The organism is Vibrio sp. QJM3NY_26, assembly GCF_057786005.1.
This window is the reverse complement of record NZ_CM173515.1, coordinates 3285442-3400784: the sequence shown is the minus strand read 5'-3', so window position 1 is coordinate 3400784 and position 115343 is coordinate 3285442. Positions and strand designations below refer to the sequence as shown.

Below are 115343 nucleotides of genomic sequence, written 5' to 3'. Positions count from 1 at the left end.
GGTTGAAGCGGCTGAGAAGAGTGGTTCTTTGATTACAGCTCGCTATGCTATGGAGCAAGGCCGAGAGGTGTTTGCGCTTCCTGGCTCTATTCATAACCCAACCAGCCGTGGCGGTAATAGCTTAATCAAAGCTGGAGCATGCTTGGTACAGAGTGCACAAGATGTTCTGATTGAAATAAAGAGTCTGTTAGACTGGTCTATCGATCAGCAACCCAGCTTGTTCGAACCTACGCCCAGTATGGGGGAAAATGAACAATTGCCATTTCCACAGCTGTTAGCTAACGTAGGGTTAGAGGCGACACCCGTTGATATTTTGGCACAGAGAACCCATATACCTGTGCATGAGGTCATGATGCAGCTTTTAGAGCTTGAGCTCTCAGGGCATGTTGTTGCAGTTTCCGGTGGCTATATTCGAAAGGGGAGAGGCTAAGCTATGATGATGGACATACTGATGTACTTGTTTGAAACCTACATCCATAGCGATTCTGAATTGCAGGTGGATCAAGATGAGCTGGAAGATGAGCTTCTTCGAGCAGGGTTTCACCAAGATGATATTTATAAGGCCCTCCATTGGTTAGAAGATCTTGCGGCATTGCAAGATACTGAGAATCAAGCGGCGATTACTATGTGTTCCAATACCTCGATGCGTATTTATACCAGTCGAGAGATTTCACGTATTAATATGGAGTGCCGAGGTTTCTTATTGTTCCTTGAACAGATCAACGTACTCACGACAGAGATTCGTGAAATGGTGATTGATCGTGTGATGGGGCTTGAGACGAGCGAATTTGAATTGGATGATCTGAAATGGATTATCTTAATGGTGCTATTTAATGTGCCGGGTAATGAAAGTGCTTACACGCAAATGGAAGAGCTGTTGTACACCAAAGAGCAAGGTATCTTGCATTAATACAGGCTTGTCATGAGTAGTAAGATTGATAATCAGCTTTTTTCGGCACATGAACATGCATTAGAGCATGAACCATGTCCACAGTGTGGTGGAGAGCTTCAGCTTCGTCATGGTAAGCATGGCCCATTTTTAGGCTGTAAGCAGTATCCTAGCTGTGATTACATCAAACCTCTGCATCAGAACGATGGCCACGTAGTGAAAGAGCTGGGTGTGCCGTGTCCTAAATGCCAAAACGAATTGGTATTAAGGCAAGGTCGCTTTGGTATGTTCATTGGTTGTAGTAGCTACCCAACGTGTAATCACATCGAATCTTTGGACCAACCAAAAGAACAACCTGAAGAGCAGCCACTTGTTGCTTGTCCTGAGTGTGGCAGAGGCCATTTGGTTGAGCGTAAATCTCGCTATGGCAAAACCTTCTATGCGTGCGATAACTACCCTAAGTGTAAGTTCGCCGTTAATCAGCCACCTGTTATAGGTCGTTGTGAACAGTGTCAGTTCCCGCTGTTGCTGGAGAAGAAAACGGCCAGTGGCACTAAGAAGCAATGTGCTGATCGCAAGTGTCATCACATTCAATCTCAATAACTTGATGTTATAGACAAAAAAACGGCGCTCAATGAGCGCCGTTTCTATATCCAATAAACGCTCTATATCCATCAAGCAATGTAGATTTACTTCATCTGCTCAGCAAATTCATGCACAGCAGGGTAGGCTTGCTTATCGAGAATGTCTGCCAGTGAGCATAGCGCTCTTTGCAGCTCTGCGTTGTAGTCAGCGCTCACGTTAATGTGGCCCATCTTACGACCTTCACGCTTCTCTTTACCATACCAATGAACATGACAACCACCTTGAGCAAGAATTGCTTCAGGTAGGGTATCTTCACCAAGGATGTTGATCATTGCGGTTGGACGAATCAGCTTAGTGCTGCCTAATGGCATCCCACATACGGCACGTAGATGGTTCTCAAACTGACAAGTTTCAGCGCCTTGTTGTGTCCAGTGGCCAGAGTTATGAACACGTGGTGCAATCTCATTCACCAGCAGTGAACCTTGAACATCAAAGAACTCTAGCGCGAGTACACCAACGTAATCCAAACGTTCTGCAACAGCTTTGAACATGGTTTTTGCTTGCTCTTGCAGTTCAATGTCATCAATCGCTGTCGATAAGCTCAACACGCCATCGGTGTGAACATTTTCAGCCAGTGGGTACACTTGAATCTCGCCATTAGCGCCACGAGCACCAACCAGTGATACTTCGCGATCAAACGGAACGAACTCTTCAGCAACAATCGCTTGGTTGTCTGTTGCAGCGATGCACTCAGCCATTTCTGCCCAAGTCGCGTCAACATTATCTAATGTCTTTAAGCGCCATTGACCTTTGCCATCGTAGCCACCAAGTGTGCTCTTCAATACCATTGGTAAGCCAACGTGAGCGATCGCAGCGTCAAAGTCTTCGCGAGAGTTAATCTCGTAGTACTTAGCATTTTTCACGTTTGCTTCGTCTAACAGGGCTTTTTCAAGGCGACGATCGCCGCCAGCTTTGATTGCTTCTGTTGTCGGTAAGAACTTACCGCTGCGCTCACACACCTCAAGTACATCATGAGGGATATGCTCGAATTCAGCAGTAATGACGTCCGCACGCTCAATCGCATTGTCTAAGCCGCTGCCTAGAATCGCTTGCGTTAATGGGTGAACAATATTTTTGCTGCCAACATCAAAAGCAGAAATTTCAATATTCAGCGGCGCCCCAGCTAGGGACATCATGCGAGCAAGTTGGCCCGCGCCTAACACAAGAACATGCATGGGAATTAGTCCTCTGCAGGGTTTGGATTAGCCAGAACCGTTTCTGTTTGCTCAGAGCGGAACGCTTCTACTTTTGCCATCACTTCTTCATTGTGAGTACCAATGATTTGGGCTGCTAGGATACCAGCATTGGCAGCGCCAGCTTCACCGATAGCCAAAGTACCTACCGCAATGCCTTTTGGCATCTGTACGATAGAAAGCAGAGAATCCATGCCCTTGAGTGCTTTCGACTGAACAGGAACACCTAAAACAGGTACGCTTGTGAAAGCTGCAGCCATGCCCGGAAGATGCGCTGCACCGCCAGCACCAGCAATAATCACTTTAATACCGCGCTCTTTCGCACTGGTTGCGTAATCTGCAAGCAACTGAGGTGTGCGGTGAGCAGAAACCACTTTTGTTTCGTACGCCACGCCAAACTGATCCAACATTTCTGCAGCTAGCTTCATTGTTGGCCAATCAGATTTAGAACCCATGATAATACCGACAGTCATCTCAAACTCCTTCAGGTACGATTTAATTAGTGATTAGATATTTTGCGCGCATTATACGGGTAAAATTGCTTAAGGAAAACGTTTGCGTCAGTCTAAGTTGTTAATTGATACATTTTATAAACAAATAGCTTTAGTCACAGTGAATGATAATTTGTACACTTAGCGAGTTCGATAACAGAATTAATGAGGCAACCCTTGGATAACTTTCAACATACTTTGCAGGCATTACAACAAGGTGAAGTCATTGCTTACCCGACTGAAGGCGTTTTTGGGGTCGGTTGTGATCCCGATAATCCACAAGCCATTAAGAAATTGCTCGATTTAAAACAGCGGCCGATGGAGAAAGGGTTGATCCTAATTGCAGCGAGTTACGAGCAGTTGCTGCCCTATATTGATGAAAGCCAGTTGACGGAAGCGCAGTTAGCGACCGTAAAAGCAACATGGCCGGGACCAGTGACTTGGATAATGCCAACCAGCAGTAAAGTAACTGACTGGGTCAGTGGCCAATTTGAATCCATCGCGGTGCGAGTGACGGATCACCCTTTAGTTCAAAGAATGTGTAATGAATTCGGTAAGCCGTTAACCTCGACCAGTGCTAACCTGACAGGTGAACCGCCTTGTATGACGACTGAAGAAGTTCAACAGCAACTGGGTCAACACTTAGTCGCGATTCTAGAAGGTCAAACGGGTGGTCGTGAGAAGCCAAGCGAAATTAGAGATGCAAAAACGTCGAAAATATTAAGACAGGGTTAAACCCTGCAAAGGAAGAAAGATGTCAGCAATTGATAAAGAAGCAGTAAAACAGTTTTTACTGAGCCTACAAGATTCGATTTGCCAGCAGCTTGAGCAAGCTGATGGCACTGCACTGTTTGAAGAGGATGCATGGGAGCGTGAACCTGGAGATCGTTTAGGCGGCGGTGGTCGAACTCGCGTGATGACCAATGGTGCGGTATTTGAGCAAGGTGGGGTTAACTTTTCTCATGTCGCTGGTAAGGCTATGCCTGCCTCTGCAACCGCTCACCGTCCTGAATTAGCCGGACGTAAGTTTGAAGCGATGGGGGTTTCATTAGTTATCCACCCTAAAAACCCATACATCCCAACCTCACACGCGAACGTACGATTCTTTATTGCCGAAAAGGAAGGGGAAGATCCTATCTGGTGGTTCGGTGGTGGTTTTGATTTAACGCCATTCTATCCTGTCGATGAAGATTGCCAATCTTGGCATCAAACTGCTAAAGACCTGTGTGCACCATTTGGTGATGACGTTTACCAAGAACATAAAGAGTGGTGTGATAAGTACTTTTATCTACCTCACCGTGATGAAACACGTGGTGTTGGCGGTCTGTTCTTTGATGACTTAAACGATTGGGGCTTTGAAAAGAGCTTCGCTTATATGCAGGCGGTCGGTGAAGGTTTTGCAGCCGCATACTTACCAATTGTAGAGCGACGCAAACAGACGCCTTATGGTGAGCGCGAGCGTGATTTCCAACTTTATCGTCGTGGTCGCTATGTTGAATTTAACTTAGTGTATGACCGTGGCACCTTATTTGGCCTGCAAAGCGGTGGTCGCACAGAGTCTATATTGATGTCGATGCCGCCGTTGGCTCGTTGGGAATATCGTTACGAACCACAAGCAGGGTCACCAGAAGCTCTGCTTTATAGTGATTACCTAAAACCTCGAGTTTGGTAGTTCTTCCTTCCTTATAGGGATAGTGATAGGGTCATCTAATATAGATGACCCTTTTTATTATTTCTGTTAGGTAAGGATATGACACAGCAAGTAGATCGTTATGCCGTTTTCGGTAATCCTATTGGGCAAAGCAAATCGCCATTCATTCACACATTATTTGCTCGCCAAACCAGCCAACAACTTACCTATACAGCATTACAGCCAGATAATGGTGAATTTATCACTGCTGCTAAAGCCTTTTTCAGCGAAGGTGGTCGAGGGTGTAACGTCACAGCACCTTTTAAAGAAGATGCGTATCAGTTCGCTAATCGCCTGACTGAAAGAGCTGAACTAGCAGGTGCCGTAAACACACTTAAGAAGCTAGATGATGGAGAGATCATTGGTGATAACACCGATGGTGAAGGCTTAGTTCAAGACCTTCTTCAACATCAAGTTGCGTTAAAAGGAGCTCGCGTTCTTCTTCTTGGCGCTGGTGGTGCTGCGAGAGGAGTGATTCAACCTCTTCTCGACCAAAAGCCACAACAGCTGGTGGTCGCTAATCGAACCAGCTCCAAGGCTGAACTTCTGGCTGAGATGTTTTCTTCGCATGGCAACATCAAGGGGATGGGGCTAAGTGATGTTAATGAAGGCTTTGATGTCATTATTAACTCGACCTCGTCTGGTCTAAGCGGGCAGCTTCCTGAAGTATCTGATGCTATTTTCAATTCTAATAGCGCCGTTTATGACATGGTTTACGGATCTGGAACCACAGTATTTAATCAATGGGCATTAGATAACGGTGTTCATGCTGCTTATGATGGCTTGGGTATGCTAGTGGGGCAGGCAGCAGAGAGCTTTATGCTTTGGCGTGGCCTTCGTCCGGGAACAAAACAGATTTTAAGAGAATTACGTAAAAACCTAGAGATGTAACAAGGTATAAATAATGAATCAATCAATTCTATTTCCTGATATCCAAGATTGGGATGAAGAGAATCAATCTATCACCTTCCCAGCACAACAGTCGGGTGCATTGATCGAATGTGTCTTATCTATTGAAGAATTATCACGATTGGCAGGTAAAGAGATAGAAGAGGGCGATCAAGCTTTAGTTATCTTTTCAGAGTTACGTTTCGATATTGAAGAGCTAGCGGAAGAGTTAATAGAAGAAGAGGAGTATGACTCCTCTAATCGGATTCAGATCAAAGCGCTTTAGACTGGAAGCACAGAGTCTAGATAGTCGTTTTTATTCTGAACATAGTTGTCAGCTGACTTCTGTAAAAAGGCACGCTCTTTATCATTTAATGGGCGTGCTTGTTTTACTGGGCTTCCTACATATAGATAACCGCTTTCAAGTACCTTATTAGGTGGAACCAAGCTACCAGCACCAATCATCACTTCTTCTTTAACAATAACGCCATCAAGCACGATAGCTCCCATGCCAACAAGTACGCGATCTTCAATAGTACAGCCATGCAGCATTACTTTATGTCCGATAGTGACATCATTACCTATTAATAGAGGATAACCGTCAGGGTTTTCTGCATTCTTATGGGTGACATGCAAGACGCTGCCGTCTTGGATATTCGTTCTTTCCCCAATATGAATGTGGTTCACATCTCCTCGAGCTGCAACCAAAGGCCACACGCTAGAGTCGTCACCGATTTTGATATCACCAACCAGTACCGAACTTGTATCTATATAGACACCTTGTCCAATCTGAGGGGATATTCCTTTATAACTGCGTATTGAACTCATAAGTCCTCCTTTATATAGGTACCTTAAGCCCTTAATTAAGGGGAATACTAGTGATAATGAGGTGTTTTGAACAAAAAACGCTCGAACAATCAAAAAAGTAAGAAAAACTTCAAAAAGGGCTTGCCAGTGTGATCGAAATCTCTATAATGCGACCTCGTTGAAACGGGAAGGCTTCTTAGGAAACCAAAACGAATCAACAAGCCAAATTAGCCAAGCTAAGCGCTTGAAAAAAGTTTTGAAAATAGTGGTTGACACTAAAACTTAAATCGCTAAAATGGCCGTCCGATTTGAGCGAAGCTCAAAAAGGAAAAGCTCTTTAACAATTTAAACCTATCAATCTGTGTGGGCACTCGTTGATGAATATCAAAACGTTTTATCCTTTGGATAAAACAGTTACTTCGGTAACAAACTTGATTTCAATGAACTGAGTGACCAATACAAAATTAAGTTTACTTAATTTTGGCACAGTCAATTCATTACCATTCTGTTGGAATGGTAATAGCTTTAGAATTACATGTTCATGTTTACATGAATATTAGTTTTGAAGTCAGTATTCGTTGAGTCACAAAATCTTAAATTGAAGAGTTTGATCATGGCTCAGATTGAACGCTGGCGGCAGGCCTAACACATGCAAGTCGAGCGGAAACGACACTAACAATCCTTCGGGTGCGTTAATGGGCGTCGAGCGGCGGACGGGTGAGTAATGCCTAGGAAATTGCCTTGATGTGGGGGATAACCATTGGAAACGATGGCTAATACCGCATAATGCCTACGGGCCAAAGAGGGGGACCTTCGGGCCTCTCGCGTCAAGATATGCCTAGGTGGGATTAGCTAGTTGGTGAGGTAATGGCTCACCAAGGCGACGATCCCTAGCTGGTCTGAGAGGATGATCAGCCACACTGGAACTGAGACACGGTCCAGACTCCTACGGGAGGCAGCAGTGGGGAATATTGCACAATGGGCGAAAGCCTGATGCAGCCATGCCGCGTGTATGAAGAAGGCCTTCGGGTTGTAAAGTACTTTCAGTTGTGAGGAAGGGTGTGTAGTTAATAGCTGCGCATCTTGACGTTAGCAACAGAAGAAGCACCGGCTAACTCCGTGCCAGCAGCCGCGGTAATACGGAGGGTGCGAGCGTTAATCGGAATTACTGGGCGTAAAGCGCATGCAGGTGGTTCATTAAGTCAGATGTGAAAGCCCGGGGCTCAACCTCGGAACTGCATTTGAAACTGGTGAACTAGAGTGCTGTAGAGGGGGGTAGAATTTCAGGTGTAGCGGTGAAATGCGTAGAGATCTGAAGGAATACCAGTGGCGAAGGCGGCCCCCTGGACAGACACTGACACTCAGATGCGAAAGCGTGGGGAGCAAACAGGATTAGATACCCTGGTAGTCCACGCCGTAAACGATGTCTACTTGGAGGTTGTGGCCTTGAGCCGTGGCTTTCGGAGCTAACGCGTTAAGTAGACCGCCTGGGGAGTACGGTCGCAAGATTAAAACTCAAATGAATTGACGGGGGCCCGCACAAGCGGTGGAGCATGTGGTTTAATTCGATGCAACGCGAAGAACCTTACCTACTCTTGACATCCAGAGAAGCCAGCGGAGACGCAGGTGTGCCTTCGGGAACTCTGAGACAGGTGCTGCATGGCTGTCGTCAGCTCGTGTTGTGAAATGTTGGGTTAAGTCCCGCAACGAGCGCAACCCTTATCCTTGTTTGCCAGCGAGTAATGTCGGGAACTCCAGGGAGACTGCCGGTGATAAACCGGAGGAAGGTGGGGACGACGTCAAGTCATCATGGCCCTTACGAGTAGGGCTACACACGTGCTACAATGGCGCATACAGAGGGCAGCAAGCTAGCGATAGTGAGCGAATCCCAAAAAGTGCGTCGTAGTCCGGATTGGAGTCTGCAACTCGACTCCATGAAGTCGGAATCGCTAGTAATCGTGAATCAGAATGTCACGGTGAATACGTTCCCGGGCCTTGTACACACCGCCCGTCACACCATGGGAGTGGGCTGCAAAAGAAGTGGGTAGTTTAACCTTTCGGGGAGGACGCTCACCACTTTGTGGTTCATGACTGGGGTGAAGTCGTAACAAGGTAGCCCTAGGGGAACCTGGGGCTGGATCACCTCCTTATACGAAGATACCACGATGAGTGTCCACACAGATTGATTAGGTTTAGAAAAGTAAAGAGACGAAGAACTCCCAAGTTCTTCAATATCCAGTGTCCCGTTCGTCTAGAGGCCTAGGACACCGCCCTTTCACGGCGGTAACAGGGGTTCGACTCCCCTACGGGATACCATTGGGTCGTTAGCTCAGTTGGTAGAGCAGTTGACTTTTAATCAATTGGTCGCAGGTTCGAATCCTGCACGACCCACCATTCTTTCTCCGCGAAGGAATTAAAACTATCGTGGGCGATTAGCTCAGTTGGGAGAGCACCTGCCTTACAAGCAGGGGGTCACTGGTTCGAGCCCGGTATCGCCCACCATTCTCTAAAAATTCTTGGTTATATTCATATCCAAACCACTTCTTTTGTCGTTGGTTGGTATGTTTGACCCTGAGAGTCTTTAGAAAATGTGAATTTTAGAACACTGGTTCTTAAAGTCTCATGCTCTTTAACAATTTGGAAAGCTGACTGATTAACTGACTTACGAGTCATGTTAATCAAATTTAAAAGTTCTCAATGTTTATCTTTCATTAGATAAACACAACAAACACATTCAAGTGTCTTGTATTCGAATCAAATTTATTTGATTCACAATTGAGTCCGGCAAACAGTCATTGAGAATTAACCCTTCTTGATGACAACCAAAAACCTTGGTTAGTTGCCATACGCTAAGACCCTTTCGGGTTGTATGGTTAAGTGACTAAGCGTACACGGTGGATGCCTTGGCAGTCAGAGGCGATGAAAGGCGTAATAACTTGCGATAAGCCCAGATTAGGTAGTAATAACCTTTTGAGTCTGGGATTCCTGAATGGGGAAACCCACTTGCATAAGCAAGTATCCTGTTGTGAATACATAGCAACAGGAGGCAAACCGGGGGAACTGAAACATCTAAGTACCCCGAGGAAGAGAAATCAACCGAGATTCCGAAAGTAGCGGCGAGCGAAATTGGATTAGCCCTTAAGCTTTTAATGATGCAGGTGAAGAGTCTGGAAAGTCTCGCAATAAAGGGTGATAGCCCCGTAACCGACACATCATAATCAGTGAAAACGAGTAGGGCGGGACACGTGATATCCTGTCTGAATATGGGGGGACCATCCTCCAAGGCTAAATACTACTGACTGACCGATAGTGAACCAGTACCGTGAGGGAAAGGCGAAAAGAACCCCTGTGAGGGGAGTGAAATAGAACCTGAAACCGTGTACGTACAAGCAGTAGGAGCACCTTCGTGGTGTGACTGCGTACCTTTTGTATAATGGGTCAGCGACTTAATTTTAGTAGCAAGGTTAACCGTTTAGGGGAGCCGTAGGGAAACCGAGTCTTAACTGGGCGTACAGTTGCTAGGATTAGACCCGAAACCAGGTGATCTAGCCATGGGCAGGTTGAAGGTTGAGTAACATCAACTGGAGGACCGAACCGACTAATGTTGAAAAATTAGCGGATGACTTGTGGCTAGGGGTGAAAGGCCAATCAAACCTGGAGATAGCTGGTTCTCCCCGAAAGCTATTTAGGTAGCGCCTCGGACGAATACTACTGGGGGTAGAGCACTGTTAAGGCTAGGGGGTCATCCCGACTTACCAACCCTTTGCAAACTCCGAATACCAGTAAGTACTATCCGGGAGACACACGGCGGGTGCTAACGTCCGTCGTGGAGAGGGAAACAACCCAGACCGCCAGCTAAGGTCCCAAAGTATAGCTAAGTGGGAAACGATGTGGGAAGGCTCAGACAGCCAGGATGTTGGCTTAGAAGCAGCCATCATTTAAAGAAAGCGTAATAGCTCACTGGTCGAGTCGGCCTGCGCGGAAGATGTAACGGGGCTAAGCTATACACCGAAGCTGCGGCTACGTATCTTAGGATATGTGGGGTAGGGGAGCGTTCTGTAAGCCGTTGAAGGTGGTCTGTAAGGGCTGCTGGAGGTATCAGAAGTGCGAATGCTGACATGAGTAACGATAAAGGGAGTGAAAAACTCCCTCGCCGGAAGACCAAGGGTTCCTGTCCAACGTTAATCGGGGCAGGGTAAGTCGACTCCTAAGGCGAGGCCGAAAGGCGTAGTCGATGGGAAACGGGTTAATATTCCCGTACTTCTTACAATTGCGATGGGGGGACGGAGAAGGCTAGGTGGGCCTGGCGACGGTTGTCCAGGTTCAAGTACGTAGGCGGAAAGTTTAGGTAAATCCGGACTTTCTTAACGCTGAGATACGATGTCGAGCTACTACGGTAGTGAAGTCATTGATGCCATGCTTCCAGGAAAAGCCTCTAAGCTTCAGATTGTAAGGAATCGTACCCCAAACCGACACAGGTGGTCGGGTAGAGAATACCAAGGCGCTTGAGAGAACTCGGGTGAAGGAACTAGGCAAAATGGTACCGTAACTTCGGGAGAAGGTACGCTCTTATCAGTGAAGTCCCTTGCGGATGGAGCAGACGAGAGTCGCAGATACCAGGTGGCTGCAACTGTTTATTAAAAACACAGCACTGTGCAAAATCGTAAGATGACGTATACGGTGTGACGCCTGCCCGGTGCCGGAAGGTTAATTGATGGGGTTAGACTTCGGTCGAAGCTCTTGATCGAAGCCCCGGTAAACGGCGGCCGTAACTATAACGGTCCTAAGGTAGCGAAATTCCTTGTCGGGTAAGTTCCGACCTGCACGAATGGCGTAATGATGGCCACGCTGTCTCCACCCGAGACTCAGTGAAATTGAAATCGCTGTGAAGATGCAGTGTACCCGCGGCTAGACGGAAAGACCCCGTGAACCTTTACTACAGCTTGGCACTGAACATTGAACCTACATGTGTAGGATAGGTGGGAGACTATGAAATTGCGTCGCTAGATGTGATGGAGTCGTCCTTGAAATACCACCCTTGTAGTTTTGATGTTCTAACGTTGGTCCCTGAATCGGGATTACGGACAGTGCCTGGTGGGTAGTTTGACTGGGGCGGTCTCCTCCCAAAGAGTAACGGAGGAGCACGAAGGTGGGCTAAACACGGTTGGACATCGTGTGGTTAGTGCAATGGCATAAGCCCGCTTGACTGCGAGAATGACAATTCGAGCAGGTGCGAAAGCAGGTCATAGTGATCCGGTGGTTCTGAATGGAAGGGCCATCGCTCAACGGATAAAAGGTACTCCGGGGATAACAGGCTGATACCGCCCAAGAGTTCATATCGACGGCGGTGTTTGGCACCTCGATGTCGGCTCATCACATCCTGGGGCTGAAGTCGGTCCCAAGGGTATGGCTGTTCGCCATTTAAAGTGGTACGCGAGCTGGGTTTAGAACGTCGTGAGACAGTTCGGTCCCTATCTGCCGTGGGCGTTGGAAAATTGAAAGGGGCTGCTCCTAGTACGAGAGGACCGGAGTGGACGAACCTCTGGTGTTCGGGTTGTCATGCCAATGGCATTGCCCGGTAGCTAAGTTCGGAATCGATAACCGCTGAAAGCATCTAAGCGGGAAGCGAGCCTTGAGATGAGTTTTCCCTGGCACTATAAGTGTCCTAAAGGGTTGTCGTAGACTACGACGTTGATAGGCAGGGTGTGTAAGTGCTGCGAGGCATTGAGCTAACCTGTACTAATTGCCCGTGAGGCTTAACCATACAACACCCAAGGGGTTTTGTGGACTCAGATGTACCAGACCTTGAATGCGTTTGAAGAGAAATACTTTTAGATAAGCTTTCCGAATTTTAAAATTTGCTTGGCGACCATAGCATTGTGGACCCACCTGATTCCATGCCGAACTCAGAAGTGAAACACAATAGCGCCGATGGTAGTGTGGGGCTTCCCCATGTGAGAGTAGGACATCGCCAGGCTTTAAATTAAATCTTTAGGTTGACCGACCTGGAGATATGGACGCTCACTTAGTGAGTTGACCACTGCGGAGTGGTAGTTCAGTTGGTTAGAATACCGGCCTGTCACGCCGGGGGTCGCGGGTTCGAGTCCCGTCCACTCCGCCACTTATTCGATAACCTCGCCTAGTGCGAGGTTTTTTCGAATCTGACGTAGTAAAAAGTTTTAGGGGTGTAGCTCCAATTGGCAGAGCAGCGGATTCCAAATCCGCGTGTTGGGAGTTCGAATCTCTCCACCCCTGCCATATTTAAGGCTCTAGCAGAAATGCTAGAGCCTTTTTGCTTTCTTAATCTAATATATACGCCATTAGCAAAGCAGCGGATTCTCCGACTTACCAAAATAGCGCGTGTTGGGAGTCGAAACCTCCACCCTGCCATATCAATGCCTCAGCAGAAGTTCTATTTTTTCACTTTATATTTGTTCGATTTTTAGTCGATAATTCCTGCTTTTAATAAAACCTAGCCTTAAAAGTGTAAGTGCTTACTTATCCCAGCCTCTTTTATAAACAATCAACAGCACAATCCCCACTTCTTTATGAGAATTATTCTCAATATTTTGTTACATTTTGGTCGTTATTACTAAAAGGCAACAAATATGGATATCTCCCGTCGTAAGTTTATTCAATCATCTCTCGCTATATCAGCACTCACTGTACTGCCCGCTTGTTCAATGAAGCGGTCGGTTGATGAACAAGGAAAGTATGTTTACGACCTAACGGCAGAGCCTTCAATCGCTGAACTAGTGACGGGATTTGAGACTAATATTCTAGGCTTTAATGGCCAGATTCCAGCGCCAACGATTCGATGTCGACAGGGTGAAAAGGTCACAATTCGTTTTACCAATAAGCTATCAGAGCCGACGACTATCCATTGGCATGGCTTAAGAATTCCCATCGAAATGGACGGTGTTCCCTTCTTAAGTCAGCCACCTATCATGCCAGGTGAAACATTCATTTATGAGTTTACGCCGCCAGATGCTGGCACATTTTGGTATCACCCACACATGAATAGCGTGAAGCAGCTTGGTATGGGCTTAGTTGGCCTTATTATCGTAGAAGAGAGTAATCCAATACGGTTCGATGAAGAACACGCATTGATGCTTAAGCATTGGCACATCGACAAACAGGGTCAATGGAAAGATCTAATGATCCCACGACTCAGCGCTCGCATGGGCACACCAGGAGAATGGAGTAGCGTTAATGGAACACATGAGCCTACTTATCAGTTAAAGCAACACGCAACGACCAGGCTGCGTATCGCTAATGTCGACAATACGATCACTTACCCTATTGCTGTCGAAGGGGCTGAAGCATGGGTGATTGCCATCGATGGTAACCCTGTGAAAACGCCTTACAAACTGACTCAACATAAAATCGGTCCAGGGATGCGTGTTGATATCGGACTGATCGCTCCTAAAGCTGGTGAGCGAGTTAACGTTCTCCATATGAAGGGGCGTTTCCCATTTTCTTTGTGTGAATTTGAAGTCGTAGATTCAGCATTTGCTCAAGGACGTTCGTTGCCATTACTACCATTGAATCCAGTGCCCAACCTAGATCTTGCTAATGCTGAAGAGATCGACTTTTTATTTGAATGGGAAGGGGCTGTTTCTCCAGTATCCAAAGATGGAAAATCGATGCCTAAGTTTTGGCTAACAAATAAAAGAGCATGGGAAGGAATGAGCAAAGACAATATTCCTGAACCGTTGGCGACTTTAGAGTTGGGTAAGACTTACATATTCGATCTTAAGAACGTCACTCAATATCATCACCCGATTCATATTCATGGTCATACATTTACTGTATTGGAACTTGATGGTAAAAAAATTGAAGAGCCTTTCCATACCGATACAGTGTTACTTGGAAAAAATGGCCGAGCTAAAGCTGCATTTGTTGCAGACAACCCAGGACGCTGGATGTATCACTGTCATGTAATTGAGCACATGAAAACAGGATTGATGGGATATATTGAAGTTAAGTGACACCTGTAACGTTTAATATTTGCGCATGCATTCTTAGTTTCTACCCTCGCTTTTATCGACGGTAAAGCTAGAATATAGGGACTATTGTTTGGGAGGATTCATGGGTCAGTTATCTATTTTAGGTTTTATTGCCATTGGTGGCGCATTTGGTGCTTGTTCGCGTTATTTGATTTCAGAGTTATGTGTGGTGATGCTAGGACGTGGTTTCCCTTACGGTACACTGACAGTTAACGTAATTGGCTCTTTAATTATGGGTTTGCTCATCGCAGCGTTTGAGAATGAGATGGTTGCGACAGAACCATGGAGGCAGATCATCGGTCTTGGTTTCCTTGGAGCATTGACTACATTTTCTACATTTTCGATGGATAACGTGCTTCTTATGCAGCAGGGTGCTTTCTTTAAGATGGGACTCAATGTGCTACTCAACGTGGTTCTCAGCATCTCAGCAGCATGGATCGGCTTCCAACTTTTGATAAAGTCTTAAAACTTTCTTACGATTTGTTAACAACTCGGCTTGGTTTATCCAAGCCGTTTTTATATACTCGATCGAACTTGTCGGAGTGCCATATGGCTGAGACCGTTAACTCGGGATCCGTTGAACCTGATCAGGCTAATACCTGCGAAGGGAACAAGAGTAGATATCTAACTAGAATCCCTCTAGAGATCTATCTCCAGATCACAACTGTATTTCTTACCGTGATCCCTCTTGTAGCATCTAATCCGTCAAGCATTTTTATCCCTATAAATAATGGCTAAAAGCCAAGGAAAAATGCTATGTCGAGTCGTAAACAAGCAAGACTGGAAGCGAAGAATTTCATCGATTCTTTATCCGTACAACCTTATCCAAATTCAAAAAAAGCTTACATCCAAGGATCTCGAGAAGATATTCAAGTCCCTGTACGAGAAATATCACTCGCTGATAGCCTTGTCGGTGGTACTAAAAAAGAGCCTGTATTCGAACCTAATGTACCCATTCAAGTTTACGATACCTCAGGTGTTTACACTGACCCCACACATCAAATAGACCTGTATAGCGGCCTTCCAAAGTTGCGTGAGCAATGGATTGATGAGCGTGGTGATACGGAACTGTTAGACGATGTAAGCTCTGTTTACACTAAAGAACGTTTAGAAGATGAAACTCTAGACGACCTTCGTTACGGCAACCTACCTAGAATTCGTCGTGCGACTGGCGATCAATGTGTTACTCAGCTGCACTATGCTCGTCAGGGGATTATCACTCCTGAGATGGAGTACATAGCTATACGTGAGAACATGGGACGTCAGAAGTTTGCTGATGAGCAGCTTAACCACCAACATCCTGGCCATAACTTTGGCGCAAACCTGCCGAAAGAAATTACCCCTGAATTCGTGCGCAAGGAGGTTGCTGAAGGTCGAGCTATTATCCCTTCAAACATCAACCATCCAGAATCAGAACCGATGATTATTGGTCGTAACTTCTTAGTGAAGGTGAACGCTAATATCGGTAACTCTTCAGTAAGCTCTTCGATTGAAGAAGAAGTAGAGAAGTTAGTATGGTCAACTCGCTGGGGGGGCGATACCGTAATGGACCTTTCTACCGGCCGTAATATTCACGAAACTCGCGAATGGATCTTACGTAACAGCCCTGTACCAATCGGTACGGTTCCTATGTATCAAGCCCTTGAAAAAGTGAATGGTGTTGCGGAAGACCTTAACTGGGAAGTGATGCGCGATACTTTGATTGAACAAGCAGAGCAGGGTGTTGATTACTTCACTATCCACGCAGGTTTGTTGCTTCGCTACGTTCCGATGACGGCTAAACGTGTCACCGGCATTGTTTCTCGTGGTGGTTCTATTATCGCGAAATGGTGTCTTGCTCATCACCAAGAGAGCTTCCTTTATACTCACTTCCGCGAGATCTGCGAGATCTGTGCGAAGTATGATGTGGCTCTGTCGTTAGGTGATGGCTTGCGTCCAGGCTCTATTGCAGATGCCAATGATGAGGCTCAATTCTCCGAGTTGCGTACTCTAGGTGAGCTGACTAAAGTGGCTTGGGAATACGACGTTCAGGTGATCATTGAAGGCCCTGGACATGTGCCAATGCACCTAATTAAAGAGAACATGGACGAGCAGTTAGAGCACTGCCATGAAGCGCCTTTCTATACTTTAGGCCCATTGACGACAGATATTGCCCCTGGTTACGACCATATTACCTCTGGTATTGGCGCGGCTATGATTGGTTGGTACGGTTGCGCGATGCTCTGTTATGTAACCCCTAAAGAACATTTAGGTTTGCCAAACAAAGAAGATGTAAAGACCGGCCTGATTACTTACAAGCTGGCTGCACACGCTGCAGACTTGGCTAAAGGACACCCGGGCGCACAAATCCGAGATAATGCATTATCTAAAGCACGTTTTGAATTCCGTTGGGAAGACCAATTTAATCTAGCTTTAGACCCTGAAACAGCACGTTCTTTCCATGATGAAACTCTGCCACAAGAATCCGGTAAGGTTGCTCACTTCTGCTCAATGTGTGGACCTAAATTCTGCTCGATGAAGATCTCTCAGGAAGTCCGAGAGTATGCGAAAGATACCGAACAAGTAGCCGCGGATCAGGCTATCGAGATTAAGATGCTAGATAACCCGTTGGAAGGGATGCGTCAGAAATCACAAGAGTTCCGTGATACTGGGTCTGAACTTTACCACCCTGCAGTAGGTGCAAAAGAAGCTCAATTAGAGGAATAATGACAGTGAAGATACTCATCCCATCTCAAAATATTGAGTTAACGGGAGAGGTGCAGAACTGTCTATTGGTTGCTAAGCGACAAGGCTTGGCAACCGATGCAGTTGAGTTGGGTGTAAGCCCAACTCAATACTTCTCTATCGTTGACACTCAGCATGCGTTATCGATTGGCTTTGCTCATGATGTTGATTCATTGGCGAAGTGTCAGTTGGCGGAACTGAACCATGTTGTTGATTGCAGTAATTCAGTCGCGCTAACTGACGTTTGTGATGCCTTTACACAAACTCCGAATACCATCTATATCGGTGTCTCAGATGATTCAGCTGTGTTAGATATCTGGTCACACTTATATGCTAATCGTGCTATCAAGAGTGACACTACAGCCCATCAGGAGTTAGATAATCACGGCCACTTTGCCTGGTTACTTACTTTGTTGGCGTTAGAGTTCCCATTAGAAGACGCATTGGTTTTAGCTCGCGCAGCGTCCAATGTTTCACGTGGAACATGGCCAGCACATTACCAAAACTTTCCAATTCCAGTTTTGGAAGATGAGCGACTGGATATTAGTGTTGGTTGGGCGCACCAAGGAACATCACTTTCGTTCCCTGAATTGAGCAAGAGTAGCCTAGGGCTATATCCTGTGGTTGATGATGTTGAGTGGATCGAAAGGTTGCTCAAGCTCGGAATTAACACTGTTCAACTACGTATTAAAAACCCTCAGCAAGTGGACTTAGAACAACAAGTTGCGCGATCAATCGAGCTTGGTCGAGAGCATAACGCTCAGGTTTTTATCAATGATTATTGGCAGCTTGCACTCAAGCATGACGCGTTTGGTGTTCATTTGGGGCAAGAGGATATTGAAGAATCAAACCTCTCACAGTTGAGCCAAGCAGGTATTAAGATAGGTCTCTCGACTCATGGCTATTACGAGTTGCTACGCATTGTTCAAATCAACCCAAGCTATATTGCGCTGGGACACATCTTCCCAACAACAACTAAACAGATGCCATCGAAACCTCAGGGTTTAGTTCGTTTATCTCTGTATCAACAGCTGATTGATACTATCCCATACACAGAACAACTCATCGGTTATCCGACGGTTGCTATTGGCGGTATTGACCAATCGACAGCTGAGCAGGTGTGGGAGTGTGGGGTATCGAGTTTGGCGGTGGTACGTGCGATTACATTGGCGGAAGACCCACAGAAAGTGATCGAATTTTTCGAAAAACTGATGGCATCTAAATCTCCAACTCTTAAGGAAGAGGTTATACAGGAGCCTAGCTATGCTGAGTGACTTTGAATTCATTCGTTATCAACGACAAATTGCGTTACCTGAAGTCGGTGAACAAGGGCAACGAAACCTATTAAATGGCCATGTGTTAGTGATTGGTTGTGGTGGCTTAGGTAATGCTGCGGCTCTTTACCTTGCAGCTTCTGGTGTTGGAAAGATCGTGTTGGTTGATGATGACTGTGTGGATTCATCTAACCTGCAACGACAGGTAGCGTTCAAGGAAAGCCAATTAGGTTCACCTAAGGTCGAAGCACTTAAACAACAACTGAATGAGCTCAATGACCGCAGCCAAGTAAGAACCATCAATCAACGAATGAGTGAAAGCCAACTTGAATTAGAAGTCATGTTGGCTGATCTCGTGTTGGATTGTACTGACAACTTCGCGTCACGCCAGCAGGTTAACCGAGCTTGTTTTAAAGCTAATACACCTTTGATATCGGGTTCTGCAATTGGCTGGAAAGGTCAATTTATTGTCTTTGATTATCAGAACCAGCAAGGGTGTTATTACTGCCTTTTCCCGTTTGAGCATCATCCACAAACAACGCGTTGTAGTGATAGCGGCATTATTGGTCCAGTTGTCGGCACCATAGGTAACCTTCAAGCTTTAGCTGCTATTCAACGTTTAACTTGTGGTGAGTTTCAGGTAACAACACATCAGCTCAAGCTGTTTGATGGCCAAACGATGAATTGGCAAAACTTAATGGTTACTAAAGATAGTGAATGTCTCGTGTGCAGTGCACCTGTAGTTAAGCATTTAGAAGAAGAAATCCAATGAGTCATATAACGATCTCTATAAACGAACAACCAGAACAGGTAGCGTACTCTTCGTCTCTAGCGGACATTATCCAAGCTCTATCATTACCTGATCTAGGTTGTGTATTTGCAATCAATAATGCGGTTGTCCCGCGTAGCCAGTGGCAACAAACTGTCGTCAATGAAGGCGATGCTATTTCTCTTTTCCAAGCCATTGCAGGAGGCTAACCATGTTAACTATCGCTGATAAAACGTTTCAATCACGACTCTTTACTGGAACCGGCAAGTTCGCAAACAAGCATTTGATGGCGAGTGCTATTGAAGCTTCAGGTTCGCAACTGGCAACCATGGCGTTGAAGAGAGTCGATATTCGCTCTGAGCAAGACGACATTTTACAGCCCATCATTGATGCTGGCGTGAACTTGCTACCGAATACCTCTGGGGCGAAGAGTGCAAAAGATGCCGTCTTTGCTGCGCATTTGGCTCGTGAAGCGCTAGGTACAAACTGGCTTAAACTGGAAATTCATCCAGATCCAAAGTACTTGATGCCAGACCCAATAGAGACGCTTAAAGCTGCTGAGCAACTGGTTAAAGATGGCTTTATTGTGTTGCCTTACTGTCATGCCGATCCAGTATTGTGTAAACGCTTGGAAGAGGTGGGTTGTACTGCGGTTATGCCGCTAGGTGCCCCAATTGGTTCAAACAAAGGTATCGCTTCGGCAGACTTCTTAGAGATCATTATCGACCAAGCGAATGTCCCTGTGATTGTGGATGCAGGCATAGGTGCACCATCTCATGCTGCTCGTGCAATGGAAATGGGCGCAGATGCAGTGTTAGTGAATACGGCGATTGCGGCTTCCCAACAACCTGTTGATATGGCGATTGCTTTTAAGTTGGCAGTTGAAGCAGGTCGTATGGCTTACCTTGCTGGTCTCGCTGGTCAGGTATCTCACGCGGTTGCTTCCAGTCCGTTAACTTCATTTCTAGACGAGTAATATTGCCATGACGTTTGTTGATCGATTTAAACAGCTCAACTGGGATGACATTGGTATGTCTATCTTCAGTAAAACGGCAGCGGATGTTGAACGTGCTCTGAGTAAACCCAAACGCGACCTAGAAGACTTTAAGGCTCTGATCTCTCCGGCGGCAGAACCTTACTTAGAGCAGATGGCACAACAATCGTTGGCGCTAACTCGTAAGCGATTTGGTAATACAATGTCGCTTTATATTCCTTTGTATCTCTCGAATCTATGCGCGAATGCATGCACGTATTGTGGTTTCTCAATGGAGAATCGTATCAAGCGCCGCACGCTTACTTTGGATGAAATTGATGCCGAAAGTGCGGCTATCAAAAAGATGAAGTTTGATAGCGTTTTGTTGGTCACCGGTGAACATGAAACTAAGGTCGGGATGAATTACTTTCGACAGGTGTTGCCGACTATCAAAAAGCAATTTAACTACCTTGCGATGGAAGTGCAGCCGCTTGATCAACATGATTACGCAGAGCTTAAAACTCTCGGTTTAGATGCGGTGATGGTTTATCAAGAGACCTATCAACCAAGGACCTACGCTGAGCATCATCTACGTGGCAATAAAATGGATTTTGAATATCGTCTTGAAACTCCCGATCGCTTGGCAAAAGCGGGTATTGATAAGATAGGGATTGGTGCTTTGATTGGTTTGGAAGATTGGCGAACCGACTGCTTCTTTGTTGCTGCTCATTTAGATTACCTGGAGCGTACTTATTGGCAGACACGTTACTCGATTTCATTCCCACGTCTTCGCCCGTGTGAAGGTGGGGAGTCTAGTGGAGGCTTACAGCCTAAATCAGTCATGAACGATAAACAGTTGGTTCAGCTTATCTGCGCATATCGACTCTTAAATCCTGAGGTCGAGTTATCCCTTTCGACCCGTGAGTCGGCAACTTTTCGCAATAACGTGTTGCCTTTGGGTATCACCAGTATGTCGGCAGCTTCGAAAACCCAACCCGGTGGTTATGCTTCCGGTGAGGAAGAACTCGAGCAGTTTGAGATCAGTGATGAGAGAAGTGCTGCTGATGTTGAGTCGATGATTCGTCAGCGTGGTTTCGACCCAGTGTGGCGAGACTGGCACAGTGCCTATTCTGGTTAATCAACATATTGGTTGATGTTCCACGTGAAACATCGATGTAATGATACAGGCAAATAAAAACGGCTACCTTTGGGTAGCCGTTTTTCTATTTAACTTAGCAAGTTTGTTTTGGTTCAGTTAACAGCTTAGTTAAGCATTAAGCGTGAGCCAATGGAGTGGTTGATTGGCGTAACCATTCCAATGTATCACCTTCAACTAATGGGCTAACGTCGTTCCAAACTTTCTGATGGTAGTCGTTCAGCCATGCCAGTTCAGGTCGTGTTAGCAAGTCAACATTGATGTTGCGCTTATCGATAGGGCAACGTGTTAGCGACTCAAACGTTAGTACTGAGAAATCACCTTGAGTTGGAAGTTCAACCACGAGCTCTAGGTTTTCGATGCGGATACCAAATTCATCAGCACGGTAGTAACCCGGCTCGTTCGATAACACCATGCCTTCAACTAGAGGTACGTCGATCAGCTTCTTAGAGATGCTTTGCGGTCCTTCATGAACACTTAGGAAATGACCAACACCGTGACCAGTACCGTGGTCGTAGTCGAAGCCTTCTGCCCATAAGTGCTGACGCGCTAGGATATCCAGTTGGAAACCACGAGTACCTTGAGGGAAACGTGCACGTGCAATGCCGATATGACCTTTAAGTGCGAGAGTGAACTGTTGAATCATTTCGTCGCTTGGTTGGCCAATCGCGATAGTACGAGTGATGTCCGTTGTACCATCTAAGTACTGACCGCCTGAATCGACTAGGTACAGAGTATTCAGTTCTAACTGACCTGGTTCAGGTTGGTTCTCATGGTTGTAGTGACACATAGCTGCGTTTCCGCCTGCAGCTGAAATCGTGTCAAAACTTAGGTCCATCAGCGTAGGGTCTTGCTCACGGAACGATTGTACTTTGTCAGCCAACACTGCTTCGTTGTGTAGGTTACCTTGCGCGACTTCGGCATCAATCCAAGACAAGAACTTAGCCATCGCCACGCCATCACGAATGTGACACGCTTTCATGCCTGCAATTTCAGTTTCGTTTTTAGCGGCTTTTGGCATGAGACATGGGTCTGCTGCTTCAATGAGATGAGCGCCAGCGTTTTGAAGAACAAGCGTATACCAAGCATTGCTTGTGCCTGAATCGACAGATACATTTTTGCTTTCTAAAGATTGAAGGCGCGCTTCAAGCTCTGATGGGTGAGAAACTCGAATACCATTACCAACGTGTGCTTCAAAGCCTGCTGGGATACGTGCTGGGTCTAGGAAGAAATCGACGCTTTCATCAGCGTGAATGATTGCATTAGACAACACAACAGGTAGGCGAGATACGTCTAAACCACGAATGTTAAGCAACCAGCATATTGAGTCAAGCTCGGTCAGGATAGCGGCGTCCGCACCTTTTGCTTTTAGTAAGCCAGCAATCTCGGCGCGCTTACTCTCGCTTGATTGACCAACGGCGTCTGTTGCCATTAGGCGCACATCAGATACGACAGGCTCAGGGCGATCAGACCAAAGCGCATCAATCGGGTTTGCTGAGAGCGTTGTTAGCTCAACTTTCTCTGCTAGTTTTGCTTGTGCGCCTTTCAACCAAGCAGCAGTGTGCATGCGTGGGTCGAAGGCAACCTTACTGCCTTGTGGTAATGAATTGACGATCCAATCTAAAGCCGGTTCTTCAATAAGGTGGCGATACTCAAATAACTCTGCTGGCACCTGCTTACGAACCTGAACGGTATAGCGACCATCAACAAAAATAGCAGCAGTTTCACGAGTAATAACAGCGGCACCTGCAGAGCCTGTGAAACCTGTTAACCAGTGAAGTCGCTCGTTATGAGCTGGAACGTATTCACCTAGATATTCGTCTTCGTGTGGAATGATAACGGCATCTAGGTTGTTTGTTTCAAGCCAAGCTCGAACCGCATCAACGCGTTCAGCAGTGATATTGTGCATCTGTGTTTATCCTTATTGTTAGGGTCCTTGTTAACACTCACAGTCGATATATATGCGAGGGGACTTATTAGGTCAATAAGCTAGCGCTTTTGTTCGTTTGCTGCAAACGCTGTACGCCATTTTTATCTAAGGTGCAGAGTTTTTTCTTTGATGATATCTCGCAGCCAAGTTAACGCTGGGTCATTTTCTCTGTCACGGTGCCAAAACAGAGTGTATGCCATCGGTGGGAATTCCATAGGTAAAGGAACAACCACTAAGTCGAGTTGCTTGGCGACGAGGTAAGTAAAATGGCTTGGTGCGGTAAACACAAAGTCGGTGTAGGTACATAGGCTTGCGGCGCTATTGAAGTCTGGAACAGAAATAGCGATATCTCGCTGATGACCAAGATCAGCCAGTTTGTAGTCGAGCAGCCAGCGGTCGTTACCATCACATCTTACTTGTACATGACGTTGCGCAAGGTAGGTTTCCAGATCCCATTTACCGCTCAGAGCAGGGTGGTTGCGTCTTAGTACACACATCTGTGCATCGCGGTAGATCTCTTGTTCGCAGATGTCGTCTGGCGGCAGCATGGTTAAACGCGCATCGTTGATGTCGATGTCTTTGCCAGTGAGTCCGATATCTAGTTCACCAAGCTGCAGCTTCTTAAAGGTTTGTTCTGTCCACGCGTGGGTGTTGATATTGACCTTAGGTGCTTGTCGAAATATAGCTGGTAAGAAGTGGGGAAGAATCAGCGGGTAAACACTCTCAACAGCCGCAATGTGAAAACTGTGGTCACTGTTGTTGGGAATGAACGTCTCTGGCTGGGTAAGTACATCTAGTTGATTGATCAGCGTTTCTAATCGAGGCTTGAGAAATAAAGCCTTAGGTGTTGGTCGTAGGCCATGAGCACTTCGCGTAAAAAGGGGGTCATTAAATTGTTCACGAAGCTTGGCTAGCGACTTACTCACCGCTGACTGGCTCAAGCATAATCGATGTGCGGTGCGAGTGACACTCAGCTCTTCCATCAGCACCTGTAAGCAAACCAATAGATTGAGGTCGAGGCGTGATAGTTTCTCGATATTCATGTGAGTTTCCTATTTGGAATAATGCTAATGAGTATATGCCATTTTTGTTCATATCTTTAGTTGGTTATTATGCACCTAAATTAACTCATTCGGAGAATCTTGTGCCTTCTAACGCGCTTCCAACCCCTAGTAAACTGCAGGTTGCTTTATTGGCAATGCTGGTTCTATTTAGCCCTTTGGCTATAGATATTTATCTTCCAGCTCTGCCACAAATTTCAACAGCGTTTCACGTGGAACACGCATTAGCACAAGATACGATTACTTGGTTTTTATTCGCCATGGGTGTCGGGCAATTATTTGCAGGCCCTTTGGCTGATAAGTTAGGACGTCGAACCGTTGCATTGGGAGGTGTTAGTATCTATGCATTGAGTGCTTGCTTGGCGTGGGCAGCTCAATCGATTGATATGATGCTAATAGCTCGGCTGCTACAAGGCTTAGGAGCTTGTGCGACTTCTGTAGCAGCCTTTGCGACGGTTCGCGATCTATTTGGCCCTGAGAAGAGTGGCCGCATGATCAGTTACCTCAATGGTGCCATTTGCTTTATTCCTGCACTGGCACCGATTCTTGGTGCTTGGTTGACTCAACAGTTTGGCTGGCGCTCGAACTTTAGCTTTATGGCTGTGTTCGCTGTTGTGGTTGGCACCATTCTGTTTTTCCAAATGAAAGAGTCTAATCCAGCGACAGAAAAGGTCGCGGTGTTCAAACTTGAGCGTTACTGGTCGGTACTGAAAACACCATCATTCATCTTCCATGCGACATTGTGTTTGATGGCGATGGCAGTAATCCTTGCTTACGTTACCTCTGCACCAGTTGTGTTGATGGAAAACTTAGGTTTGACGATGAACGAGTTTACCTTCTGGTTTGGTATTAACGCGGTTATCAACATCACGGCTGCATTCACTGCACCGAAGTTCATGGACCGTTTTGGTACTTACAAAGCATTGGTTGTCGGTATTTCAACGCTTGGCTTAGCGGGTGTGGTTATGTTGGTGCTTGCTGAGCATGCTAGCGCGATCGCATTCATGCTGCCGATTTTCTTATCTTCAGTTGGTTTCGCATGGATTCTTGGTGCCGCAGCTGGTAAGGCACTTGAACCTTTTGGTGACCGTGCGGGTACCGCAGCTGCGTTGCTTGGCTTGTTCCAAATGAGCGGTTCTGGACTGCTTGTTGGTACGATGCAACGTCTTGATTTAACGTCTCAAGTGATGATTGCGCTGCAAATGTTCCTTATTGTTCCTGCATTGTTAGTGCTTGCGAGCAAAGCGGGTAAGTCATGGCACATGACGTTTGCTAAGGCATAAGTCTCAAGGGTGACAAAATATACAAATGGCGGTTTGCGAAACGTTAAAACATGGTATATTTGTCACTCATTGAAACGTTAGTCCCCAACGGAAAATACTGTAATGTCATTAACAACCTACGAAATGGCGCGCATCTTAGAACAAATGGAAGATGCACCTGAAAAGGTCATGTTTGGTAAATTGCTTAAAGAGCTAGGAAACCAAAGTGAAGAGCGTATTCGCAGTGCGGCAAAACAAGTTCCAATTGATACTTTGCGAGATATCATTTACCAATTTCAACGCGTGGTTGAATCTCGTAAAGGTGAACAAGTTCAGCTACTAGCAAAAGAGCTAGCCGAGCAAGGTATCTCTGCTGAAGAGCTACAAGCTTTTCTAAACAAGTAGTTTATTCCAGATAAAAAGAAACCACTCAATTGAGTGGTTTTTTGCGTTTTGGGCTAGGTCAATTTAAGAGCGATGCAAAATAGATCTAGCTTGCGAATTGTTTTCTTAATATTCGATCAAGCGACATAGGTCCGGCTCCCCATACGACGACGACCAGTATCATTAATCCCCACAACTGATGATCATAGAAACCTTGTGCCCACAATACAGGGTATGACACGACGGCCATTATATTGAAAACGAACAGCACTGCAGCCATTGGTCGGGTTAACAAGCCAAGCGCTAAGAATACCGGCAGAATCAATTCAGCTGCGGTACCCATGTAAGCGGCCAATTCCCAAGGCAAAAGAGGCACTTGGTATTCCAATTCAAACAAGTAAAGGGTGCTATCCCAAGTGGCTATTTTGGTGAGTCCTGAATTAAAGAAGACCCACGCCACCCATAGGCGACAAAACAGAAGTAGTACGGGAACAAAAAGTGCCTGTGATTTCTCAATCAAACTGTCGTATTGAGCCATCATGTTCGTGACTGTGTTGTTATCCATATTATGTCTCCAATTCGGCATTGATTGAAAAGCCTGAGATGACGTTCAGTGCCATGACAGTATTCAGATGTTGTAGTAGTAAAGGATCTATCGCTGAGAGCGTTTGACCCGATTGCAATTCAGTTAATAGTTGGTGGCATTCTTCTGTCACACAATGGCTCTCAACCTGTGAATTCTCGGCGCGGATTAACACCCCAAATTCAGGTTGGTTGATGTCTAACCCATCGAGTTGTTGCTGGTAGATAGCTTGCTCAAGCACTATGATCGTATAGCTAGAATTAATGAGCGTTATTGAATCTTTGAGGTGAAAGACTAAAGCGCCTTGTTGTTCTTGCGGTACATCAGCTAAACGAGAAAGAGGATATTGGTCGACATGTGATTCTGAAACGCATCTCACCAAGCTATCTTTTTGCCATTCATACAAAGCCACCTCAGCGAGATAAGGTGCAGCCTCGATAACAGCAGGAAAGGCTTGGATAGTCTGTTCAAAATGTTCTCCGTAACCACTGACATCACCAGAGGTTGATGGATAACTTAAGACATGTCGACGAGCCATCTGTTGGAAGCATTCTTCACCAACCAGCATTTCAGTGAGTGGATACGTAGCAGCCAGTACTTCGCTCAAGCTAATCACAAAGTTATTACGGTAAATCTGAATGCGTTGCTCATCAGTAAAATGGTCGCTCACTATGTCGCAGTGCTCACCATTGTTTTGATAGCGTAGGGCGTTAGCAAACTCCGATTGCACATTAGCTAAAGAGTGGCTCATGATGCGCGACTCCTTTGGTTGAACTTGTCGTTTTGATACAAAATATCACTGGCTTTGGCCGCTTCAGCCAATAAAATTTGTGGCTCTGGGATATCTAAATCCCACTCTATCAAGGTATGGCGCGAACCATGTTGTGCTATCCATTGCGTGTAGAGTTGCCACACTTCGTCACAGACAGGCTTGCTGTGGGTGTCTATCCAGATCTCACCTTGTTCGAGTTTCTTTTTGGTAAAGCCTGCCAAGTGAATCTCTTCTACTTTGTCTGCAGGAATTCCGTTTAAGTACTCTTCACAGCTGAAACCGTGATTAAAAGATGAGACAAAAATATTATTGAAATCGAGCAGTAGGCGACACTCGGTACGCTTCTGTACTTCAGCCAAAAACTCCCATTCTGGGATCGTTGAATGCTTGAAGGCAAGGTAACTCGATGGGTTCTCAATCAGCATAGGACGTTGCAGGCTGTCTTGAACCTCGATGACATTGCGACAGAAGACTTCTAACGCCTCTACGGTATAAGGCAGCGGTAATAAGTCATTGAAGTAGTGACCGCCGGTCTGACTCCAGCTGAGATGATCAGAAACCAAGAAGGGGTCGATATCATCAATGAGTTCTTTTAACTGCATCAGATGATGTTGATTGATGCGATCAACAGAACCTAGTGACAACCCAACGCCGTGGCAACTTACGTTGTGTGCGTGACGAATCTCTCTCAGTTGTTGACGTTGCGGTGATTGAGCTGAAAAGTAGTTCTCGCTGTGCACCTCTAACCAACTCACTAAGGCTGGGTTTTGGCTAAAGAAGTCCAAGTGCGGTGTTCTAAGGCCAACCCCTGTGTTGGGGTGAAGAGTTTGAGTCACAACGATTCTCCTAATAAGAAGTGGAGGTGAGCTGAATGTCAGCTCACCATGCTAAGCAGCTCAATTATGATGATTGAGTGTTACCACCTGATAATTTGCCACACAGCCCTTTAGGTACGACTACGAATGCATCGGATTGGTTGTCTTCTTTTGCTGTACCTGCACATGAACTTGTTTTGGTTGCACAATCATTTTGGCCAGCTTTTGCAACACCGTAGCATTTCTCTTTTGCCGCTGCTTCTGCAGGTGCTGATGTAAGAACTGCACCGCCGAACGCTAGTACACTTGTGATTGCAGCTGTAACAGCAAGATTAGAATTTTTCATAGTCATTCCCTCTAGGACTTAATAGTATTTTTATATCGCAGGTTAATAAGTTGTTAACTTGCTTACTAAAAAGGATAGGAAGAACTCGGAAATAATTTCACTGCATTATAAAAAATATCAATATTAATGATGTGTTAGTTATTAAGTTACTGATTATATGATGTTATTTTTTGATTGTTTTTTCTTCTTATTATCCTAAACGCAGCCTAGTGTTTAGGTTATAATCAGCTTTTATGTATAAATACCCAGTAGTGAGCATATCCAATGATAGATCCTTCGCTTTTACTCGATGGCCTAAACGATAAACAACGTGAGGCGGTCGCAGCACCTTTAGAAAACCTACTTATTCTGGCAGGTGCTGGCAGTGGTAAAACGCGAGTGTTGGTGCATCGCATCGCTTGGCTGCAAAGCGTAGAGCAAGCATCGCCGTTCTCTATCATGTCGGTTACCTTCACCAACAAAGCGGCAGCAGAGATGCGTGGTCGTATTGAAGAGTTGATGATGGGTAGCTCGTCAGGCATGTGGAACGGTACCTTCCACGGTATTTGTCACCGCATCCTTCGTGCTCACTACCTAGATGCAAAACTGCCAGAAGATTTCCAGATCATAGATTCAGATGATCAGATTCGTTTGCTACGCCGCTTAATCAAGGCGCAAAACCTTGATGAAAAGCAGTGGCCTGCTAAGCAAGCTTCTTGGTGGATCAATGGCAAGAAAGACGAGGGATTACGCCCAAACCACATCGATGCCTACCATGATCCAATAACTCAAACGTGGTTAAAGATCTACTCTGCTTACCAAGAAGCATGTGATCGTGCTGGCTTGGTCGACTTTGCGGAAATCTTGTTGAGATCGCATGAACTATTGCGCGATAAGAAACACATCCGAGAGCACTACCAAGCTCGCTTCAAGCATATCCTTGTCGACGAATTTCAAGATACCAACAACATCCAATACGCTTGGTTACGTATGATGGCGGGCCCGGATTGTCGCGTGATGATCGTGGGTGATGATGACCAATCTATTTATGGCTGGCGTGGTGCCAAAATTGAAAATATTCAGAAGTTCTTGGATGAGTTCCCAGGAGCTTCAACGGTTCGACTCGAACAGAACTACCGTTCAACCAAAACCATTCTGCAGGCGTCGAACGAGCTTATCTCGAACAACACTGAGCGTATGGGTAAAGAGCTGTGGACCGATGGCAACGATGGCGAGCCAATCTCAGTTTACTCGGCTTATAACGAGTTAGATGAAGCGCGTTTCACAGTCAGCAAAATCAAAGAGTGGCAAGAGAAAGGCGGTGCGCTAGAAGATACCGCGATGCTGTATCGTAATAACGCCCAATCGCGTGTTCTTGAAGAAGCTTTGATTCAAGGTGGTCTACCTTACCGAATCTATGGCGGTATGCGATTCTTCGAGCGTCAAGAAATCAGAGATGCCTTGAGCTACCTGCGCTTAATGAGTAACCGCAGCAATGATGCGGCATTCGAACGTGTCGTCAATACGCCTACTCGTGGCTTGGGCGATAAAACGTTAGAAACGATTCGCCTTGCGGCGCGTGACCGTGGTGCAACGATGTGGCAAGCCAGTATTGCTCTGATAGAAGAGCAAGTGCTTCCAGGCCGTGCTGCGGGTGCATTGAGCCGCTTTATCGAGCTTATCAATGCGCTTGAAGATGACACGATAGAACTGAGGCTTCATGAGCAAACCGACCACGTGATCAAATCGTCGGGCTTGTTTGCGATGTACGAGCAAGAGAAGGGCGAGAAGTCGAAGGCTCGTATTGAGAACTTGGAAGAATTGGTAACGGCAACACGTCAGTTTGAAAAACCAGAAGAAGCGGATGAAATGAGCATGCTAACGGCATTCTTAACTCATGCGGCTTTGGAAGCAGGCGAAGGCCAAGCTGATGAGTTTGATGATGCGGTTCAGTTAATGACTCTGCACAGCGCTAAAGGCCTAGAGTTCCCGATGGTATTTATGGTTGGCGTTGAAGAGGGTATGTTCCCAAGCCAGATGTCTGCAGAAGAAGCAGGGCGCTTAGAAGAAGAGCGTCGTCTTTGTTACGTAGGCATGACGCGTGCGATGGAGAAGCTTTACATCACTTACGCTGAGATGCGTCGTTTGTACGGTCAGGACAAGTACCACAAACCGTCACGCTTTATTCGTGAACTACCAGAGACATGTCTGGATGAGGTTCGTATGAAAGCGCAAGTGAGCCGCCCTGCAAGCAGTGGCCGCTTTAGCCAAACCGCCGTGAAAGAGAACTTTAACGAAACAGGTTTTAGTTTGGGTTCTCGCGTTAAGCACCCTAAGTTTGGTGAAGGCACTATCATCAACTTCGAGGGAAGTGGCCCGCAGAGCCGAGTTCAAGTCGCGTTTAACGGTGAAGGCATTAAGTGGTTAGTAACGGCTTATGCTCGTTTAGAACAGTTGTAATCTGCTACTTCAGCATGTAGAAAACAGTTCGATATCTGAAACTATTCAGCATTGAAAAGTAATCCGTATAAAAAACAGAAAGAGCAGCCAATGGCTGCTCTTTTTTTATTGCTCGATACCGACCTAAATTAGGTTAATACGAGCTGAAGACATTGTTGCCTCAAAGTGAGACTTACAGTGCTGCAAGTGCCGCTTCGTAGTTTGGTTCTTCAGTGATCTCTGCAACCAACTCGCTGTGTGTCACCACACCTTTTTCATCAACAACGACAACTGCACGTGTTGTTAGGCCTGATAGTGGGCCTTCAGCAATCGCTACGCCGTAATCTGATGCAAACGCAGGAGAACGGAAAGTTGAAGCGTGTTGAACGCCTTCAATGCCTTCTAGTTCACAGAAACGGCCAGCGGCAAACGGTAGGTCAGCAGAAATACAAACAACAACCGTGTTCTCAAGTTCTGCTGCTTTTGCGTTGAACGTACGTACGCTCGTTGCACAAGTTGCTGTGTCGATGCTTGGGAAGATGTTTAGAACCACTTTCTTGCCTTCAAGAGAAGCAAGAGTCAGTTCAGAAAGGTCGCCTGCAGTCAGTGCAAAGCTTGGTGACTTTTCACCTGTTTGTGGGAATGTGCCTGTTAGTGGTACAGCAGCGCCTTTGAAGGTAACGTGTGACATGAATTTGTCCTTAGTTTAATTATGGTTATGAAACTAGTTGAGCCTAGTAAGACTTACGTTACTCGGAAGTGGTTAAGAAGTGAATGCTTTAAATGTCAGAATTGTAATTAAAGGTCTTTGATTTATTTGTTTGAGAGAGGAATAAGTGAAACGACAGATAAAGAAAAACCCCGAGAGCTTGCGCTCATCGGGGTCTATAGTCTTACTCGCAGCAATCCGGCTACTAAGTGTGCTCCATGCATCAAATCCATGATAGTGTGCTGTTATCCTTCAGCGTATTCCTTTCGTCGCCTTCCTAGCGGTGTCCTTGATCTTATCCTGATCTGCCAACAATCCTCGTTAGCGCGCGTCACTTGTTCCTTGAGCGGTGTCCTTTACATCATCCTGATGTTCAGTCCTTTCCTCGTCCAGAGGTGTCCATTGTCTTTCCTTAGTAGCAACCATCCTAGTTACTATTGCGTCCATTCAATGTCCATTTCGCTATCCATGCCGATTATTCATCCTGAGTAATCGAATCTTCATCCTGAAGATAACCAAATCCTTGGCGTTTCCTGTTCCGTGTCAGCATCCTTCCGACACCATTCATATTACCGATTCCTTATTTATCAGCAATGGTGCATAAGCGAATTTCTATATAATTATTTGAATGATAAACGTACGTATCGTTTTATTTCAATTGGTTACGATGTGTGGGTGACTAATTTCGTCATCAAATATCGATATTTACTCACTGCCTTGTGAGAGATCTCGCACAAGGCAGCGAGTAAAAAGGGAGGATTATTCCCTACTGACCAATGGCTGCACCTTCACGACGAGGGTCTGCAGCGCCTTCTAAACCATCTTTTGTGATGCGAATCGCGTGTAAACCAGAGTTAAGATCGCGAACGTTGACCTCAAATCCCATCTTTTCTAGCTCAGATTTGAAGTTTTCCGCTGATGTTCCTTTTTCCAAATCTAAGGTACCGAAGCGGTTTAGGAAGTGTGGTTGATTGATGGCTTGCTGAATATCCATGTCCCATTGGGTATGAGCAATGATAGCTTGTGCCACATAACCGATGATACGGCTGCCGCCCGGAGAGCCAATCGCCATGTAAGGTTTATCGTCTTGCATGATGATGGTCGGTGCCATTGAAGAGCGCGGACGCTTACCCGGTTCAAGTCGGTTGGCGATGGGGTTGCCATCGTTGTGTGTCTTGAATGAGAAGTCTGTTAGTTCGTTATTGAGTAGGAAGCCTCTTACCATCAAGCGTGAACCAAAGGCATTCTCAATAGTGGTGGTCATCGACACGACATTGCCATCGCTATCAACAATATTGAAGTGGCTGGTGGACGGCAATTCAATCGAAACGTCTTGGCTTCGCAGCATTGCGTGATCCCATGGTGGGGTGCCTGATGGCGCACTGTCTAATGCCTTACCTGCGGTAATTAGCTGAGCACGTTCCTGCAAATAGTCAGTATTCACTAACCCTTGGGTTGGCATCGGTACGTAATCTTGATCTGCCATGTACATACCACGGTCTGCAAAGGCTAGGCGAGAAGCGTCTGCTAACACTTGCCAAGACTTTGCGTCGTTTGGTCCCCATGATTTAAGATCAAACTGCTCGGTCATTGCTAAGATCTGCCCAACGGTTAATGCGCCTGAACTCGGTGGTCCCATTCCACATATTTGATAGCTCTCGTAAGCAGAACAAACTGGCTCACGTTGCTTAATTGAATACGCGTCGAAATCTTTCTGTGCCAATACGCCCGGGTTACCTTTGGCAGTTTGCACAGTATTAATGATGTCGGCAGAGATCTCACCCTGATAGAAGGCCTTAGCGCCGTTCTTCGAGATAGCGTTTAACGTGGCCGCGTATTCTGGGTTCTTAAGTTGAGTACCTGCGGTTTTCGGGCTGCCATCGGCATTGAAGAAGTAGGCTTTGGTGGTGGCAAAGCGGCTTAGACGTTCTTGGTCATTCTCAATCAAGGTGGCTAAACGTGGACTAATAGTAAAACCTTCTTCAGCCAGCTGAGCAATAGGCTTAATCAGTGACGCCCATTCGAGCTTGCCGTACTTCTGGTGAGTGTCCCACAGTAATTGCACCGTGCCTGGCGTGCCAACAGAACGACCGCCAACCACGGCATCATAGAATTTAAGCGGTTGGCCGTTTTCGTCTTGGAATAGACGTGGTGTGGCATCAAGCGGCGCGGTTTCACGGCCATCGTAGGTTTTGAGTTGCTTGTCCTTGCCATCAAAATAAACAAGGAACGCGCCGCCACCAATACCTGATGACTGAGGTTCCACTAAGCCAAGCATAAGCTGCACAGCAACCATGGCGTCTATCGCGTTACCACCACGAGCAAGTACATCAGCACCGGCTTGTGTGGCAAGAGGGTTGGCCGCGGTGACCATCCAATCGTTGGCTTTAACGAGCTGTTTGGTTTCTAAACCACTACTTTGTTCGGGTGCGACGGAATCGGCAGCTTGATTTGCCCAACTGACGTGAGAGGCAAAAAGTAGGGTAGAAGTGGCGAGGGTTGTTAGTTTTGTTTTCCACTGCATGATCTTCTCCTTTTAATATGCAGAGCTAGATTGGCAGTGGAAAGATGAGATAGCCAGAGTGTTGTTAACGAATTGTAATCTTGATTCGAATTTAAGCGATTAAACCGGACAGCGACTGCCAAAGAATACTTAAGCCGATAATGGTGAATACCGCGCCACACAAAGCATCGATGTACACGGTCGCTTCATGCAGTTTTTTCTGCAGTGCTTTGGTCGAAAGCATCCACGCCAACAGTGAGAACCAAAAGAGTGATAGGCTAAATAGGATGATCAGCGCAAAGCCTTTGCCTGACAACGACATGTCAGCAGGGACTAAGCTCGACATTAAACTAACAAAGAACACTAAAGCCTTAGGGTTGAGAATATTGGTCATAAACCCTTTAGAAAATGCCTGACGCTTATTGGTCAGAATCAAATCGTTGGCATTGACGGTATCGGCATCATCATCGTGGTTCTGAATGATTTGCCAGGTTGCTTTAAGTGCTCCGTAACCTAAGTACAGCAAGTAGCTACCGCCGGCTAGTTGGATAATGGCAAATAATGTCGGTTGTTGGTGGACTAGGTAACTGATTCCCGTCAGGCTCAGCAATGAGTGCAGCAAGATCCCGCAAGATAAACCAAGCGCAATGTACAAGCCGGTCTGGCGTCCGTGACGTGTTGCATTTTGTACGACGAGCGCAAAGTCAGGGCCTGGACTCATCAAGGCGATAAAGTGGATAGAGGCAAGGGTGACTAAGATGGTGACTTCATTCATATCTGTTCCAGTAACTCGGTTGTTCTGTTTGATTGTGTTGTTGAGCGCAGCTTACCGCGATTTCAAACCAGCCAATTGTAAATTATCAACATCTAGTTAATTTTCGAGGGAGAAACGCCAAATGCGGTCTTAAATGCCTTCGAGAAATGGGCTTGATCGTAAAACCCAACTTGATGAGCCACCTCTGTCCCGCCAACGCCTGACTTAATCAGTCGCATTCCTTGCTCCATTCGTAAACGACTCAACCAAGCATAAGGCGTAATGCCCATCTTGTTCTTAAAGTGGCGTTGAAACTGAGTGGTGGTGAGATCGCACAGTTCAGAGAGCTGTTCGAGTCGTACGGGTTGGTCGAGGTTTGCCATCAAATAGTCTTTGAGCGTGTACATCGATTGGGTACCAAGCTGCACCTCTGTTTTCGATCCAAATTGTGCGTAACGATCAACAATCGTCGAAAAACCTTCGAATGGCAGGCAATCTTGAGCGAGTTGACTGATGTTTGGGTTGATAAGCAGTCCGTGTAGGTTACGCAATTGTAAAAAAGTCGCCGGATCGGAGAGGATCAACTCGGAGAAGCTTAAGGAGTGACCATTTTTACCGTGATCGGCAAGATCGCCCAGCCATTGTGGGGAGACAGCAAAGACACTGACTTGGTAGCCAGATTCTAGCTTTGAGTGACCATCATGCAATTCATCAGGTGGCATCATCACCACTTGTCCTGCGCCAGCGTGGTAGCTCGTCCCTTTATAGACAAACTTTTGCTGACCTTGAGTGATTAGGCCGATGTGGAAGTCCAAATGATAGTGGCGCTGAAAGGCAAACTCTTGGTATTGAGCTTGGATCAGGCTGATATCTTGGCTAGGTGTCGAGTAGTAGTGGACTTTATCCATGGCATAAAAAAGCTTGGTCAAATTATCATCAATTCAACCAAGCTTATATTCGTATCTAGAAATTGTCTTGTAAAAAACGATCAGTGTTACTGTTTCGCTCGTTTGTTCTTTTTGTTGTTACGAAGGCCGTCAAAGCTAAATACCACCAAGGCACCCCAGATAAAGGCGAAGTTAATCGCTTTGTCGCTGGTAAACGCTTCGCCGTAAATAAGAACCGCGAGCAAGAACATCAAGCTTGGACCGATGTACTGGAAGAAGCCGAGTGTAGATAGCTTCAAGCGAGTTGCTGCGCCAGTAAAACAAAGCAATGGAACAGTGGTGATCACACCTGCTGCAACCAGTAATAGATTGAGCTGCATCGGGTTCATCGAGAAATCTGAGGTTGCGCTGTCTGCGATAAACAACAAGTACGTTGCAGCGATGGGCAGCATCACCAGCGTCTCAATGAATAAGCCAGTTTGAGCTTCCAAGCTAACCTTTTTACGTAACAAGCCATAGAAACCAAAGCTGAAGGCTAGGGCAATGGCAACGATCGGCACAGAGCCAAACGCGATCAATTGAATTATCACGCCAATCGCAGCAAGACTAACGGCAAACCATTGAAGCTTGCGTAAGCGTTCACCAAGGAAGAACATCCCGAGCAAGACGTTAATCAGCGGGTTGATGTAATAGCCTAAGCTGGCATCGAGCATGTGGTTGGAGTTCACCGCCCAAATGAAAATAAGCCAGTTGGCGCCCACTAAAATCGAAGTGGCGACTAAATAAAGCATTTTGGGCTTGGAGGTGAGGGTGTCTCGAACCTTACGCCAGCCACGACTCATGTGCAGTAAGAAAGCGAGTAGGAAAAAGGACCATACTACACGGTGGCTAAGGATCTCTAACGGGGAAACGTCACTTAAAGATTTGAAATATATAGGGGCGATTCCCCACATGGTGTAGGCGCCGACGGCAAGCAAAACTCCCTGGCGCGTACGTTGTTGTTCTTCCTGTGTCATGCATCTTTCTCTAGCACTGAGTGCTTATTAATAAGATTTATAAGAGAGTTGGTCAGTATAGGAGCGATAACCCTTTTCACCTAACAATTTGCGGTTTAATTCGCCAGCGTTCCCCTCTACAATGTGCGACTTGCTTGCCGAAGATGCTTGCTGATTTCATACCTCGATTAGGAACCATAATGACCGCCACTCTGATTGCTGAGCAAATACCAACTCCCGCGAATGATGCGCAAACCATCTTGCAAGATGTGTTCGGCTATCAAAGCTTTCGCGATGGTCAGCAAGAGGTCATTGATTTGGCCGTTGAGGGCAAAGACAGCTTGGTGATTATGCCAACCGGTGGCGGTAAATCTCTGTGTTACCAAATCCCGGCTTTGGTTCGTGAAGGGCTGACTCTGGTTATCTCACCGCTGATTTCGTTGATGAAAGACCAGGTTGATCAGCTGAAAGCTAACGGTGTCGCGGCAGAGTGCATTAACTCGTCAATGCCGCGTGAGAATCTGATCTCGGTCTTTAATCGTATGAACTCAGGTCAGCTGAAAATGGTGTATGTCTCGCCAGAGCGCGTGTTGATGCGTGACTTTATCGAGCGTCTACAAGGCTTACCGCTTTCGATGATTGCGGTCGATGAAGCGCACTGTATCTCTCAGTGGGGACACGATTTCCGCCCTGAATATGCATCATTAGGTCAGCTTAAACAGTATTTCCCACATGTACCTTACATGGCGCTAACGGCAACTGCCGATGATGCGACGCGTAAAGATATTATCTCGCGTTTGCAGTTGGTGGATCCGCATACGCATTTAGGCAGCTTCGATCGCCCTAATATTCGCTATAACTTGGTTGAGAAGCACAAGCCCGTGTCTCAGGTGGTTCGCTACCTAGAAACACAGAAAGGCAATTGCGGCATCATCTATTGTGGTAGCCGTAAGAAAGTGGAAATGGTGACCGAGAAGCTGTGCAATAACGGTATTCGCGCCGCGGGTTACCATGCTGGCATGGACACCGACGAACGTGCTTACGTTCAAGAAGCTTTCCAACGTGATGATATTCAGATCGTTGTGGCGACCGTGGCATTTGGTATGGGTATCAATAAACCCAACGTTCGCTTTGTAGTGCACTTTGATATTCCACGCAACATTGAGTCTTACTATCAAGAGACTGGCCGTGCGGGTCGTGATGGCTTGCCTGCTGAAGCCATGATGCTGTTTGACCCTGCTGATATGGGTTGGCTGCGTCGTATGTTGGATGAGAAAGAAGAAGGCCCGCAAAAACAAGTTGAGATGCACAAGCTGAACGCGATGAGTGCCTTTGCTGAAGCACAAACCTGTCGCCGTCAGGTTCTGCTTAACTACTTTGGTGAATATCGTGAGAAGCAATGTGGCAACTGCGATATCTGTCTCGACCCACCTAAGCATTTTGATGCGACCCAAGAAGCGCAGAAGGCGTTGTCTTGTGTGTACCGTGTGAATCAGTCGTTTGGTATGGGCTATGTGGTTGAAGTGATGCGTGGCATGCAGAATATCCGTGTGCGCGATAATGGCCACGATAAGCTGTCTACCTACGGTATTGGCCGTGACCACAGTCATGATTACTGGATCAGTATCTTCCGTCAGTTAATTCACAAAGGCTTGTTGTTCCAGAACATCACTCGTAACTCAACATTACAGTTAACAGAAGAAGCGCGTCCGTTATTGCGTGGTGAGATGTCTTTGGAGTTGGCTGTACCTCGTTTAGATACCGCAGTGCGTAATGCTAAGTCCGATAAGTTAAGCAGCAAGAATTACGATAAGAAGTTGTTTGCCAAACTGCGTAAGCTTCGTAAGTCGATTGCTGATGAAGATGGCTTGCCACCATACGTGGTATTCAGTGATGCGACGCTGATTGATATGGCTGAAATCCTACCCACATCTTATGGCGAAATGCTGGCTGTGAATGGTGTCGGTCAACGCAAACTCGATAAGTACGCTGATCCATTCTTAGATTTGATTCAAGAACACATCACCACACACGGCTAATTGGCTGATTGCTAGTTTTCAGAAGCGTTAGCTTATAAGAACGGTTAGTTCATAGAAAAAGAATAAGGTTGATAGGGACATGACAACACCAACAGAATTTGGCTTAAGAGAATATTTGGCTGAGGAAGGACGTTTATTGATTACGTCTCCAAGTTTTGATTTTGATTCTTACGAAGTGTTAGGTGAAAAGCTGGTGGCATTGCTGTCCGCTTCTGTTGTTGAAAAACAATGGGACGCTGACATGCACTCTTGGTTGATTGATTTTGAAGACTGTCGAATGTTTTTAAAGTCTGAGCATTACAGCGAATCAATTTGGTTTGAGTCGTTAAACGCTGAAGAAAGCCGAGAAGAGTTCGATTATCTCGCGACGCTTTTCAAGCGTGGTTTCTAACTTCAAGCATGGTTTCTAACGTTTAGCATAGCTTCTAAAAATATCGCTTTAAAAAACAGATCTTCTAGTGTCATTCACTAATTAAAGTGAGGATAAACGATTGCGTTTGTTCTCACCATTGCAGCCAATATTGATTAATGTATAATCGCCCGCCGCTCAATAGAGCAAATTATAGAAACATTTTTAATTCACATTATTGGTAAGAGCTTTCTTAGTTTATTTGAAGAAATGACTCGATTTGGGTTCCCTCACCCCCAAACCAAACTAAAAAGGTACAGCATGAGTAACTTTACCCCTGCGCAACAGCGCAAAGCCCTAGCACTATTAGTTTTGTTCCATTTGGTGATTATTGCGTCAAGCAACTATCTGGTTCAGCTACCTTTTACCGTCTTCGGTATGCACACCACTTGGGGTGCTTTCACTTTCCCGTTTATCTTCCTAGCGACCGATCTCACAGTACGCATTTTTGGCGCGCAGCTTGCTCGTAAAATTATTTTCTTAGTGATGTTGCCTGCACTGGCCGTTTCTTATTTATTGTCTGTTGTGTTCTTTGAAGGTTCATTCCAAGGCTTTAGCCAACTAGGCGAGTTCAACTTGTTTGTTGCACGCATCGCAGCGGCAAGCTTCATGGCTTATTTGCTCGGTCAGATCTTGGATGTGCATGTGTTCAACCGCTTACGCCAAATGAAGCAATGGTGGGTTGCGCCAACGTGTTCGACACTTTTTGGTAATGCCATTGATACCATCGCGTTCTTTGCGATTGCTTTCTACCAAAGCCCAGATCCATTCATGGCTGAGCACTGGACTGAGATTGCCTTGGTTGATTACGGATTCAAACTCATCATTAGCTTAGGTTTGTTCGTGCCTATGTACGGTGTGCTTCTTAATTACGTGGTTAAGAAGTTAACCGCAGTGAACCCTGATTTTAAAGCGACAGGTGTTAACGCTTAAGTTTGAGATTTGTAACGCAAAGCATTAATGCAGCGATAAGAAAAAGCCCAAGTTAGTCTACTAACTTGGGCTTTTTTAATTTCTAGCGTCAGATACTAATATCAGAGGCATTCAATATTCAATGGCCAGCCAATATCGGTTTGGCGGTTCGATTCGATCTCTAGCTCAGCAGCTGTCAGCGGATTGTCTGCTAGCCATTGTTTAGAAAGCGTCAAGGTCAGGTTGTTACCATCAGTTGCAAGCTTAAAATCAGGCTCTAGCGCTGGATTGCGACGGTGGGTCAGCAAAATAGCTAAACGCAGAATTCGTAAAATACGCTTGCTGCTGGTGCCTGAGATTGCATGTTGCTCTGGCAATGAGGTTAACTGTTCACGGTAGCGACGAGTTAACTCACCCAAGTAGTGCTTTTGCGCTCGAGTAAAGCCAGGCAGGTCTAAGTTCTGCAGTAGGTAAGCGCTGTGCTCGCCGCCTTTTTTGAAATCGATGGTTAAACCAATCTCATGAAGTTTAGCTGCGGTTTGCAATAGCACGCCAGCTTGAGGCTCTGAAACCCACTCTTCGGCGCCCGCTTGCTCTAATAGAGTTTGTGCGACTACAGCAACTTGTTCACCGTAGCTTACGTCCATTTGATAGCGTGATTGCACGCTCTTGACGGTACGCGCTCGAATATCTTCTTGGCGAAGTTCATCCACCATCTCGTAGGCTAGGCCTTCACGGAGTGCACCGCCTGCGAGTGTCATTGAATCAATTTCAAGTAGCTCAAAAATAGCGATAAGAATAGAAAGGCCACTTGGGAACACTAATGCACGCTCTAGGGTCAATCCTTCTATTTCTAGCTCTTCCAAGCGCTCGGTAATCATAGCTTGTTTCTGTAGACGCTTAAGTTTGGCATAAGTAATAACTTCATCCATGCCTTGCGCCAACATGATTTCTTGCAGTGCTTGAACGGTACCACTGGCACCAACACACACATCCCATCCGATATCAGTGTAGCTATCTAGGATAGGAGCCAACGTAGACTTAGCCGCTTCAATGGCATTGTTAAAGTTGGTTGCGGTTAATTGGCGATCTTTAAAGTGGCGCTCAAGCCAGGTAACACAGCCCATCTTCAGGCTAGTTAGTGCTTTCGCTGAGAAGCCTTCACCTATGATCATTTCGGTGCTTGCGCCACCAATATCAACCACTAGTCGGCGGCCGCTGCCACCAGAAGTGTGTGCTACGCCTTTATAGATAGTCGCAGCTTCTTCTTCACCAGAGATAACATTGATGTCGTAACCAAGGATCTGGTTCGCTTTCTCTAGAAATATATCCACATTGATAGCGGTACGTAGGGTCGCTGTACCCACAATGCGGATATTTTCTTTCGGAATATCTTGCAGTCGCTCTGCAAAGAGACTCAAACAGTCCCAGCCGCGCTGCATAGCTTCTGTACTAAGCGCATTATTTTCATTTAAGCCTGCTGCTAAACGCACTTTACGCTTAATCTTAGCCATGGTTTGTACGCTGCCATCGATGTGACGCACAACGAGCATATGAAAACTGTTCGACCCGAGGTCGATTGCAGCATAAAGCGGGGGTGACACTGTTTGACTCATAAGCGACTAAGCTTCCTTGTTATGACGCGGTTGGCGTGGGCGACGGTTCTGGTTTGGTTTACGGTTACCGTTGCGTGGGCCATTGTTGTTCGAGCGGCGTTGTTGCGGGTTACGTGTACGTAAGCGCATCGGTGCTGGCAGATCTTCTAGTAGTGCAGAAGCATCGTAGTCAGACATTGGGATAGCATGCTCAATGTATTCTTCGATTGGTGGCAAGTTGATTGCGTAATCTTCACAAGCAAAGCTGATCGAGTGACCGCTTTCACCAGCACGACCTGTACGACCGATACGGTGAACGTAATCTTCGCAATCATCAGGTAGGTCGAAGTTGAATACGTGTGTTACTTGAGGAATGTGTAGGCCACGAGCTGCAACATCAGTTGCGACAAGAAGGTCAACATCACCTTTGGTGAACTGCTCAAGAATCTTTTCACGTTTCTTCTGAGGAACATCACCCGTTAGCAGGCCTACACGGTGACCATCGGCAGCCAAGTGGCCCCAAACTGATTCACATTTGTGCTTCGTGTTAGCGAAGATGATTGCGCGATCTGGCCATTCTTCTTCGATTAACGTTTGTAGAAGAGCCATCTTATGTTCGTTAGAAGGGTAGAACAGCTCTTCTTGAATGCGGTGACCTGTTTTACGCTCAGGCTCAACAACCACGTGCTCTGGGTTGTGCATGTGCTCGAACGCTAGCTCTTGTACGCGGTAAGACAGCGTCGCAGAGAACAGCATGTTCAGGCGATCTTTTGGCTCAGGCATACGGCGGAACAAGAAGCGAATGTCTTTAATAAAGCCCAGATCAAACATACGATCGGCTTCATCAAGCACAACAGCTTGAATGTGGTTAAGGTTAAATACCTTTTGCTTGTAGAAATCGATGATACGGCCAGTCGTACCAATTAAGATATCTGCGCCTTCTTCGATCTTACCTAGCTGCTTGTCGTAGCTTTCGCCACCGTAAGCGAGTGCTGCTTTGATACCCGTGCTTTCAACCAGAGAGTCAGCATCGTTGTAGATCTGAATCGCGAGTTCACGCGTTGGTGCCATAATAATTGCACGTGGCTGGTTAGGCTTACGCCCTTCATGCTCAGGTGTTTTTAGCAGGTGGTTAAAAGTAGCAGTTAGAAACGCAAGCGTTTTACCAGTACCCGTTTGGGCCTGGCCTGCAATGTCTTGGCCGGTGAGCAGTACCGGGAGCGCCAAGGCTTGGATAGGGGTACAATAATCGAACCCTTTTTTCTCCAATCCTTCAATGACTTGAGGAAGTAAATCCAAGTCGGCGAACTTTTGCTCTGTGATATGCGTCTTTTTCATTGCTATAGAATATCAGCTTAAGCTTGCAATACGAAAGTAAATACATTCCAATAGGGCATCTATTTACTGGTTATCATCCAACCAGTTCTAAAAAATACATTGGAGTGGAAGATGAGTGATAAGATTTTGCAGCTAACTGATGACGGTTTTGATAACGATGTAATCAATGCTGCAGGCCCTGTTCTTGTTGATTTTTGGGCAGAATGGTGTGGTCCATGTAAAATGATTGCGCCGATTCTTGATGAAATCGCAAACGAGTACGAAGGCAAGCTCACAATCGGTAAATTAAATATCGACCAAAATGCTGGAACTCCACCAAAATTTGGTATTCGTGGCATTCCAACGCTGCTTCTTTTCAAAGATGGCGGCGTAGCAGCAACTAAAGTTGGTGCATTGTCTAAAACTCAACTTAAAGAGTTCCTAGACGCTAACCTTTAATTAGGTGAGCCTTTGAAAAGAAACCGCGCAGTTAACAAATGCGCGGTTTTGTTTTTTCTAAGCTATGGACTACTCTTAGTTTTAGTGCTAATTTATCGCACGTTAATTGAACGAATTTCTCTTCTTGGTCGATCCTGTGACCAACTCCTTCTTAACTTAAGAAAACAGATCCTATTTTGACTAAACAAACTTCCACCACTATGAATCTTACTGAACTGAAGAACAGACCTGTGTCTGAACTTGTTAAACTTAGCGAAAGCCTAGGTCTTGAAAATCAAGCTCGCCTAAGAAAACAAGACATTATCTTCTCCATCCTTAAAGCGCATGCAAAAAGTGGTGAAGACATCTTTGGTGATGGTGTTCTAGAAATTCTTCAAGACGGTTTTGGTTTCCTGCGTAGCGGCGACAGTTCGTACCTTGCTGGGCCAGATGATATTTACGTATCACCAAGCCAGATTCGTCGTTTTAACCTTCGCACCGGTGACTCGATTGGCGGTAAAATCCGTCCACCTAAAGATGGCGAACGTTACTTTGCACTGCTTAAAGTAAACACGGTTAACTACGACAAGCCAGACAACGCTCGTAACAAAATCCTTTTTGAAAACCTGACTCCTCTTCACGCCAACGAACGTATGGTGATGGAAGCGGGTAATGGTGCGACTGAAGATATCACAGCTCGAATTCTTGACCTTGCTTCACCTATAGGTAAAGGTCAGCGTGGTCTGATTGTTGCTCCGCCTAAAGCAGGTAAAACAATGCTTCTGCAAAATATTGCACAAAGCATTGCACGCAACCATCCTGAGTGTGAACTAATGGTTCTACTTATCGATGAGCGTCCAGAAGAAGTAACAGAAATGCAGCGCCTAGTTAAAGGCGAAGTAATCGCATCGACTTTCGATGAGCCAGCATCTCGCCACGTACAAGTAGCAGAAATGGTAATCGAAAAGGCGAAGCGTCTTGTTGAACACAAGAAAGATGTGGTTATCCTACTGGACTCAATCACTCGTCTAGCTCGTGCTTACAACACTGTTATTCCTTCGTCAGGTAAAGTTCTTACTGGTGGTGTTGATGCGAATGCTCTACATCGTCCAAAGCGTTTCTTCGGTGCGGCACGTAACGTAGAAGAAGGCGGTAGCTTAACTATCATCGCAACAGCACTGGTTGATACTGGTTCTAAGATGGATGAAGTAATCTACGAAGAATTCAAAGGTACAGGTAACATGGAACTGCACCTTAACCGTAAGATTGCTGAAAAGCGCGTATTCCCAGCGATTGATTTCAACCGCTCTGGTACTCGTCGTGAAGAGCTTCTTACTAAGAGCGATGAATTACAGAAGATGTGGATCCTGCGTAAGATTGTTCACCCTATGGGCGAAACTGATGCAATGGAATTCCTTATCGACAAGTTAGCAATGACTAAAACGAACGATGAGTTCTTTGACGCAATGCGTCGTCAGTAATTTTGATTAGCTGATAGTTATTAATAAGCGCTGCCTTCGGGTGGCGCTTTTTATTTGCATTTTATAGCGACAGCTTGCAGAATGAGCAAAAGTGTTAAAAGGAAGTTAAAATGCAACATGGACTGTTGTCATCATTACTCCTGTCTACTTCACTGTTACTTTCCCCGGTTGGCATGAGCTATGCCACCGAGATGTCTCCACTTACAGTAGAGTCTTGGCTTGAGAATGATCAAGTAAAACTGAAAACTGCTGAATTACTCGAGCTTGTCGTGCGTGACGAAGTCAATTCGCTACGTTTTGCGCTTGAGCGTCTGACATTTCCCCAACAAGAAGTGGCTCGTTACCAACTCTTGAAGAAGCTCGAACAGCAAAAAATTGTACTCACCCCCAAGATGTCTATCTTCATTGAGCAGCAACTCGCTATCACGCCAACTTACCAAGTTTTAGAGCGTGGCGATGGTTATGAGTTTACGGTACCTGCCTTTAATTACCCTTCGATTGCCAACCGGCTCATCAAACAGTGGCGCCAAGACCAGAAGACGCTGGTGTTTGTGTTAGATGCAGAGAAACAAGAACTCGACCTAAAAGAGTGGTTATCTGGATCTGAGCATCAAGTTCAAACACGAGAAGCATTGTTAATCAGAGAGTTAGACAGTTTGTCTCCTGAAGCGGTTGATTATCTGACTAAGCAACTCACGGCCTCCTCGATTGTTAGCTGGCTACCTTCTACTGAGGTGGTGGTTCGATTAGCGCAAGTGAGCGAAGACCCAGAGGTCTACAAGATTCTATGGCGAATGAAGGCCGATTATCATAGCCAAGCTGAGCTAGTCCGCCTTGCTGAAACCAAACAAGCGTTCGCACTTGAACAAGTAATGGCTGCGACTAAGAATCCTCGTTTGAAAGATGAAGCGATTACTTTGCTTACCAAGGTTAACCCGCTATCAGAAGAGGTGAAGGAGTTTCTTGTCTCTAGGATGGCGATTGCCGATGAAGCGCCATTAGTCGCCCGTGAATTAGCCAAACAGGGTCATACGCGATGGTTGCAAGATCTTGTGAATGATAACCCTCAGGTGAAGAGCTCTTTGATCGAGCAAGCATTACCGTAAAGTGGATTTTGCCTCTCAATAACCACACTAAAAAGGGGGATCTCAGCTTCACCCTTTTTGATATACTGAGCGCAGAATAATCAGCATGTAGAAGTCCTATGAGTTTTAAAGATTTACGTGATTTTATCGACCATCTTGAAAGTATTGGTCAGTTGAAACGCATTTCTCACCCAGTCGATCCAGACTATGAAATGACCGAGATTAGCGACCGTACTCTACGTGCTGGTGGCCCGGCTCTTTTGTTTGAAAACCCAATAGGCTATGACATGCCTGTTTTAACCAATCTATTTGGTACACCTAATCGTGTGGCTATTGGTATGGGTCGTCAGGAAGTGAAAGAACTGCGTGAAGTGGGTAAGTTGTTAGCTTACCTAAAGGAACCTGAGCCACCAAAAGGCTTTAAAGATGCTCTTGATAAACTGCCGGTGTTTAAGCAAGTCTTAAATATGCCAGCTAAACGTCTTCGTAAAGCGGCATGCCAACAAGTGATATGGCAGGGTGATGACGTCGACCTTGATAAAATTCCCGTGATGAGCTGTTGGGCCGACGATGTCGCGCCGTTGCTAACATGGGGATTAACGGTTACTCGCGGCCCTAATAAGAAACGCCAAAACTTAGGCATCTATCGCCAGCAAAAAATCGGCAAGAATAAGGTCATTATGCGTTGGTTAGCCCACCGTGGTGGAGCGCTTGATCTGCGTGATTGGATGGAAACTAACCCAGGTAAACCATTCCCAGTTTCTGTAGCGTTTGGAGCAGATCCTGCCACCATTCTTGGTGCGGTTACGCCAGTGCCGGATACTTTATCGGAATACGCGTTTGCAGGCTTACTACGCGGTAGTAAAACTGAGGTTGTTAAATCAATCAGCAATGATTTAGACGTTCCTGCAAGTGCGGAAATCGTGATGGAAGGTTACATCGACCCGAATGAGTTCGCGGACGAAGGGCCTTACGGAGATCATACTGGTTACTACAACGAGAAAGAAAAGCACCATGTGTTCACTATTACTCATGTAACCATGCGCGAAAACCCTATCTACCACAGCACCTATACTGGCCGTCCACCTGATGAGCCTGCGGTATTGGGTGTTGCGCTCAATGAAGTGTTTGTTCCTATTCTTCAAAAGCAGTTTCCAGAGATTGAAGACTTCTATCTACCGCCTGAAGGTTGTTCATACCGAATGGCTGTAGTGACCATGAAGAAGCAATACCCAGGTCACGCTAAGCGAGTGATGATGGGTGTATGGTCTTTCTTACGCCAATTCATGTACACCAAGTTTGTATTGGTGTGCGATGAAGATGTGAATGCACGAGACTGGTCTCAAGTGACCGCTGCTATGTGTGAACATATGGATCCGTCACGCGATAGCCTGATGATAGAGAACACGCCGATCGATTCATTGGATTTTGCATCACCTGTGGTTGGGTTAGGTTCTAAGATGGGCCTAGACATCACTAAGAAGTGGGATGCAGAGTTAGCACTATCGCCAGATGTCGAATCAGCACCTGTAAATAGTGAACATATAGAGGGCAGCTTAGCTGAGTTAACCAAGACTCAACCTGAAATTATTGATATTCACCTGCAAAACGATAATGCCAACATGGTTGTGGTGTCTATTGATAAGCAAGCTGCAGGTAATGGTAAGAAAATCATGGAAGCGGTTTGGTCTCAATTTGATGAGAACAAGTTTGTTATCGTGTGTGACGGCGATGTCAACGTGAGTGATTGGAATGACATTATTTGGGCGGTGACCACAAGAATGGATCCGGCCAGAGATACGTTGTTCCTACAGAATGAAACAGGACACTCAAAAATGGGTCTAGATGCGACCAATAAGTGGGAAGGCGAATGCCTGCGTGAGTGGGGTGTTCCAATCACAAAAGATCCTGATGTCGTTAAAAAGATTGATAGCATCTGGGAACAGCTAGGAATTTCATGAGCTACCAAGTAGTCTTATACCCAGAAAACATCAGTTTTACCGTAGAAAAAGGGCAAACGGTCTTGGATGCTGCGCTCAACAGCGATATCTATTTCCCAAACCGTTGCCAAGTCGGCGCATGCGCGATGTGTATGTGCAGAAAATTAGAAGGGCAAGTGAGTTACCATCTTGAACCCATGCTTACAGAGAAAGAGCAGCAACAAGGTTGGATTTTTGCTTGCCAAGCATTTGCAGAAAGTAATTTAGTTCTAACCTTTGCCGATTAAGGGTTAGTAAGAGGAAGAACATGACTATTAAATGTAAAGTGAAGTCTATCGAGCCTTTGGCTTGTAATACTTACCAAATCCTACTTCACCCAGAAACACCGGTCGCTTTTAAAGCGGGCCAATATCTGATGGTTGAAATGGGCGAGAAAGATAAGCGTCCATTTTCGATTGCAAGCAGCCCTTGTCGCCATGAAGGCGAGCTTGAGTTACACATTGGTGCAGCTGAGCACAATGCTTACGCTTCAGAAGTCGTTGAGGCAATGAAGAAAGCGCAAGCTGAAGGTGGCGATATAGCTATTGATGCTCCGCACGGTGATGCGTGGGTTAAAGAAGAAAGCGATCGTCCTCTGTTACTCATTGCTGGTGGTACTGGCTTTAGCTACGTGCGCTCTATTCTCGATCACTGCATCGCGCAGAACAGTAAAAAAGAGATTCATCTATACTGGGGTGCAAAAGATGAGTGTCAGCTGTATGCGAAAGAAGAGCTTGTCGACATTGCAGCAAAACACAGCAATGTGCATTTTGTACCAGTAGTAGAAGAAGCACCTGAAGTTTGGCACGGTCAAACGGGTAATGTATTAGAAGCAATCACGCAAAGTTTCGAATCATTAGCTGATTTCGATATCTACATTGCGGGTCGTTTCGAAATGGCAGGTGCTGCAAGAGACTTGTTTACTCAGAATAAAGAAGCAAAGCGTGACCATATGTACGCAGATGCTTACGCGTTTATCTAAGAATACTTTTAGATTTAGAGCAAAAAGAGAGCAGAAATGCTCTCTTTTTTCCGTTTAGGTGAACTATTAGGCACTTAAGCTCTATTTATTCATTTTTCATGAAAAAGTAGTTGCTAAGCTGAGTGGGTTCCCTATAATGCGACACCACTGAGACGGCAGACGCCACAAGGCTTCAGCAAGAATCAGTCAGACGGAAAGCGACAAAAATTAATTTTCAAAAAGTGTTTGACACTGAATGTTAATTCGCTAGAATGGCCGTCCACTTCGAGAGGCTCCTTACTTAAAAGGAACGCTCAACAAGTGAAGCTCTTTAACAATTTAAACCTATCAATCTGTGTGGGCACTCGTTGATGAATATCAAAACGTTATTACTTAGGTAGTAACAGTTACTTCGGTAACAAACTTGATTTCAATGAACTGAGTGACCAATACGAATAATTACTTTCTTTATAGAGAGGGGTTATTTGGCACAGTCAATTCATTACCATTCTGTTGGAATGGTAATAGCTTTAGAATTACATGTTCATGTTTACATGAATATTAGTTTTGAAGTCAGTATTCGTTGAGTCACAAAATCTTAAATTGAAGAGTTTGATCATGGCTCAGATTGAACGCTGGCGGCAGGCCTAACACATGCAAGTCGAGCGGAAACGACACTAACAATCCTTCGGGTGCGTTAATGGGCGTCGAGCGGCGGACGGGTGAGTAATGCCTAGGAAATTGCCTTGATGTGGGGGATAACCATTGGAAACGATGGCTAATACCGCATAATGCCTACGGGCCAAAGAGGGGGACCTTCGGGCCTCTCGCGTCAAGATATGCCTAGGTGGGATTAGCTAGTTGGTGAGGTAATGGCTCACCAAGGCGACGATCCCTAGCTGGTCTGAGAGGATGATCAGCCACACTGGAACTGAGACACGGTCCAGACTCCTACGGGAGGCAGCAGTGGGGAATATTGCACAATGGGCGAAAGCCTGATGCAGCCATGCCGCGTGTATGAAGAAGGCCTTCGGGTTGTAAAGTACTTTCAGTTGTGAGGAAGGGTGTGTAGTTAATAGCTGCGCATCTTGACGTTAGCAACAGAAGAAGCACCGGCTAACTCCGTGCCAGCAGCCGCGGTAATACGGAGGGTGCGAGCGTTAATCGGAATTACTGGGCGTAAAGCGCATGCAGGTGGTTCATTAAGTCAGATGTGAAAGCCCGGGGCTCAACCTCGGAACTGCATTTGAAACTGGTGAACTAGAGTGCTGTAGAGGGGGGTAGAATTTCAGGTGTAGCGGTGAAATGCGTAGAGATCTGAAGGAATACCAGTGGCGAAGGCGGCCCCCTGGACAGACACTGACACTCAGATGCGAAAGCGTGGGGAGCAAACAGGATTAGATACCCTGGTAGTCCACGCCGTAAACGATGTCTACTTGGAGGTTGTGGCCTTGAGCCGTGGCTTTCGGAGCTAACGCGTTAAGTAGACCGCCTGGGGAGTACGGTCGCAAGATTAAAACTCAAATGAATTGACGGGGGCCCGCACAAGCGGTGGAGCATGTGGTTTAATTCGATGCAACGCGAAGAACCTTACCTACTCTTGACATCCAGAGAAGCCAGCGGAGACGCAGGTGTGCCTTCGGGAACTCTGAGACAGGTGCTGCATGGCTGTCGTCAGCTCGTGTTGTGAAATGTTGGGTTAAGTCCCGCAACGAGCGCAACCCTTATCCTTGTTTGCCAGCGAGTAATGTCGGGAACTCCAGGGAGACTGCCGGTGATAAACCGGAGGAAGGTGGGGACGACGTCAAGTCATCATGGCCCTTACGAGTAGGGCTACACACGTGCTACAATGGCGCATACAGAGGGCAGCAAGCTAGCGATAGTGAGCGAATCCCAAAAAGTGCGTCGTAGTCCGGATTGGAGTCTGCAACTCGACTCCATGAAGTCGGAATCGCTAGTAATCGTGAATCAGAATGTCACGGTGAATACGTTCCCGGGCCTTGTACACACCGCCCGTCACACCATGGGAGTGGGCTGCAAAAGAAGTGGGTAGTTTAACCTTTCGAGGAGGACGCTCACCACTTTGTGGTTCATGACTGGGGTGAAGTCGTAACAAGGTAGCCCTAGGGGAACCTGGGGCTGGATCACCTCCTTATACGAAGATACTTACGATGAGTGTCCACACAGATTGATGGTTTAGATTTAGTTAAAGCCAGAGCTTTAATTAATAACGTAAGTTATTGATTAAAGCTTTTTGCTTTATGCTCTTTAACAATTTGGAAAGCTGACTGATTTGATTACTTACGAGTAATTCAAATCAAATTTAAAAGTTCTCAATGTTTACCTTTATTGGTAAACACAACAAACACATTCAAGTGTCTTGTATTCGAATCAATGTTTACATTGATTCACAATTGAGTCCGGCAAACAGTTATCAAGAATTAACCCTTCTTGATGACAACCAAAAACCTTGGTTAGTTGCCATACACTAAGACCCTTTCGGGTTGTATGGTTAAGTGACTAAGCGTACACGGTGGATGCCTTGGCAGTCAGAGGCGATGAAAGGCGTAATAACTTGCGATAAGCCCAGATTAGGTAGTAATAACCTTTTGAGTCTGGGATTCCTGAATGGGGAAACCCACTTGCATAAGCAAGTATCCTGTTGTGAATACATAGCAACAGGAGGCAAACCGGGGGAACTGAAACATCTAAGTACCCCGAGGAAGAGAAATCAACCGAGATTCCGAAAGTAGCGGCGAGCGAAATTGGATTAGCCCTTAAGCTTTTAATGAGACAGACGAAGGCTCTGGAAAGTGCCGCAGTAAAGGGTGATAGCCCCGTAGTCGACATCTCATAATCAGTGAAAACGAGTAGGGCGGGACACGTGATATCCTGTCTGAATATGGGGGGACCATCCTCCAAGGCTAAATACTACTGACTGACCGATAGTGAACCAGTACCGTGAGGGAAAGGCGAAAAGAACCCCTGTGAGGGGAGTGAAATAGAACCTGAAACCGTGTACGTACAAGCAGTAGGAGCACCTTCGTGGTGTGACTGCGTACCTTTTGTATAATGGGTCAGCGACTTAATTTTAGTAGCAAGGTTAACCGTTTAGGGGAGCCGTAGGGAAACCGAGTCTTAACTGGGCGTACAGTTGCTAGGATTAGACCCGAAACCAGGTGATCTAGCCATGGGCAGGTTGAAGGTTGAGTAACATCAACTGGAGGACCGAACCGACTAATGTTGAAAAATTAGCGGATGACTTGTGGCTAGGGGTGAAAGGCCAATCAAACCTGGAGATAGCTGGTTCTCCCCGAAAGCTATTTAGGTAGCGCCTCGGACGAATACTACTGGGGGTAGAGCACTGTTAAGGCTAGGGGGTCATCCCGACTTACCAACCCTTTGCAAACTCCGAATACCAGTAAGTACTATCCGGGAGACACACGGCGGGTGCTAACGTCCGTCGTGGAGAGGGAAACAACCCAGACCGCCAGCTAAGGTCCCAAAGTATAGCTAAGTGGGAAACGATGTGGGAAGGCTCAGACAGCCAGGATGTTGGCTTAGAAGCAGCCATCATTTAAAGAAAGCGTAATAGCTCACTGGTCGAGTCGGCCTGCGCGGAAGATGTAACGGGGCTAAGCTATACACCGAAGCTGCGGCTACGTACCTTAGGGTATGTGGGGTAGGGGAGCGTTCTGTAAGCCGTTGAAGGTGGTCTGTAAGGGCTGCTGGAGGTATCAGAAGTGCGAATGCTGACATGAGTAACGATAAAGGGAGTGAAAAACTCCCTCGCCGGAAGACCAAGGGTTCCTGTCCAACGTTAATCGGGGCAGGGTAAGTCGACTCCTAAGGCGAGGCCGAAAGGCGTAGTCGATGGGAAACGGGTTAATATTCCCGTACTTCTTACAATTGCGATGGGGGGACGGAGAAGGCTAGGTGGGCCTGGCGACGGTTGTCCAGGTTCAAGTATGTAGGCGGGTGGTTTAGGTAAATCCGGACCACTACTAACGCTGAGATACGATGTCGAGCTACTACGGTAGTGAAGTCATTGATGCCATGCTTCCAGGAAAAGCCTCTAAGCTTCAGATTGTAAGGAATCGTACCCCAAACCGACACAGGTGGTCGGGTAGAGAATACCAAGGCGCTTGAGAGAACTCGGGTGAAGGAACTAGGCAAAATGGTACCGTAACTTCGGGAGAAGGTACGCTCTTATCAGTGAAGTCCCTTGCGGATGGAGCAGACGAGAGTCGCAGATACCAGGTGGCTGCAACTGTTTATTAAAAACACAGCACTGTGCAAAATCGTAAGATGACGTATACGGTGTGACGCCTGCCCGGTGCCGGAAGGTTAATTGATGGGGTTAGACTTCGGTCGAAGCTCTTGATCGAAGCCCCGGTAAACGGCGGCCGTAACTATAACGGTCCTAAGGTAGCGAAATTCCTTGTCGGGTAAGTTCCGACCTGCACGAATGGCGTAATGATGGCCACGCTGTCTCCACCCGAGACTCAGTGAAATTGAAATCGCTGTGAAGATGCAGTGTACCCGCGGCTAGACGGAAAGACCCCGTGAACCTTTACTACAGCTTGGCACTGAACATTGAACCTACATGTGTAGGATAGGTGGGAGACTATGAAATTGCGTCGCTAGATGTGATGGAGTCGTCCTTGAAATACCACCCTTGTAGTTTTGATGTTCTAACGTTGGCCCCTGAATCGGGGTTACGGACAGTGCCTGGTGGGTAGTTTGACTGGGGCGGTCTCCTCCCAAAGAGTAACGGAGGAGCACGAAGGTGGGCTAAACACGGTTGGACATCGTGTGGTTAGTGCAATGGCATAAGCCCGCTTGACTGCGAGAATGACAATTCGAGCAGGTGCGAAAGCAGGTCATAGTGATCCGGTGGTTCTGAATGGAAGGGCCATCGCTCAACGGATAAAAGGTACTCCGGGGATAACAGGCTGATACCGCCCAAGAGTTCATATCGACGGCGGTGTTTGGCACCTCGATGTCGGCTCATCACATCCTGGGGCTGAAGTCGGTCCCAAGGGTATGGCTGTTCGCCATTTAAAGTGGTACGCGAGCTGGGTTTAGAACGTCGTGAGACAGTTCGGTCCCTATCTGCCGTGGGCGTTGGAAAATTGAAAGGGGCTGCTCCTAGTACGAGAGGACCGGAGTGGACGAACCTCTGGTGTTCGGGTTGTCATGCCAATGGCATTGCCCGGTAGCTAAGTTCGGAATCGATAACCGCTGAAAGCATCTAAGCGGGAAGCGAGCCTTGAGATGAGTTTTCCCTGGCACTATAAGTGTCCTAAAGGGTTGTCGTAGACTACGACGTTGATAGGCAGGGTGTGTAAGTGCTGCGAGGCATTGAGCTAACCTGTACTAATTGCCCGTGAGGCTTAACCATACAACACCCAAGGGGTTTTGTGGACTCAGATATACCAGACCTTGAATGCGTTTGAAGAGAAATAACTTTTAGATAAGCTTTCCGAATTTTAAAATTTGCTTGGCGACCATAGCATTGTGGACCCACCTGATTCCATGCCGAACTCAGAAGTGAAACACAATAGCGCCGATGGTAGTGTGGGGTTTCCCCATGTGAGAGTAGGACATCGCCAGGCTTTAATTTCGAATTTGTCTATTTAATAGACAAGTCACCATAGAGTTCTAAGTTTTCTTAGTATTTTATGTTGACTTTCAAAGTGGAAAGCGTATTATACGCGTCCTGCTTACGTGCTAAGACACTGAAAGCGTTCTCTTTTTAGAGAACACGCTCTTTAACAATTTAAACCTATCAATCTGTGTGGGCACTCGTTGATGAATATCAAAACGTTTTATCCTTTGGGTAAAACAGTTACTTCGGTAACAAACTTGATTTCAATGAACTGAGTGACCAATACGAATAACTTCGGTTATTTGGCACAGTCAATTCATTACCATTCTGTTGGAATGGTAATAGCTTTAGAATTACATGTTCATGTTTACATGAATATTAGTTTTGAAGTCAGTATTCGTTGAGTCACAAAATCTTAAATTGAAGAGTTTGATCATGGCTCAGATTGAACGCTGGCGGCAGGCCTAACACATGCAAGTCGAGCGGAAACGACACTAACAATCCTTCGGGTGCGTTAATGGGCGTCGAGCGGCGGACGGGTGAGTAATGCCTAGGAAATTGCCTTGATGTGGGGGATAACCATTGGAAACGATGGCTAATACCGCATAATGCCTACGGGCCAAAGAGGGGGACCTTCGGGCCTCTCGCGTCAAGATATGCCTAGGTGGGATTAGCTAGTTGGTGAGGTAATGGCTCACCAAGGCGACGATCCCTAGCTGGTCTGAGAGGATGATCAGCCACACTGGAACTGAGACACGGTCCAGACTCCTACGGGAGGCAGCAGTGGGGAATATTGCACAATGGGCGAAAGCCTGATGCAGCCATGCCGCGTGTATGAAGAAGGCCTTCGGGTTGTAAAGTACTTTCAGTTGTGAGGAAGGGTGTGTAGTTAATAGCTGCGCATCTTGACGTTAGCAACAGAAGAAGCACCGGCTAACTCCGTGCCAGCAGCCGCGGTAATACGGAGGGTGCGAGCGTTAATCGGAATTACTGGGCGTAAAGCGCATGCAGGTGGTTCATTAAGTCAGATGTGAAAGCCCGGGGCTCAACCTCGGAACTGCATTTGAAACTGGTGAACTAGAGTGCTGTAGAGGGGGGTAGAATTTCAGGTGTAGCGGTGAAATGCGTAGAGATCTGAAGGAATACCAGTGGCGAAGGCGGCCCCCTGGACAGACACTGACACTCAGATGCGAAAGCGTGGGGAGCAAACAGGATTAGATACCCTGGTAGTCCACGCCGTAAACGATGTCTACTTGGAGGTTGTGGCCTTGAGCCGTGGCTTTCGGAGCTAACGCGTTAAGTAGACCGCCTGGGGAGTACGGTCGCAAGATTAAAACTCAAATGAATTGACGGGGGCCCGCACAAGCGGTGGAGCATGTGGTTTAATTCGATGCAACGCGAAGAACCTTACCTACTCTTGACATCCAGAGAAGCCAGCGGAGACGCAGGTGTGCCTTCGGGAACTCTGAGACAGGTGCTGCATGGCTGTCGTCAGCTCGTGTTGTGAAATGTTGGGTTAAGTCCCGCAACGAGCGCAACCCTTATCCTTGTTTGCCAGCGAGTAATGTCGGGAACTCCAGGGAGACTGCCGGTGATAAACCGGAGGAAGGTGGGGACGACGTCAAGTCATCATGGCCCTTACGAGTAGGGCTACACACGTGCTACAATGGCGCATACAGAGGGCAGCAAGCTAGCGATAGTGAGCGAATCCCAAAAAGTGCGTCGTAGTCCGGATTGGAGTCTGCAACTCGACTCCATGAAGTCGGAATCGCTAGTAATCGTGAATCAGAATGTCACGGTGAATACGTTCCCGGGCCTTGTACACACCGCCCGTCACACCATGGGAGTGGGCTGCAAAAGAAGTGGGTAGTTTAACCTTTCGAGGAGGACGCTCACCACTTTGTGGTTCATGACTGGGGTGAAGTCGTAACAAGGTAGCCCTAGGGGAACCTGGGGCTGGATCACCTCCTTATACGAAGATACCACGATGAGTGTCCACACAGATTGATTAGGTTTAGAAAGTAAAAGAGACGATATTGGGTCTGTAGCTCAGCTGGTTAGAGCGCTCGCCTGATAAGCGGGAGGTCGGTGGTTCGAGTCCACTCAGACCCACCAATATCGACTAGATACAAAGATGGGGCTATAGCTCAGCTGGGAGAGCGCCTGCCTTGCACGCAGGAGGTCTGCGGTTCGATCCCGCATAGCTCCACCATCTTTAAGTGTTTTTATTTGAAAATATTTAAAAATGGTTCATTAGTTTGAATCTAGCTCTTTAACAATTTGGAAAGCTGACTGATTTGATTACTTACGAGTAATTCAAATCAAATTTAAAAGTTCTCAATGTTTACCTTTATTGGTAAACACAACAAACACATTCAAGTGTCTTGTATTCGAATCAATGTTTACATTGATTCACAATTGAGTCCGGCAAACAGTTATCAAGAATTAACCCTTCTTGATGACAACCAAAAACCTTGGTTAGTTGCCATACACTAAGACCCTTTCGGGTTGTATGGTTAAGTGACTAAGCGTACACGGTGGATGCCTTGGCAGTCAGAGGCGATGAAAGGCGTAATAACTTGCGATAAGCCCAGATTAGGTAGTAATAACCTTTTGAGTCTGGGATTCCTGAATGGGGAAACCCACTTGCATAAGCAAGTATCCTGTTGTGAATACATAGCAACAGGAGGCAAACCGGGGGAACTGAAACATCTAAGTACCCCGAGGAAGAGAAATCAACCGAGATTCCGAAAGTAGCGGCGAGCGAAATTGGATTAGCCCTTAAGCTTTTAATGAGACAGACGAAGGCTCTGGAAAGTGCCGCAGTAAAGGGTGATAGCCCCGTAGTCGACATCTCATAATCAGTGAAAACGAGTAGGGCGGGACACGTGATATCCTGTCTGAATATGGGGGGACCATCCTCCAAGGCTAAATACTACTGACTGACCGATAGTGAACCAGTACCGTGAGGGAAAGGCGAAAAGAACCCCTGTGAGGGGAGTGAAATAGAACCTGAAACCGTGTACGTACAAGCAGTAGGAGCACCTTCGTGGTGTGACTGCGTACCTTTTGTATAATGGGTCAGCGACTTAATTTTAGTAGCAAGGTTAACCGTTTAGGGGAGCCGTAGGGAAACCGAGTCTTAACTGGGCGTACAGTTGCTAGGATTAGACCCGAAACCAGGTGATCTAGCCATGGGCAGGTTGAAGGTTGAGTAACATCAACTGGAGGACCGAACCGACTAATGTTGAAAAATTAGCGGATGACTTGTGGCTAGGGGTGAAAGGCCAATCAAACCTGGAGATAGCTGGTTCTCCCCGAAAGCTATTTAGGTAGCGCCTCGGACGAATACTACTGGGGGTAGAGCACTGTTAAGGCTAGGGGGTCATCCCGACTTACCAACCCTTTGCAAACTCCGAATACCAGTAAGTACTATCCGGGAGACACACGGCGGGTGCTAACGTCCGTCGTGGAGAGGGAAACAACCCAGACCGCCAGCTAAGGTCCCAAAGTATAGCTAAGTGGGAAACGATGTGGGAAGGCTCAGACAGCCAGGATGTTGGCTTAGAAGCAGCCATCATTTAAAGAAAGCGTAATAGCTCACTGGTCGAGTCGGCCTGCGCGGAAGATGTAACGGGGCTAAGCTATACACCGAAGCTGCGGCTACGTACCTTAGGGTATGTGGGGTAGGGGAGCGTTCTGTAAGCCGTTGAAGGTGGTCTGTAAGGGCTGCTGGAGGTATCAGAAGTGCGAATGCTGACATGAGTAACGATAAAGGGAGTGAAAAACTCCCTCGCCGGAAGACCAAGGGTTCCTGTCCAACGTTAATCGGGGCAGGGTAAGTCGACTCCTAAGGCGAGGCCGAAAGGCGTAGTCGATGGGAAACGGGTTAATATTCCCGTACTTCTTACAATTGCGATGGGGGGACGGAGAAGGCTAGGTGGGCCTGGCGACGGTTGTCCAGGTTCAAGTATGTAGGCGGGTGGTTTAGGTAAATCCGGACCACTACTAACGCTGAGATACGATGTCGAGCTACTACGGTAGTGAAGTCATTGATGCCATGCTTCCAGGAAAAGCCTCTAAGCTTCAGATTGTAAGGAATCGTACCCCAAACCGACACAGGTGGTCGGGTAGAGAATACCAAGGCGCTTGAGAGAACTCGGGTGAAGGAACTAGGCAAAATGGTACCGTAACTTCGGGAGAAGGTACGCTCTTATCAGTGAAGTCCCTTGCGGATGGAGCAGACGAGAGTCGCAGATACCAGGTGGCTGCAACTGTTTATTAAAAACACAGCACTGTGCAAAATCGTAAGATGACGTATACGGTGTGACGCCTGCCCGGTGCCGGAAGGTTAATTGATGGGGTTAGACTTCGGTCGAAGCTCTTGATCGAAGCCCCGGTAAACGGCGGCCGTAACTATAACGGTCCTAAGGTAGCGAAATTCCTTGTCGGGTAAGTTCCGACCTGCACGAATGGCGTAATGATGGCCACGCTGTCTCCACCCGAGACTCAGTGAAATTGAAATCGCTGTGAAGATGCAGTGTACCCGCGGCTAGACGGAAAGACCCCGTGAACCTTTACTACAGCTTGGCACTGAACATTGAACCTACATGTGTAGGATAGGTGGGAGACTATGAAATTGCGTCGCTAGATGTGATGGAGTCGTCCTTGAAATACCACCCTTGTAGTTTTGATGTTCTAACGTTGGCCCCTGAATCGGGGTTACGGACAGTGCCTGGTGGGTAGTTTGACTGGGGCGGTCTCCTCCCAAAGAGTAACGGAGGAGCACGAAGGTGGGCTAAACACGGTTGGACATCGTGTGGTTAGTGCAATGGCATAAGCCCGCTTGACTGCGAGAATGACAATTCGAGCAGGTGCGAAAGCAGGTCATAGTGATCCGGTGGTTCTGAATGGAAGGGCCATCGCTCAACGGATAAAAGGTACTCCGGGGATAACAGGCTGATACCGCCCAAGAGTTCATATCGACGGCGGTGTTTGGCACCTCGATGTCGGCTCATCACATCCTGGGGCTGAAGTCGGTCCCAAGGGTATGGCTGTTCGCCATTTAAAGTGGTACGCGAGCTGGGTTTAGAACGTCGTGAGACAGTTCGGTCCCTATCTGCCGTGGGCGTTGGAAAATTGAAAGGGGCTGCTCCTAGTACGAGAGGACCGGAGTGGACGAACCTCTGGTGTTCGGGTTGTCATGCCAATGGCATTGCCCGGTAGCTAAGTTCGGAATCGATAACCGCTGAAAGCATCTAAGCGGGAAGCGAGCCTTGAGATGAGTTTTCCCTGGCACTATAAGTGTCCTAAAGGGTTGTCGTAGACTACGACGTTGATAGGCAGGGTGTGTAAGTGCTGCGAGGCATTGAGCTAACCTGTACTAATTGCCCGTGAGGCTTAACCATACAACACCCAAGGGGTTTTGTGGACTCAGATATACCAGACCTTGAATGCGTTTGAAGAGAAATAACTTTTAGATAAGCTTTCCGAATTTTAAAATTTGCTTGGCGACCATAGCATTGTGGACCCACCTGATTCCATGCCGAACTCAGAAGTGAAACACAATAGCGCCGATGGTAGTGTGGGGTTTCCCCATGTGAGAGTAGGACATCGCCAGGCTTTAAATTAAATCTTTAGGTTGACCGACCTGGAGATATGGACGCTCACTTAGTGAGTTGACCACTGCGGAGTGGTAGTTCAGTTGGTTAGAATACCGGCCTGTCACGCCGGGGGTCGCGGGTTCGAGTCCCGTCCACTCCGCCACTTATTAGAAAAGCCCTGCTAGAAATAGCAGGGCTTTTTTACATCTCAATAAAAGTGTTTTGCCCTTCGGCCGAATAAGTCCCACAAAGGGGTTGCCTGAAGTCCGCAACCCGGCCATTCCGCTACTTATTAGAAAGCTTAGTCTGACGACTAGGCTTTCGTCGTTTCTGGGGTATGAGTTTTAACTCTTGGTTTTGACTTCCGTAAAAGGTTGTTTTGGCTAGTAATCGTTGAATCGACGATTGATTAGAAAGCTGTCTTAGCAATAGCAGGGCTTTGCGATTATGGGCTCTAACATGACAAATTGATCTTAATAAATAAGTTAGCAGGAGTTTTCTAAGTAGCTGTCGCTTCTTAATTACTTCTGTTGAGTGATGATTAAGCCGCGCTTTAAACTTCGGAGTTTTGCTGTGTCCCAGAATTGATTTCGTCTAGAGTCTGAAACTCGGCTGCTATACATTCACTTCTTCAATCTTAAACCAAGCTATCTGATCGTTATTCCTTCAAAAATCTATATAAAGGTTGTCAGTCAGCTCAAATGGATTCTAAACAGCTTGTTTTATAATTTGCTAAAAACCACATACGGATAGATCTAAAGTATCCCTTAGGGTTTTTTAGGAAACCTTAAGGGTGATTTCATTAAGATTTAACCTCATGACTTAAAATCAGTACTTATAAAGCATTAATAGTATTTGAAAACCAATGATCAAGATGTGTGACTTATGGATTGTTCCGAGCTAGGTGGGCCATATACAAATGGACGGTGCTTCGGTCTGCAATAAGCTGGGTGTGGAGAAGGGATTTGGATGGAAGACTTTTACTACCATCTCTAGTGTTCGCTTATTAGTACTTAGCAAGTTATCTAAGGTAAACACTAGATACAAAAAAGCCGATGCTTGGCATCGGCTTCATGTTAGTTATATCAGTTTAAGCTGGCTGAACTAAAGCAAGTGCCTTACGAGAAACTTCGTGGGCTGCTTTGGTTAAGTTCTGCTTCTCTAGTGCATCAGATAGGTATCCGTAATCTGAAACATTAGAGCGAAGTGCCAATGCTTTTTCAAAGTGACTTTGTGCTTCTGCCCACTTATGTTCTCTTAAGTAGAACTGAGCCAATGCGCTGTGTGCTTCGGCATTGCCACCATCTTTACTGATGGCGCGCTCTAGCATCACAACGACTGGGTGGTGATCGGCAAGGTTAAGCTCTGGAAGCAACATGTAGAGCTCATTTGAACCACTTTTCGCAATGTTCTCTTTGATCACAGTGAAGGCTTCTGAGTCAGCTTTACGAGCGATCAGTTGCTTCACAAAGCAGGAAACAAGGTGAGAGCTTTGTTTCTGCTTTCTTGAAAGCTTGTTCCAATGGCTGATTAAACCTTCGCTACCTTGCTGCTGTGCCACATCGTGAAGCAAGCCGCATTGTGCTTTTTGTTCTAACTCAACTTGCTCATCAGCCGTAAGAAGCTTGTTTTTAGCCAGCTTAGGCGTTAACTCTAGTAATGGCTGCCAGAGTTTAAGCTGCATGTAAGTGGCTTTTAGTAGGCCAAGTACAGCGGTGTTATTCGGGTACGAACCTTTCAATGTTGAAAGTGTATCGAAAGCCGCTTCGTAGTTCGACTCACTGATCTGTTGTTTTGCTTTAGTTAGCTCAACGGCCAGTAGAGAGTTCTCTTGTTGGCTAGCGAGCTCGATGTACTTATCACGCTCACTCGTATTACCTTGTTCATGAGCAGCTTGAGAAGCGACTAAATAACAAAGCAGAGGCATGTCGTGATGATTAGCCCAACGAGTTACTTTCCTCTCTGCGCCTTTCCAATCACCTTCAAGAAGCTTGATGATGCCTTCATTGGTATAACGACGAGAGCGTTTTAGTTTACGAACACTGAACCAGTTCCAAGTCGTTGAGCTTGCGTACATAAGCTTTTTGAATAGGTACTCCAAGCCGAATAGAGCAGCTAGAAGAGCAATGACAAATATAACCAGTGTTGTCACACTCATCTCAATGGTCTTATTTGCTATCGAGATCAGGACATAACCTTGTTGACCTGAGAACTGGGTACCTACAACTAATCCGGCACCTAGAACGAGAAAAAGAAAAATCCAGCGAATCATTATTTCTCCTCCGTGGTCATAACGGTCACTTCACGACGTAGGCGCTCACGTATAACATCTGACAACTCATTTTGAGACTCAAGTTTTACAGGGTATTTCACAGAGATATTCTGATGACTTAACTGTTTAATCGCCTTCTCAAATTCAATCACTGAGTTGTTATCTTGGTTTAGGTACGCTTTCGACCACTCGCTAGCGGTATTAAGTGCTGCACTGTAGACATCACCTTGCTCTTTGTAGACAGCGCGAATTGCGGTCTCTAATTTTCCCTTGATATTCTCACGTAGGTAGAAGTGTTGCTCAGGAGAGAGTAGAGGGATGACTTCACCATCACGACTACGGAAGGTGATGAAGTTTTCTGAGAAGTCTTTCATCGACGTCATCAGGTTGTTCTGCCAATCATTAATATCTTTCGATACCGCTTTTTTCTCAACAACAGCAGCTTCTGGAAGAATTGCATTGGCAAGCGGTAGCGTATCGACTTGCTGTTGTAGACTTGTGATGCGTAGAACTAAGCCATCGCGGTCGATAAGAGGGATAGTGCGAAGCTTAGTAATGTCATTGGTCATTGATTGGCGCAGTGATACTAAGCTTGGGTCATTTAGTGCGGCGATACGTTGATCGGCGCTTTCCATTAGTTTGGTTGCGCTAACGGCATCATGCTCAAGGAACAACTTACGACCTGCTAGTTTTACTAGGTAATCGGCTTCAGCAAGCAACCAGTCATTCGGTCGACGGCCTTTAACGTCAGCTACTGCTAACTGCAGACTTTGAATACTCTTTTGTTGCTGGGATTGTACGACCTGAGTTTTCTCCACTGCGTGAGAAGCTTCTTGGATAGTCTCTTGCTTGATGGTTTGCAGGTCTTTATTTACTGCAGATTGGGTATTTTGCAGTTGTGTTTGAAGAGCCGAGATTTGAGCCGAGTACTCAGCGCTCTTTTGCTGCATTTGAAATGCGATACCGCCACTGAAAATAATAGAAATAGCGATCGCAATAGCGCCTAGTTTGACACCGCGCTTACCTTGCTTTTCTGCTTTCTCGATTTGCTCTTTATGCTCAACTTGAGGCTGTTCACTTTGAACCGTATTTGACGCAGAGGCATCAAGTTTTTTTTCAGGCTGTTTTGTCTCTGTAGATTCAGCTTTTTCGTTTTCAACAACTACTGGCTGAGTGTCTTGTTTCTTTTCAGGTTCAATATGCTCATTATTTTTTTTGCTTGTCATGCTTATTTCCTGTTTCTAGCTAGGGCCGGAGAGCAGCCAGTAATATTTGGTTCGTAGCACTTTGAGTATTGGTCACGTTCGAGAAACCGAGTTGTTGTGCTCGTTCTACTATGCGCTGGCTTGGGACAAATAGTTGTCTCGTTGAAAGCCAAGCCAAATACTCATCAGGGGTAATTGAGCAGAGATACTCCAATTGTTCCTGACTAGTGATGACAACTTTGGACGTTTTTTTGTTTATCCATGTTTGATAGATATTGTGATCGTTAATGGGAATATATTCTCTACGGTAGGTCTCACAATAAGAGACTTGTGCACCTCGATTGAGTAAAGAATCTCGAATGAGCTCACGCCCACCATTTCCACGCAGTATCAAAATGGATTTATTATCTACGCCATTAAGTTCAGTAAGTTTGAGAAGATGTTCACTATCACTCACTTGGGGATAGTTTACTTTTTGTTTACTAACTTTGCTTAAAACGTGCGCAGTTTTTTGACCAACGCCAAGATAAAGCGGCGAAGTTGGCCAAATAGATGAAGTTTTCGAAAGGATGCTTTGGGCAGCGGTCACAGCGTGGTGACTGACTGCAATAATGATATCGCTGTTATTAAGCTGGGTGCTTAAATCCGATGAGTGTGGATTATCAACGATACGAATAAGCGGATGATGGATTGCTTGAATCCCTTCATCCGCTAGTTGTTGGCAAAGCGATTGTCCCTCTGAGCCGGGACGTGTCACCAACACTGTCATGATTATTCTTGGTCAGCGTAGAGCTTGGTTAAGATTTCTCTCGCGCCATCATCCAGCAACTGATTTGCCAGAGTAACGCCAAGCGCTTCTGCATCTTTGCGAAGGCCAGAGATCTCACCACGAACCATTTTAGAACCATCTGGTTCGCCTACTAATGCACGTAGCCAGATATTATCGCCATCTAATAATGAGTAGCTGCCGATAGGCACCTGACAACCACCTTCTAGGGTAAGGTTCATTGCACGTTCGCACAGTACACGATCAGCCGTGTCTTTATGATTCAGTGGTTCAAGGAGTTTAATCAGACGCTCGTCATCAAGGCGACACTCAATACCAACAGCGCCTTGGCCAACAGCAGGGAGAGACTGCTCTGGTTCGATGAAGCTACGAATACGCTCTTCTAGCTCTAGACGTTTAAGACCTGCAGCAGCGAGTACGATCGCATCGTATTGACCATCATCGAGTTTACCTAGACGAGTACCAACATTGCCGCGCAGTTCTTTGATGATCAGATCTGGGCGGTATTCTAGCAACTGACATTGACGACGCAGGCTACACGTACCCACGACAGCACCTTGTGGTAGCTCGTCGATGTTGTTGCAAGTGTTTGAAACGAAAGCATCACGAGGGTCTTCGCGTTCACAGATAGTTACTAGACCTAGACCTTCAGGGAAGTCGACCGGTACATCTTTCATTGAGTGAACGGCTAGGTCAGCACGGCCTTCTAGCATGGCTACTTCGAGTTCTTTAACGAACAGCCCTTTACCACCCACTTTAGCCAGCGGGGTATCTAGGATGATGTCACCTTTGGTCACCATAGTTACCAACTCAACCTCTAAACCAGGGTGAGCAGCTTGCAGTGCATCCCTTACAAAGTATGCCTGCCAAAGGGCAAGAGGGCTTTTTCTGGTCGCGATACGGATTGGTGCTGAATTTGTCATGGTGTTTCCGATATAGGTTCTGTAATAGGCTAATCCTACCATTGTGAGGCGAAAATTCTTACTGTTTGATCATTCCATGCTTTGATAGCTGAGGGATTTTCATGAGTTCACCAAAATAGTGTGATTGGTATCTCATTTGAAACATGGGCTATTATTAGAAATAGGTAATAAAGAGGACACTACGGCGCCGTGATTTTAACTTTTTGTCATCAAGGCATTGGCCAGTATGACAGGTTCCTTTGCTTTACCATTAAGGGTAAAAGTGTTAAATTGATCACGTTTTGTTGCTCCTTTCGTTCAGTAACTAAACAGAAGTGCATTTAATCTCAAACCAAGGACTTACCTTGCAGGCTTACACTCAGACTTTGATTCAACGATTAGACAATCTTAATCAGCAGCGCATTGATCGTGCGTTGGCGTTGATGAATGTCCAAGGCCAGCGAGTTTTCAACCTTATTCCTGCACTACTTCACTTCAATCATCCCATGATGCCTGGTTATTATGACCAACAAGTTCCTTTTGGAATTCGCAGCTTCACGCCTAATGAATTCCAAAAGCAATTTGTCTCTGATACCGAATTAACGCTGGGTGGAAAACTCACCGAGGCTGCTGAACCGGCAATCCTGGGCTTGTACACCATGGGCAGTACTTCTTCTATTGGCCAAAGCACTTCAAGTGATCTCGATATCTGGGTGTGTGTTTCTCCGGATATGGATGGCGCATCTCGCGACAGCCTGACCAACAAATGTCTGTTGATTACCGACTGGGCTGAAACCTTAGGGGTTGAAGCTAACTTCTTCTTGATGGATGAACAGCGTTTCCGCTCAAACCATTCTGAAGAGATGACCGGTGATAACTGTGGTTCTTCACAGCACTTATTACTGCTTGATGAGTTCTATCGCTCTGCCGTTCGTTTGGCTGGCCAGCGTTTGTTGTGGCAAATAATTCCGCCAGAAATGGAAGAGTGTTACGACGAGTATGTCCAAGGCCTGTGTCAGGATGGTTATCTTGATTGCTCGCAGTGGATCGATTTCGGCAAGCTGAACCGCATCCCTGCTGAAGAGTACTTTGGTTCAAACCTATGGCAGCTCTATAAGAGTATCGACTCACCGTATAAATCGGTTTTGAAGGCGATCCTGTTAGAAGCTTATTCATGGGAATACCCAAACACCCAACTGCTGAGTATTGATACCAAGCGTCGCTTCTTCGCGGATGAACCGGATCTGTATGGCATGGATAGCTACTATCTGATGCTTGAGAAGGTAACGCGCTATCTAGAACGCATTAACGACCACACTCGATTGGACTTGGTGAGACGCTGTTTCTACCTTAAGACCCACGAGAAGTTGTCACGAGATGCGGGCATTGGTTCTGTTGCGTGGCGTCGTGAAGCCTTAACTGAGATGACTAAGTCTTGGAATTGGGGACATGAAACCATTGCTGAGCTCGATAACCGCCGTAACTGGAAGGTAGAGCAAGTTAAAGTGGTACACCATGCACTGCTTGATGCCTTGATGCTGAGCTACCGCAATCTGATTCAATTTGCGCGTCGTAACGACATCACTTCGGCAATCAGCCCACAAGATATCAGTATCTTGGCTCGTAAGCTTTACGCTGCGTTTGAGGTGTTGCCGGGTAAAGTGACACTACTGAACCCACAAATCTCTCCTGATCTTCATGAACCAGACTTGAGCTTCATCGAAGTTCGTCAGGGTCAGTCGAATAAAGCCGGTTGGTACTTGTATAAGCAGCCACTGGTAGCGCATCGTATTCTTGGTCAGCCTTCTCTGGAACACCATGAGTACTTGAGTAAGTTGGTTGCTTGGTCGTTTTTTAATGGCTTGATTACCGAGTCGACGCGTTTGCACTCTGTGGTACGTGACGCTCAGATTGATATCGATAAGTTCTACCAAATGGTGAGCGACCTGCGTAATACCTTCTCTTTACGTAAGCGCCGCCCGAGTATGCAAGCTCTGGCGAGCCCGTGTGAAATAAGCCAACTGGCGATGTTCATCAACTTTGAAAGTGACCCAACTTCTGAATTAAGTGGTCGTGCGTTGAAGGTTGATCTTAAGAACGCCGATATCTTCAGTTTTGGTGAAGAGGGTAAGAGTTTAGTCGGCAGTGTTGATCTGGTTTATCGTAACTCTTGGCATGAAGTACGTACGCTTCATTTCCAAGGTGATACTGCAATGCTCGACGCGTTGAAGACGGTACTTGGTAAAATGCACCAAGATGCTTTACCGCCAGAATCGGTCGATGTGTTCTGTTACAGCAAAAACCTGCGTGGTGTGATGCGTAATATGGTGTATCAACTGCTTGCTGAGTGTATCGACTTACGATTGAAACCGATTGAGCCGGAGAAGCGCCGCCGCTTCAAGGCTATTCGTCTGGCAAACAAGATGTTTGGCCTGTTCTTTGAACGTCGTGGCGTTTCGGTGCAGATGCTGGAAAACTCGGTCGATTTCTATCGTAGTATCTCGACGAATAAGCTGAAGGGCTCACCTTTACTGATGCTCGATAAAGAGCAAGAGTATCAGCTACCAGAAGTGGTTGATGGTTTTGCGAGTGAAGGTTTAATTCAATTTTTCTTTGAGGATACCGACAAAGGTTTCAATATTTATGTATTGGACGAGTCGAATCAAGTTGAGGTGTATCACCAATACAGCGGTGAAAAAGATGAGATGATCGCGAGCGTGAATTCTTTCTACACTTCAGTAAAAGATGAGTCGAAGGTGTCGTCTAAGTTGATTAATTTCAATCTACCTCAGTACTACCAAATCGTTCATCCTGAAGAAGGTAACTCTTATGTGGTGCCTTACCGTAATGATGCGACTTTAGCTTCTCGGAGCTCAAAGATAGTCAACATCTAGGCTTATTCTCGATAATTGATATTAAGAAAGGAGTGATTGATTCACTCCTTTTTGTTTTTTACCAATAATTAGATCCAATTGATCTCTTCATCTGCGTGTTTTTCGCATTCTTCTTTGACCATCTCAAACAATTCCATACCCGTCTTTGAGCATGTCCATTTGTCATCAACTAGCTTGAAGTGAAAACCACCAGATTTAGACGCTAACCAGATTTCTTTCATTGGTTCTTGGCGGTTGATAATGATTTGGCTGCGGTTCTCAAACTCCAGCGTCATTACGTTACCAGTCACTTCGTAATCAATATCTGCCTCTGATTCATCGATAGCTTCTTCGATGTTTTGCATCTGTATATCGACCAGTTGATGAAATTCAGTCTCGTTCATCCTTTCTATCCTATTGCTTTTCCTGAGTGTGGTGCGATTATAGGGGGCATTGAGTTAATAATCACGATATGCAAAATGAAAAAATTAATTACCGCTCTGTTTATGGTGTCCGTTATTGGACTTTCTGGTTGTGGTCAAACGGGTCCTTTGTACGATCCTGATGAAGTTCAGCAGACTGAACAATCACAATAAGTGAAAACACGCAGAAATCGTTATTTATAAGGGATAAGAACTTTGGATTACTTCAACTATCAGGAAGATGGCCAGCTTTGGGCTGAGGACGTCGCACTTTCACAACTAGCAGAGCAATATGGTACTCCGTTGTACGTATATTCTCGTGCAACATTAGAACGCCACTGGAATGCGTTTGATTCATCGGTTGGTGAGCATCCACACTTGGTGTGTTATGCCGTTAAAGCTAACTCGAACCTTGGCGTGTTGAATACTTTGGCTCGCATGGGCTCAGGTTTCGACATCGTTTCTGGCGGTGAGCTAGAGCGTGTGGTTGCTGCGGGTGGCGATCCGGCTAAAGTTGTGTTTTCTGGTGTTGGCAAAACAGCCGCTGAAATGAAGCGTGCGCTTGAGTTGAACATTAAATGTTTCAACGTAGAGTCTGAGCCAGAACTGGAGCGACTGAATAAAGTGGCTGGTGAGCTTGGTGTTAAAGCGCCGATTTCACTGCGTATTAACCCAGATGTTGATGCGAACACTCACCCTTACATTTCTACGGGTCTGCGTGATAACAAATTCGGCATTGCCTTCGACCGTGCTCCTGCAGTTTATGCGTTTGCAAAAACACTCGATAACTTGTCTATCCATGGTATTGATTGCCACATCGGTTCTCAGTTAACGGATATCGAACCTTTCATCGATGCCACTGACCGCCTGCTTGCACTGATTGACCAACTACGTGCGAATGACATCAACATCAAACACCTTGATGTAGGTGGCGGTTTGGGCGTGGTTTACCGAGATGAATTACCACCACAACCTTCAGATTACGCGAAGGCTTTGTTGGCTCGTTTAGACAATCATTCTGATCTAGAGTTGATTTTCGAGCCTGGAAGAGCGATTGCTGCGAACGCTGGTGTATTATTAACGAAAGTTGAGTTCCTGAAGCCAACAGAGCATAAAAACTTTGCCATCATCGATGCGGCAATGAACGATCTAATGCGCCCGGCACTTTACCAAGCTTGGCAGGATATTGTGCCAGTGAGCCCGCGTCAGGGTGAAGCGGTGACTTACGACTTGGTTGGCCCTATCTGTGAGACGGGTGACTTCCTAGGTAAAGACCGTGACCTTGTTCTTGAAGAAGGCGACCTACTGGCCGTTCGTTCTGCAGGTGCTTATGGCTTTGCTATGTCATCTAACTACAACACTCGTTCGCGTGCGGCTGAAGTGATGGTTGATGGCGATAAAACTCATTTGGTTCGTCAGCGTGAAGAGCTTACGAGTCTGTGGGAACTTGAAAACATTCTTCCGGAGTAATTTTAAGCGTTATGCACTTCCACTTTTCTAAAATGCATGGTTTGGGCAATGATTTCATGGTCGTGGACTGCATTACTCAAAATATTTTCTTTTCTCCAGATTTGATCCGCCGTTTGGCGGATCGTCACACTGGTGTGGGTTTTGATCAGCTACTTGTGGTTGAGGCTCCCTATGATCCAGAAACTGACTTCCATTACCGCATATTCAATGCGGATGGCAGTGAAGTGGAGCAGTGTGGCAATGGCGCTCGTTGTTTTGCACGATTCGTTCGCATGAAAGGCTTAACGAATAAGTACAGCATCAACGTGAGCACCAAGAAAGGAAAAATGGTTCTCAAGATTGAAGACAATGACCAGATCACTGTCAACATGGGCATTCCTGAGTTTGAACCTGGCAAAATCCCATTCAAGGCAAAGCAGCCTGAGAAGACGTATATCTTAAGAACGGATGTACATACCTTGTTCTGTGGTGCCGTAAGTATGGGTAACCCGCACGTGGTTACCGTTGTTGATGATGTCGATACTGCAGATGTGGAGACCTTAGGTCCGCTTCTTGAATCACATGAACGTTTCCCTGAGCGTGTTAATGCTGGCTTTATGCAAGTGATTAACCGTGAAGAAGTTCGCTTGCGTGTTTATGAACGCGGTGCGGGTGAAACTCAGGCGTGTGGCAGCGGTGCATGTGGCGCGGTTGCGGTTGGTATCAATCAAGGTTTGCTGGCTGAGAACGTGAAAGTTCGTCTACCTGGTGGTGATTTGCAGATTAGTTGGCAAGGTCCGGGTAAACCTCTGTTTATGACTGGCCCGGCAACCCATGTGTTTGATGGTCAACTTTCTTGCTAATAAACATTCATAACCAATAGATTCATAAAAATAAAGGATAGGTTTTGTCTTACGTTCAAGCCGACGCACTCACCGCAGAAGTGGTCGCGGAATATTTACGTGATAACCCAGATTTTTTCCAAGACAGGAAAGGTTTGGTTGATCGCCTTGCTATCAATAATGTTGAGCAGGGCGCTGTTTCTCTGGTGGAGGTTCAGCTTAAACGCCAACGCCACCGAATCGAAGAGCTAGAGGAAGAAATCACTGGCTTGATGTCGTTGGCAGCGAATAACGATAAAACCTTCTATGAATTTATGGATCTGCAAGCTCACGTGCTGAAATGCAGTGACTTTATGCAGGTTATCAAGGCTGTTGAACAAAAAGCGTTAGATTTAGGGTTGAAGGCCCATGTACGAATTCTCTCGCAACCTGGCTTTTATAAGCTGAGTGAAGACCGCTATTCGAAGTTTTCGCTCAACCATTTCAATGGTAAAGATGCTTATCTAGGACGCTTGAGAAAAGCCGACAGACACGATTTGTTTGGTGATTTCCAAGTTCCAGAGCTAGGCTCTTATGTAGTACTACCACTTGCTAAGCAGTCTCCATTGGGTTTGCTTGCCTTTTCTAGTGAAGATGGCGGACATTTCCAACCTCATATGGATACGCTATTTTTACGCCATTTAGCACTTGTTGTGTCTCATTTGGCGGACACCTTACCTTGGCAGATAAATAATGAGCCTAGAGCCCAAAATACCTCTTCCTAACAGCCTTCAAAAGCCACTTTCTCGCTTCTATGAATATCTCAGAAGCGAGAAGGGACTCAGCCTACACACCCAACGTAATTACAAACAACAACTTGAAACTATGGCCGCTCATTTGGTCACACTTGGACTGAAAGATTGGGGCCAAGTAGACGCGGCGTGGGTAAGACAACTTGCCAGTAAAGGCATGCGTGAAGGAATGAAAGCGAGCAGTATCGCGACGCGCTTATCTTCATTACGCAGCTTCTTTGATTTCCTTGTGTTACGTGGCGAAATGACCGCAAACCCAGCCAAAGGGGTTTCTGCACCTCGCAAACAGCGTCCTTTACCTAAAAATCTCGATGTCGATGAAGTCGGACAGTTGCTTGACGTGAATGAAGACGACCCATTATCGATTCGTGATCGAGCGATGATGGAGGTGATGTATGGTGCAGGTTTACGTCTCGCTGAACTGGTTGGCATCAATCTTAAAGATGTGTTGGGCCGGCAAGGCGAAATCCGAGTGATTGGTAAGGGCGACAAAGAACGTAAAGCACCGTTTTCAGGATTGGCTAAAGAGTGGGTCGATAAATGGCTCAAAGTGCGCGGTGATCTTGCTTCTCCGGGAGAAAAGGCCCTGTTTGTGTCCAAGTTAGGGACCCGGATCTCCCATCGCAGTGTGCAAAAGCGCATGGAAGAGTGGGGTAAGAAGCAATCCGTTGCGAGTCATATTAGCCCGCATAAACTGCGTCACTCCTTTGCAACTCACGTGCTTGAATCGAGCCAGAATCTTCGTGCTGTCCAAGAGTTGTTGGGGCATGAAAACATCTCGACAACCCAAATTTATACTCACTTGGACTTCCAGCACTTAGCTCAAGCGTATGATGAGGCTCACCCTCGAGCACGTAAGAAGAATAAAGAATAGATTAAAGGTTTTACTATGCGAATTTATCGAGGGTTGAAGCCCATCAAAGCCATGACCTTTGACTTGGATGACACCCTGTATGACAACTGGCCTGTGATCATGAAGGTAGAAAAAGAGATGGCGCAGTGGCTTTACCAAAAGCACCCAGTGTCGGCTTCTTTATCGCTTGAAGAGTGGCAGGGCATTAAGCAGCAAGTCGCCTCTGAAAACCCAGCTTTAAAGCATGATGTTACTGTTTGGCGTGAAACACAGATTAAGAGTGGCTTACTGCAGTTGGGCTACTCTCAGCAACAAGCTGAACAGGCGGCTCGTGAGGGGATAGAACATGCTTTGTGGTTGCGCAATCAAGTCGATGTTCCTCAAGAAACGCATCGAGTGATGGCAGAACTTAGCCAACGCATTCCTTTGGTTGCGATTACCAATGGCAATGTCGATCCACATAAAATTGGTTTAGGGCAGTATTTTCAACGAATCCTTAAAGCTGGCCCAAACGGTAGAGCAAAACCTTACCCAGATATGTTTGATAAAGCGCAACAATACTTAGATGTTGATGCCATCAACATTCTTCATGTCGGCGATCATCTTAGAACGGATGTTTACGGAGCTAAGCAAAATGGCTTCCAAGCATGCTGGTTTAATGACATTGGTTCCAATTTATACCTCTCTTCGAAGGCGAGTGTGCTGCCTGATGTTGAAATAGAGCAACTTAGCGATCTTATGCGACTAATTTAAAGACCTCTGTAAGCTTATTGTGTCGCATTTATGATATTGAATTGTTACATTAGTCGCAATTAAATGCCTGTTTAGGCTAGGATAATTGGCGACTACTTTTTATCGATTCATTTCAGTCATAGCAGTGGTTGCGGGTTCTTCACTTCACTCTATTTCGATCAAGGGTTGGCATGCAAACATTTACATTTCTCGCAAATACTGAGGAGCTATTTAAATCTCAATTTGATCAGCGAGAGTGGTGTGACAGCAAACAATATCTTATTCAACTTTTCTCTGCCCAATCTTCTGATGTGGCTCGTCGAATCGCGAGTGTTGCTCTCAATCGCCTAAGCAATGCCACCTTAATTGGCCAAAGTGCGCGTCATGTTATCTGTGACAATTGTCTTGAGAGTAGTTGTACCTTAATCATTATTAGTGAGTTTAATGAAACCCGTTTAACCTCCGCGGTTCAGCCTTTTACTGGTAACCCAAACCAAGACAGCCAAGAGCTCGCTTCTCGACTAGATCTCTCGAAAGATGCTAAAACGGTCATCAGCCTATGCGATCAGGTTGAAGGTCGTGATTACCCTATCTATAGCGCCTTTGAAAACCTACCCTATACATTGCCTGTTGCTGGTGGCTTGTGTCATGAGAATGAATACGGGCGTTGGGTTATGCATAATGAACAGACCTACCAACACGCTTGTGTGGCGGTGGCTCTGACTAACCCCAGATTGAAGGTTTGGTCAGATGCCTATTCTGAGTGGAACCCGATCGGGATGAAGCTACGAGTCACACATGCAGTCGGAAATCGCTTATACGCGTTGAACGACAAGCCGGCTATCGACGTATTCAAACATTATCTTGCTGATGGTAAAGATCTCCCTTTCAGTCAGCTGATGAGCTTTCCGCTTTATCGAGAGCTTGGCAGAAAGAAGGGCATATCGACACCGCTGCGCATTAATGATGATGGCAGTATCGAGTTTGATAGTCCTTGGCATGTCGGCGAAGAGGCACAGTTTTGTTATAACCATCCTTCTTTGACCGCAGAAAAAGTGCGTCACGGCGCTGAGATGCTTGCCATGCATCAGCCGGAATCGGTGATCATCTATAACTGCGTCTCTCGACTTGAATTCATCGACAGTAAACTTGAGCTCAAGCCATTTGAGGGGATAGTAAACGCGTGCGGCGCATACTGCATGGGCGAGCTATACCGCAACGACGATCGCCAAGAGATACTGCATCACAGCCTCACCTATATTGCGATGAGAGAGTCGGACGAGATTAATGAGTTTCGTTGTGAAGATTTCCAGCGTGACTCAACGGTATCGCCACTGCTTAATCTCGTCAGAAATGCGGTGGCTGATCTCGACAGTATGAACACGCAGATGGAGAAAAAACTTCATCAACAGGCGCGTCGTTTAACCGAAAGCTACCGCATTGATTCCCGCACCGGGCTACCCAACCGTATCGTGTTAAAAGAGCGTCTCAATACGATTCTCTTCAGTGAGCACTTACTGACGTTAAAGTTGACTAATTTCCATCAAGTTAACGAGAAGTATGGTTACCAAGTGGGTGACCAGCTGTTACTTGATCTGTCTAATCATTTTGTCGAGCGATTACACCTTAGTGTGGCTAAAGAATCTCAGGTGAAAGTAGAGCTGTTCAGCATTGGTGTCGGCGAATGGGCGATCATTTTTAACGCCAATGTTGGTTGCGATAAAATAGAGCAACGTTTCGTTGAGTTTGCTGACGATATTGAGCACATCAATTTTGAGCCATATGGCTTGGCTGATATTGATTACCTGTCAGTTTCTCTGTGTGGCGGCTTCGCTAGTCGTTGCGACTTCCTAACTGATAGTGGTGATGAGATCTTATTGAAAGCGATCGAAGCTCGACGTTATGGGGTCAGGAATAACACTCACATCACCAATGCTAAAGACATTCAGGTGAGTGAAGAAGATCGTAAAGAGCAACTCGGCTGGCTGAGCTGTGTAAGTCGTGCGATTTTAGATCAGAACATCATCACTTATTCCCAGCCAATTGTGGCGTCCGGTACTCACGAAATGATTGGCCAAGAGTGCTTGGTCAGAATCATGGAGTCAGACGGTACCATTGTGCCACCAGGTAAGTTCTTACCTATCATTGCCGACACGCACCTTTACACTCGCCTCAGCCGACACATGATTAAGAACACCATCGGTTATATGGCGGATAAGCAAAGCTCATTTTCTATCAATCTATCCCCACAAGATTTGTTGAGCGACAAGACGCTTGAGGTACTCGAGACCGCCATCAGTGCTATGAACGATCCCACTCGACTTGGCCTAGAGGTTCTTGAGTCTGAGCAGATTAAAGATTACGGTCGTATGATTGAGGTGTGTGATCACTTCCGTGCTCTTGGGGCGAGAATCATTGTTGATGACTTTGGGTCTGGCTATTCCAATATTGATGAGATCATTAAGCTTGAGCCGCAGATTATCAAGCTCGACGGTAGTCTGATTCGCAACATCGACAAAGACCAAAAACAAAGAAATATCGCCTCTCAGTTGGTTCGCTTATGCCAGGTGTTTAATGCGCAAACCGTCGCTGAATTTGTCCATAACCAACAGGTTTGTGAGATAGCAGAGCAAATGGGTGTCGATTATCTGCAGGGTTACTACTTTGGTGAGCCTAAGCGACTGTTTTAGTTGTTAAAGCTTTCCGTATCCTATTGTGACTTGCTTTAAAAAGTGTTCTGCCGCTATTGGTGACTGTTTTGGGTGGAATCAATGATGTCTAACTAACGTCACATTATTTATAAGACGATCGTAAGTATTCCGTGCAAGCCTTATCTATAATAAGCACAATAACCAATCATTAACGTAACGATTAATGTGAATATGCAATCGACCTCTCTCCTGATACAAGATATAAAGCAAACCCAGCGTGAATTGCAAAAGATAGATTTTCATCAACATGAAGACCTACTGATTCAGGTGTTTTCTTCTTTCGAGAAAGGTTCGGTTTTGGCTGCCTGCCAAGTGATTCAAGCGACTTTCCCTAATGCTAGGCTGATTGGCTGTAGTGCAAACCACTACATCAGCCAAGGCGTCATCCTGCATCAAGGTCTCTATCTTATTGTCACTCGCTTCGATGCGACCTCTTACACTTGTGGCGTTGTCGAATACAGCAAGCAACCACTATTAGATAGTCAATCGATGTGGCAGCAGCTTGAGTGTAATACCAATACTCAAAATATCATCTGTTTCGCCGATAGCTTGCAGATAAACAACCGCGACTTATTTTCAGCGTTTGAACAATCGAGATATTCATTGCCTATTTGTGGCGGTGCATCGACCATCACAGATAATGGGCGATGGGTAATGCTAGAAGGCATTTGCTATGAGAATGCTTATGTGATGTTGGCGTTGCACAGTGTCGAGCTCGTAACCACCAAGGGTTATTACACCGAGTGGAACCCTATTGGCCGCACTTTTCGTGTCACTGGTGCTCAAGATAACCGGTTGGCTGAATTGGATGGTATGCCTGTTCGCGATCTTTATAATCGCTACCTTGCTGATGGCCTCGAAGTACCTTTCGAGCAACTGCATAATTTCCCCTTGATGGTCGGCGACCCGAAAGAGCAAAACATTCACTTGCCACTCAAGGTGAGAGAATGTGGAGAGATAGAATTTAGTGGTCATTTTCAGATTGGTGATGAGGTCAGGTTTTGTTACGACCACCCTTCACTGACCTTGGAGCAGATCCGACTCGGTGTTCAACAGATTGCCTCTCATAGACCGGAGCAGTTTTTTATCTACAACTGCACCTCTCGTATCGATTTTATTGATGGTAACCAAGAAGTAGAAGTCTTCCAGAAGCTCGCAGACACCTATGGTGTGTACTGCATGGGAGAACTCTATCAAGATCGTGGCCAACAACGAATCCTGCATCATAGCCTCACTTATCTCGCGCTTAGAGAAGGTGAAGGCAAGGCTGTACAGCCATTAGAGACACAACCCACGACCAACATATCGCCTCTGTTTTCATTGATTCGAAATGCACTGCTTGATGTTGATGACATGAACAATAGCATGGCGAGTAAGATTCAGCAGCAAGCGACCGCATTGACGGCGAGCTACCGAATTGATCGTCGCACTGGGTTACCCAATAGAAGTGTACTGCGTGAGAAGCTGTCACAAATGAGCTCTGACAGTCATTTGTTGGCTTTGAAGGTCACCACATTTGGTCAAATCAATGAGAAGTATGGTTATCGAGTAGGTGACAAACTTCTGCATGATCTGAGTGAGTACTTTCAGAAAGCACTGTGGCAGTTTTTTGATGAGGGTTGCCAGCTCTACAGTATTGGTATTGGTGAGTGGGCGGTGGTGTTTGATAGTTGGGCCAGCCAAGAACACATTCATCAGCGTTTCTCTGAATTTTCAGATCAAACCGAGCATGTTAATTTTGAGCCGATGGGGCTACCCGATATCGATTATCTTTCGGTTTCGGTCTGCGCAGGTGTCGCGAGTCGTCGCGATTTCCCTACGACCTCCATTGATGATTTATTACTGAAAGCGATTGAAGCTCGACGCAGCGCGGTGAGTCAGAATAAACATCTGGTGAGTGCCAAGGCGTTAATTCAATTAGAGAAGCATCGCCAAGAACAACTCGGTTGGCTATCGTGTGTCAGCCGCGCGGTGCTCAACCAAAATATTGTTGCTTGCTCGCAACCCATTGTATCGGCGCATAGTCATCAAGTAGAAAGCTACGAGTGCTTGGTTCGAATCGAAGAAGATGGTCAGCTGATCGCTCCGGGTAAGTTCTTACCAATCATTGAAGGAACCCACCTCTATACGCGCCTGAGTCGCCAAATGATAACGCGCACTTTTGATTTTATGAGCCAAAGAACGGACTCGTTCTCAATTAACTTAGCGCCACAAGATTTCAGCAATGAGAAAACCATTTTACACCTTGAGCAAGCCATCAAAAAAATCAGTCACCCACAGCGTATTGGTTTAGAAGTGTTGGAAACCGAGCAAATTCAGGATTATGGTCGCTTGATCGAGGTGTGTAATCACTTCCGAGATCTTGGTGTGAATATTATTGTCGATGACTTTGGTTCAGGCTATTCGAACATTGATGAGATATTGAAACTGGAACCACAAGTGATAAAGCTTGATGGCAGTTTAATTCGCAATATCGATAAGGATAAAAAGCAACGCAAGATAGCGCAACAGCTGGTGAGCTTATGTCAGATTCTGAATGCTAAGACGGTGGCTGAATTTGTTCATAACGAACAGGTGTGTCGAATCGCAGAGGATATGGGGGTCGATTATTTGCAGGGTTACTACTTTGGTCAGCCTCAACGCTTATTCTGATAGGGAGAGTAAAATCTCTTTTCAGCGAACAGCCAGCGTGTGCGTTTCACGTGAAACACTAAATGGTTCAATAGATTAAAGTACGATGTGAAAAGGGTGAGCTTACGGCTCACCCTTTTTGTTTTTAGTATCTGTCCCGCCCTGAAATGTGCTTATTGCCTTCTTACGCTCCTGCTTGATCTATTTGAGAGCGTGGCCACATTTGTCGGCGTGGAATACTTTTAGATACTGTTGGTAGTAGTCATCAATGAGCTTGGCAGGTTCACTTTCACCTAAAGATTTGAGTAACTCAATACCCACTTCGCAAGTACACAGATGGCCACTGTCTTGATTGCGGCGCAAGGTGTAAGAGGATTCGCTGGTAATGTTGAGGTGAACTTGTGGGACAGCTTGTAACCACGAGCTCTTGTTAAGCATCTTCTTCGCTTCTTGCCATGTGCCATCCAAGATAATGAATAGCGGTTTTCGACTCATGGCTTGGGTCGTCATTGCTTGCTGACACTCGATGCTTTGATCACTCGGGAATAAAAGAAACGGTTGTCGTGTTTCATCTTCAAGCAGCGCCATTAGCTTGGCTGGTGGTGCTTTCCTTTGCCACACAATGGACTGACACTGCTCAAGGGATTGCTGAAGCAACTTTCCGGTGTTGGTGTCTCGCGACAGCTCATTCTCATGAGTCAGTAGTACAAGATCGGTTTGGCTTTCAACCGTCGGTATTAGATGACAAACGCACTGGTGAGTGAAGCCACAACCATGGCAAGCTTGTTGGTTACTCATCTTTACAGCTTAACTCCACTTTGTGTAGGTGATACACCATCAGCAAACAAAACCACATCGCTGATATCAGCATCATCTGCAATTGGAGCAACACTTGGGTTGAGTGGGTAGCTCACACCAGAGTATGACAATGTGTGTTTCGCAGGTGTTGCACCGCCGCCGCTGACATTGAAGATCAGATCTTGCCAGCCGTGGTTTTGTGATTTACCTAAGCGTATGTCGCCCTTAACCAATGTCACTCGACTATTGAAGCGCCAGTTATCTTGATGATTTTCAAAAATAAGCAGTGTACAGCCACCAGAGCCACACCAATCGAGCTGGGCAAACAGTTCTTCCTTACCATCGCCATTTAAGTCGTAGGTTAACCAGCGGTACTTGGTATCGTCAGGTGAGCTGTTGTTGATCTTAAAATACTCACGGATCGCTTGGTCGACTTGTTGATCAAGTTGATCACTGGAGTTCACCTGCTTTGCGGTTAGATCAACGTTAGCGGTGGTGTTTACTTGCGCTTGTGCATTCTTAGCTTCGAATAGCACCAGACCGCCATTGGCAATCGGGTAGACAACGTTGCCCACTTTCTCTTTTTCAGCGACCAGCTTGCCGTTATCGAGCGTGAAGATGCGCTCGGAGATTAAATACTGTTGCTGGTGGCGAGTCATAACCACTTGTACCTGATTTTGGTTCAGTTGCTGCCAGAAGCCTTGTTCAACAATAGAAGGGTCTCCATTGCTGTACGAGTATGTCGTAATGGCGCTATGGTCATCGTTGAGCTCAAGGTTGATAGAGAATCCAGTGTTCTGCGTTGAGCTAGCGAAGTAGAGTCCGCTCCAGTCCAATGTTGGATCTTGGTTAGAGACCGTTGCACAGCCATTATAGTTACTGTCATTGAGGTTAAGCTTGGCATGCCATCCATAGATAGAATCGCTCATGCCGTCGCTGCAACTCTCTTTTGTAAGGTTGAGTTTGCCTTGCGCTGCTTTACCTTCTAATTGGTAATCACGACTGCTTGGTGTGGTGCGGCTTGATTCAATATCGAGGATCTGTGGCTGCTCGCCCATCTTAGTGTATTTGAGCTGGTCTTTATCGAAGCTTGCTGACCAGAAGGGTTCATTGCCGAATACACGTGTTGAACGTAGGGGTTGGTCACAACGATCAGGGTTTTCTGCGGTGAGGATATTCACTTGATCAACCACGAAACGTGCCGTGAAATCTGCGTTATACCCTGTTTGGCTCGGTACGGTTAGATGACCAATCAGCTCGCCGTATAAGGCTTGGTAAGGTCTCGTTGAGAGCCCTTGTGCTTCTAATGCGAGTTCTGGCGTTAAATCTAACCAGTATTGTTGTTGGCTACCGCAAGGGGTGAAGGTTCGGCTTTCATGGCCAACCACAACCTGACCGCGCATGATGAAGGTTTGCGGTTGAATGCTCAGTGGCTCATCCAAGGTTGCTGGTGGTAATTCGGGTTGTTGTGGCGTATCTGGTGCCGTTACACAGCCTTGCAAAGCAAACGCGGCTAGCCATGTCACTGGGTTTTTCATTACCTTCATGTTATATCTTCCTCGGAGCAACCGTTAATTGGATTTATTATGGCATATTGGTTATTTAAAACAGAACCCGACACCTTCTCTATTCAGACTCTGAGAGTACAAAAAACCTCTTGTTGGGAGGGTGTACGCAACTATCAGGCTCGAAACATGATGCGCGATGACGTTAAGCTTGGAGACCTGGTGATGATATACCATTCATCATGTAAGAAAGTTGGCGTAGCGGGGATCGCTAAAGTAACCAGAGAAGCCTACCCAGACCATTTTCAATTCGATCCAGAAAGTGATTACTACGATGCCAAGTCTTCGCCAGACAACCCGCGCTGGATAATGGTGGATGTCGAGTTTGTGCGAGTAACTGAGCGCTTGATCCCTTTAGCAACGTTGAAAGCTATGCCTGAGCTAGCAGAAATGCCGTTGGTTAAACGGGGCAATCGATTATCGATCATGCCGGTTACAGAGCAAGAGTGGCAGGCGATCTTAAGCAAAGAAGTGCTAGGTTCTCGTTAGCATTAGAGAGAGCTTTTTACGTAAGGTTCAAAAAAGGCAGCCATTGGCTGCCTTTTTATTTATTCAGATCTCTTCGACGAGATGAGGTTAGAGCAGGTGCTTTTCTAGGTAGTGCGCAACGGCGTCGTCTGCGCTGCTGCCAATCACTTCATTGTCTGGCAAAGCTTTAAATACTTTCTCATGCGATGTACCCATCACTAAGCCTTTGCCTGCCATAGCCAGCATCTCGGCATCGTTCATTCCGTCACCAAAGGCAATACAGTTATCCAGTGTCAGGTTCAGTGACTTCGCAACAGCGTCTAAGGCATGGCCTTTAGAAACTTCAGCGGCCATCACTTCTAAACACCAAGGCGTTGAAAAGGCGATGTTCAGCTTGTCGCCAAAAGTATCTCTTAGCTTTTGTTCAAACGTGACGAGATATTCGTGGTCCTGTTCTGGGTGAGTGAAAAAGACTTTCGCAATACCTTCGCTTGGTGCATTTTCTGCTTCAAAGCGCTTGTAGCTAAAGCCAGACTCACTGTGGAATTTTGCCAGCATTTCGTCTTCACGGTCCAGTAGCCAATCTTCATTCTGGTACATGTGAATAAAGAGATTTGGATCTTGGCGAACAATATCGATAACAGGTTGAACGAGTTCCTGAGGCACGTTCTGGCTATACATCAGTTGATCGTTCTGGTCATGCACGCGTGCACCGTTTGAAGTGATCATGTACGCCGGAATACCTGCGATCTGACGAATACCCGCCACATCGACGTGGTGACGACCCGTAGCGAAGATAAAGGTATAACCTTGGTCGTGTAATTTCTTAAGTGTTAGCTTGGTAAAGTCGCTTAGCTGATGGTTGGGAGCCAAAAGCGTACCATCTAAATCAGAAGCAACAATTTTCACGGAATCTTTTAGTGCAGGAATACTCATTTAACCCTCATTGCAAAAATGCTTAACCAATATCGACGCTAGCCAACGCTAGAATCGTTTTAACTACAATATCTCTAGGTAGAAATTGTATGCCAATTTCATGCAAGAAAAGAGGGCAAAGCTCACTTACTTCTCTTCCTCTTTAGCACTTATGTTCTTGGTCGGTTACTCAGCTTATTCGCTTATTCGCTTATTCGCTTATTAGTTTATTAGCTCTAGGCAAAAAACTGATTGATAGCATTCAGTGTTTGATTGCGATATTCGTCTTTCTCAAACAGCACCTCATGCTTAGACCCTTCAATGGCCTTAAACTGGCAGGCTGAGTTGGTTTTCTTCAGTTTATTGATGAACTTCACTTGAGCGCTGTTGCTGACAATCTTCTCTTCTCCAGCTTGAATCAATAACAGTGGGATCTTGATTTGACGAGTTTGTTGTATCGCCTGCTTCGCTGCCATTAACCCTTGCCATACCCAGCGAGTGCTTGGTCCGCCAACCTGCAAAGAAGGGGATCCGTCATACAAGCAACGGAACCAGTGATAGCGTACCTTGCTGTGGCTGAGTAAGTTATTTTCGAAGGGCTTAGAGTAGTACGCTTGCTGCCCCGGGGCATAAGTCGGCTTAGCATAGAAAGCGGTGAGTACTTGCCCAACAACCATCGCGATGGGCTTGAAGTACCATTCAGTCTTAATCCCAAACATCGGAGCGCACAGAGTAACTTTGTCAAATGGGTGATCGGGGTGAGTTTGTAGATAGCGAGTAGCTATGGTGCTGCCCATTGAATGTGCCAGTAGGTAGCGATTGGAGTATCGGCTTAGGTCAAAACTGGCAATGACGTCAGACATGTCTGAGGCGTAATCATCAAACTCATGAATGTGACCAATGTCAGAGTCTGTTACCATACGTTCCGACTGGCCTTGACCTTGGTGGTCAAATGAATAAACGTCATAGCCTTGCTGATAAAAATCATAAAAGAGTTCTTGGTATTTCAAGCAACACTCAATGCGGCCATTTGAAATAACAATGGCTTTGGTGTGCATTGGTGAGGTTAGGCTACACCAGTACAGCTTCTTTTTACCTGATGATGTGACATACCCATCTTTACGTTGTTGCCAAAGGGCAGGGATCGGGTGTTTAATCGCTTGCTCGAACTCAGGTTCTTGCGTGTACGAAAATGGGGCGGCACTGTGGTTTTCCATGGGAAATTACCTGAACTGATGCATGTGAGAGCTTTATCGCTACTAATGTTGTTAGATTAAAGAACTAGTAAGGAAATGCAAATGGATACTCATGTTTGGCTTGCTTATGTCGTCACGGCGATATTGTTTAGTTTGGCTCCGGGCTCAGGTACCGTTAACTCAATCAGCAATGGGCTAAGTTATGGCACCAAGAAGTCACTTGCGTCGATCGCCGGCTTACAGCTCGGTCTTGCATTCCACATCATGCTGGTGGGTGCAGGTATTGGTGCTCTGGTGGCTCAATCTGCGTTGGCGTTCACCATCATCAAATGGGTAGGTGTGGTTTACCTTGTTTGGTTGGGTATTCAAAAATGGCGTGATAATTCTAGCTTGGTGGCTTCAGAAGAAAGCTCAACGCTATCGAGTGGTAAGCTGCTTAGAAATGCCGTGCTTATCAATCTAACTAACCCAAAATCTATCGTGTTTTTGGTGGCTCTGTTTCCTCAATTTATCGATCCTACACAACCGCAAGCACCGCAGTTATTAGTGTTAGGAGTTACAACAGTATTCATTGATAGTGTTGTTATGTTGGGCTACACATCATTAGCTTCACAAATGGGACGTTTTATTCGTTCTGATCGTATAATGAGTAAGATAAATAAAATATTTGGTGGTATGTTCATGGGTTGCGGTGCCTTGCTTGCTGCCGCTAAAGCTTAGTAAAGCAATACAGTTATAGATGAATCAATAGAGTTATAGATAAATGACCGCTACCTACGTTGCTCGACAACCTATCTTAAACCGTAACAAGAACACGCTTGGTTATGAGCTGTTGTTTCGCGACGGAGAAAGGAATGCCTACCCAGCGCATATTGAGTCTAATCGAGCAACGTACCGTCTGATTGTTGAGAACTTCTTATCGGTTGGGCATAACCCTTCGATTCCATCTTCGCGCTGTTTTATTAATTTCCCTCATCAAAGCTTGATTCGTCGGCTTCCTTTAGGCTTGCCGAAAGACAAGGTTGTGGTCGAGATTCTTGAAACCTGCCAACCGACGGATGAGCTGTTAGAGGCGGTCAAAGAGCTCTATCAAGCGGGGTACATGATTGCCCTAGATGACTTTACCTCTACGCCAGAATGGGAACGATTCCTTAAATACACGCATATTGTTAAGCTCGATATCATGCAAATGGGCTTGGATGAAGCGTGTGATTTGGTAAGAGCTCATCAAGGGAAGAAGTTTAGCTTTCTGGCTGAACGAGTCGAAACTGAACAAGAGTTTAAGCAAGCGAAAGAGGCGGGTTTTAAGTTCTTCCAAGGGTACTTCTTCAGCAAACCTGAAATCATCAAGACCAAGTACATTAGCCCTGAGCAAGTAATTGCGATGGAGCTGTTCCAAGAAGTGTGTAAGCCGGAAGTCAACTTCCAACGTGTCGAAAGCATCGTCGCAAAAGATGTCGCCTTATCGTATAAGTTACTGCGTTTTGTGAATACCATGTCACCTCGCCTTGAGGTCACCATCTCTTCGTTCCGCCAGGCTTTGGTTTATCTGGGGCAAGAGAAGCTGAAAATGTTTGTCTCGTTGGCAGTGGCGTCTTATGTCTCTGATAAAAAGCCAAAAGAGCTATATGGCTTATCGCTTCAGCGAGCTCAGTTCTGCCAACGTATGTCTCGTTATCAGGCATTTGAAGGGCATGCCGAGCAAGCCTTTATGATTGGTTTGTTCTCGTTGCTTGATGCGCTGCTCGACTTGTCGTTAGAGAATTTAGTTGAGCAACTGCCTTTGTGTAAAAGTATCAAGGTGGCTCTGTTACGTAGAGAAGGGCCATATGGAACCTTGCTGGCCCTTGAAGAGAGCTTTGAACATGCCGATTGGCAGCAGATGGATGAGCACTGTGCTCATTTAGGATTGAGTGTGGAACAGGTTAAAACTGAGCTCACCGAAGCTCGACGCTGGAGTCATAACGTAACCAATCAGCTCTGATTTATCTTCGTTAAACTTTTATGACAATTATAACGCACGCCTTGACGTGCGTTTTTTTACACCTATCATATATGCATATCCATATATGAGTATGTAGTTATGCTTCCTCACCAATTTTTTAAATTACTGTCCGATGAAACGCGAGTGCGTTGCTTAATGTTGATAGTTCGCAATGAGTGCTTATCGGTTGGTGAGTTGACTCAGGCATTGCAAGAAAGTCAGCCAAAGGTTTCACGCCATCTTGCGCAGTTGCGTTCAAACGGCATTTTGACTGATGTTCGCCAGGGGCAGTGGGTGTTTTACCGCCTGTCACAAGATTTACCAGGTTGGATGCTAAAGTTAATTGACGACCTTATCGCATCGAACTGTTTGAAAACTGAATACCAGCAAGATATTGAGCGCTTAGAAGCCATGACTTCACGCCCTCAATGTTGCGTTTAATTTAATATTTTTAGATTCACCACGAGCTGAGAGAATAGAAAATGACAGTCAAAGTAGGTATCAATGGTTTTGGTCGTATCGGCCGTTTAGCACTTCGCGCAGGGTTTGATTGGGCGGAAATCGAGTTCGTACAGATTAACGATGTGGCTGGCGACACCGCGACATTGGCTCACCTTCTTGAGTTCGATTCGGTTCAAGGTCGCTGGAACCACGAAGTCGCGGTTGAAGGCGATGAGATGATCATCAACGGTCAACGCATTAGAACTACGCAAGAGCGCGACATCGATGCGATCGATTGGTCTGGTTGCGATGTTGTCCTTGAAGCGACCGGTGTTCACCGTAAGGCATCTTTCCTAAATAAATACCTTGAGCAAGGTGTGAAGCGCGTTGTGGTATCGGCGCCAGTGAAAGAAGAAGGCATTGCAAACATCGTTGTCGGTGTGAACGACAATATCTTCGACCCAGCTGTACATAAAATCGTAACCGCAGCATCTTGTACAACCAACTGTCTCGCGCCAGTGGTTAAAGTGATCAACGAGAAGCTGGGTATCGAAAATGCAGCTTTCACCACTATTCATGATCTAACTAACACGCAAACGATTCTTGATGCGCCCCATAAGGACTTACGCCGTGCACGAGCATGTGGTATGAGCCTTATCCCAACAACAACGGGCAGCGCTAAGGCGATTGTTGAGATCTTCCCAGAGCTTGAAAACCGTATCAACGGCCACGCGGTTCGTGTACCACTAGCGAATGCTTCTCTGACAGACATCATCTTCGAAGTGAAGCAAGACACCACAGCAGAAGAAGTCAACGCGATGCTGAAAGAAGCGTCTGAGAATGAACTGAAAGGCATTCTTGGCTTTGAAGAGCGTCCACTGGTTTCTATCGATTACAAAGGCGACCAACGCTCAACCATCGTGGATGCACTATCAACGATGTTGGTCGGTAAGCGCATGGTTAAGATCTACGCTTGGTACGATAACGAGATGGGTTACGCAACACGTACCGCTGAGCTGGTTCGCACTGTCGGTTTAGCATAAGCCTGCGTACTTAAGAAATAGTAGAATCTGGAGATTACACAATGACACATCCAACATGGCAACTAGACCTAGAGCAAGGCGCGCTAATCCTGACTCCGTGCCCAGGCACAAAAGAAGCAACGCTTGATGCATCACTGGCTCAGCTAAAAGAGCAAGGCGTTGAAGCTATCGTGACAGCACTTGATGACCATGAGCTTGCAAGCAAAGACGTGGCGGCACTTGGTGAAAAAACACGTGCGCTAGGCATGCAATGGTTCCAGATCGAAATCGAAGATGACTGTGCACCGGGTGCTGATTTTGCTGCGAAGTGGCAAGCAGCTAGCCCTGCGTTGCATCAAGTGGTTGATAACGGCGGCAAGGTAGCAATGCACTGTATGGGCGGTTCTGGCCGCACTGGCTTGCTGGCTGCACACCTGCTGTTAGAGAAGAGCTGGGACATGAGAAAGATTGTTCAAGAGGTGCAGGCACTGCGTCCGGGCGCATTTACTAAGCCCATTCAGGTTGAATACATTAATGGCGTAGCGAACAGCTAATAAGCCATTGTTGTTATACAGGGAGCTTTTGGTATCTGGAGTGTTGAACTTATCATGATCCAAAAGCTCTTTTTGTTTAGATTGCAGAGATAGCGTTATGTTTTCAAATCTAAGTAAGAGCGTTCGCCAATATATGTTGGTGACTTTCAACTACTGGAACTTCACCATTACTGATGGTGCACTTCGTATGCTGGTGGTTCTGTATTTTTACGACCTTGGCTACAGTTCACTAGAAATCGCCTCACTGTTCCTTTTCTATGAATTCTTTGGTGTGGTGACCAACCTAATCGGTGGCTGGTTAGGGGCGCGTCTTGGCCTCAACAAGACCATGAACATCGGGTTAGGGATGCAAGTCGTCGCCTTGGGTATGCTCGCGGTGCCATCAGCCATGTTGACCATTCCTTGGGTAATGGCGGCGCAGGCTTTGTCTGGTATTGCTAAAGACCTCAATAAGATGAGTGCCAAGAGCTCGATTAAGACTCTGGTACCTGATGAACAGCAGGGTGCGCTTTATAAGTGGATAGCGATTCTGACCGGCTCTAAGAATGCGCTTAAAGGCGCAGGGTTCTTTATTGGTGGTTTGCTGCTTTCAACAATTGGTTTCCAATATGCAGTGCTTGCGATGGCTGCTGTACTGACATTGGTGTTCATCGGCAGCTTGGTGAGCTTAGAAGCGGACATGGGTAAAGCGAAAACCAAACCTAAATTCAAACAGATCTTCTCTAAGTCTGAATCCATCAACATCCTATCTGCTGCGCGTATGTTCCTGTTTGGTGCTCGTGATGTGTGGTTTGTGATTGCTTTGCCCATTTACCTAGGCAGCGTGTTTGGATGGGATCACTCATGGGTGGGTGGCTTCTTAGCGGTTTGGACCATCGCATATGGCTTTGTGCAGGGCATTGCACCTAAGATTACGGGTAAAGCACAAGGCAAGGTGCCTGATGGACATGCAGCGTTGTTATGGGCGGGGGCGTTGGCTATCGTGACTGCCGGTATTGCCTATGCGGTGCAAATTGGCTGGCAACCCGAGTTCGTTATTATCGGTGGCTTGATGGTGTTTGGTGCCATCTTTGCGGTGAATTCATCGCTGCACTCATACCTTATTGTGAGTTATGCGAAAGGCGATGGCGTTTCTCTTGATGTCGGTTTCTATTACATGGCAAATGCAATGGGCCGTTTGATTGGTACTATCTTGTCAGGGTTGGTATTCCAAATGGCCGGTTTGTCTGCGTGTCTGTGGGTATCTTTTGCGTTCTTAGCGATAACGACGGTGATCTCTCTGCGTTTACCGAAAGTGCCGCAAATCTCAGCGGCATAAGCTTAAGCCGTACGAGCTAAATTCGCGATAAGCCTCTCCTTTAACACTAAGCTGACTTGGTATTTATTCCGGTCAGCTTTTTTATTGCTATAGTAGAATGATTGAATATTAATCAGGCATTTACATGAAGCAGCGAATTCTCTTTTTTGATTTAGCACGATGTGTCGCGGCCGTAGCGGTTATCGCGATTCATGTTTTGGCGCCTTATCGCAATGAATTAGGCACCATTCCTTTCGGTGAATGGCTGACCGCCATTACGGTGAACGGTTTCAGTCGTTGGGCGGTGCCGGTGTTCATCTTGATTACTGGTGCTCTGATGCTGAGTGATCAGCGCCCGTTTGACGCCAAGTACTACCTCAAGCGTCGTTTGGGTAAGGTGCTGATCCCTTTCATTGTCTGGTCGCTGTTCTATACCTATCTATCGGGTTGGTCTGCGATGGGCTTTGATGCTGACGTCAGTTGGGATGTGCTACTCAATAGCTATCATCACTATACCTACTATCACCTTGGCTTCTTTTATTACTTTATCCCGCTCTACTTTGTGATTCCTTTTTTACAGATCATGGTCAGAAAGTACGGTGATAGATCTGTCTACGCCTTTACGGCGGTCTGGTTGTTCACAACATTACTGTTCTTATTGAAAATCGATGGCCCTTGGAGTCATGAGTTGTGGTTGTACACTGGCTACTTACCGTTGGGTTATCTGCTGTATAAGATTGTTCCACTTAATAAGATGACTGTCGGCGTGAGTGTGTTACTTGGTGGGTTAGCGTTACTGACCACGGTTTACATGGTGGTTGATGCAAGTTTGGTAGCAGAAGAGTACACGGTAGGGCGCTGGCTATCTTACAAAACGTTGAATACCGTATTAGCAGCGAGCATGGTGTTCATGGTATGTCGTTATTATGGTGAAGGCTTGTCTGAGAAGAGCAATCAAGTGGTTGGTTTTATCAGTAAACACAGCTTAGGTATTTATCTGCTGCACCCGATTTTCTTGTGGCCAATGAAAGAGTTCGGTTGGTACCAAGGACACCCTGCTTGGGTTATTCCATTATGGATCGTGATCAGCGGAGCTGGCGCGTTATGGATGAGCTGGTTGGTCTCTAAGTCAGAGAGAACGCGTTGGTTATTGCCTTAGCGGTAGGGGCTAAGGCTTTTTGATGGGTTGCTTAGAGGAGACAGTTGAGGCGGCTAGGGTTAGCGCTTCAACGCAAAGTGTAAGAACTTATCGCCTTGGTAGGTTAAGGTTCCTTTGTCGCCAGGGTTAAGGGCGTGGAAGTAGTGGATGCCGACTTGGAATTCTCGTTTTGGACCAACGACACCACGTTGAACGTAAATCCAGTACTCTTGATCTTCTTGGCCTGGTTCTGCATCAGGAAGGTCGATGGATTGTTTGTCTAATACCGTGACATTCACTTTCTTTTCTGGCGCATTTTCACCTTGCGAGTGTTTTCGATAGAAACCAATAAATACCCAAGCCGCTAGACCAGCAAGTGCAAAGATGGCAAAAAAGAGTGAATTAGGCATATAACCTCCATGTAGTCGTGATGGTTATTCTAGTCTTTCAAGCAATAGGGATATGTGTTTAAAGCTGTTATTCGTGAACTGTTGTAAGCCAAGCTGATTATTTTTCGGCAGACATCACATTTAGTGGCTTGTTTGGGATAAAGCATTGTTATTTATTGTCTCTTTCTCACGTAAATATCAGTAAATTTGTATAAAAATAAGGGAATGCTCGACTAGAATTATAGTGTGGAGTGGGAGGGCCAAGATGACCGATATTGAAAAAGTGGTGACAAGAACTCGCAATATAGAGAAGTTATTGAGGCTTCAATATCATGCCGAAGGCGAAGGATTGCATGAGCTTGTAACAAGCTGTGAAGAAAGGCTACCGCACGATATGGTGAGCAAGCTGCGTTATATCGCAACGTGTCGTAATAAGGTAGTCAATGAACATGAGGCTAAGTTGGAAGACCAACATAAGTTCATCATGATGTGTAACGACTGTGAGAAGGAGCTAACTCCACGTAGTGGTCGCTTTATCTGGCGAGTTGCGATCTTACTGATGATGGCAATGACTTTAGCAGCCGCGGGTTTCTATTATGCGAACTGGGATGTGCTAACACTGCATCTGTTTTCGAAGTGAAAAAATTGAACAAAAAAAGGGACGCTCATGGCGTCCCTTTTTTTATTTGTAACTTGCTTAGTACATCATCGGTAGTGTCATTAGACCTACAACTACCGCGATCATTACAAGTCCTTGTCTTTGCGAAGATGAAATCATAACACTACTCCTAAATTTGGTTGTCTCTCGCTATGTTTTAAAGAATAGCTCACTTATAGGTTTAGATCAAGAATTACTTTCGAAAGCCCCAAAAGTAGTAGAAAACTATTAGTTTTTGGCTTGTTTGACTCTGTTTAACTGTGTGTTTTGGTGTGTTCTTATTTTGTTCGTTGTGATTCATGTTTGTTCTTATTTGTTTTAAGTTGCTGTTTTATAATAGTTGTTATGTGTAATTTATATTGTTAAAGGTTGTTAAACTGTATTAATAGGGGTTGGTGGTGGTGAGGTTTGATTTGGTTTTGTTTTTGGGTTTTTAGCTCGATTTTGGTGGTTGTTTTGACACGAGGCTTGGGAAATTCTGACAATTCAAGGTATGAGGAAAACAAGTTTCTCACTTTACAAACCTAGAGTTGTCTGGGGTTTTTATTCGCTAGTTAACTCTAATTTTTTGTTTTTAAGTATTTGTTTTTAATAATTTTTGGTTGGATATTTTTTAACTTTTAACTATGATTTTTGGCGGTATTTAGTGGTTTATCGGGATTTCAATGATCGAGAAGTGCCGAAAATTGAAAGCTGAGTCGTGTAACGCCGTTTTAAAGGGGTTTTACGGCGAATCGCTTTAGTTTTAAACGAATCACCGCTATCTCCGCGTAATTGTCATGGCTTTAACTGAAAGGGACTCTTTTTAGTGGAAGCGTAATCAAGATCCAATTTTGAGGGGCTTAGGCTTTACATCAACACTCGTGTGCCTAGACTGGCGACGTTTTAAAGCAATAGGGCAATGGGTATGTGGAGTTGGTTAGCGGTTTCTTTATCTGGTATCGGAGCGATAGCAGGGACGAAACATGGACATATCGGTCAGGCCTTAGTGTACAAGGTGTTTACCTTTGTTTTGTTGGCGGTAGTGGCGGTCACTCAATCGATCGTTGCTGAATATACTTATTGGATTGTCGCTGGCTTAGCTATCTCGGCTGTGGCTGATGTTCTACATACGGTGACTCAAAAACGACCACTTCATTTTGTCTGTTTTTTATTGGCTCAACTTTGTTATAGCAAGGCATTTTGGTTACAGCTCTCAGGAGAGATGGTTTGGTGGTTGTTTGCATTATTGTTGGCTGCCTGCGTTGTCGCTTTCTTCTTACTTCTTCCGCGCCTAGATAGATTGGTTTTTCCCGTGGTCATTATGGGCATTGTGCTTATCCAGCTGGCTTGGGCCTCTGGTGAGGTTTGGTTGCTTGAGCCTCAGCTATCACACGCGGTTGGTTTTGCTGGCTGTAGCGTGCTGCTGCTTTCTGCACTGGCGTATGCTCTCAATTGCTATCGTAGTCCAATCAAGGGCGCTTATCTTTGGGTGACGGGCAGTTACTTTCTCGCACACGCTCTCATTGTTGCTTCCCTTACCATTTAGGGTAGAGCTAGCTTAATTCTGAGCTACATCAAGGCAGCTCAGATGAAAGTAGGTACTCTACGTCTACTTCATTAAACATGAGATAGAGTTATGACTACCGAAATTCATGCACACAATGTTTTAAACCTACTGAGTGAAAACCCCCTGACCCGTGAAGAGTTGACGCAAGAGCTCGCTCAAACTTACGGCGCAGAAGCTCGCTTCCATACGTGTAAGCTAAATGGTCTGGATTTAGAAGGCCTGCTGAAATTTTTCCTGAAGATGGAAAAAGTCGTAGTTGTTGATGACAAACTTTGCACCAATCGCGAACGCGTGTGTAACCACTAATCTCGAGTAACAACTGGTTTTTTGAGCCCTTTGACTTTTATATAAGAAGAGTGGATGCGATGTTTCGGCTCCACTCTTTAAATTATATCTTCTAACTTTCTATCTGCTCTCGCAAAATTCCCTTCTAATTACGTAAATTAATCCTTTTATTACTGCGTTCGAAAATCAATGTTGAGGCTGCTATACTCCGCGCACTTACGCTTTCGAGACAAACTTATGGAAATTTTATCTGCAGCGACCATGCTGTTTCTTATTATGGATCCGCTTGGCAATCTACCAATCGTGCTCTCTATCCTTAAGCATATTGATCCGAAACGTCGCCGTATTGTTCTTGTTCGTGAACTGATGTTTGCGCTGATTATCCTGCTGTTGTTCTTGTTTGCTGGCCAAAGCATTATGAACTTCTTGCACGTGCAGCCTGAAACCTTGAGTATCTCTGGTGGTATTATTCTGTTCATCATCGCGATTAAGATGATTTTCCCTAGTGCAGGCAGTATTACCGGCCTCGCGGCGGGTGAAGAACCATTTATTGTGCCGATGGCGATCCCAATGATTGCTGGCCCTTCAGTGATTGCGGCATTGATTCTGTTGTCGACACAGCACCCTGACAACATGTTAGAGCTTTCAGGCGCAGTGATGCTGGCTTGGGGCGCGACCTTCTTTATTTTGATGTTTAATGGCTTCTTCCTACGAGTACTGGGTGAGAGAGGCCTTAAAGCCATCGAACGCTTGATGGGCTTGTTACTGGTTATGCTGTCGACGCAAATGTTCCTAGATGGCGTAAAGGGCTACATGGGGTAACATCAGTATCATTGCTGAATAAAAAAAACGCCGCTCAAATGAGCGGCGTTTTTGTATCTGAGCTTAAGTTTTATTACATCATGTGTTTGCGTCTGATATCGAGGAGAGCAAAGACTCCGAAAATCAATATTGACCACTTCTCCCAACGTGACATTTCGATCTTATCGCCAAAAGCACCGATGAAAATCAGCATCTGCAGGCCGTGCATGAAGAACAAGAATGCTGTCATGATATAAAGCGCAATCGCAGCATTACCTGGGAATGGGTATAAAATATTTACGATTAAGATAAACCAAACAAAGGCGATGGCTACTTTTGCTAGTGGAAGTAAGAACTTCATTCAATAACTCCTATTCTTCAGTGGTTCGATTAAACAGTCGGTAGCTAGACTGGCCAGTGGTCTTATCGCGATGCAATTCCCAGTTCTCTGGCATAGCCTCAAGCTGCAGCTCTTTTTCTGTCTCTACGTAAATGATGGCGTTGTCTGCCAACCAGCCATTGCTCTCAAGCAGTTGTACAGTTTCTGCAAGTAAGCCTTTACGAAATGGTGGATCTAGGAAAACCATATCGTAAGGAGTACCTGGCTTCTTAAGGAAAGAGATAGCATCAGTATTCACGACACTGATGTTGTCTGCTTTGAGCTCTTTCGCGTTATCAGAAAGCTGTTTGGCTGCCTTTTGATTCATTTCGAGCAGTGTCACCATTTTTGCTTGGCGAGAAGCTGCTTCAAAACCTAGACCGCCAGAACCGGCAAATACATCCAAGCAAGTTGAATGTGGGATATCTTGAGCCACCCAGTTAAAGAGTGTCTCTTTTACTCGGTCAATGGTTGGGCGTAATCCTTCTAAATCATGAACAGGCAGCTTTCTACCTCTCCATGAGCCACTAATAATTCGAACAAAGCCTCCGGATGGCTTTTTTTGTGATGTGTTTTGCTGGCGACGTCTTACCATAGATTTTTTGACCGCTAATAAAGTGATACTATACCGAGCCCAATTTAAGTGGGTTCGAGTATTAAATAAATTTGCAATGACAAAGTGTATCAAGCTAAAAGCAAACTTATCACTGCTTTGTCATTTTTCTTTACTATTCGTTTGTACAAGCTTGTATTGTATAACAATAGCAAAGAGTCGACGTGTATTAAGTCAATACAGCTAATTAGTAGATCTAGGAAACTCCTCTGATGACGGAAAAAAAGAAGCGCGGATTATTATCGTGGCTTGGTTTTGGTGACGAAGAACAAAGCCCAAAAACTCAGAATGAAGCGAACGTAGAAAACGTTGAAGATCAAACTGAAGTTGAATCACAAGTCGAGGTTGAACAAGCCGAGTCTGAACTAGAGGTAACTACGCCAGTTGAATCTAAGCCAGTTGATTCAGAGCAAGCGCTTGAAGAGATTCAGCAAGAGCAGCAGCCTGTCGTAGCAGAAGCAGAAGCAGAAGCAGAAGCAGAAGCAGAAGCAGAAGCAGAACAGGAAGATGTTGCTGTTCCTCAAGCTCAGGTTGAAGAAGTTCAAGATAAGCCGACAGAAAGCTTCTTTGCGCGCCTTAAGCGTAGCCTTAGCCGCACTAAAGCAAACATCGGTGCTGGCTTCTTTGGCTTGTTCAAGGGTAAACAAATCGATGAAGATCTGTTTGAAGAACTAGAAGAGCAACTTCTGATTGCAGACGTGGGTATGAATACCACGGTTAAGATCATTGAAAATCTGACAGAAAAAGCATCTCGTAATGACCTAAAAGACGGTGAAGCTCTATATGGTCTGCTCAAAGAAGAGATGGCGGATATCTTAAGCCAAGTGGAACAGCCATTGGTTGTTGATACGACTAAAACACCTTACGTTATTTTAATGGTTGGTGTGAACGGTGTCGGTAAGACAACCACCATCGGTAAGCTGGCTAAACAATTCCAAAGCGAAGGCAAGAAAGTGATGTTGGCGGCGGGTGATACCTTCCGTGCGGCAGCGGTTGAACAACTTCAGGTTTGGGGCCAACGTAATAATGTTCCTGTGATCGCTCAGCACACAGGTGCCGATAGCGCGTCTGTTATCTACGATGCCATTGAAGCGGCGAAAGCGCGTGGTGTTGATGTTGTTATTGCTGATACTGCAGGTCGTTTGCAGAACAAGAGCAACTTGATGGAAGAGCTGCGTAAGATTGTTCGTGTAATGAAGAAGATTGATGACTCTGCACCGCACGAAATCATGTTAACGCTAGATGCAGGTACCGGTCAGAATGCTATCAGCCAAGCGAAGCTGTTCAGTGACGTGGCACCAGTAACGGGTATTACGCTCACTAAGCTAGATGGTACGGCGAAAGGCGGCGTGATTTTCTCAATTGCTGACCAGTTCCAGATTCCAATCCGCTACATTGGTGTGGGTGAAGGCATTGATGACCTGCGTCCATTTGAGTCTAAAGACTTTATTGAAGCACTATTTAGCCGCGAAGAGTAACGCGAGTAGCAAAGTGGTTTATCCTTAACCTGCTACCGTTTTAAATTTGATATGAGTGATCGTAAGAGGAATTTTCGGTGATCAAATTTCAGCAAGTGAGCAAAGCCTACCGAGGCGGACGACAAGCGCTCCAAAAAGTGGACTTTCACCTTAAACGTGGAGAGATGGCTTTTTTGGGTGGGCACTCTGGCGCTGGTAAAAGTACCTTGCTGAAGTTGATCTGCGCCATCGAGCGTCCAACTGACGGACGTGTTTGGTTTAACGATCACGATATCACTCGTATTCCAGCTAAAGACATTCCCTTCTTACGTCGTAACATCGGGATTGTCTTTCAAGACCATCGCCTACTGATGGATCGCTCTATCTTTGATAACGTCGCACTGCCTATGCGTATTGAATCTATTTCTGAAAATGAAATAAAACGCCGAGTCAGTGCTGCGTTGGATAAAACCGGCTTACTAGACAAAGCCCGTTGTTTGCCAAGCCAGCTTTCTGGTGGTGAGCAGCAACGCGTGGGTATCGCTCGCGCTGTGGTTAACCGTCCCACTTTGCTTTTAGCGGATGAGCCGACCGGTAACCTCGATCCTGAATTATCTAACCGTGTATTACGTTTGTTTGAAGAATTCAACCGCGCAGGTGTTACGATCATCCTAGCGACGCACGATATCGGGTTAGTGAACACTCGCCCTCAGTACCGTCATCTTGAGTTAAATCAAGGCTTTTTGAGTGAGGTTGAAGACTATGGCCGCGAATAAGCGCATCAAGAAACCTCAATCCAATCGAGCAGCAAACCGGGCTTCAAGCGACGGCTTCTTTGTTGTTCATTGGAAACAAGCTAAGTCATCGTTCTCGCAAATGTGGCAACGTCCGCTGGGCAACTTGTTGACCCTTGCGGTGATCTCAATGGCTTTGGCGATGCCAGCTTGTTTGTACCTACTGGGTAAGAACGTTGGTGAAGTGGCTCAAGATGTCACCAGCCCGTCACAAATAAGTGCTTATGTAGAGGATGGTATTCCTGAGCCGAGAGTAATGGTGCTTAAGGATGAAATTGAAAGTTGGGATCAAGTCGAGCTGGTGGAATACATTTCACCGCAACAAGGGCTTGCGGATCTAAGCCAGTATTCTGGTTTTGAAGATGCCCTGACGATCCTAGATGATTATTCATTGCCAGGTGTGTTGGTGATTACGCCAAGCGTGCACAGTGATGTCTTAATCAAAGAATTAGCAAGCAACGTTAAAAAGCAAGAGCTAGTGACCGATGTTCGTTTAGACGAAGATTGGTTAGCTCGATTAGATGCGATCAAAGCATTAGCAGCGGTCATCGTTATTACCCTAACGGTATTGATGTTGGGCGCTGTGTTTTTGATTATTGGCAATACATTACGCTTTAATGTGTTGGCGCATAAAGACGAGATTCAAACCATGAAGCTGATTGGTGCTACCGACAGCTACATTCTTCGACCATACCTTTATGCTGGGATGTGGTTTGGCGTTTTAGGTTCGATTAGTGCTTGGGTAATGACGGCATTGATTACCGTATTGCTCAACAGCGCAGTGGATGATTTGGCTCAGCTTTATGATAGCCATTTCCGCTTAATTGGCCTGAGTTGGGATGAGTCTTTATTACTTTTGATCGTCGGAACCCTGCTTGGTAGTGTGGCTGCGAAGCTTTCTGCACAGCGCCACCTAAAAGAAATTGAACCAGTTTAGGTGAATAGAGTCATATTTATACGAAAAATAGGCAGTTCTTAACCAGTTTTTGCCTTGTATAGACGAATTGATTATGCATAATTACTTCCCCCTCCTTGAAACCTGTTCATTTTAGGTTCAAGATTGTCGGGTTTTAATAGATGTATTACTCCAGATCAGAGATTGATGAGGAACCGAATGGCAAACCAAGCGTATCAAATGGCTTTAGTCACACAAGATAGTTTAGATAGCTATATCCGCTCAGCGAACAGCTACCCTATGCTGACTCCTGAAGAGGAACGTGGACTTGCAGAGCGATTACATTACAAAGGTGAGATCGACGCTGCGAAAGGCTTGATCCTTTCCCACCTAAGATTCGTGGTGCACGTTGCAAGAGGTTACTCTGGCTACGGGCTACCAATGGCTGATCTCGTCCAAGAAGGTAACATCGGCTTGATGAAGGCTGTTAAGCGCTTCAATCCAGAAGTTGGTGTTCGTCTAGTCTCTTTTGCTGTTCACTGGATCAAAGCTGAGATTCATGAGTACGTTTTGCGTAACTGGCGTATCGTTAAGATCGCAACAACGAAAGCACAACGTAAATTGTTCTTTAACCTTCGTAAGTCTAAAAAGCGTTTAGGTTGGTTCAATAACGGCGAAGTTGAGACGGTTGCACGTGAGTTGGGTGTTGAGCCTTCAGAAGTTCGTGAAATGGAATCTCGCTTAGCGGCACAAGACGCTACGTTTGAAGCCCCGATGGATGACGATGACGGTGGTTCTGCTTACACGGCTCCAGTTTACTACCTAGAAGACAAAGCATCAGACGTTGCTGAAACGGTTGAAGCGGCGAACTGGGAATCACACACCAACAATCGCCTAGGACTCGCATTGAAGAGCTTAGACGAACGCAGCCAGCACATTGTTCGCTCACGTTGGTTGGATGATAACAAGTCGACACTGCAAGACTTAGCGGATACCTACAGCATTTCTGCAGAGCGTGTTCGCCAGTTAGAAAAGAATGCGATGAAGAAATTGAAACAAGCCGTTGGCGATTTCTAATAGCATCTAGTTTCTATTAGCTTCTACTTTCTAGTAGAGCTAGCAAATCGCTGAATTTTGAAAAGGCCGAGATCGAGAGATCTCGGCCTTTTTGTTTTGGATCGATTTCTCAATTTTTGCGATCGAAATTTGCAAAGTGATTTTGTGGATAACTCTGTGAGAAGTTTATTCGTCAGCTGTCTAAAAGCAGGGTGTAGTAAGGCTTTGAAGGGGTTTTTCGAGTGGGGATATGTTTCAGTTAACCCACAGCTAGATCAGGATCATTACTACATGTTGTGGATCTATTTTAAAAAAAGCACTTTATTCACGCAATTCACAGGTTTATCCACAAATGGTGTAAAAGTGATCGCTGGTGGATAACCTTATTAAGTGGATGTGATTGTTAGCCTTGGGATAGGTTACAATGGCAGCAAAGTAAATCAGTATAAAAGAGAAAGTCATGGACCAGTTTAAACATATCGATGTTAAAGGTGCTCAAGCCCTTATTGAACAAGGCGAAGCTCGACTTGTCGATATACGTGACCCGCAGTCTTTTGCGGTAGCTCACTCAAAAACCGCTTACCATCTTACTAACGATACGATGGTGTCGTTCATGGATGAGGTTGAGTTCGAACAGCCAATCTTAGTGATGTGTTATCACGGTATTAGTAGCCAAGGTGCGGCACAATATTTAGTGAACCAAGGCTTTGAAGAGGTATATAGTGTTGATGGTGGATTTGAAGCTTGGCATCGTGCTGAACTTCCAGTGATCGCGGGTTAATAGCCTTTATCACTTGAACCGCTTCAAGCATCTCTCATAGCATGAATAGGAAGTAACAATGATTAGATTGATGGTGTTAGACAATCCACGTCTTGCTCAAGCGTTTATTGATTATATGGCCTCTCGTCAGATCCCTATTCAGATGTCACCTGAGGGAGAAGGGCGTTTTGCTCTTTGGCTTCTTGATGGTCAATATCAGGTTGAAACCGAGGCCGAGCTCAATCGTTTCCTGTCGGAACCCAATCATAAGCGCTATCAAGCAGCATCTTGGGACATGGCAGAGACCAGAAAGAGCAACTTTCATTATCACACGCCAAGTTTTATGGGCATGATAAAAGCCAAAGCGGGCCCCGTGACACTCAGCCTGATGTTGGTGTGTGTGGTGATTTTTGCACTGCAGCAAGTCGGTTTTGGTCAAGCTATTTTCAACGCCCTACATTTCCCTGCGGTTGACGGACAACAATGGCAATTGTGGCGTTGGTTAAGCCATGCTGTCCTGCACTTCTCTGTTATGCATATCGCATTTAATATTTTGTGGTGGTGGCAGTTAGGTGGGGACATTGAGAAAAAACTAGGTAGCCTCAAGCTACTTCAGATCTTTGCTGTCTCTTCTGCGCTTTCAGGTGCAGGGCAGTACTGGGTTGAAGGGGCGAATTTCGGTGGTTTGTCTGGTGTTGTGTATGCCTTGGTTGGCTATCTATGGGTGGTGGGTGCAAAAGCCCCTCAGTTTGGTTTAGGTATTCCAAGACAGATCGTCGGCTTTATGTTGGTGTGGCTAGTGCTTGGGTACATGCAACCATTCATGGCCATTGCAAACACCGCGCATTTGGCTGGCTTAGCCGCTGGTGTCATTATTGGTTGGATTGATGCTATGAAAGCACCGAGTTCAGCACGAAGCGAGTAGATGCTTTTTGGCAGTAGTTAAATAATAGAGACAAAAAAGCGGCCAGATGAGCCGCTTTTTTATTTGGATTCGTTTTTACATCATTATTACTGATAAAGGTATTTGGTAAACAGTAGGTCAGCAATGAGGGTTTTGCCTGTTTCAGGAAGCAATACCTTGTTGAGATGTTCAACTAAGGTTTTTCTTAAATCTTCACGACCAGATAGAGACTTAATGGTTTCTTCGTTTTGTTTACCGAGCAATTCAATCACTGCATCACGAATCAGTGGTTGGTGGTGCTCGATGGCTGCCAAGTCGTTACTATTCGCAACCATAATATCGAGGCGAACCTGAATGTAGCCCAGTTTTTTACCTTTAGTGTAAAAATTGGTGGTCAGGTCAGGCTCTAGCGTGAAGTAGGCTAGTTTGGGTGCCGATTCCTCTTCAGCGAAACTTGATGCTGAAAAGAGTAGGGTAATCGCAAGAAATATTTGGGCTACATAACGTTTGTGCATATTTGTGACTTTTCTTTAGTTTATTCGCGATATTCGAAACGCATTAGTCTTGTTACAATGAGCAGTCTAAATCTAAATACGTTTACAATTCGAAGAACGCTTTAATTTTGTTCGAAAGTTGAAGCTTTATTGTACGTGTAAAGTCACCTATTGAATACTAGTATGAATCAGCCAATATCGCTGTATCTTAATTCGTTAATGAATGTAGATTGGCAAAGTACAGAAACATTTGATTTTCCTAATAAAATCACCAGAGAGTGGCTTTTGGAGCAAGGTTCTCTTTCCCGCAAGTTGGGCAAGAGCTGTCAGCACCTGTCTGTTGAGTTGCTTCATAATCAAGTTGTAGAACGCTCAATGCTACAACAGGACGAGGAACTTCTTTTATCATCGTTTGATTGCTTACTGCGTAAAGTAATTTTGAAGGGTGATGATGAGCCGTGGGTGTTAGGGCGAACCTTGATTCCTCGAGTCACATTAGAAGATCATCAGCACTCTGACCTTTCTCAACAAGGTAATGTCCCACTTGGTTTAACCGTGTTCAGCGCTGAGAACGTGGAGCGAGATGCGCTGCAAGTCGGTTGGGTTATCGCAGGCGATGAGCGACTGCTCGCGCGTCGTTCTCGATTATGGATGAACCATAAACCGATGCTTGTGGCAGAACTGTTTTTGCCAACATCACCCATTTACTCTAAGGAGAGTGTGTAAATGTTTGCCACCAAAGCGAAGGCGTATTGGCAATTAACGCGAATGAATCGCCCGATTGGTACCCTGTTACTCCTTTGGCCGACCTTATGGTCGCTGATTATCGCCGCGCAAGGCATGCCTGATTTTGATGTCTTGGTTGTTTTCGTACTCGGCGTGGTATTGATGCGTTCAGCTGGCTGTGTGATCAATGATTTTGCTGACCGTAAAGTGGATGGCCATGTAAAACGAACCAAGCAGCGCCCATTACCTTCAGGTTTGGTTTCCAGTAAGGAAGCTATTCTGCTCTTTTTAGTGCTAGCCATGGTTTCATTCTTACTGGTGCTAACCATGAATCCGCTGACGATTAAGCTTTCTGTTATCGGTGTTGGCTTAGCCTTCATTTATCCTTTTATGAAGCGTTTTACGCACCTTCCACAGTTGTTCCTCGGCTTAGCGTTTAGTTGGGCTATCCCAATGGCTTGGGCGGCGCAAACTAACGAGCTACCTAGTGTGGTCTGGTTTATTTTCATTATCAATGCGCTGTGGACGATTGCCTACGACACACAATATGCAATGGTTGACCGAGATGACGACTTAAAAATTGGCATCAAATCGACGGCTATTCTATTTGGTCGTTTCGACAAACTTATTGTTGGCTTCTTACAGCTAGTAACACTGGCGATGTTAATAGCGTTAGGCATGCATTACCAATTAGGAGATACCTTTTATTGGGCACTGCTGGTTGCTGGGGGCTTATTTGTGTATCAACAACATCTGATGCGCCACCGTGATCGAGATTTATGTTTCCAAGCTTTCCTAAACAACAATTATGTTGGAATGGCAGTGACAGCAGGCTTATTCATCACCTTCTGGTAAGCACGAGTTTTTTGCAAAACTAACGCTCAATAAAAAGGCACCCAATGGGTGCCTTTTTTGATCGTGTTCAGTCTAGTGATTAAAGCAATTGTTAATCAAGCGATTACTCTGCTTGGTGGATACTCTCTTGAATCGTCAGACGGACCTCTGGGTAAAGCATTGAGTAAAGAAGCTTAGCGAATTGCTGAGTCTTTTCTAAATCGCAGTTACCATCGTTATCCAAATATTGCTGCTGTTTCAAAGTTGCGAACATCGACGCAAACACACCTTTATCGAAGAACTCTGGTGCATTAATGCCTTGTAGACGTCCCAGTCGTTGTGCGATGTCTTGGCTCTTCTGCTCAAGATCAGATTTATCCAGATCAGGGTTCTCTGCCAATAGGTTCAGAGCAATAGAGTAGCGCTGTAGCGTTTCTGAAATCGTACGGCCTAACAGCATCAGTGCTTGGCTGTTTGACTGGTTGATGGTGACTTGGTTGTCCGACACCACAAGCATACCTTGGCCAACAAGCTCTTCAATGATGTTCGCCACCACGCTTTCAAGCTGATCTTCGTCGTAGCTTAAGAACAACTCTTTCTTCAAGAACGGGTAGATAGCAGCAACGTTCTCTTGAATCGTGTCAATGGTTAGGCCGTGCTGACGAATGGTCATCTGAGCAATTAATGATGGTAGAGCAAACAAATGAATGATGTTATTACGGTAGTAGGTCATCAGAATTGACTGGTGACGGTCTAGCGAAATGATGTCGCCCATTGAGTCTGATTCAATTAGGAACTTGTTCAGCGATTCAGCGTGTTTTACCAGATCTTCAGCGCTGTCTTTTGGTACCGTAAATGTATCAGAGTAAGGTACGTTCTTAAGCAGAGATAGGTAACAGTTGATCTGAGAAACCAAAGAATCACGAGACAATGCACGCTGTCTTGAAGCCAGTAACGCCGTTGCACAAAGCGTTAGTGCGTTGGTCGCTGCCGCATCGTTAATGTGTGTCATCATTTTGGTTGCTAGGTCATTAACCACTGGATTCATCCATTGTGGCTTGCTAGTTCCCATTGGATCGATATCTTTAGTCCACTCTGGAGCGTGCTCGTTCAGATATTGGTTAAGCTGAATCGGCTCACCAAAGTTCACGTAGCCTTTACCAAAATTGCGCAGTTTACGGAGCGTACGAATCACTAGGCTCGCATTTTCTTTTTCTTTGCGCTTACCACGAAGTTCTTTGGCGTAGGTCGCCACTTCCATTACGTGCTCGTAGCCGATGTATACAGGAACCAAAGTCACAGGGCGGTTCATACCACGCAGCATCGCCTGAATGGTCATTGCTAGCATGCCCGTTTTCGCTTGCAGTAGACGACCCGTACGAGAGCGACCACCTTCACTGAAATACTCGACCGAGTAACCTTTGGCGAACAATTCCGCCAGATATTCACGGAAAATAGTCGAGTACAGCTTGTTGCCTTTGAAGCTACGACGAATAAAGAACGCACCACCATGACGGAAAATAGGACCGGCAGGGAAGAAGTTGAGATTGATACCCGCAGCGATATGCGGTGGCACCATGCCTTCGTGGTAAAGCACGTAAGAAAGCAGTAAGTAATCCATGTGACTGCGATGACAAGGCACATAAACAATCTCGTGACCATCTTGAGCCAGCTTACGAACGGTTGAAGCGTTGCTGATATGCAGGCCTTGATACAACTTATTCCACAACCAACCAAGAATCTTCTCACCGCGTTTGATTAGCGAGTAAGAGAAGTTCGCAGCAATCTCGTCCATGATGTCTTGAGCTTCTTTGCTCGCTTTCTCGATCGAGATGTTCTTTGCTTGTGCTTCATCTTCAATCGCTTTCTTGATCGCTTCAGATTTTAGTAGGCGGTCAAACAGAGCTTGGCGACTTGGCAGGTTAGGACCTGATGCCGCCAATTTTTGGCGAGAAAAGTGAATACGTGCCACGCGCGCCAGTTTGTGTGCGATGGTATTGTCGGTGCCGTGTGAGTTAGCCATGTAACGTAGAGAAACCACAGGACTAAAGCGAACCAAGCAGTCACGACCTGCCAGTAATACCGCTTTTGATTTCTCTAAGCCGTTCATTGCTTGTAGGTAAGGTTTCTGGTTATTCTCTTTACCAGGCTTACGCCCCCACAATACAGTGGCAGGGATAACTTGAACGTCAAGATCAGAGTCTTCAGCATGCAGTGAAAGCAGCTCAGAGAAGACTTCAATTGATGAGCTTGGTACATAATCATCGTCTTGCAGTAGAGTTTTGCGAGAAGAGATAAAAACGTAGCGTTGCAGTGATTTGCCATTGATTTCAAGCTTGCTCAACGGATCAGGTAACCCTAATTCAAGTGCATGTTTTTGCAATGTAAGAATGTCTACACTTGAGCGAAACGGTAAGGCGTATACAATCGGTTTGCTCAAATCAATGTTCAAATCCTCAACAGGGTTTGAAGGAATTGATGTGCCCTTTACCAATACGGATAAAGGTAGCTTCATTAATGAACGTGAAAAAGATTGTCCAGAAGACATATAGGTTCACTGCCTCAATAGTTATTTCAATGTGCTCAAGCGTATCTCTATTTCTATGATGAAAAGGATAAATCCTGTGAGTGAAATAGGGATAAGCCTAGGCGTAAATTTAATCGATGCAAGAATACCAGAAACTGGTCTAACCTTTTAATGGAAATAGTCATATTGCCGTTAAGTTTGTGGAAAATCATTCATCGACTGATTGAGTATAGGGTTAAAAATGACCAAAAAATCAAACACCGGATTCAAACGTATCGTGAAAGCGGCGGGCTTTTCATGGCAAGGCATCACGAGCTCGTTTAAAAACGAGGCGGCATTTCGACAAGAAGTCTTCATGGCCGCAGTGCTTATTCCGTTGGCGTTTTACTTAGATGTAAGCCAAGTTGAGAGAATCTTGATGATTTCAGCAGTCGTGTTGGTGATGGTTGTCGAGTTGATCAATACCGCGATTGAAGCGGTCGTTGACCGAATCGGTAGTGAACATCATGAGCTTTCTGGGATGGCGAAAGATGTTGGCTCAGCTGCAGTTTTTATCTGTTTAGTATTAGCGGGTTACGTGTGGCTAGATATCTTGTTTTTGTAATTCGCTAAAAATGAACTAAAAACAACCAATTGCTTTGCTTTTGTTCAGTTACTGGATATACTCACAGTCAACTGTATAAAAAGACAGGTGAATCATGAAGCCGTTAACGCCCCGCCAGCAACAAGTTTTTGACCTTATCAAAAGTAAGATCGAAGATTTCGGTATGCCACCGACACGTGCAGAAATCGCGCGCGAACTTGGCTTCCGTTCTGCTAATGCTGCAGAAGAACATTTAAAAGCTCTTGCTCGTAAAGAAGCGATTGAGATTATCCCGGGTGCGTCTCGTGGTATTCGTATTTTGCTTGAAGATGCAGCGAATGAAGAGCAAGGTTTACCACTAATCGGTCAGGTTGCCGCTGGTGAGCCTATTTTGGCTCAAGAGCATGTAGAAATGCATTATCAAGTTGATCCAGGCATGTTTAAACCACAAGCTGACTTCTTACTTCGTGTAAATGGCGAAAGTATGAAAGACATCGGCATTATGGACGGTGATCTATTAGCTGTTCATAAAACACAAGATGTCCGCGATGGTCAGGTTGTCGTGGCTCGTGTCGATGATGATGTAACGGTAAAACGCCTAGAACGTAAAGGTTCAACGGTGCTGTTACACGCTGAAAATGAAGAGTTTTCTCCAATCCATGTCGATCTGGAATCTCAACACTTGTCTATTGAAGGGCTTGCGGTTGGTATTATCCGGAACACAGACTGGATGTAATCAGTACAAACAGCTTATTGATATTTATTCTCAATAACTTGTTATTGTAATTGATATTCATTATCATCTTCTTTGTCGAGATACAAGGAAGATGATGATGCCAAATCCAACCAAACCTCAAATGAAGCCGCTTATTCCTAAGCCGCGCTCTTCTGTTCAAAAGGCTCCTTTTGATCGAGGGTCTGCACATCAGGAATTCCAAGTTCCGACGGATCTCGTTCAACATCTTTGGTTTCGCAGCCGCGAAAGCCTTGCCGATGACGGCTTAGTCTATGACCCTATCGCAGCTCAAGCCTGCAAGCGCTGCCAATTAGCACCGGAATGTCTTACTGGTGAACTCGACCAACAACAACTTCTTTACGCAACATTGACTCAGCTTTGTGACTCTCAAGTTCAACAATTTCTATCTCATAACCCAGATGCTTGGATTATCAATGTTGGGGCAGGCCTCGATACTCGTTTCTACCGTTTAGATAATGGCCGCTGTCATTGGGTTGAATTGGATGTAACTGAAAATCTAGTTTGGCGCCAACGCCTGTTCCACAAGAATGAACGCTACCGTTTGGAGTGTGGTTCGGTTGATGATCTGACTTGGTTGGATGAGCTCAACATCCCAGAACAAGCCTCAGTGATGGTGGTGTGCGAACATGCTTTGCTTGATTGCAATGAACAACAAACCGCATATTTTATTCAGTCATTGAGTCGTTACTTTACTCATGCACACGCGTGTTTAGTGTTAGCTGGAGACAAAAGCTCTAGTGCTCTGGGGCAAAAGCTTGGTTCAGGGAAATATGCACATGGCTTATCTTCCCCAGTAGGCAGTGTTCTTAATTGGCTGCCATGGGCGCAATGGGTAAAAGCGTTTTCTCCACTTGATCAACAATGCAATCGTTGGAAATTGTGGCAGCGATTACTGTGTAAGATCTCGCAGGTCAAAAAGCGCTTAACGCCACAGTTAGTGCTTGTTAAGTGGTAGTGCTAGCGACTTTGTTTGCAGGTAGCTGAATAGACGTATCAAGATAAGTAAAACCCCACAACATAGTGAAAGCCCACCCACTAGGTTAAACTATCGCCTCTAATTAAAGAGGTGATCGTGAAGCTATTTAATCCCCAAACTATTTTTCAAACGCTATCCAATCAGGCGATGCACAAAAAAGTGCTATTGCTCGCTATCCCGATGGTTCTCTCTAATATTACGGTGCCACTGCTGGGTTTAGTCGATGCTGCGGTTATCGGTCACCTAGAGCATTCTTGGTATTTAGGTGGTGTGGCCTTAGGCGGCACCATGATCAGTGTGACCTTCTGGTTGCTTGGTTTCCTGCGTATGTCGACGACTGGATTGGCCGCGCAATCTTATGGTGCGAATGATGGTAAGCAGCTTGGTTTAGTCTTTGTGCAAGGCGTGACTATGGCCTTAGGGTTTGCTGGTGTCTTTTTGCTTTTACACAGCTTTGTTGCGGATGCGGTTTTCTCATTGAGCAGTGCCAGCGAGCAAGTCAAACATTATGGCCTGCAGTACTTCTCTATCCGTGCCTGGAGTGCGCCTGCTGCGCTAACTAACTTTGTAATTTTAGGTTGGTTGCTCGGAACCCAAAATGCTAAAGCGCCAATGTGGATGGTGATTATCACTAATATCACCAACATTGTTTTGGATATCGTATTTGTGATTGGTCTCGGCTGGCAAGTTGAAGGTGCGGCATTGGCATCGGTGATAGCGGACTATGCGGGTCTAACGTTTGGCTTAATTTGTGTTTATCGAATCTGGATGAAGAGGCAACTGCCATCTCCATGGGAGCTGCTTAAGAAAACCAGCCAAGGTTTGAGTCGTTTCGTAAAACTGAATCGCGATATCTTTCTGCGCTCGCTGTGTCTGCAAGCGACTTTCACTTTTATGACCTTCCAAGGTGCAAGTTTTGGTGATGATGTTGTGGCGGCCAATGCGGTATTGATGAGCTTCTTGATGATCATCTCTTATGGGATGGATGGTTTTGCTTATGCAATGGAAGCTATGGTCGGAAAGGCGATTGGCGCGAAAGATAAAGAAGAGTTAAATCAGTCTTTGATTGGCACTTTCTTCTGGAGCTTCAATATTTGTTTGGTACTGACCATAGCGTTCGCGATTGCTGGGTCTAGTTTGATTAATATGATTACTACAATTCCAGAGGTTAAGAGTCAGGCTGAGGTATATCTGCCATGGCTGATTGCGATGCCGCTCGTTTCTATGTGGTGCTTCTTGCTAGACGGTATTTTCGTGGGCGCTACCAAAGGCAAAGATATGCGTAACAGTATGTTTGTGGCCACCTGCAGTTTCTTTGCGATTTTCTACTTAGCATCAGGTTTAGAGAACCATGCGCTGTGGCTAGCAATGTTGAGCTTTATGGCAATGCGCGGCATTGGTCTTGGTGTTCTATTTATCTCTCAGTGGAAGAAAGGTGAGTTTCTCGCTTAGCTTAGATTAGATAGATTAGATAGATTAGATAGATTAGTTCAGGGAGCGAAAAAGAGAAGCTGTGCAGGTAAAGTGGCATTTGGAACATCATGATCTAATTGCTAGCATGACTATATAATTCAGTAGTTTAAATAAAAACAGCAAGCTCATGGCTTGCTGTTTATGTATTTGGCCTACAGGTGGTCAAATAGTCCTATTGGTTCTTTGTTTAGAACAAACGGTTAAGTCCGTTCAGCGCTGCGACGCGATAAGCTTCGGCCATTGTTGGATAGTTGAAGGTCGTATTCACAAAGTACTCGATGGTATTTGCTTCGCCTTTCTGTTCCATGATTGCCTGACCGATGTGGATGATCTCAGCAGCACGCTCACCAAACACGTGGATACCTAAAATCTCTTTAGTTTCACGATGGAAAAGTATCTTCAAGCTACCAATATCTTTACCTGCGATTTGAGCACGAGCTAAGTGCTTGAATGAAGATCGTCCCACTTCATAAGGTACTTTAGCCGCGGTAAGCTCTTGTTCTGTTTTTCCGACAGAGCTGATCTCAGGAATAGTATAGATACCTGTTGGGATGTCTTCGATAAGGTGTCGTTCTGCTTCACCTTTCACCACGGCTTGAGCCACGAATCGACCTTGGTCATAAGCAGCACTTGCTAGGCTAGGATAACCAATCACATCACCAACAGCGTAAACATGTTCAACACTGGTTTGGTAGTTGCTGTTGACTGATACTTGTCCTCGAGAGTCCGCTTCTAAGCCAACGGCACCAAGATTCAACTTGTCAGTATTACCCGTTCGGCCATTGGCATACAGTAGACAGTCGGCACGCATTTTCTTACCAGACTCTAAGTGAATGATCACGCCATCGTCAGTACCTTCAATTTTCTCAAAGGTTTCATCGTTACGAATAACAACGCCGCTGTTCCAGAAGTGATAAGACAGAGCATCCGAGGTTTCATTGTCTAAGAATGACAACAGGCGATCGCGAGTATTAATAAGATCGGTTTTAACGCCTAAACCACGGAAGATTGAAGCGTATTCACAACCAATAACGCCAGCACCATAGATGATGATGTGTTGAGGGTCGTGTTTAAGAGAAAGAATCGAGTCGCTATCGTAGATACGTTCATGCAGAAAGTCGACGTTGTCTGGCTGATAAGGGCGAGAACCTGTTGCGATAACAAATTTGTCTGCGCTGTAATGTTCTTCAGTACCATCGCTCTGCATGACAGAGATAGTGTTAGTATCGATAAAACGCGCAGTACCAAACACTAATGTGCACTGGTTACGGTCGTAGAAGCCTTGACGCAATCGAGTCTGTTTGTCGATGACTGACTTAGCATGCCCCAGAATGTTGGAGAACGTTGAGTGAATGCTTTTATTATTCTGACAAAACAGCGGGTTGCTATTGAATTCAATGATGCGGCTTACTGCATGACGTAGCGCTTTTGAAGGAATCGTTCCCCAGTGGGTGCAACCACCACCAACGCTGCTCTCTTTTTCAATGATTGCAACGTTCAACCCGGCTTTGGTTAATCCCATCGCTGCCCCTTCTCCTCCGGGGCCACTACCAATTACGATTACATCAAAGTGGTTGGAGTGCGGCATAGATATCTTCCTTGTTATATTTGATTAACATTGCTTTAGCGAGATTTTAACTGATTCTGTTCTTGGGTACATGAAAAGGGCATCAGAGAGTCGGTGGGATCACGCAGTGTTATCGAAAAAATAATATTTGGTATGTCGTATGTCTCCAAATGACAGTGTGGATATTGAAATTTTTTCTTCGAACGTATTTACTTCGGTACGTGAACAAAGAGGTGTGTTTAGTGTCTTATATAACCAGAGTGCCTTATATAAATATGTGATTCGCGTTATATTGAACAGAGTATTAGGCATGCCTGTTTAGGCTGTAAAAGAAGAGTTTGATAAAGTATGAAACCAATGGGCATTCGCGCGCAGCAAAAAGAAAAAACTCGTCGCAGCTTAATCGACGCAGCATTTAGCCAGCTCAGTGCCGATCGTAGCTTTTCCAACCTAAGCTTGAGAGAAGTTGCTCGTGAGGCTGGAATAGCGCCGACTTCCTTTTATCGTCATTTCAAAGACATGGATGAGCTTGGCTTAACCATGGTTGATGAAGGTGGCTTACTGTTGCGTCAGCTAATGCGTCAAGCTAGGCAACGCATAGTAAAAGAAGGCAGTGTGATTCGTACCTCGGTTGAAACCTTTATGGAGTTCATTGAAAGCAGCCCAAACGTATTCAGACTGTTATTGCGAGAGCGCTCAGGAACCTCTTTTGAGTTTCGTGCTGCGGTAGCTCGTGAGATACAGCACTTCTCTGCTGAGTTAACCGAATATTTGATAACGACAGGCATGACACGAGATGAAGCTTTTACTCAAGCTGAAGCCTCCGTCATTTTGGTCTTCAACTCAGGGGCAGAAGCATTAGATTTAGATCGACGTCAGCGAGATGAATTGGCTGATCGCTTGATCATGCAATTGCGAATGATGGCCAAAGGTGCTTTTTGGTATCGTAAAGAACGTGAACGTAACCGATTAAAAGGCGGGATTGAATAATGTCGAATGAAAATAATACTGTAAACCGTGGTTCTGAAAGAAAGACACTCGTACTTGCTGTTGTTGCAGGTGTGTGTGGTGATGCACTGTTATCTTGGGTAACAATGAGCGAAGTGGGCTTCTCTATTTTCCCATTGATTGCTTTAGTTTTGGCTGTACAAGCGCTTTACCAAGAATACCTAACTAATCCAGTATCTGAAGATATTCCATTAGTGGGTTTAGCTTGTTTCTTTGTAGGTGCATTTGGCCATTCGGCTTTTGTGAAAGCACAACACCCTGATGCAGGATCAAACTTCTTCGCGATTATCGTCGCGATGCTACTGCTCGCTTGGGTAGGTAAGAAACTAGGCTTTATCGGTAAAACCGCTTAAACCAACGTATAAATAAAAAAACGAGCCAATTGGCTCGTTTTTTTGTATCTGCTGTTTAGCTTCGACTTCGACCTAGATAGCGATACTTACGCTTTACGCTCTAGGAATACACCGGCTTCCATGTGGTGCGTATAAGGGAACTGGTCAAATAGAGCAAAACGAGTGATGTCGTGTGTTTCGCTTAGAATGTCTAGGTTCTCTTTTAATGTCTCAGGGTTACAAGAGATGTACATGATACGCTCGTAGCCTTGAACCATCTTACAAGTATCAACGTCCATACCTGAACGCGGTGGATCAACAAAGATAGTGTTGCAGTTGTAGCTCTTTAGATCGATGTTTGCTTGTTGTAGGCGGCGGAATTCACGCTTACCTTCCATTGCTACGGTAAAATCTTCCGCAGACATACGAATGATCTGAACATTATCAATCTTGTTCGCCGCAATGTTGTATTGAGCAGACTCAACAGATGGCTTCGCTAGCTCAGTTGCAAGTACACGCTCAAAGTTTTGTGCCAGAGCTAATGAGAAGTTACCGTTGCCACAGTAAAGCTCTAATAAGTCACCTTTGCTGTCTTGAGTACAGTCGACAGCCCATTCAAGCATTTTCTCTGCTACTTTACCGTTTGGTTGAGTAAAGCTGTTCTCTACTTGTTGGTAAATGTAGCTGTCACCATTCACGTCTAGCTTTTCAATTACGTAGTCGCGATCAAGGACGATTTTCATCTTACGCGCACGGCCAATCAGGTTTAGGTTAAACCCTTCATCATTCAATTGCTGCTTCAGTGCTTTAGCATCTTGAATCCATTGCTCACCCAATTGACGGTGGTAAAGCAGTGATACCAAAATCTCACCACTCAACGTAGAAAGAAAATCTACTTGGAATAGCTTGTGGCGTAGAGAGTGGTTGTCTTTCATTGCATCTGTTAGTAGAGGCATTAAATCGTTGATAAGACGGCTAGCTGCTGGGAACTGGTCTACACGGTATTTTTCTTTGGTCTCTTGATTGAACATGACGTAATACATATCGTCACCTTCATGCCACACGCGAAATTCAGCACGCATGCGGTAGTGTTGTTCTGGAGATTCATACACTTCCAACTCAGGCACATCGTATTGTGAGAACATTTCAGTAAGACGCTCAGTCTTTTCTGCTAGTTGTTCTTGGTAGCGTTGCGGGTTTACATCTAAATTCGCCATTGTTATGCCTTTTTGCTGTCGTGCTTTTAAATCAAGAGCGCAGATTTTATTCAATCACAGGCGCTTGTCCAGTGTTGAGAGCTATTCAATGTAAATCGAGCATGAAAACTATAGCTTATAACTATCTTAGACTAGACAAATGATTCATAGGTTAATACTATCTCCCGCAAGCTGGTGCCATTTGGATGTATAGATGGCTGAAGAGGGAATCTGGTGTAAATCCAGAACTGACGCGCAGCGGTAAGAGAGAACGAGTATTCAAAGACACTGCAAATAGCTTTTCGTGGGAAGTCGAATATGAGGTAAACCATAAGGTTGTGCTCTTGAGTCCGAATACCTGCCAGTAGCTAAACCACACAATGTGGTTTGGTAGGAATTTACGCGATTTAGGATCACAACATGAACAAATCCCTTTTAGCGGTTGCTGTAGCATCGCTGCTTTCACCTATCTCCAATTTACACGCCCAAGAAGCATCTACTGACGAAATCATGGTAGTAACGGCTAACCGTTTTGAGCAGTCTGCCACTGCGACATTAACTGATGTTGAAGTTGTTACTCGCCAAGATTTTCAAAGAACACAAGCTAAAACAATCCCAGAGGTGTTGAGAAGATTAACAGGGATCCAGATTACTCAAAATGGTGGTAGAGGACAGCTCGCTTCTATATTTGTTCGCGGAACAAGTTCTGATCAAGTTCTAGTTTTAGTTGATGGTGTTCGTTTTGCTCGTGCAGCAAAAGGTGCAGTAGATTTCAACCAGATCCCATTGAGTTATGTTCAGAGAATCGAGTATGTACGAGGAGCTAGAGCTTCTTTATACGGTTCTGAAGCAATTGGTGGTGTAATCAACATTATTACGATTGCTCGTGCGACGGATGAGTCAACAACATTGAGTGCTGGTTTGGGTAGCTTAGATTATCAAGAACTTAGTCTAGCATCCGGCGTTGCGACTTCTGAAAATGGTCAGTTAAACCTTGCTATTAGCCATGAGAGCGATGAAGGCTACAATGTTAAGCCCGTACCTGGCTTAAATGATGGCGACCGCCATGGCTTTGAAACGTTGAATGGTTTGATTGGTTATACTCATAAGTTGAATGAACAATTCAGTGTATTTGGTAATGTTCGTGCTTATGAGAATATTTACCAATATGACAATACATATAGTACACGTAGCTATATGGAGTCTGAAAAAGACGATTTATCAGTGTCTATTGGTGGTACTTATCAAGGCAGCCAATTACACTCTGAGATGCAAGCAACAGTACAAAGCCAAGATTCTTGGAATTATCAATTTGGTGAAAGCAAAACTTCTGGAACTCAAGACGAATTAGAACAAAACAATGTTCAGTGGGTCAATAGCTATAAATTGAACAAGAATGTTGTGTTAGCTGGTGGCGTTGATTGGCGCGATGAATCATATGTAGATAAAAACGCAAATAAAACATTCGACCGTTCTAACTTGGCAGTATTCGGCCTATCTTCAGTCACTGTTGATTCTGCGACGTTAGAGGCAAGCGCAAGAGTCGATGACAATGAAGAATTTGGTACAGAAACGACATATAACGTCGGGGCTGGCTATCAACTTATTCCAGAATTTGGTGTGAAAGCTTCATACGGTACAGCTTTTAAAGCTCCGAACCTTTACCAGCAGTATGATCCGTCTTATGGAACTCAAGATCTTAAGCCAGAAGAGTCTGATGCGATTGAGGTGGGCTTCTATGGCCTAGTGAAAGACGTATATTGGACATTAACTGGATACGATTACAAGATCACCAATCTAATCGATTACCACCCAACAACATATAAGTACATCAACGTTGACGGTGAGACGCATATTCAAGGTGTAGAAGTGACTGCCGAGTTTGATACGGGCATTGTTCAACACCAGTTGAGTGCTGATTATAAAGATGCAGAAGGTGATAACGGTAAGCAACTGCAGCGCCGAGCAAAAGAGCTGTATAAGTGGAATGCATTGGTGGCATTTGACGTTGTCGATTGGTCTATAAGCTATCAATATGTCGGTAAGCGACCTGATGTTGATTACGGGACATGGCCATATGGTGATGTAACTCTACCATCCTACTCATTGGTTGACACTGCTGTTA

Annotated in this window: 97 protein-coding genes, 8 tRNA genes, 9 rRNA genes and 2 riboswitches (2 of these 116 only partly in view); of the genes, 82 read left to right on the top strand and 32 right to left on the bottom strand. The window is 45.7% G+C overall.

Going from position 1 to position 115343, the window contains the following annotated elements:
• The 3 genes in view from dprA to AC3CH4_RS15260 are tightly spaced (at most 12 nt apart) and all read left to right on the top strand, a layout consistent with a single transcriptional unit that may run on beyond the window.
• Positions 1–430, top strand: the final stretch of a protein-coding gene (dprA, locus tag AC3CH4_RS15270) for a DNA-processing protein DprA (protein ID WP_017077324.1). It extends 683 nt beyond the left edge of the window; only the last 430 of its 1113 coding nucleotides appear in the window; the start codon falls outside the window, past its left edge; the stop codon is at positions 428–430.
• A 3-nt stretch (positions 431–433) separates the two neighbouring features.
• Positions 434–910 (top strand): DUF494 family protein, encoded by a 477-nt coding sequence (locus AC3CH4_RS15265; RefSeq protein ID WP_004735774.1) that lies wholly within the window; start codon positions 434–436, stop codon positions 908–910.
• 12 nt (positions 911–922) lie between these two features.
• Positions 923–1492: a DNA topoisomerase family protein gene (locus tag AC3CH4_RS15260; RefSeq protein WP_017080840.1), complete on the top strand. Its 570-nt coding sequence runs from the start codon at positions 923–925 to the stop codon at positions 1490–1492.
• A gap of 86 nt (positions 1493–1578) precedes the next feature.
• Here AC3CH4_RS15260 and AC3CH4_RS15255 read toward each other — a convergent pair whose 3' ends face one another.
• Positions 1579–2709, bottom strand: a complete 1131-nt coding sequence (locus tag AC3CH4_RS15255) for a 5-(carboxyamino)imidazole ribonucleotide synthase (protein ID WP_488543106.1) — start codon at positions 2707–2709, stop codon at positions 1579–1581.
• 5 nt (positions 2710–2714) lie between these two features.
• The gene (gene purE, locus AC3CH4_RS15250) at positions 2715–3200 is read right to left on the bottom strand and encodes a 5-(carboxyamino)imidazole ribonucleotide mutase (RefSeq protein ID WP_004735777.1); all 486 of its coding nucleotides are present in this window, start codon (positions 3198–3200) and stop codon (positions 2715–2717) included.
• 195 nt (positions 3201–3395) lie between these two features.
• Here purE and tsaC point away from each other — a divergent pair, with 195 nt between their 5' ends.
• From tsaC to AC3CH4_RS15230, 4 genes are all read left to right on the top strand, one after another.
• Positions 3396–3953, top strand: a complete 558-nt coding sequence (gene tsaC, locus AC3CH4_RS15245; RefSeq protein ID WP_004735778.1) for an L-threonylcarbamoyladenylate synthase type 1 TsaC — start codon at positions 3396–3398, stop codon at positions 3951–3953.
• Between the two features lie 19 nt (positions 3954–3972).
• On the top strand, positions 3973–4890 hold the full coding sequence (gene hemF, locus AC3CH4_RS15240; RefSeq protein ID WP_488543105.1) for an oxygen-dependent coproporphyrinogen oxidase: 918 nt from the start codon (positions 3973–3975) through the stop codon (positions 4888–4890).
• A gap of 78 nt (positions 4891–4968) precedes the next feature.
• Positions 4969–5799 (top strand): shikimate dehydrogenase, encoded by an 831-nt coding sequence (gene aroE / locus AC3CH4_RS15235; protein ID WP_488543104.1) that lies wholly within the window; start codon positions 4969–4971, stop codon positions 5797–5799.
• Between the two features lie 13 nt (positions 5800–5812).
• Complete coding sequence (locus AC3CH4_RS15230) at positions 5813–6082, top strand: DUF1488 family protein (RefSeq protein ID WP_488543103.1); 270 nt, start codon at positions 5813–5815, stop codon at positions 6080–6082.
• Here AC3CH4_RS15230 and AC3CH4_RS15225 read toward each other — a convergent pair.
• Positions 6079–6624 carry a gamma carbonic anhydrase family protein gene (locus AC3CH4_RS15225; RefSeq protein ID WP_010433372.1) on the bottom strand — a complete coding sequence of 182 codons (546 nt, stop codon included), beginning with the start codon at positions 6622–6624 and terminating at the stop codon, positions 6079–6081. The genes AC3CH4_RS15230 and AC3CH4_RS15225 overlap by 4 nt on opposite strands.
• A 574-nt stretch (positions 6625–7198) precedes the next feature.
• Here AC3CH4_RS15225 and AC3CH4_RS15220 point away from each other — a divergent pair.
• The 16 genes from AC3CH4_RS15220 to thiH all read left to right on the top strand — a co-directional run bounded on the left by AC3CH4_RS15220 (position 7199) and on the right by thiH (position 21490).
• Positions 7199–8753 (top strand): 16S ribosomal RNA (locus AC3CH4_RS15220).
• A 90-nt stretch (positions 8754–8843) separates the two neighbouring features.
• Positions 8844–8919 (top strand) — tRNA-Glu (locus AC3CH4_RS15215).
• Between the two features lie 2 nt (positions 8920–8921).
• Positions 8922–8997 (top strand) — tRNA-Lys (locus tag AC3CH4_RS15210).
• Positions 8998–9029: 32 nt separating this feature from the next.
• Positions 9030–9105 (top strand) — tRNA-Val (locus AC3CH4_RS15205).
• Between the two features lie 369 nt (positions 9106–9474).
• Positions 9475–12367, top strand: a 23S ribosomal RNA gene (locus AC3CH4_RS15200).
• Positions 12368–12464: 97 nt separating this feature from the next.
• Positions 12465–12580: ribosomal RNA gene (gene rrf / locus AC3CH4_RS15195) — 5S ribosomal RNA — on the top strand.
• The 16S, 23S and 5S rRNA genes sit together here with 5 tRNA genes alongside, the layout of an rRNA operon.
• Before the next feature lie 67 nt (positions 12581–12647).
• A tRNA-Asp gene (locus AC3CH4_RS15190) sits at positions 12648–12724 on the top strand.
• A gap of 60 nt (positions 12725–12784) precedes the next feature.
• Positions 12785–12861: transfer RNA gene (locus AC3CH4_RS15185), tRNA-Trp, on the top strand.
• Between the two features lie 350 nt (positions 12862–13211).
• A complete protein-coding gene (locus AC3CH4_RS15180) occupies positions 13212–14594 on the top strand; it encodes a multicopper oxidase family protein (protein ID WP_488543102.1) in 1383 nt (460 codons plus the stop codon).
• Between the two features lie 100 nt (positions 14595–14694).
• Positions 14695–15078, top strand: a complete 384-nt coding sequence (gene crcB / locus AC3CH4_RS15175) for a fluoride efflux transporter CrcB (protein ID WP_004736665.1) — start codon at positions 14695–14697, stop codon at positions 15076–15078.
• A 62-nt stretch (positions 15079–15140) separates the two neighbouring features.
• Positions 15141–15239, top strand: a riboswitch (TPP riboswitch).
• 129 nt (positions 15240–15368) lie between these two features.
• Entirely contained in the window at positions 15369–17318 is a 1950-nt protein-coding gene (gene thiC, locus AC3CH4_RS15170) for a phosphomethylpyrimidine synthase ThiC (protein ID WP_017108620.1), read from the top strand.
• Positions 17318–18610, top strand: coding sequence for a thiamine phosphate synthase (locus AC3CH4_RS15165; protein WP_488543101.1), 1293 nt, complete (start codon positions 17318–17320; stop codon positions 18608–18610). Before thiC ends, AC3CH4_RS15165 begins: the two co-directional genes overlap by 1 nt.
• Positions 18600–19382, top strand: coding sequence for a HesA/MoeB/ThiF family protein (locus tag AC3CH4_RS15160; RefSeq protein WP_488543100.1), 783 nt, complete (start codon positions 18600–18602; stop codon positions 19380–19382). Before AC3CH4_RS15165 ends, AC3CH4_RS15160 begins: the two co-directional genes overlap by 11 nt.
• Complete coding sequence (thiS, locus tag AC3CH4_RS15155) at positions 19379–19588, top strand: sulfur carrier protein ThiS (RefSeq protein ID WP_016789613.1); 210 nt, start codon at positions 19379–19381, stop codon at positions 19586–19588. The genes AC3CH4_RS15160 and thiS overlap by 4 nt, the downstream gene beginning before the upstream one ends.
• 2 nt (positions 19589–19590) lie before the next feature.
• Entirely contained in the window at positions 19591–20355 is a 765-nt protein-coding gene (locus AC3CH4_RS15150; protein ID WP_171387570.1) for a thiazole synthase, read from the top strand.
• A gap of 7 nt (positions 20356–20362) precedes the next feature.
• On the top strand, positions 20363–21490 hold the full coding sequence (thiH, locus tag AC3CH4_RS15145; RefSeq protein ID WP_488543099.1) for a 2-iminoacetate synthase ThiH: 1128 nt from the start codon (positions 20363–20365) through the stop codon (positions 21488–21490).
• 136 nt (positions 21491–21626) lie between these two features.
• On the opposite strand, the gene AC3CH4_RS15140 is transcribed toward thiH, so the two are convergent.
• Together AC3CH4_RS15140 and AC3CH4_RS15135 are read right to left on the bottom strand one after the other, a co-directional pair.
• Positions 21627–23417, bottom strand: coding sequence for an aminopeptidase P family protein (locus tag AC3CH4_RS15140; protein ID WP_488543098.1), 1791 nt, complete (start codon positions 23415–23417; stop codon positions 21627–21629).
• Positions 23418–23539: 122 nt separating this feature from the next.
• Positions 23540–24481 (bottom strand): LysR family transcriptional regulator, encoded by a 942-nt coding sequence (locus AC3CH4_RS15135; protein ID WP_086715421.1) that lies wholly within the window; start codon positions 24479–24481, stop codon positions 23540–23542.
• A 101-nt stretch (positions 24482–24582) separates the two neighbouring features.
• Between AC3CH4_RS15135 and AC3CH4_RS15130 the strand changes: the two genes are divergently transcribed.
• Both AC3CH4_RS15130 and tsrA read left to right on the top strand, forming a co-directional pair.
• Positions 24583–25782 carry a multidrug effflux MFS transporter gene (locus tag AC3CH4_RS15130; RefSeq protein WP_208638345.1) on the top strand — a complete coding sequence of 400 codons (1200 nt, stop codon included), beginning with the start codon at positions 24583–24585 and terminating at the stop codon, positions 25780–25782.
• A 102-nt stretch (positions 25783–25884) separates the two neighbouring features.
• Entirely contained in the window at positions 25885–26166 is a 282-nt protein-coding gene (gene tsrA, locus AC3CH4_RS15125; RefSeq protein ID WP_004736654.1) for an H-NS-like global regulator TsrA, read from the top strand.
• A gap of 85 nt (positions 26167–26251) precedes the next feature.
• On the opposite strand, the gene AC3CH4_RS15120 is transcribed toward tsrA, so the two are convergent.
• The 4 genes from AC3CH4_RS15120 to AC3CH4_RS15105 form a co-directional block, all read right to left on the bottom strand.
• On the bottom strand, positions 26252–26710 hold the full coding sequence (locus AC3CH4_RS15120) for a DoxX family protein (RefSeq protein WP_488543097.1): 459 nt from the start codon (positions 26708–26710) through the stop codon (positions 26252–26254).
• A 1-nt stretch (position 26711) separates the two neighbouring features.
• Positions 26712–27479: an HvfC/BufC N-terminal domain-containing protein gene (locus AC3CH4_RS15115; RefSeq protein WP_488543096.1), complete on the bottom strand. Its 768-nt coding sequence runs from the start codon at positions 27477–27479 to the stop codon at positions 26712–26714.
• Positions 27476–28336 (bottom strand): MNIO family bufferin maturase, encoded by an 861-nt coding sequence (gene bufB, locus AC3CH4_RS15110; RefSeq protein ID WP_488543095.1) that lies wholly within the window; start codon positions 28334–28336, stop codon positions 27476–27478. The genes AC3CH4_RS15115 and bufB overlap by 4 nt, the downstream gene beginning before the upstream one ends.
• Before the next feature lie 64 nt (positions 28337–28400).
• Positions 28401–28661: a BufA1 family periplasmic bufferin-type metallophore gene (locus AC3CH4_RS15105; RefSeq protein WP_004736650.1), complete on the bottom strand. Its 261-nt coding sequence runs from the start codon at positions 28659–28661 to the stop codon at positions 28401–28403.
• Between the two features lie 264 nt (positions 28662–28925).
• Here AC3CH4_RS15105 and uvrD point away from each other — a divergent pair, with 264 nt between their 5' ends.
• A complete protein-coding gene (uvrD, locus tag AC3CH4_RS15100) occupies positions 28926–31100 on the top strand; it encodes a DNA helicase II (protein ID WP_017077758.1) in 2175 nt (724 codons plus the stop codon).
• A gap of 172 nt (positions 31101–31272) precedes the next feature.
• Here the strand turns inward: uvrD and tpx are convergent, their stop codons facing one another.
• From tpx to rarD, 5 genes are all read right to left on the bottom strand, one after another.
• Positions 31273–31770 carry a thiol peroxidase gene (gene tpx, locus AC3CH4_RS15095; RefSeq protein ID WP_009848186.1) on the bottom strand — a complete coding sequence of 166 codons (498 nt, stop codon included), beginning with the start codon at positions 31768–31770 and terminating at the stop codon, positions 31273–31275.
• Between the two features lie 784 nt (positions 31771–32554).
• Positions 32555–34312 carry a gamma-glutamyltransferase gene (gene ggt, locus AC3CH4_RS15090; protein WP_146454380.1) on the bottom strand — a complete coding sequence of 586 codons (1758 nt, stop codon included), beginning with the start codon at positions 34310–34312 and terminating at the stop codon, positions 32555–32557.
• 91 nt (positions 34313–34403) lie between these two features.
• Positions 34404–35066 (bottom strand): LysE family translocator, encoded by a 663-nt coding sequence (locus AC3CH4_RS15085; protein ID WP_488543094.1) that lies wholly within the window; start codon positions 35064–35066, stop codon positions 34404–34406.
• Between the two features lie 92 nt (positions 35067–35158).
• Positions 35159–35953 (bottom strand): helix-turn-helix transcriptional regulator, encoded by a 795-nt coding sequence (locus tag AC3CH4_RS15080; RefSeq protein WP_488543640.1) that lies wholly within the window; start codon positions 35951–35953, stop codon positions 35159–35161.
• 86 nt (positions 35954–36039) lie between these two features.
• On the bottom strand, positions 36040–36948 hold the full coding sequence (rarD, locus tag AC3CH4_RS15075) for an EamA family transporter RarD (protein WP_488543093.1): 909 nt from the start codon (positions 36946–36948) through the stop codon (positions 36040–36042).
• A 179-nt stretch (positions 36949–37127) separates the two neighbouring features.
• Here rarD and recQ point away from each other — a divergent pair, with 179 nt between their 5' ends.
• The 3 genes from recQ (at position 37128) to AC3CH4_RS15060 (ending at position 40308) form a co-directional block, all read left to right on the top strand.
• A complete protein-coding gene (recQ, locus tag AC3CH4_RS15070) occupies positions 37128–38966 on the top strand; it encodes an ATP-dependent DNA helicase RecQ (protein WP_065606632.1) in 1839 nt (612 codons plus the stop codon).
• A 79-nt stretch (positions 38967–39045) separates the two neighbouring features.
• A complete protein-coding gene (locus tag AC3CH4_RS15065; protein ID WP_009848192.1) occupies positions 39046–39357 on the top strand; it encodes a DUF3630 family protein in 312 nt (103 codons plus the stop codon).
• A 279-nt stretch (positions 39358–39636) separates the two neighbouring features.
• Positions 39637–40308, top strand: coding sequence for a 7-cyano-7-deazaguanine/7-aminomethyl-7-deazaguanine transporter (locus AC3CH4_RS15060; protein ID WP_004736638.1), 672 nt, complete (start codon positions 39637–39639; stop codon positions 40306–40308).
• Between the two features lie 101 nt (positions 40309–40409).
• On the opposite strand, the gene gppA is transcribed toward AC3CH4_RS15060, so the two are convergent.
• Together gppA and rhlB are read right to left on the bottom strand one after the other, a co-directional pair.
• Positions 40410–41903, bottom strand: coding sequence for a guanosine-5'-triphosphate,3'-diphosphate diphosphatase (gene gppA, locus AC3CH4_RS15055; protein WP_488543092.1), 1494 nt, complete (start codon positions 41901–41903; stop codon positions 40410–40412).
• 6 nt (positions 41904–41909) lie between these two features.
• Positions 41910–43220, bottom strand: a complete 1311-nt coding sequence (gene rhlB / locus AC3CH4_RS15050; RefSeq protein ID WP_004736636.1) for an ATP-dependent RNA helicase RhlB — start codon at positions 43218–43220, stop codon at positions 41910–41912.
• A gap of 111 nt (positions 43221–43331) precedes the next feature.
• Between rhlB and trxA the strand changes: the two genes are divergently transcribed.
• The 17 genes from trxA to AC3CH4_RS14965 all read left to right on the top strand — a co-directional run bounded on the left by trxA (position 43332) and on the right by AC3CH4_RS14965 (position 60520).
• Positions 43332–43658 (top strand): thioredoxin TrxA, encoded by a 327-nt coding sequence (trxA, locus tag AC3CH4_RS15045; protein ID WP_004736635.1) that lies wholly within the window; start codon positions 43332–43334, stop codon positions 43656–43658.
• Between the two features lie 200 nt (positions 43659–43858).
• Positions 43859–45118 (top strand): transcription termination factor Rho, encoded by a 1260-nt coding sequence (gene rho, locus AC3CH4_RS15040; protein ID WP_029222011.1) that lies wholly within the window; start codon positions 43859–43861, stop codon positions 45116–45118.
• A 110-nt stretch (positions 45119–45228) separates the two neighbouring features.
• Positions 45229–46224, top strand: a complete 996-nt coding sequence (locus tag AC3CH4_RS15035; RefSeq protein ID WP_171309446.1) for a hypothetical protein — start codon at positions 45229–45231, stop codon at positions 46222–46224.
• Between the two features lie 98 nt (positions 46225–46322).
• Complete coding sequence (gene ubiD / locus AC3CH4_RS15030; RefSeq protein ID WP_017093290.1) at positions 46323–48164, top strand: 4-hydroxy-3-polyprenylbenzoate decarboxylase; 1842 nt, start codon at positions 46323–46325, stop codon at positions 48162–48164.
• A complete protein-coding gene (locus AC3CH4_RS15025) occupies positions 48161–48430 on the top strand; it encodes a 2Fe-2S iron-sulfur cluster-binding protein (RefSeq protein ID WP_017081534.1) in 270 nt (89 codons plus the stop codon). The genes ubiD and AC3CH4_RS15025 overlap by 4 nt, the downstream gene beginning before the upstream one ends.
• Positions 48431–48450: 20 nt before the next feature.
• On the top strand, positions 48451–49164 hold the full coding sequence (gene fre / locus AC3CH4_RS15020) for an NAD(P)H-flavin reductase (RefSeq protein WP_146454387.1): 714 nt from the start codon (positions 48451–48453) through the stop codon (positions 49162–49164).
• Positions 49165–49743: 579 nt separating this feature from the next.
• Positions 49744–51298 (top strand): 16S ribosomal RNA (locus AC3CH4_RS15015).
• 181 nt (positions 51299–51479) lie between these two features.
• Positions 51480–51635 carry a hypothetical protein gene (locus AC3CH4_RS15010; protein ID WP_226980799.1) on the top strand — a complete coding sequence of 52 codons (156 nt, stop codon included), beginning with the start codon at positions 51480–51482 and terminating at the stop codon, positions 51633–51635.
• 18 nt (positions 51636–51653) lie between these two features.
• Positions 51654–54547 (top strand): 23S ribosomal RNA (locus AC3CH4_RS15005).
• 98 nt (positions 54548–54645) lie between these two features.
• Positions 54646–54761: ribosomal RNA gene (rrf, locus tag AC3CH4_RS15000) — 5S ribosomal RNA — on the top strand.
• Positions 54762–55171: 410 nt separating this feature from the next.
• Positions 55172–56726, top strand: a 16S ribosomal RNA gene (locus AC3CH4_RS14995).
• Between the two features lie 66 nt (positions 56727–56792).
• Positions 56793–56869 (top strand) — tRNA-Ile (locus AC3CH4_RS14990).
• Between the two features lie 21 nt (positions 56870–56890).
• A tRNA-Ala gene (locus AC3CH4_RS14985) sits at positions 56891–56966 on the top strand.
• Between the two features lie 128 nt (positions 56967–57094).
• On the top strand, positions 57095–57250 hold the full coding sequence (locus AC3CH4_RS14980; protein ID WP_226980799.1) for a hypothetical protein: 156 nt from the start codon (positions 57095–57097) through the stop codon (positions 57248–57250).
• 18 nt (positions 57251–57268) lie between these two features.
• Positions 57269–60162 (top strand): 23S ribosomal RNA (locus AC3CH4_RS14975).
• Positions 60163–60260: 98 nt separating this feature from the next.
• Positions 60261–60376: ribosomal RNA gene (gene rrf / locus AC3CH4_RS14970) — 5S ribosomal RNA — on the top strand.
• Positions 60377–60443: 67 nt separating this feature from the next.
• Positions 60444–60520, top strand: a tRNA-Asp gene (locus AC3CH4_RS14965).
• Positions 60521–61447: 927 nt separating this feature from the next.
• On the opposite strand, the gene AC3CH4_RS14960 is transcribed toward AC3CH4_RS14965, so the two are convergent.
• The 4 genes from AC3CH4_RS14960 to hemC are packed head-to-tail and all read right to left on the bottom strand — an operon-like array spanning position 61448 to position 65544.
• Positions 61448–62629: a heme biosynthesis HemY N-terminal domain-containing protein gene (locus AC3CH4_RS14960; protein WP_488543091.1), complete on the bottom strand. Its 1182-nt coding sequence runs from the start codon at positions 62627–62629 to the stop codon at positions 61448–61450.
• Positions 62629–63855, bottom strand: coding sequence for a uroporphyrinogen-III C-methyltransferase (locus AC3CH4_RS14955; protein WP_488543090.1), 1227 nt, complete (start codon positions 63853–63855; stop codon positions 62629–62631). Before AC3CH4_RS14955 ends, AC3CH4_RS14960 begins: the two co-directional genes overlap by 1 nt.
• A gap of 19 nt (positions 63856–63874) precedes the next feature.
• Positions 63875–64603 (bottom strand): uroporphyrinogen-III synthase, encoded by a 729-nt coding sequence (locus tag AC3CH4_RS14950; protein ID WP_017091152.1) that lies wholly within the window; start codon positions 64601–64603, stop codon positions 63875–63877.
• Positions 64604–64605: 2 nt separating this feature from the next.
• Positions 64606–65544 (bottom strand): hydroxymethylbilane synthase, encoded by a 939-nt coding sequence (gene hemC, locus AC3CH4_RS14945; RefSeq protein WP_488543089.1) that lies wholly within the window; start codon positions 65542–65544, stop codon positions 64606–64608.
• Between the two features lie 344 nt (positions 65545–65888).
• Here hemC and AC3CH4_RS14940 point away from each other — a divergent pair, with 344 nt between their 5' ends.
• Positions 65889–68417, top strand: a complete 2529-nt coding sequence (locus AC3CH4_RS14940) for a class I adenylate cyclase (protein WP_017084846.1) — start codon at positions 65889–65891, stop codon at positions 68415–68417.
• A 68-nt stretch (positions 68418–68485) separates the two neighbouring features.
• Here AC3CH4_RS14940 and cyaY read toward each other — a convergent pair whose 3' ends face one another.
• On the bottom strand, positions 68486–68800 hold the full coding sequence (gene cyaY, locus AC3CH4_RS14935) for an iron donor protein CyaY (protein ID WP_146458265.1): 315 nt from the start codon (positions 68798–68800) through the stop codon (positions 68486–68488).
• A 75-nt stretch (positions 68801–68875) separates the two neighbouring features.
• Between cyaY and lptM the strand changes: the two genes are divergently transcribed.
• The 8 genes from lptM (at position 68876) to AC3CH4_RS14895 (ending at position 78848) form a co-directional block, all read left to right on the top strand.
• Entirely contained in the window at positions 68876–68992 is a 117-nt protein-coding gene (gene lptM, locus AC3CH4_RS14930) for an LPS translocon maturation chaperone LptM (RefSeq protein ID WP_407829960.1), read from the top strand.
• A 42-nt stretch (positions 68993–69034) separates the two neighbouring features.
• On the top strand, positions 69035–70288 hold the full coding sequence (gene lysA / locus AC3CH4_RS14925) for a diaminopimelate decarboxylase (protein WP_004736616.1): 1254 nt from the start codon (positions 69035–69037) through the stop codon (positions 70286–70288).
• 11 nt (positions 70289–70299) lie between these two features.
• Complete coding sequence (gene dapF / locus AC3CH4_RS14920) at positions 70300–71130, top strand: diaminopimelate epimerase (protein WP_004736615.1); 831 nt, start codon at positions 70300–70302, stop codon at positions 71128–71130.
• Positions 71131–71174: 44 nt separating this feature from the next.
• A complete protein-coding gene (locus AC3CH4_RS14915) occupies positions 71175–71873 on the top strand; it encodes a DUF484 family protein (protein WP_065205723.1) in 699 nt (232 codons plus the stop codon).
• Complete coding sequence (xerC, locus tag AC3CH4_RS14910) at positions 71842–72774, top strand: tyrosine recombinase XerC (RefSeq protein ID WP_108111926.1); 933 nt, start codon at positions 71842–71844, stop codon at positions 72772–72774. The genes AC3CH4_RS14915 and xerC overlap by 32 nt, the downstream gene beginning before the upstream one ends.
• Before the next feature lie 15 nt (positions 72775–72789).
• Positions 72790–73506 (top strand): 5-amino-6-(5-phospho-D-ribitylamino)uracil phosphatase YigB, encoded by a 717-nt coding sequence (gene yigB, locus AC3CH4_RS14905; RefSeq protein WP_017090345.1) that lies wholly within the window; start codon positions 72790–72792, stop codon positions 73504–73506.
• A gap of 170 nt (positions 73507–73676) precedes the next feature.
• The gene (locus tag AC3CH4_RS14900; RefSeq protein ID WP_488543088.1) at positions 73677–76175 is read left to right on the top strand and encodes a bifunctional diguanylate cyclase/phosphodiesterase; all 2499 of its coding nucleotides are present in this window, start codon (positions 73677–73679) and stop codon (positions 76173–76175) included.
• Between the two features lie 192 nt (positions 76176–76367).
• Complete coding sequence (locus AC3CH4_RS14895; RefSeq protein ID WP_488543639.1) at positions 76368–78848, top strand: bifunctional diguanylate cyclase/phosphodiesterase; 2481 nt, start codon at positions 76368–76370, stop codon at positions 78846–78848.
• Positions 78849–79028: 180 nt separating this feature from the next.
• Here AC3CH4_RS14895 and AC3CH4_RS14890 read toward each other — a convergent pair whose 3' ends face one another.
• Positions 79029–79625, bottom strand: coding sequence for a tRNA-uridine aminocarboxypropyltransferase (locus AC3CH4_RS14890; RefSeq protein ID WP_488543087.1), 597 nt, complete (start codon positions 79623–79625; stop codon positions 79029–79031).
• A 2-nt stretch (positions 79626–79627) separates the two neighbouring features.
• A complete protein-coding gene (locus AC3CH4_RS14885) occupies positions 79628–81172 on the bottom strand; it encodes a COG3650 family protein (protein ID WP_488543086.1) in 1545 nt (514 codons plus the stop codon).
• 39 nt (positions 81173–81211) lie between these two features.
• Here AC3CH4_RS14885 and AC3CH4_RS14880 point away from each other — a divergent pair, with 39 nt between their 5' ends.
• The gene (locus AC3CH4_RS14880; protein ID WP_017096078.1) at positions 81212–81679 is read left to right on the top strand and encodes an EVE domain-containing protein; all 468 of its coding nucleotides are present in this window, start codon (positions 81212–81214) and stop codon (positions 81677–81679) included.
• A gap of 87 nt (positions 81680–81766) precedes the next feature.
• Here AC3CH4_RS14880 and AC3CH4_RS14875 read toward each other — a convergent pair whose 3' ends face one another.
• Both AC3CH4_RS14875 and AC3CH4_RS14870 read right to left on the bottom strand, forming a co-directional pair.
• Complete coding sequence (locus AC3CH4_RS14875; RefSeq protein WP_114634112.1) at positions 81767–82594, bottom strand: Cof-type HAD-IIB family hydrolase; 828 nt, start codon at positions 82592–82594, stop codon at positions 81767–81769.
• A 215-nt stretch (positions 82595–82809) separates the two neighbouring features.
• Entirely contained in the window at positions 82810–83790 is a 981-nt protein-coding gene (locus tag AC3CH4_RS14870; RefSeq protein ID WP_114634111.1) for an alpha/beta fold hydrolase, read from the bottom strand.
• 81 nt (positions 83791–83871) lie between these two features.
• Here AC3CH4_RS14870 and rhtB point away from each other — a divergent pair, with 81 nt between their 5' ends.
• The 7 genes from rhtB (at position 83872) to AC3CH4_RS14835 (ending at position 90226) form a co-directional block, all read left to right on the top strand.
• Positions 83872–84489 (top strand): homoserine/homoserine lactone efflux protein, encoded by a 618-nt coding sequence (rhtB, locus tag AC3CH4_RS14865; protein ID WP_004736604.1) that lies wholly within the window; start codon positions 83872–83874, stop codon positions 84487–84489.
• Between the two features lie 43 nt (positions 84490–84532).
• On the top strand, positions 84533–85753 hold the full coding sequence (locus tag AC3CH4_RS14860) for an EAL and HDOD domain-containing protein (protein WP_004736603.1): 1221 nt from the start codon (positions 84533–84535) through the stop codon (positions 85751–85753).
• Positions 85754–85852: 99 nt separating this feature from the next.
• The gene (locus tag AC3CH4_RS14855; RefSeq protein ID WP_017104736.1) at positions 85853–86194 is read left to right on the top strand and encodes a metalloregulator ArsR/SmtB family transcription factor; all 342 of its coding nucleotides are present in this window, start codon (positions 85853–85855) and stop codon (positions 86192–86194) included.
• 41 nt (positions 86195–86235) lie between these two features.
• On the top strand, positions 86236–87237 hold the full coding sequence (locus AC3CH4_RS14850; protein WP_171313192.1) for an ArsJ-associated glyceraldehyde-3-phosphate dehydrogenase: 1002 nt from the start codon (positions 86236–86238) through the stop codon (positions 87235–87237).
• A gap of 41 nt (positions 87238–87278) precedes the next feature.
• Entirely contained in the window at positions 87279–87770 is a 492-nt protein-coding gene (locus tag AC3CH4_RS14845; RefSeq protein WP_488543085.1) for a cyclin-dependent kinase inhibitor 3 family protein, read from the top strand.
• A 97-nt stretch (positions 87771–87867) separates the two neighbouring features.
• Entirely contained in the window at positions 87868–89088 is a 1221-nt protein-coding gene (arsJ, locus tag AC3CH4_RS14840) for an organoarsenical effux MFS transporter ArsJ (protein WP_065682858.1), read from the top strand.
• A gap of 124 nt (positions 89089–89212) precedes the next feature.
• Positions 89213–90226: an acyltransferase gene (locus tag AC3CH4_RS14835; RefSeq protein WP_102454216.1), complete on the top strand. Its 1014-nt coding sequence runs from the start codon at positions 89213–89215 to the stop codon at positions 90224–90226.
• A 59-nt stretch (positions 90227–90285) separates the two neighbouring features.
• On the opposite strand, the gene AC3CH4_RS14830 is transcribed toward AC3CH4_RS14835, so the two are convergent.
• Complete coding sequence (locus AC3CH4_RS14830; protein ID WP_004736596.1) at positions 90286–90615, bottom strand: DUF2500 domain-containing protein; 330 nt, start codon at positions 90613–90615, stop codon at positions 90286–90288.
• A gap of 244 nt (positions 90616–90859) precedes the next feature.
• On the opposite strand from AC3CH4_RS14830, the gene AC3CH4_RS14825 reads away from it, so the two are divergent.
• The 4 genes from AC3CH4_RS14825 (at position 90860) to AC3CH4_RS14810 (ending at position 93908) form a co-directional block, all read left to right on the top strand.
• Positions 90860–91234 carry a hypothetical protein gene (locus AC3CH4_RS14825; RefSeq protein WP_004736595.1) on the top strand — a complete coding sequence of 125 codons (375 nt, stop codon included), beginning with the start codon at positions 90860–90862 and terminating at the stop codon, positions 91232–91234.
• Between the two features lie 925 nt (positions 91235–92159).
• Positions 92160–92780 carry a lysoplasmalogenase gene (locus AC3CH4_RS14820; protein WP_237300784.1) on the top strand — a complete coding sequence of 207 codons (621 nt, stop codon included), beginning with the start codon at positions 92160–92162 and terminating at the stop codon, positions 92778–92780.
• A 90-nt stretch (positions 92781–92870) separates the two neighbouring features.
• Complete coding sequence (locus AC3CH4_RS14815) at positions 92871–93107, top strand: YecH family metal-binding protein (protein WP_488543084.1); 237 nt, start codon at positions 92871–92873, stop codon at positions 93105–93107.
• Between the two features lie 216 nt (positions 93108–93323).
• On the top strand, positions 93324–93908 hold the full coding sequence (locus AC3CH4_RS14810) for a YhgN family NAAT transporter (RefSeq protein WP_009848232.1): 585 nt from the start codon (positions 93324–93326) through the stop codon (positions 93906–93908).
• A 73-nt stretch (positions 93909–93981) separates the two neighbouring features.
• On the opposite strand, the gene AC3CH4_RS14805 is transcribed toward AC3CH4_RS14810, so the two are convergent.
• The gene (locus tag AC3CH4_RS14805) at positions 93982–94248 is read right to left on the bottom strand and encodes a DUF1145 domain-containing protein (RefSeq protein WP_488543083.1); all 267 of its coding nucleotides are present in this window, start codon (positions 94246–94248) and stop codon (positions 93982–93984) included.
• A gap of 10 nt (positions 94249–94258) precedes the next feature.
• The gene (gene rsmD, locus AC3CH4_RS14800) at positions 94259–94861 is read right to left on the bottom strand and encodes a 16S rRNA (guanine(966)-N(2))-methyltransferase RsmD (protein WP_016796095.1); all 603 of its coding nucleotides are present in this window, start codon (positions 94859–94861) and stop codon (positions 94259–94261) included.
• 230 nt (positions 94862–95091) lie between these two features.
• Here rsmD and ftsY point away from each other — a divergent pair, with 230 nt between their 5' ends.
• The 6 genes from ftsY (at position 95092) to glpG (ending at position 100766) form a co-directional block, all read left to right on the top strand.
• On the top strand, positions 95092–96357 hold the full coding sequence (ftsY, locus tag AC3CH4_RS14795) for a signal recognition particle-docking protein FtsY (RefSeq protein ID WP_428785713.1): 1266 nt from the start codon (positions 95092–95094) through the stop codon (positions 96355–96357).
• Positions 96358–96434: 77 nt separating this feature from the next.
• Positions 96435–97112 carry a cell division ATP-binding protein FtsE gene (gene ftsE / locus AC3CH4_RS14790; RefSeq protein WP_004736585.1) on the top strand — a complete coding sequence of 226 codons (678 nt, stop codon included), beginning with the start codon at positions 96435–96437 and terminating at the stop codon, positions 97110–97112.
• A complete protein-coding gene (gene ftsX, locus AC3CH4_RS14785) occupies positions 97099–98067 on the top strand; it encodes a permease-like cell division protein FtsX (protein ID WP_004736584.1) in 969 nt (322 codons plus the stop codon). The genes ftsE and ftsX overlap by 14 nt, the downstream gene beginning before the upstream one ends.
• 177 nt (positions 98068–98244) lie before the next feature.
• Positions 98245–99102: an RNA polymerase sigma factor RpoH gene (gene rpoH / locus AC3CH4_RS14780; protein WP_026012297.1), complete on the top strand. Its 858-nt coding sequence runs from the start codon at positions 98245–98247 to the stop codon at positions 99100–99102.
• A gap of 439 nt (positions 99103–99541) precedes the next feature.
• Positions 99542–99862 (top strand): thiosulfate sulfurtransferase GlpE, encoded by a 321-nt coding sequence (glpE, locus tag AC3CH4_RS14775; protein ID WP_004736711.1) that lies wholly within the window; start codon positions 99542–99544, stop codon positions 99860–99862.
• 58 nt (positions 99863–99920) lie between these two features.
• Positions 99921–100766 (top strand): rhomboid family intramembrane serine protease GlpG, encoded by an 846-nt coding sequence (gene glpG / locus AC3CH4_RS14770; protein ID WP_488543082.1) that lies wholly within the window; start codon positions 99921–99923, stop codon positions 100764–100766.
• 86 nt (positions 100767–100852) lie between these two features.
• Here the strand turns inward: glpG and AC3CH4_RS14765 are convergent, their stop codons facing one another.
• Entirely contained in the window at positions 100853–101260 is a 408-nt protein-coding gene (locus tag AC3CH4_RS14765) for a flagellar basal body-associated protein FliL (protein ID WP_004736708.1), read from the bottom strand.
• 162 nt (positions 101261–101422) lie between these two features.
• Between AC3CH4_RS14765 and AC3CH4_RS14760 the strand changes: the two genes are divergently transcribed.
• On the top strand, positions 101423–101965 hold the full coding sequence (locus AC3CH4_RS14760; RefSeq protein ID WP_004736706.1) for a chorismate lyase: 543 nt from the start codon (positions 101423–101425) through the stop codon (positions 101963–101965).
• The gene (gene ubiA / locus AC3CH4_RS14755) at positions 101966–102820 is read left to right on the top strand and encodes a 4-hydroxybenzoate octaprenyltransferase (protein ID WP_004736705.1); all 855 of its coding nucleotides are present in this window, start codon (positions 101966–101968) and stop codon (positions 102818–102820) included.
• Positions 102821–102923: 103 nt separating this feature from the next.
• On the opposite strand, the gene plsB is transcribed toward ubiA, so the two are convergent.
• Complete coding sequence (gene plsB / locus AC3CH4_RS14750) at positions 102924–105347, bottom strand: glycerol-3-phosphate 1-O-acyltransferase PlsB (RefSeq protein WP_004736704.1); 2424 nt, start codon at positions 105345–105347, stop codon at positions 102924–102926.
• A gap of 220 nt (positions 105348–105567) precedes the next feature.
• On the opposite strand from plsB, the gene AC3CH4_RS14745 reads away from it, so the two are divergent.
• The 4 genes from AC3CH4_RS14745 (at position 105568) to dinF (ending at position 109094) form a co-directional block, all read left to right on the top strand.
• A complete protein-coding gene (locus AC3CH4_RS14745) occupies positions 105568–105930 on the top strand; it encodes a diacylglycerol kinase (protein ID WP_054542654.1) in 363 nt (120 codons plus the stop codon).
• 94 nt (positions 105931–106024) lie between these two features.
• Positions 106025–106645: a transcriptional repressor LexA gene (gene lexA / locus AC3CH4_RS14740; protein WP_004736702.1), complete on the top strand. Its 621-nt coding sequence runs from the start codon at positions 106025–106027 to the stop codon at positions 106643–106645.
• Positions 106646–106742: 97 nt separating this feature from the next.
• The gene (locus tag AC3CH4_RS14735) at positions 106743–107621 is read left to right on the top strand and encodes a class I SAM-dependent methyltransferase (RefSeq protein ID WP_488543081.1); all 879 of its coding nucleotides are present in this window, start codon (positions 106743–106745) and stop codon (positions 107619–107621) included.
• A 117-nt stretch (positions 107622–107738) separates the two neighbouring features.
• Complete coding sequence (dinF, locus tag AC3CH4_RS14730; RefSeq protein WP_029406291.1) at positions 107739–109094, top strand: MATE family efflux transporter DinF; 1356 nt, start codon at positions 107739–107741, stop codon at positions 109092–109094.
• Between the two features lie 208 nt (positions 109095–109302).
• Here the strand turns inward: dinF and sthA are convergent, their stop codons facing one another.
• Positions 109303–110703, bottom strand: a complete 1401-nt coding sequence (gene sthA / locus AC3CH4_RS14725; protein WP_004736699.1) for a Si-specific NAD(P)(+) transhydrogenase — start codon at positions 110701–110703, stop codon at positions 109303–109305.
• Positions 110704–111030: 327 nt separating this feature from the next.
• On the opposite strand from sthA, the gene fabR reads away from it, so the two are divergent.
• A complete protein-coding gene (fabR, locus tag AC3CH4_RS14720) occupies positions 111031–111672 on the top strand; it encodes an HTH-type transcriptional repressor FabR (protein WP_004736697.1) in 642 nt (213 codons plus the stop codon).
• A complete protein-coding gene (locus AC3CH4_RS14715) occupies positions 111672–112043 on the top strand; it encodes a YijD family membrane protein (RefSeq protein ID WP_004736696.1) in 372 nt (123 codons plus the stop codon). Before fabR ends, AC3CH4_RS14715 begins: the two co-directional genes overlap by 1 nt.
• 86 nt (positions 112044–112129) lie before the next feature.
• Here AC3CH4_RS14715 and trmA read toward each other — a convergent pair whose 3' ends face one another.
• Complete coding sequence (gene trmA / locus AC3CH4_RS14710) at positions 112130–113239, bottom strand: tRNA (uridine(54)-C5)-methyltransferase TrmA (protein ID WP_004736694.1); 1110 nt, start codon at positions 113237–113239, stop codon at positions 112130–112132.
• 155 nt (positions 113240–113394) lie between these two features.
• Positions 113395–113598, top strand: a riboswitch (cobalamin riboswitch).
• Positions 113599–113638: 40 nt separating this feature from the next.
• On the opposite strand from trmA, the gene btuB reads away from it, so the two are divergent.
• On the top strand, positions 113639–115343 hold the 5' portion of the coding sequence (gene btuB, locus AC3CH4_RS14705) for a TonB-dependent vitamin B12 receptor (protein WP_488543080.1). 131 nt of this gene lie beyond the right edge of the window; 1705 of the gene's 1836 nt are visible here — the first part of the coding sequence; the start codon lies at positions 113639–113641; its stop codon lies off the right edge, out of view.

Excerpts from the sequence above, each read along its gene's own strand:
- AC3CH4_RS15265 (WP_004735774.1), top strand. The coding sequence starts at position 434 with ATGATGATGGACATACTGATGTACTTGTTTGAAACCTACATCCATAGC.
- AC3CH4_RS15260 (WP_017080840.1), top strand. The coding sequence starts at position 923 with ATGAGTAGTAAGATTGATAATCAGCTTTTTTCGGCACATGAACATGCA.
- AC3CH4_RS15255 (WP_488543106.1), bottom strand. The coding sequence starts at position 2,709 with ATGCATGTTCTTGTGTTAGGCGCGGGCCAACTTGCTCGCATGATGTCC.
- purE (WP_004735777.1), bottom strand. The coding sequence starts at position 3,200 with ATGACTGTCGGTATTATCATGGGTTCTAAATCTGATTGGCCAACAATG.
- hemF (WP_488543105.1), top strand. The coding sequence starts at position 3,973 with ATGTCAGCAATTGATAAAGAAGCAGTAAAACAGTTTTTACTGAGCCTA.
- aroE (WP_488543104.1), top strand. The coding sequence starts at position 4,969 with ATGACACAGCAAGTAGATCGTTATGCCGTTTTCGGTAATCCTATTGGG.
- AC3CH4_RS15230 (WP_488543103.1), top strand. The coding sequence starts at position 5,813 with ATGAATCAATCAATTCTATTTCCTGATATCCAAGATTGGGATGAAGAG.
- AC3CH4_RS15225 (WP_010433372.1), bottom strand. The coding sequence starts at position 6,624 with ATGAGTTCAATACGCAGTTATAAAGGAATATCCCCTCAGATTGGACAA.
- AC3CH4_RS15180 (WP_488543102.1), top strand. The coding sequence starts at position 13,212 with ATGGATATCTCCCGTCGTAAGTTTATTCAATCATCTCTCGCTATATCA.
- crcB (WP_004736665.1), top strand. The coding sequence starts at position 14,695 with ATGGGTCAGTTATCTATTTTAGGTTTTATTGCCATTGGTGGCGCATTT.
- thiC (WP_017108620.1), top strand. The coding sequence starts at position 15,369 with ATGTCGAGTCGTAAACAAGCAAGACTGGAAGCGAAGAATTTCATCGAT.
- AC3CH4_RS15165 (WP_488543101.1), top strand. The coding sequence starts at position 17,318 with ATGACAGTGAAGATACTCATCCCATCTCAAAATATTGAGTTAACGGGA.
- AC3CH4_RS15160 (WP_488543100.1), top strand. The coding sequence starts at position 18,600 with ATGCTGAGTGACTTTGAATTCATTCGTTATCAACGACAAATTGCGTTA.
- thiS (WP_016789613.1), top strand. The coding sequence starts at position 19,379 with ATGAGTCATATAACGATCTCTATAAACGAACAACCAGAACAGGTAGCG.
- AC3CH4_RS15150 (WP_171387570.1), top strand. The coding sequence starts at position 19,591 with ATGTTAACTATCGCTGATAAAACGTTTCAATCACGACTCTTTACTGGA.
- thiH (WP_488543099.1), top strand. The coding sequence starts at position 20,363 with ATGACGTTTGTTGATCGATTTAAACAGCTCAACTGGGATGACATTGGT.
- AC3CH4_RS15140 (WP_488543098.1), bottom strand. The coding sequence starts at position 23,417 with ATGCACAATATCACTGCTGAACGCGTTGATGCGGTTCGAGCTTGGCTT.
- AC3CH4_RS15135 (WP_086715421.1), bottom strand. The coding sequence starts at position 24,481 with ATGAATATCGAGAAACTATCACGCCTCGACCTCAATCTATTGGTTTGC.
- tsrA (WP_004736654.1), top strand. The coding sequence starts at position 25,885 with ATGTCATTAACAACCTACGAAATGGCGCGCATCTTAGAACAAATGGAA.
- AC3CH4_RS15120 (WP_488543097.1), bottom strand. The coding sequence starts at position 26,710 with ATGGATAACAACACAGTCACGAACATGATGGCTCAATACGACAGTTTG.
- AC3CH4_RS15115 (WP_488543096.1), bottom strand. The coding sequence starts at position 27,479 with ATGAGCCACTCTTTAGCTAATGTGCAATCGGAGTTTGCTAACGCCCTA.
- AC3CH4_RS15105 (WP_004736650.1), bottom strand. The coding sequence starts at position 28,661 with ATGAAAAATTCTAATCTTGCTGTTACAGCTGCAATCACAAGTGTACTA.
- uvrD (WP_017077758.1), top strand. The coding sequence starts at position 28,926 with ATGATAGATCCTTCGCTTTTACTCGATGGCCTAAACGATAAACAACGT.
- tpx (WP_009848186.1), bottom strand. The coding sequence starts at position 31,770 with ATGTCACACGTTACCTTCAAAGGCGCTGCTGTACCACTAACAGGCACA.
- ggt (WP_146454380.1), bottom strand. The coding sequence starts at position 34,312 with ATGCAGTGGAAAACAAAACTAACAACCCTCGCCACTTCTACCCTACTT.
- AC3CH4_RS15085 (WP_488543094.1), bottom strand. The coding sequence starts at position 35,066 with ATGAATGAAGTCACCATCTTAGTCACCCTTGCCTCTATCCACTTTATC.
- AC3CH4_RS15080 (WP_488543640.1), bottom strand. The coding sequence starts at position 35,953 with ATGGATAAAGTCCACTACTACTCGACACCTAGCCAAGATATCAGCCTG.
- rarD (WP_488543093.1), bottom strand. The coding sequence starts at position 36,948 with ATGACACAGGAAGAACAACAACGTACGCGCCAGGGAGTTTTGCTTGCC.
- recQ (WP_065606632.1), top strand. The coding sequence starts at position 37,128 with ATGACCGCCACTCTGATTGCTGAGCAAATACCAACTCCCGCGAATGAT.
- AC3CH4_RS15065 (WP_009848192.1), top strand. The coding sequence starts at position 39,046 with ATGACAACACCAACAGAATTTGGCTTAAGAGAATATTTGGCTGAGGAA.
- AC3CH4_RS15060 (WP_004736638.1), top strand. The coding sequence starts at position 39,637 with ATGAGTAACTTTACCCCTGCGCAACAGCGCAAAGCCCTAGCACTATTA.
- gppA (WP_488543092.1), bottom strand. The coding sequence starts at position 41,903 with ATGAGTCAAACAGTGTCACCCCCGCTTTATGCTGCAATCGACCTCGGG.
- rhlB (WP_004736636.1), bottom strand. The coding sequence starts at position 43,220 with ATGAAAAAGACGCATATCACAGAGCAAAAGTTCGCCGACTTGGATTTA.
- trxA (WP_004736635.1), top strand. The coding sequence starts at position 43,332 with ATGAGTGATAAGATTTTGCAGCTAACTGATGACGGTTTTGATAACGAT.
- rho (WP_029222011.1), top strand. The coding sequence starts at position 43,859 with ATGAATCTTACTGAACTGAAGAACAGACCTGTGTCTGAACTTGTTAAA.
- AC3CH4_RS15035 (WP_171309446.1), top strand. The coding sequence starts at position 45,229 with ATGCAACATGGACTGTTGTCATCATTACTCCTGTCTACTTCACTGTTA.
- ubiD (WP_017093290.1), top strand. The coding sequence starts at position 46,323 with ATGAGTTTTAAAGATTTACGTGATTTTATCGACCATCTTGAAAGTATT.
- AC3CH4_RS15025 (WP_017081534.1), top strand. The coding sequence starts at position 48,161 with ATGAGCTACCAAGTAGTCTTATACCCAGAAAACATCAGTTTTACCGTA.
- fre (WP_146454387.1), top strand. The coding sequence starts at position 48,451 with ATGACTATTAAATGTAAAGTGAAGTCTATCGAGCCTTTGGCTTGTAAT.
- AC3CH4_RS15010 (WP_226980799.1), top strand. The coding sequence starts at position 51,480 with ATGTTTACCTTTATTGGTAAACACAACAAACACATTCAAGTGTCTTGT.
- AC3CH4_RS14980 (WP_226980799.1), top strand. The coding sequence starts at position 57,095 with ATGTTTACCTTTATTGGTAAACACAACAAACACATTCAAGTGTCTTGT.
- AC3CH4_RS14960 (WP_488543091.1), bottom strand. The coding sequence starts at position 62,629 with ATGATTCGCTGGATTTTTCTTTTTCTCGTTCTAGGTGCCGGATTAGTT.
- AC3CH4_RS14955 (WP_488543090.1), bottom strand. The coding sequence starts at position 63,855 with ATGACAAGCAAAAAAAATAATGAGCATATTGAACCTGAAAAGAAACAA.
- AC3CH4_RS14950 (WP_017091152.1), bottom strand. The coding sequence starts at position 64,603 with ATGACAGTGTTGGTGACACGTCCCGGCTCAGAGGGACAATCGCTTTGC.
- hemC (WP_488543089.1), bottom strand. The coding sequence starts at position 65,544 with ATGACAAATTCAGCACCAATCCGTATCGCGACCAGAAAAAGCCCTCTT.
- cyaY (WP_146458265.1), bottom strand. The coding sequence starts at position 68,800 with ATGAACGAGACTGAATTTCATCAACTGGTCGATATACAGATGCAAAAC.
- lptM (WP_407829960.1), top strand. The coding sequence starts at position 68,876 with ATGAAAAAATTAATTACCGCTCTGTTTATGGTGTCCGTTATTGGACTT.
- dapF (WP_004736615.1), top strand. The coding sequence starts at position 70,300 with ATGCACTTCCACTTTTCTAAAATGCATGGTTTGGGCAATGATTTCATG.
- xerC (WP_108111926.1), top strand. The coding sequence starts at position 71,842 with ATGAGCCTAGAGCCCAAAATACCTCTTCCTAACAGCCTTCAAAAGCCA.
- yigB (WP_017090345.1), top strand. The coding sequence starts at position 72,790 with ATGCGAATTTATCGAGGGTTGAAGCCCATCAAAGCCATGACCTTTGAC.
- AC3CH4_RS14900 (WP_488543088.1), top strand. The coding sequence starts at position 73,677 with ATGCAAACATTTACATTTCTCGCAAATACTGAGGAGCTATTTAAATCT.
- AC3CH4_RS14895 (WP_488543639.1), top strand. The coding sequence starts at position 76,368 with ATGCAATCGACCTCTCTCCTGATACAAGATATAAAGCAAACCCAGCGT.
- AC3CH4_RS14890 (WP_488543087.1), bottom strand. The coding sequence starts at position 79,625 with ATGAGTAACCAACAAGCTTGCCATGGTTGTGGCTTCACTCACCAGTGC.
- AC3CH4_RS14885 (WP_488543086.1), bottom strand. The coding sequence starts at position 81,172 with ATGAAGGTAATGAAAAACCCAGTGACATGGCTAGCCGCGTTTGCTTTG.
- AC3CH4_RS14880 (WP_017096078.1), top strand. The coding sequence starts at position 81,212 with ATGGCATATTGGTTATTTAAAACAGAACCCGACACCTTCTCTATTCAG.
- AC3CH4_RS14875 (WP_114634112.1), bottom strand. The coding sequence starts at position 82,594 with ATGAGTATTCCTGCACTAAAAGATTCCGTGAAAATTGTTGCTTCTGAT.
- AC3CH4_RS14870 (WP_114634111.1), bottom strand. The coding sequence starts at position 83,790 with ATGGAAAACCACAGTGCCGCCCCATTTTCGTACACGCAAGAACCTGAG.
- rhtB (WP_004736604.1), top strand. The coding sequence starts at position 83,872 with ATGGATACTCATGTTTGGCTTGCTTATGTCGTCACGGCGATATTGTTT.
- AC3CH4_RS14860 (WP_004736603.1), top strand. The coding sequence starts at position 84,533 with ATGACCGCTACCTACGTTGCTCGACAACCTATCTTAAACCGTAACAAG.
- AC3CH4_RS14855 (WP_017104736.1), top strand. The coding sequence starts at position 85,853 with ATGCTTCCTCACCAATTTTTTAAATTACTGTCCGATGAAACGCGAGTG.
- AC3CH4_RS14850 (WP_171313192.1), top strand. The coding sequence starts at position 86,236 with ATGACAGTCAAAGTAGGTATCAATGGTTTTGGTCGTATCGGCCGTTTA.
- AC3CH4_RS14845 (WP_488543085.1), top strand. The coding sequence starts at position 87,279 with ATGACACATCCAACATGGCAACTAGACCTAGAGCAAGGCGCGCTAATC.
- arsJ (WP_065682858.1), top strand. The coding sequence starts at position 87,868 with ATGTTTTCAAATCTAAGTAAGAGCGTTCGCCAATATATGTTGGTGACT.
- AC3CH4_RS14835 (WP_102454216.1), top strand. The coding sequence starts at position 89,213 with ATGAAGCAGCGAATTCTCTTTTTTGATTTAGCACGATGTGTCGCGGCC.
- AC3CH4_RS14830 (WP_004736596.1), bottom strand. The coding sequence starts at position 90,615 with ATGCCTAATTCACTCTTTTTTGCCATCTTTGCACTTGCTGGTCTAGCG.
- AC3CH4_RS14825 (WP_004736595.1), top strand. The coding sequence starts at position 90,860 with ATGACCGATATTGAAAAAGTGGTGACAAGAACTCGCAATATAGAGAAG.
- AC3CH4_RS14820 (WP_237300784.1), top strand. The coding sequence starts at position 92,160 with ATGTGGAGTTGGTTAGCGGTTTCTTTATCTGGTATCGGAGCGATAGCA.
- AC3CH4_RS14815 (WP_488543084.1), top strand. The coding sequence starts at position 92,871 with ATGACTACCGAAATTCATGCACACAATGTTTTAAACCTACTGAGTGAA.
- AC3CH4_RS14810 (WP_009848232.1), top strand. The coding sequence starts at position 93,324 with ATGGAAATTTTATCTGCAGCGACCATGCTGTTTCTTATTATGGATCCG.
- AC3CH4_RS14805 (WP_488543083.1), bottom strand. The coding sequence starts at position 94,248 with ATGAAGTTCTTACTTCCACTAGCAAAAGTAGCCATCGCCTTTGTTTGG.
- rsmD (WP_016796095.1), bottom strand. The coding sequence starts at position 94,861 with ATGGTAAGACGTCGCCAGCAAAACACATCACAAAAAAAGCCATCCGGA.
- ftsY (WP_428785713.1), top strand. The coding sequence starts at position 95,092 with ATGACGGAAAAAAAGAAGCGCGGATTATTATCGTGGCTTGGTTTTGGT.
- ftsX (WP_004736584.1), top strand. The coding sequence starts at position 97,099 with ATGGCCGCGAATAAGCGCATCAAGAAACCTCAATCCAATCGAGCAGCA.
- rpoH (WP_026012297.1), top strand. The coding sequence starts at position 98,245 with ATGGCAAACCAAGCGTATCAAATGGCTTTAGTCACACAAGATAGTTTA.
- glpE (WP_004736711.1), top strand. The coding sequence starts at position 99,542 with ATGGACCAGTTTAAACATATCGATGTTAAAGGTGCTCAAGCCCTTATT.
- glpG (WP_488543082.1), top strand. The coding sequence starts at position 99,921 with ATGATTAGATTGATGGTGTTAGACAATCCACGTCTTGCTCAAGCGTTT.
- AC3CH4_RS14765 (WP_004736708.1), bottom strand. The coding sequence starts at position 101,260 with ATGCACAAACGTTATGTAGCCCAAATATTTCTTGCGATTACCCTACTC.
- AC3CH4_RS14760 (WP_004736706.1), top strand. The coding sequence starts at position 101,423 with ATGAATCAGCCAATATCGCTGTATCTTAATTCGTTAATGAATGTAGAT.
- ubiA (WP_004736705.1), top strand. The coding sequence starts at position 101,966 with ATGTTTGCCACCAAAGCGAAGGCGTATTGGCAATTAACGCGAATGAAT.
- plsB (WP_004736704.1), bottom strand. The coding sequence starts at position 105,347 with ATGTCTTCTGGACAATCTTTTTCACGTTCATTAATGAAGCTACCTTTA.
- AC3CH4_RS14745 (WP_054542654.1), top strand. The coding sequence starts at position 105,568 with ATGACCAAAAAATCAAACACCGGATTCAAACGTATCGTGAAAGCGGCG.
- lexA (WP_004736702.1), top strand. The coding sequence starts at position 106,025 with ATGAAGCCGTTAACGCCCCGCCAGCAACAAGTTTTTGACCTTATCAAA.
- AC3CH4_RS14735 (WP_488543081.1), top strand. The coding sequence starts at position 106,743 with ATGCCAAATCCAACCAAACCTCAAATGAAGCCGCTTATTCCTAAGCCG.
- sthA (WP_004736699.1), bottom strand. The coding sequence starts at position 110,703 with ATGCCGCACTCCAACCACTTTGATGTAATCGTAATTGGTAGTGGCCCC.
- fabR (WP_004736697.1), top strand. The coding sequence starts at position 111,031 with ATGAAACCAATGGGCATTCGCGCGCAGCAAAAAGAAAAAACTCGTCGC.
- AC3CH4_RS14715 (WP_004736696.1), top strand. The coding sequence starts at position 111,672 with ATGTCGAATGAAAATAATACTGTAAACCGTGGTTCTGAAAGAAAGACA.
- trmA (WP_004736694.1), bottom strand. The coding sequence starts at position 113,239 with ATGGCGAATTTAGATGTAAACCCGCAACGCTACCAAGAACAACTAGCA.